General features: G+C 71.9%; 101 protein-coding genes, 7 pseudogenes and 1 riboswitch (1 of these 109 cut by a window edge). Of the genes and pseudogenes, 35 read left to right on the forward strand and 73 right to left on the reverse strand.

Features of this window, described 5'->3' with window-relative positions; translation table 11 throughout:
• From K7472_RS09525 to K7472_RS09535, 3 genes and pseudogenes are all read right to left on the reverse strand, one after another.
• Positions 1 to 297: pseudogene (locus tag K7472_RS09525) on the reverse strand (LCP family protein); the annotation flags it as partial.
• Between the two features lie 526 nt (positions 298 to 823).
• Positions 824 to 1,705 carry a diacylglycerol/lipid kinase family protein gene (locus K7472_RS09530; RefSeq protein WP_222976168.1) on the reverse strand — a complete coding sequence of 294 codons (882 nt, stop codon included), beginning with the start codon at positions 1,703 to 1,705 and terminating at the stop codon, positions 824 to 826.
• Positions 1,706 to 1,791: 86 nt separating this feature from the next.
• Positions 1,792 to 3,384: an FAD-binding oxidoreductase gene (locus K7472_RS09535; protein ID WP_222976795.1), complete on the reverse strand. Its 1,593-nt coding sequence runs from the start codon at positions 3,382 to 3,384 to the stop codon at positions 1,792 to 1,794.
• Positions 3,385 to 3,488: 104 nt separating this feature from the next.
• Between K7472_RS09535 and K7472_RS09540 the strand changes: the two genes are divergently transcribed.
• From K7472_RS09540 to K7472_RS09550, 3 genes are all read left to right on the forward strand, one after another.
• Positions 3,489 to 4,085, forward strand: coding sequence for a TetR/AcrR family transcriptional regulator (locus tag K7472_RS09540; protein ID WP_222976170.1), 597 nt, complete (start codon positions 3,489 to 3,491; stop codon positions 4,083 to 4,085).
• Positions 4,082 to 5,668, forward strand: a complete 1,587-nt coding sequence (locus K7472_RS09545) for a glycerol-3-phosphate dehydrogenase/oxidase (protein ID WP_222976172.1) — start codon at positions 4,082 to 4,084, stop codon at positions 5,666 to 5,668. The genes K7472_RS09540 and K7472_RS09545 overlap by 4 nt, the downstream gene beginning before the upstream one ends.
• Before the next feature lie 316 nt (positions 5,669 to 5,984).
• The gene (locus K7472_RS09550; protein WP_222976174.1) at positions 5,985 to 7,202 is read left to right on the forward strand and encodes a S53 family peptidase; all 1,218 of its coding nucleotides are present in this window, start codon (positions 5,985 to 5,987) and stop codon (positions 7,200 to 7,202) included.
• A gap of 56 nt (positions 7,203 to 7,258) precedes the next feature.
• On the opposite strand, the gene K7472_RS09555 is transcribed toward K7472_RS09550, so the two are convergent.
• On the reverse strand, positions 7,259 to 8,710 hold the full coding sequence (locus K7472_RS09555; protein WP_222976175.1) for a hypothetical protein: 1,452 nt from the start codon (positions 8,708 to 8,710) through the stop codon (positions 7,259 to 7,261).
• 370 nt (positions 8,711 to 9,080) lie between these two features.
• On the opposite strand from K7472_RS09555, the gene K7472_RS09560 reads away from it, so the two are divergent.
• A complete protein-coding gene (locus K7472_RS09560) occupies positions 9,081 to 9,356 on the forward strand; it encodes a hypothetical protein (RefSeq protein ID WP_222976178.1) in 276 nt (91 codons plus the stop codon).
• 73 nt (positions 9,357 to 9,429) lie between these two features.
• Positions 9,430 to 10,452, forward strand: a complete 1,023-nt coding sequence (locus tag K7472_RS09565; protein ID WP_222976179.1) for an acetamidase/formamidase family protein — start codon at positions 9,430 to 9,432, stop codon at positions 10,450 to 10,452.
• 21 nt (positions 10,453 to 10,473) lie between these two features.
• Here K7472_RS09565 and K7472_RS09570 read toward each other — a convergent pair whose 3' ends face one another.
• The 4 genes from K7472_RS09570 to K7472_RS09585 form a co-directional block, all read right to left on the reverse strand.
• Positions 10,474 to 11,781 (reverse strand): geranylgeranyl reductase family protein, encoded by a 1,308-nt coding sequence (locus tag K7472_RS09570; protein ID WP_222976181.1) that lies wholly within the window; start codon positions 11,779 to 11,781, stop codon positions 10,474 to 10,476.
• A gap of 76 nt (positions 11,782 to 11,857) precedes the next feature.
• Entirely contained in the window at positions 11,858 to 12,019 is a 162-nt protein-coding gene (locus K7472_RS09575; protein ID WP_222976183.1) for a YqaE/Pmp3 family membrane protein, read from the reverse strand.
• Between the two features lie 152 nt (positions 12,020 to 12,171).
• The gene (locus K7472_RS09580) at positions 12,172 to 12,981 is read right to left on the reverse strand and encodes a class I SAM-dependent methyltransferase (protein ID WP_222976185.1); all 810 of its coding nucleotides are present in this window, start codon (positions 12,979 to 12,981) and stop codon (positions 12,172 to 12,174) included.
• Positions 12,982 to 13,013: 32 nt separating this feature from the next.
• A complete protein-coding gene (locus K7472_RS09585) occupies positions 13,014 to 13,514 on the reverse strand; it encodes an inorganic diphosphatase (protein WP_222976186.1) in 501 nt (166 codons plus the stop codon).
• A gap of 278 nt (positions 13,515 to 13,792) precedes the next feature.
• Between K7472_RS09585 and K7472_RS09590 the strand changes: the two genes are divergently transcribed.
• From K7472_RS09590 to K7472_RS09605, 4 genes and pseudogenes are all read left to right on the forward strand, one after another.
• Positions 13,793 to 14,767, forward strand: coding sequence for a serine/threonine dehydratase (locus tag K7472_RS09590; protein WP_222976188.1), 975 nt, complete (start codon positions 13,793 to 13,795; stop codon positions 14,765 to 14,767).
• Between the two features lie 5 nt (positions 14,768 to 14,772).
• Complete coding sequence (locus tag K7472_RS09595; RefSeq protein ID WP_222976190.1) at positions 14,773 to 15,522, forward strand: class I SAM-dependent methyltransferase; 750 nt, start codon at positions 14,773 to 14,775, stop codon at positions 15,520 to 15,522.
• Between the two features lie 114 nt (positions 15,523 to 15,636).
• Positions 15,637 to 15,810, forward strand: a riboswitch (M-box (ykoK) riboswitch).
• A gap of 329 nt (positions 15,811 to 16,139) precedes the next feature.
• Entirely contained in the window at positions 16,140 to 17,792 is a 1,653-nt protein-coding gene (locus tag K7472_RS09600) for an NRAMP family divalent metal transporter (RefSeq protein ID WP_222976192.1), read from the forward strand.
• Positions 17,793 to 17,836: 44 nt separating this feature from the next.
• Positions 17,837 to 18,262: pseudogene (locus K7472_RS09605) on the forward strand (MgtC/SapB family protein); the annotation flags it as partial.
• Between the two features lie 108 nt (positions 18,263 to 18,370).
• Here the strand turns inward: K7472_RS09605 and K7472_RS09610 are convergent.
• The 4 genes and pseudogenes from K7472_RS09610 to K7472_RS09625 form a co-directional block, all read right to left on the reverse strand.
• The gene (locus K7472_RS09610) at positions 18,371 to 19,204 is read right to left on the reverse strand and encodes an alpha/beta fold hydrolase (RefSeq protein ID WP_222976194.1); all 834 of its coding nucleotides are present in this window, start codon (positions 19,202 to 19,204) and stop codon (positions 18,371 to 18,373) included.
• 65 nt (positions 19,205 to 19,269) lie between these two features.
• Entirely contained in the window at positions 19,270 to 20,412 is a 1,143-nt protein-coding gene (locus tag K7472_RS09615; protein ID WP_222976196.1) for a cytochrome P450, read from the reverse strand.
• Positions 20,402 to 21,245 (reverse strand): annotated as a pseudogene (locus K7472_RS09620) (alpha/beta fold hydrolase). The gene K7472_RS09615 and the pseudogene K7472_RS09620 overlap by 11 nt, the downstream one beginning before the upstream one ends.
• A gap of 162 nt (positions 21,246 to 21,407) precedes the next feature.
• Positions 21,408 to 22,250, reverse strand: a complete 843-nt coding sequence (locus tag K7472_RS09625; RefSeq protein WP_222976198.1) for a neprosin family prolyl endopeptidase — start codon at positions 22,248 to 22,250, stop codon at positions 21,408 to 21,410.
• 288 nt (positions 22,251 to 22,538) lie between these two features.
• Between K7472_RS09625 and K7472_RS09630 the strand changes: the two genes are divergently transcribed.
• Entirely contained in the window at positions 22,539 to 23,930 is a 1,392-nt protein-coding gene (locus tag K7472_RS09630; protein WP_372457948.1) for a tetratricopeptide repeat protein, read from the forward strand.
• On the opposite strand, the gene K7472_RS09635 is transcribed toward K7472_RS09630, so the two are convergent.
• The 8 genes and pseudogenes from K7472_RS09635 to K7472_RS33820 all read right to left on the reverse strand — a co-directional run.
• Positions 23,908 to 24,798, reverse strand: coding sequence for an STM4011 family radical SAM protein (locus K7472_RS09635; RefSeq protein WP_222976201.1), 891 nt, complete (start codon positions 24,796 to 24,798; stop codon positions 23,908 to 23,910). The two genes, K7472_RS09630 and K7472_RS09635, sit on opposite strands and share 23 nt — an antisense overlap.
• A 6-nt stretch (positions 24,799 to 24,804) precedes the next feature.
• A complete protein-coding gene (locus tag K7472_RS09640) occupies positions 24,805 to 26,244 on the reverse strand; it encodes an STM4012 family radical SAM protein (RefSeq protein ID WP_222976203.1) in 1,440 nt (479 codons plus the stop codon).
• Positions 26,241 to 27,089, reverse strand: coding sequence for an STM4013/SEN3800 family hydrolase (locus tag K7472_RS09645; protein ID WP_222976796.1), 849 nt, complete (start codon positions 27,087 to 27,089; stop codon positions 26,241 to 26,243). Before K7472_RS09645 ends, K7472_RS09640 begins: the two co-directional genes overlap by 4 nt.
• A gap of 53 nt (positions 27,090 to 27,142) precedes the next feature.
• Positions 27,143 to 28,399, reverse strand: coding sequence for an STM4014 family protein (locus K7472_RS09650; RefSeq protein ID WP_252395368.1), 1,257 nt, complete (start codon positions 28,397 to 28,399; stop codon positions 27,143 to 27,145).
• Between the two features lie 3 nt (positions 28,400 to 28,402).
• Positions 28,403 to 29,347, reverse strand: coding sequence for an STM4015 family protein (locus K7472_RS09655; protein ID WP_222976206.1), 945 nt, complete (start codon positions 29,345 to 29,347; stop codon positions 28,403 to 28,405).
• A gap of 137 nt (positions 29,348 to 29,484) precedes the next feature.
• Positions 29,485 to 29,685 (reverse strand): hypothetical protein, encoded by a 201-nt coding sequence (locus tag K7472_RS09660; protein ID WP_222976208.1) that lies wholly within the window; start codon positions 29,683 to 29,685, stop codon positions 29,485 to 29,487.
• 292 nt (positions 29,686 to 29,977) lie between these two features.
• Positions 29,978 to 30,256 (reverse strand): annotated as a pseudogene (locus K7472_RS33665) (hypothetical protein); the annotation flags it as partial.
• Positions 30,257 to 30,902: 646 nt separating this feature from the next.
• A pseudogene (locus K7472_RS33820) lies at positions 30,903 to 31,151 on the reverse strand (IS701 family transposase); the annotation flags it as partial.
• A gap of 232 nt (positions 31,152 to 31,383) precedes the next feature.
• Between K7472_RS33820 and K7472_RS09675 the strand changes: the two are divergent.
• Positions 31,384 to 31,554: pseudogene (locus K7472_RS09675) on the forward strand (transposase); the annotation flags it as partial.
• A gap of 59 nt (positions 31,555 to 31,613) precedes the next feature.
• On the opposite strand, the gene K7472_RS09680 reads toward K7472_RS09675, so the two are convergent.
• The gene (locus tag K7472_RS09680; protein ID WP_308013831.1) at positions 31,614 to 32,465 is read right to left on the reverse strand and encodes a helix-turn-helix domain-containing protein; all 852 of its coding nucleotides are present in this window, start codon (positions 32,463 to 32,465) and stop codon (positions 31,614 to 31,616) included.
• 81 nt (positions 32,466 to 32,546) lie between these two features.
• On the opposite strand from K7472_RS09680, the gene K7472_RS09685 reads away from it, so the two are divergent.
• Positions 32,547 to 33,350 carry an alpha/beta fold hydrolase gene (locus K7472_RS09685; protein WP_222976214.1) on the forward strand — a complete coding sequence of 268 codons (804 nt, stop codon included), beginning with the start codon at positions 32,547 to 32,549 and terminating at the stop codon, positions 33,348 to 33,350.
• A 1-nt stretch (position 33,351) separates the two neighbouring features.
• Complete coding sequence (locus K7472_RS09690; RefSeq protein WP_222976216.1) at positions 33,352 to 34,185, forward strand: nuclear transport factor 2 family protein; 834 nt, start codon at positions 33,352 to 33,354, stop codon at positions 34,183 to 34,185.
• Between the two features lie 165 nt (positions 34,186 to 34,350).
• Here K7472_RS09690 and K7472_RS09695 read toward each other — a convergent pair whose 3' ends face one another.
• The 3 genes and pseudogenes from K7472_RS09695 to K7472_RS09705 all read right to left on the reverse strand — a co-directional run bounded on the left by K7472_RS09695 (position 34,351) and on the right by K7472_RS09705 (position 35,544).
• Positions 34,351 to 34,644 carry an integrase core domain-containing protein gene (locus tag K7472_RS09695; RefSeq protein WP_222976219.1) on the reverse strand — a complete coding sequence of 98 codons (294 nt, stop codon included), beginning with the start codon at positions 34,642 to 34,644 and terminating at the stop codon, positions 34,351 to 34,353.
• Positions 34,645 to 34,657: 13 nt separating this feature from the next.
• Positions 34,658 to 34,978: pseudogene (locus K7472_RS09700) on the reverse strand (IS30 family transposase); the annotation flags it as partial.
• A gap of 344 nt (positions 34,979 to 35,322) precedes the next feature.
• Positions 35,323 to 35,544, reverse strand: a complete 222-nt coding sequence (locus K7472_RS09705) for an MbtH family protein (RefSeq protein ID WP_308013832.1) — start codon at positions 35,542 to 35,544, stop codon at positions 35,323 to 35,325.
• A gap of 557 nt (positions 35,545 to 36,101) precedes the next feature.
• Between K7472_RS09705 and K7472_RS09710 the strand changes: the two genes are divergently transcribed.
• From K7472_RS09710 to K7472_RS09735, 6 genes are all read left to right on the forward strand, one after another.
• Entirely contained in the window at positions 36,102 to 36,863 is a 762-nt protein-coding gene (locus tag K7472_RS09710) for a class I SAM-dependent methyltransferase (RefSeq protein WP_222976223.1), read from the forward strand.
• Between the two features lie 307 nt (positions 36,864 to 37,170).
• Positions 37,171 to 38,139 (forward strand): trypsin-like serine peptidase, encoded by a 969-nt coding sequence (locus tag K7472_RS09715; protein ID WP_222976226.1) that lies wholly within the window; start codon positions 37,171 to 37,173, stop codon positions 38,137 to 38,139.
• A gap of 227 nt (positions 38,140 to 38,366) precedes the next feature.
• Complete coding sequence (locus tag K7472_RS09720; protein ID WP_222976227.1) at positions 38,367 to 38,885, forward strand: hypothetical protein; 519 nt, start codon at positions 38,367 to 38,369, stop codon at positions 38,883 to 38,885.
• A 260-nt stretch (positions 38,886 to 39,145) separates the two neighbouring features.
• Positions 39,146 to 40,441 carry a sensor histidine kinase gene (locus K7472_RS09725; protein ID WP_222976229.1) on the forward strand — a complete coding sequence of 432 codons (1,296 nt, stop codon included), beginning with the start codon at positions 39,146 to 39,148 and terminating at the stop codon, positions 40,439 to 40,441.
• 65 nt (positions 40,442 to 40,506) lie between these two features.
• Positions 40,507 to 41,154 (forward strand): response regulator, encoded by a 648-nt coding sequence (locus K7472_RS09730; protein ID WP_252395393.1) that lies wholly within the window; start codon positions 40,507 to 40,509, stop codon positions 41,152 to 41,154.
• Positions 41,155 to 41,362: 208 nt separating this feature from the next.
• Entirely contained in the window at positions 41,363 to 42,322 is a 960-nt protein-coding gene (locus K7472_RS09735) for a hypothetical protein (RefSeq protein ID WP_222976233.1), read from the forward strand.
• A 33-nt stretch (positions 42,323 to 42,355) separates the two neighbouring features.
• Here K7472_RS09735 and K7472_RS32540 read toward each other — a convergent pair whose 3' ends face one another.
• Entirely contained in the window at positions 42,356 to 42,571 is a 216-nt protein-coding gene (locus tag K7472_RS32540) for a hypothetical protein (protein WP_252395464.1), read from the reverse strand.
• Between K7472_RS32540 and K7472_RS32545 the strand changes: the two genes are divergently transcribed.
• Positions 42,570 to 43,094: a VOC family protein gene (locus tag K7472_RS32545; RefSeq protein WP_252395394.1), complete on the forward strand. Its 525-nt coding sequence runs from the start codon at positions 42,570 to 42,572 to the stop codon at positions 43,092 to 43,094. The genes K7472_RS32540 and K7472_RS32545 overlap by 2 nt on opposite strands.
• On the opposite strand, the gene K7472_RS09745 is transcribed toward K7472_RS32545, so the two are convergent.
• Positions 42,988 to 44,487 (reverse strand): FAD-dependent oxidoreductase, encoded by a 1,500-nt coding sequence (locus K7472_RS09745; protein WP_222976235.1) that lies wholly within the window; start codon positions 44,485 to 44,487, stop codon positions 42,988 to 42,990. The two genes, K7472_RS32545 and K7472_RS09745, sit on opposite strands and share 107 nt — an antisense overlap.
• Before the next feature lie 107 nt (positions 44,488 to 44,594).
• Positions 44,595 to 45,554 (reverse strand): AurF N-oxygenase family protein, encoded by a 960-nt coding sequence (locus K7472_RS09750; protein ID WP_308013833.1) that lies wholly within the window; start codon positions 45,552 to 45,554, stop codon positions 44,595 to 44,597.
• A 144-nt stretch (positions 45,555 to 45,698) separates the two neighbouring features.
• On the opposite strand from K7472_RS09750, the gene K7472_RS09755 reads away from it, so the two are divergent.
• A complete protein-coding gene (locus K7472_RS09755) occupies positions 45,699 to 46,400 on the forward strand; it encodes a TetR/AcrR family transcriptional regulator (RefSeq protein ID WP_222976237.1) in 702 nt (233 codons plus the stop codon).
• A 91-nt stretch (positions 46,401 to 46,491) separates the two neighbouring features.
• Here K7472_RS09755 and K7472_RS09760 read toward each other — a convergent pair whose 3' ends face one another.
• The 5 genes from K7472_RS09760 to K7472_RS09780 all read right to left on the reverse strand — a co-directional run bounded on the left by K7472_RS09760 (position 46,492) and on the right by K7472_RS09780 (position 51,928).
• The gene (locus tag K7472_RS09760) at positions 46,492 to 47,955 is read right to left on the reverse strand and encodes a M14 family zinc carboxypeptidase (protein WP_222976239.1); all 1,464 of its coding nucleotides are present in this window, start codon (positions 47,953 to 47,955) and stop codon (positions 46,492 to 46,494) included.
• A 217-nt stretch (positions 47,956 to 48,172) separates the two neighbouring features.
• A complete protein-coding gene (locus K7472_RS09765; protein ID WP_222976241.1) occupies positions 48,173 to 49,105 on the reverse strand; it encodes a glycosyl hydrolase family 18 protein in 933 nt (310 codons plus the stop codon).
• Positions 49,106 to 49,290: 185 nt separating this feature from the next.
• On the reverse strand, positions 49,291 to 49,968 hold the full coding sequence (locus tag K7472_RS09770) for a transglycosylase SLT domain-containing protein (RefSeq protein ID WP_222976243.1): 678 nt from the start codon (positions 49,966 to 49,968) through the stop codon (positions 49,291 to 49,293).
• Positions 49,969 to 50,333: 365 nt separating this feature from the next.
• Positions 50,334 to 51,491: a low temperature requirement protein A gene (locus K7472_RS09775; protein ID WP_222976245.1), complete on the reverse strand. Its 1,158-nt coding sequence runs from the start codon at positions 51,489 to 51,491 to the stop codon at positions 50,334 to 50,336.
• Complete coding sequence (locus tag K7472_RS09780) at positions 51,488 to 51,928, reverse strand: protein-tyrosine phosphatase family protein (RefSeq protein ID WP_222976247.1); 441 nt, start codon at positions 51,926 to 51,928, stop codon at positions 51,488 to 51,490. Before K7472_RS09780 ends, K7472_RS09775 begins: the two co-directional genes overlap by 4 nt.
• Before the next feature lie 129 nt (positions 51,929 to 52,057).
• Between K7472_RS09780 and K7472_RS09785 the strand changes: the two genes are divergently transcribed.
• The 3 genes from K7472_RS09785 to K7472_RS09795 all read left to right on the forward strand — a co-directional run bounded on the left by K7472_RS09785 (position 52,058) and on the right by K7472_RS09795 (position 55,333).
• Entirely contained in the window at positions 52,058 to 53,401 is a 1,344-nt protein-coding gene (locus tag K7472_RS09785) for a S53 family peptidase (protein ID WP_252395370.1), read from the forward strand.
• A 109-nt stretch (positions 53,402 to 53,510) separates the two neighbouring features.
• Positions 53,511 to 54,404, forward strand: coding sequence for a ketopantoate reductase family protein (locus K7472_RS09790; RefSeq protein WP_308013834.1), 894 nt, complete (start codon positions 53,511 to 53,513; stop codon positions 54,402 to 54,404).
• The gene (locus tag K7472_RS09795) at positions 54,401 to 55,333 is read left to right on the forward strand and encodes a nitrilase-related carbon-nitrogen hydrolase (RefSeq protein WP_222976251.1); all 933 of its coding nucleotides are present in this window, start codon (positions 54,401 to 54,403) and stop codon (positions 55,331 to 55,333) included. Before K7472_RS09790 ends, K7472_RS09795 begins: the two co-directional genes overlap by 4 nt.
• A 72-nt stretch (positions 55,334 to 55,405) precedes the next feature.
• On the opposite strand, the gene K7472_RS09800 is transcribed toward K7472_RS09795, so the two are convergent.
• From K7472_RS09800 to K7472_RS09825, 6 genes are all read right to left on the reverse strand, one after another.
• On the reverse strand, positions 55,406 to 55,924 hold the full coding sequence (locus tag K7472_RS09800) for a YbaK/EbsC family protein (protein WP_222976253.1): 519 nt from the start codon (positions 55,922 to 55,924) through the stop codon (positions 55,406 to 55,408).
• On the reverse strand, positions 55,921 to 56,730 hold the full coding sequence (locus K7472_RS09805; protein WP_222976255.1) for a 2OG-Fe(II)-dependent halogenase WelO5 family protein: 810 nt from the start codon (positions 56,728 to 56,730) through the stop codon (positions 55,921 to 55,923). The genes K7472_RS09800 and K7472_RS09805 overlap by 4 nt, the downstream gene beginning before the upstream one ends.
• 11 nt (positions 56,731 to 56,741) lie before the next feature.
• The gene (locus K7472_RS09810) at positions 56,742 to 57,473 is read right to left on the reverse strand and encodes a class II glutamine amidotransferase (protein WP_222976257.1); all 732 of its coding nucleotides are present in this window, start codon (positions 57,471 to 57,473) and stop codon (positions 56,742 to 56,744) included.
• Positions 57,474 to 57,478: 5 nt separating this feature from the next.
• Entirely contained in the window at positions 57,479 to 58,765 is a 1,287-nt protein-coding gene (locus K7472_RS09815) for an ATP-grasp domain-containing protein (protein WP_222976259.1), read from the reverse strand.
• A 3-nt stretch (positions 58,766 to 58,768) separates the two neighbouring features.
• Complete coding sequence (locus K7472_RS09820) at positions 58,769 to 60,292, reverse strand: PqqD family protein (RefSeq protein ID WP_252395371.1); 1,524 nt, start codon at positions 60,290 to 60,292, stop codon at positions 58,769 to 58,771.
• Between the two features lie 443 nt (positions 60,293 to 60,735).
• Entirely contained in the window at positions 60,736 to 61,680 is a 945-nt protein-coding gene (locus K7472_RS09825) for a LysR family transcriptional regulator (protein ID WP_222976261.1), read from the reverse strand.
• 104 nt (positions 61,681 to 61,784) lie between these two features.
• On the opposite strand from K7472_RS09825, the gene K7472_RS09830 reads away from it, so the two are divergent.
• A complete protein-coding gene (locus K7472_RS09830) occupies positions 61,785 to 62,732 on the forward strand; it encodes an EamA family transporter (RefSeq protein WP_222976263.1) in 948 nt (315 codons plus the stop codon).
• Between the two features lie 215 nt (positions 62,733 to 62,947).
• Positions 62,948 to 63,901 (forward strand): D-alanyl-D-alanine carboxypeptidase family protein, encoded by a 954-nt coding sequence (locus tag K7472_RS09835; RefSeq protein WP_222976808.1) that lies wholly within the window; start codon positions 62,948 to 62,950, stop codon positions 63,899 to 63,901.
• Positions 63,902 to 64,014: 113 nt separating this feature from the next.
• Here the strand turns inward: K7472_RS09835 and K7472_RS09840 are convergent, their stop codons facing one another.
• From K7472_RS09840 to K7472_RS09850, 3 genes are all read right to left on the reverse strand, one after another.
• Entirely contained in the window at positions 64,015 to 65,406 is a 1,392-nt protein-coding gene (locus K7472_RS09840; protein ID WP_222976265.1) for a threonine/serine exporter family protein, read from the reverse strand.
• Between the two features lie 168 nt (positions 65,407 to 65,574).
• Positions 65,575 to 65,871 (reverse strand): hypothetical protein, encoded by a 297-nt coding sequence (locus K7472_RS09845; protein ID WP_222976267.1) that lies wholly within the window; start codon positions 65,869 to 65,871, stop codon positions 65,575 to 65,577.
• A 35-nt stretch (positions 65,872 to 65,906) separates the two neighbouring features.
• A complete protein-coding gene (locus tag K7472_RS09850; RefSeq protein WP_222976268.1) occupies positions 65,907 to 67,907 on the reverse strand; it encodes an elongation factor G in 2,001 nt (666 codons plus the stop codon).
• Positions 67,908 to 68,083: 176 nt separating this feature from the next.
• Here K7472_RS09850 and K7472_RS09855 point away from each other — a divergent pair, with 176 nt between their 5' ends.
• Positions 68,084 to 68,863 (forward strand): SDR family NAD(P)-dependent oxidoreductase, encoded by a 780-nt coding sequence (locus K7472_RS09855; RefSeq protein WP_222976270.1) that lies wholly within the window; start codon positions 68,084 to 68,086, stop codon positions 68,861 to 68,863.
• Between the two features lie 34 nt (positions 68,864 to 68,897).
• Here K7472_RS09855 and K7472_RS09860 read toward each other — a convergent pair whose 3' ends face one another.
• The 10 genes from K7472_RS09860 to K7472_RS09905 all read right to left on the reverse strand — a co-directional run bounded on the left by K7472_RS09860 (position 68,898) and on the right by K7472_RS09905 (position 86,336).
• Positions 68,898 to 69,716, reverse strand: a complete 819-nt coding sequence (locus tag K7472_RS09860; RefSeq protein ID WP_252395373.1) for a serine hydrolase — start codon at positions 69,714 to 69,716, stop codon at positions 68,898 to 68,900.
• Positions 69,717 to 69,879: 163 nt separating this feature from the next.
• Entirely contained in the window at positions 69,880 to 70,779 is a 900-nt protein-coding gene (locus K7472_RS09865; protein WP_222976272.1) for a TIGR03621 family F420-dependent LLM class oxidoreductase, read from the reverse strand.
• Positions 70,776 to 73,934 carry a condensation domain-containing protein gene (locus K7472_RS09870; RefSeq protein WP_308013835.1) on the reverse strand — a complete coding sequence of 1,053 codons (3,159 nt, stop codon included), beginning with the start codon at positions 73,932 to 73,934 and terminating at the stop codon, positions 70,776 to 70,778. The genes K7472_RS09865 and K7472_RS09870 overlap by 4 nt, the downstream gene beginning before the upstream one ends.
• On the reverse strand, positions 73,931 to 75,535 hold the full coding sequence (locus K7472_RS09875; RefSeq protein WP_222976274.1) for an amino acid adenylation domain-containing protein: 1,605 nt from the start codon (positions 75,533 to 75,535) through the stop codon (positions 73,931 to 73,933). Before K7472_RS09875 ends, K7472_RS09870 begins: the two co-directional genes overlap by 4 nt.
• Before the next feature lie 17 nt (positions 75,536 to 75,552).
• Positions 75,553 to 75,762, reverse strand: a complete 210-nt coding sequence (locus K7472_RS09880; protein ID WP_222976276.1) for an MbtH family protein — start codon at positions 75,760 to 75,762, stop codon at positions 75,553 to 75,555.
• 74 nt (positions 75,763 to 75,836) lie between these two features.
• The gene (locus K7472_RS09885) at positions 75,837 to 76,586 is read right to left on the reverse strand and encodes a thioesterase II family protein (protein WP_222976278.1); all 750 of its coding nucleotides are present in this window, start codon (positions 76,584 to 76,586) and stop codon (positions 75,837 to 75,839) included.
• On the reverse strand, positions 76,583 to 79,849 hold the full coding sequence (locus tag K7472_RS09890; RefSeq protein ID WP_222976279.1) for a non-ribosomal peptide synthetase: 3,267 nt from the start codon (positions 79,847 to 79,849) through the stop codon (positions 76,583 to 76,585). Before K7472_RS09890 ends, K7472_RS09885 begins: the two co-directional genes overlap by 4 nt.
• Positions 79,846 to 82,539, reverse strand: coding sequence for a type I polyketide synthase (locus K7472_RS09895; RefSeq protein WP_222976281.1), 2,694 nt, complete (start codon positions 82,537 to 82,539; stop codon positions 79,846 to 79,848). Before K7472_RS09895 ends, K7472_RS09890 begins: the two co-directional genes overlap by 4 nt.
• Before the next feature lie 4 nt (positions 82,540 to 82,543).
• Complete coding sequence (locus K7472_RS09900; protein ID WP_222976283.1) at positions 82,544 to 85,888, reverse strand: non-ribosomal peptide synthetase; 3,345 nt, start codon at positions 85,886 to 85,888, stop codon at positions 82,544 to 82,546.
• A gap of 1 nt (position 85,889) precedes the next feature.
• A complete protein-coding gene (locus K7472_RS09905) occupies positions 85,890 to 86,336 on the reverse strand; it encodes an acyl carrier protein (RefSeq protein ID WP_222976285.1) in 447 nt (148 codons plus the stop codon).
• Between the two features lie 758 nt (positions 86,337 to 87,094).
• Here K7472_RS09905 and K7472_RS09910 point away from each other — a divergent pair.
• Positions 87,095 to 87,760: a response regulator transcription factor gene (locus K7472_RS09910; RefSeq protein ID WP_252395374.1), complete on the forward strand. Its 666-nt coding sequence runs from the start codon at positions 87,095 to 87,097 to the stop codon at positions 87,758 to 87,760.
• Positions 87,761 to 87,924: 164 nt separating this feature from the next.
• Here the strand turns inward: K7472_RS09910 and K7472_RS09915 are convergent, their stop codons facing one another.
• The 5 genes from K7472_RS09915 to K7472_RS09935 all read right to left on the reverse strand — a co-directional run bounded on the left by K7472_RS09915 (position 87,925) and on the right by K7472_RS09935 (position 91,323).
• Positions 87,925 to 88,581, reverse strand: a complete 657-nt coding sequence (locus K7472_RS09915; protein WP_222976287.1) for a prephenate dehydrogenase — start codon at positions 88,579 to 88,581, stop codon at positions 87,925 to 87,927.
• 384 nt (positions 88,582 to 88,965) lie between these two features.
• A complete protein-coding gene (locus K7472_RS09920; protein WP_222976289.1) occupies positions 88,966 to 90,252 on the reverse strand; it encodes a hypothetical protein in 1,287 nt (428 codons plus the stop codon).
• 6 nt (positions 90,253 to 90,258) lie between these two features.
• Complete coding sequence (locus tag K7472_RS09925; RefSeq protein ID WP_222976291.1) at positions 90,259 to 90,465, reverse strand: hypothetical protein; 207 nt, start codon at positions 90,463 to 90,465, stop codon at positions 90,259 to 90,261.
• 2 nt (positions 90,466 to 90,467) lie between these two features.
• Positions 90,468 to 90,779 carry a hypothetical protein gene (locus tag K7472_RS09930; protein WP_222976293.1) on the reverse strand — a complete coding sequence of 104 codons (312 nt, stop codon included), beginning with the start codon at positions 90,777 to 90,779 and terminating at the stop codon, positions 90,468 to 90,470.
• Between the two features lie 163 nt (positions 90,780 to 90,942).
• Positions 90,943 to 91,323, reverse strand: coding sequence for a hypothetical protein (locus tag K7472_RS09935; RefSeq protein ID WP_222976295.1), 381 nt, complete (start codon positions 91,321 to 91,323; stop codon positions 90,943 to 90,945).
• A 446-nt stretch (positions 91,324 to 91,769) separates the two neighbouring features.
• Here K7472_RS09935 and K7472_RS33675 point away from each other — a divergent pair, with 446 nt between their 5' ends.
• Positions 91,770 to 92,783 carry an HNH endonuclease gene (locus K7472_RS33675; RefSeq protein WP_372457951.1) on the forward strand — a complete coding sequence of 338 codons (1,014 nt, stop codon included), beginning with the start codon at positions 91,770 to 91,772 and terminating at the stop codon, positions 92,781 to 92,783.
• A gap of 149 nt (positions 92,784 to 92,932) precedes the next feature.
• On the opposite strand, the gene K7472_RS09945 is transcribed toward K7472_RS33675, so the two are convergent.
• The 3 genes from K7472_RS09945 to K7472_RS09955 form a co-directional block, all read right to left on the reverse strand.
• Positions 92,933 to 93,139 (reverse strand): hypothetical protein, encoded by a 207-nt coding sequence (locus K7472_RS09945; RefSeq protein ID WP_222976299.1) that lies wholly within the window; start codon positions 93,137 to 93,139, stop codon positions 92,933 to 92,935.
• A gap of 56 nt (positions 93,140 to 93,195) precedes the next feature.
• Positions 93,196 to 93,699, reverse strand: coding sequence for a glycine-rich domain-containing protein (locus tag K7472_RS09950; RefSeq protein ID WP_308013836.1), 504 nt, complete (start codon positions 93,697 to 93,699; stop codon positions 93,196 to 93,198).
• Between the two features lie 327 nt (positions 93,700 to 94,026).
• Complete coding sequence (locus K7472_RS09955) at positions 94,027 to 94,467, reverse strand: recombinase family protein (protein WP_308013837.1); 441 nt, start codon at positions 94,465 to 94,467, stop codon at positions 94,027 to 94,029.
• A 106-nt stretch (positions 94,468 to 94,573) separates the two neighbouring features.
• On the opposite strand from K7472_RS09955, the gene K7472_RS09960 reads away from it, so the two are divergent.
• From K7472_RS09960 to K7472_RS09970, 3 genes are read left to right on the forward strand one after another with little or no spacing between them, the layout of a single operon-like run.
• A complete protein-coding gene (locus K7472_RS09960) occupies positions 94,574 to 95,686 on the forward strand; it encodes a helix-turn-helix domain-containing protein (protein ID WP_222976303.1) in 1,113 nt (370 codons plus the stop codon).
• Complete coding sequence (locus K7472_RS09965; RefSeq protein ID WP_252395375.1) at positions 95,683 to 96,288, forward strand: HD domain-containing protein; 606 nt, start codon at positions 95,683 to 95,685, stop codon at positions 96,286 to 96,288. Before K7472_RS09960 ends, K7472_RS09965 begins: the two co-directional genes overlap by 4 nt.
• Positions 96,289 to 96,307: 19 nt before the next feature.
• Positions 96,308 to 96,973, forward strand: coding sequence for a class I SAM-dependent methyltransferase (locus K7472_RS09970; protein WP_222976305.1), 666 nt, complete (start codon positions 96,308 to 96,310; stop codon positions 96,971 to 96,973).
• 93 nt (positions 96,974 to 97,066) lie between these two features.
• Here K7472_RS09970 and K7472_RS09975 read toward each other — a convergent pair whose 3' ends face one another.
• Positions 97,067 to 97,465: a DUF5997 family protein gene (locus tag K7472_RS09975; protein WP_222976307.1), complete on the reverse strand. Its 399-nt coding sequence runs from the start codon at positions 97,463 to 97,465 to the stop codon at positions 97,067 to 97,069.
• A 58-nt stretch (positions 97,466 to 97,523) separates the two neighbouring features.
• Between K7472_RS09975 and K7472_RS09980 the strand changes: the two genes are divergently transcribed.
• Positions 97,524 to 98,360 (forward strand): LysR family substrate-binding domain-containing protein, encoded by an 837-nt coding sequence (locus K7472_RS09980; RefSeq protein WP_222976310.1) that lies wholly within the window; start codon positions 97,524 to 97,526, stop codon positions 98,358 to 98,360.
• Positions 98,361 to 98,441: 81 nt separating this feature from the next.
• Here the strand turns inward: K7472_RS09980 and bla are convergent, their stop codons facing one another.
• The 13 genes from bla to K7472_RS10045 form a co-directional block, all read right to left on the reverse strand.
• Positions 98,442 to 99,383 (reverse strand): class A beta-lactamase, encoded by a 942-nt coding sequence (bla, locus tag K7472_RS09985; protein WP_222976311.1) that lies wholly within the window; start codon positions 99,381 to 99,383, stop codon positions 98,442 to 98,444.
• A 160-nt stretch (positions 99,384 to 99,543) separates the two neighbouring features.
• Positions 99,544 to 100,374 carry an SAM-dependent methyltransferase gene (locus K7472_RS09990; protein WP_222976313.1) on the reverse strand — a complete coding sequence of 277 codons (831 nt, stop codon included), beginning with the start codon at positions 100,372 to 100,374 and terminating at the stop codon, positions 99,544 to 99,546.
• Positions 100,374 to 101,114, reverse strand: coding sequence for a cysteine hydrolase family protein (locus K7472_RS09995; RefSeq protein ID WP_222976315.1), 741 nt, complete (start codon positions 101,112 to 101,114; stop codon positions 100,374 to 100,376). The genes K7472_RS09990 and K7472_RS09995 overlap by 1 nt, the downstream gene beginning before the upstream one ends.
• A complete protein-coding gene (locus K7472_RS10000) occupies positions 101,111 to 102,226 on the reverse strand; it encodes an isocitrate/isopropylmalate family dehydrogenase (protein ID WP_222976317.1) in 1,116 nt (371 codons plus the stop codon). The genes K7472_RS09995 and K7472_RS10000 overlap by 4 nt, the downstream gene beginning before the upstream one ends.
• 28 nt (positions 102,227 to 102,254) lie before the next feature.
• Positions 102,255 to 102,788, reverse strand: coding sequence for an EF-hand domain-containing protein (locus K7472_RS10005; RefSeq protein ID WP_222976319.1), 534 nt, complete (start codon positions 102,786 to 102,788; stop codon positions 102,255 to 102,257).
• A gap of 228 nt (positions 102,789 to 103,016) precedes the next feature.
• Entirely contained in the window at positions 103,017 to 103,526 is a 510-nt protein-coding gene (locus tag K7472_RS10010; RefSeq protein ID WP_222976321.1) for a GNAT family N-acetyltransferase, read from the reverse strand.
• A gap of 161 nt (positions 103,527 to 103,687) precedes the next feature.
• On the reverse strand, positions 103,688 to 104,872 hold the full coding sequence (locus K7472_RS10015; protein ID WP_222976323.1) for a GDSL-type esterase/lipase family protein: 1,185 nt from the start codon (positions 104,870 to 104,872) through the stop codon (positions 103,688 to 103,690).
• A 41-nt stretch (positions 104,873 to 104,913) separates the two neighbouring features.
• Entirely contained in the window at positions 104,914 to 105,483 is a 570-nt protein-coding gene (locus K7472_RS10020) for a TetR/AcrR family transcriptional regulator (RefSeq protein WP_222976325.1), read from the reverse strand.
• Between the two features lie 116 nt (positions 105,484 to 105,599).
• Positions 105,600 to 106,838, reverse strand: a complete 1,239-nt coding sequence (locus K7472_RS10025) for an MFS transporter (RefSeq protein WP_222976819.1) — start codon at positions 106,836 to 106,838, stop codon at positions 105,600 to 105,602.
• 86 nt (positions 106,839 to 106,924) lie between these two features.
• Positions 106,925 to 107,452 (reverse strand): GNAT family N-acetyltransferase, encoded by a 528-nt coding sequence (locus K7472_RS10030; RefSeq protein WP_252395376.1) that lies wholly within the window; start codon positions 107,450 to 107,452, stop codon positions 106,925 to 106,927.
• Positions 107,449 to 108,714 (reverse strand): type III PLP-dependent enzyme, encoded by a 1,266-nt coding sequence (locus K7472_RS10035; protein ID WP_308013838.1) that lies wholly within the window; start codon positions 108,712 to 108,714, stop codon positions 107,449 to 107,451. The genes K7472_RS10030 and K7472_RS10035 overlap by 4 nt, the downstream gene beginning before the upstream one ends.
• Entirely contained in the window at positions 108,696 to 110,006 is a 1,311-nt protein-coding gene (locus K7472_RS10040) for a DUF6271 family protein (protein WP_222976327.1), read from the reverse strand. Before K7472_RS10040 ends, K7472_RS10035 begins: the two co-directional genes overlap by 19 nt.
• On the reverse strand, positions 109,988 to 111,052 hold the full coding sequence (locus tag K7472_RS10045) for a phytanoyl-CoA dioxygenase family protein (protein WP_222976329.1): 1,065 nt from the start codon (positions 111,050 to 111,052) through the stop codon (positions 109,988 to 109,990). Before K7472_RS10045 ends, K7472_RS10040 begins: the two co-directional genes overlap by 19 nt.
• Positions 111,053 to 111,895: 843 nt before the next feature.
• Between K7472_RS10045 and K7472_RS10050 the strand changes: the two genes are divergently transcribed.
• On the forward strand, positions 111,896 to 113,407 hold the full coding sequence (locus tag K7472_RS10050; RefSeq protein WP_222976331.1) for a glycoside hydrolase family 3 protein: 1,512 nt from the start codon (positions 111,896 to 111,898) through the stop codon (positions 113,405 to 113,407).
• Between the two features lie 165 nt (positions 113,408 to 113,572).
• On the forward strand, positions 113,573 to 114,010 hold the beginning of the coding sequence (locus tag K7472_RS10055) for an alcohol dehydrogenase catalytic domain-containing protein (protein ID WP_222976333.1). Its footprint extends 588 nt past the window's final position; only the first 438 of its 1,026 coding nucleotides appear in the window; the start codon lies at positions 113,573 to 113,575; the stop codon falls past the right edge of the window.

Here is a 114,010-nt window from a genome sequence, read left to right on the forward strand (position 1 = left end):
AGTGCGGCCGAAGGCGTCGGCCTTCTCCGCGCCGCCGCCGGATATCGCCACGCCCTTGATGTTGCCGTTGAGGTGCTCGTAGAGCGCGGCGCCCACTCCGGCGATGACGAGGACCAGCACCGACGCGACGATGGCGAGGCGCTTGGGCCAGCTGCGGCGCTTGCGGCGGGACCGGTCGCGTCCGGGGGGACCGGAGCGGCCCGACCGGTGTCCGGACGGCTGGGGCTGCCTGGCGTGCGGGACCGCCGCCCGGCCGCTCTTCGCCGACGCACCCCGGCGGTGCGATACCTCGGTCATGCCACACCCTTACGCGATCGAGTCGAGCCCGGCGCCCCGGTCGGCGCCGACGGCACATGGCGACGCGACGGGGTCGCGTCTTCGTGTGCACCCCTGGTGGTAGACGACCGATCCAAGCCGAAGGTTGCACGGTTGCGCAAGGTATCGAGTATCTGTGGAGCGAGCGTGAGTCCGCTGTGAACAGCCCTGTCACGGCCCCTTCACAACGGGGCGTTTCCCACGCCGTACCCACGGCTGCCACTCGCGTGCGCGACCGGGGTCGCAGGCCCGCCGTGCCGGGAACGTGCCGCTCGTGCGGCGGATCGGGACCACGAAGTGTATGCGGGGAACGTGTGACGTCCGGCGAGACGAGCGCCACATCCCGAGGGGTGGTGCGGGTCCCCGCGACGTGCGACCACCGCGTCATCGGCCCGCCCGTGGCCGGAACGGTGTCGTGTGAGATGGGCAACATCCCATCTGGCCGCCGCCCGTTATCGCCGCCGATGTGCCGATTGGCGACGTTGCGGTGTGCGGGCGCGCGCTCTGCTCAGGCCAGCAGCCGCAGCGCACCCGGCAGCACCCGCGCGGTCACCGGCAAGGCGGCGTCGACCTCGCCGTCGGCACCGTACGGCAGCGCGCGGTCCGCCTCGATGCGCACCTCGCGCCCGCGCAGGACCTCCACCTGCGGGCGCCGCACGTGACGGCCGTCCTTGAGTTCGTTCATCACCGCGAAGAACAACGGGCGCGGCGCGTCGTGGATCACCACGACGTCCAGCAGCCCGTCGTCCACCGCGGCTCCGGGCGCGATCAGCCGGCCGAAGCCGTAGTAGCCGGAGTTGGCGGCCACCACGGTGTAGCCCTTGCGCCGGTACGTCGTGCCGTCGACCGTGACGCGGTAGTCCGCGGCGCGCCACATCGCCACCGCGCGCAGTCCGCCGAGGTAGTACGAGGCCGCCCCGCGCAGCAGCCGGGAGGCGTTGGCGTGTGCGTTGGCGACGGCGTCCACACCCGCGTAGACACTTCCGAGGACGGCGACGCGGTCGTGCGCCGCGGACTCCACCTCGATCGCGTCGACCTTCCTCGGCTCCCCGTGCAACAGCACCTGGGCCAGTGCCGCCGGATCGGTCGGCAGGCCGAGCGCCCGCGCGAAGTCGTTGCCACGTCCGGCCGGGACGATGCCGACCAGCGCGTCGGTCCCCGCCAGCGCCCCCGCCACGCAACCCGCCATACCGTCGCCGCCGACGCCCAGCACCACCCGGCCGCGTCCGGCGGCGTCGCGGGCCAGCTCGCGGGCGTGTTCCAGGCCCCGGCTGTACTCCACCTCGACCTCGGCGCCCGCCTCCCGCAGCAGCCGGGCGAGCGGGATGAGCGCCGCCGCGCCCTGGGACCCGCCCGCGGTGGGATTGACGACGGCGGTGAACTGTCGCATGGGGAAGCTCCGTTGGGGCTCGGCGGTGGACTTCACGGGTGTGGTGTGCTGGGGGCGGTCGGCGTCCGCCGGGGCGGGGGAGTGCGTCAGCGGTTGTAGAGCGGGGGCAGCAGGATGCCGGGGTTGAGGACGCCCGCCGGGTCCAGCCGGTCCTTGACCGCGTGCAGGATCTCCACCCCGAGCGGTCCGATCTCCCGCGCGTACCAGTCGCGGTGGTCGGTGCCGACGCCGTGGTGGTGGCTGATCGTGCCACCGGCCGCCAGGATCGCGTCGCACGCGGCGCGCTTCGCCGGTGCCCAGTGCGCCACCGGGTCCTCGCCCTGCGCGGAGACCACCGTGAAGTACAGCGACGCGCCGGCTCCGTAGACGTGGCTGACGTGGCACATCACCAGCGGTGGCGTGCCCGCGCCGGTGAGCGTGTCGGTGAGCGCCGTGCGCACCGCCTCGTACAGCTCCGGGACGCGCGACCAGACCGCCGCCGTCTCCAGCGTCTCGGCGAACGCCCCGGCGTCCAGCAGCGCGTCGCGCAGGTAGGGCGCCGAGAAGCGGCCGTTCGCCCACTTCGCGCCCGGCTCCTCGCCCAGGAACTCGCCGCCCGCCGCCCGCAGCACGGCCCGGGCGCCCTCCCTGCGCTGCGCGACCTGAGCCGCGGTGCCCTCGTACCCGGCGATCGCCAGGCAGCCCGCGTCCGACGACAGGCCGCCGCCGATGGCGTCCGGGTCGGCCAGGCCGATCAGCGTCTCGGCCTCGTCGGACAGCCGCAGCACGGTCGGCGACGGGCCGTCCTGCGCCAGCCGCCGCAGCGCCGCCTGCCCGTCGGCGAACGAGGCGAAGCGCCACCCCTCGTACACCTTCACCTCCGGCACCGGGCTCACTCGGACCGTGACCGAGGTGATGACGCCGAACGCGCCCTCGGAACCCAGCACCAGTTGCCGCAGGTCGGGCCCGGCCGCCGAGCGCGGCGCCCGCCCGATGTCCAACGTGCCCTGCGGAGTGGCGACCTGGAGGGAGACGACCATGTCGTCGAAGCGGCCGTAGCCCGCCGAGGCCTGGCCGCTGGAGCGGGCCGCGGCGAAGCCGCCGATCGTCGCCCACTCGAAGGACTGCGGGAAGTGGCCCAGGGTGAAGCCGTGTTCGGCGAGCAGTTCCTCGGCGCGGGGCCCGCGCAGGCCGGGCTGGAGCACGGCGGTGCGCGAGACCGGGTCCACGTCCAGCAGGCCGTCCAGCCGCCGCAGGTCGAGCGCGACGAAGCCGTCGTGGGCGCGCGGTGCCAAGCCGCCGACGACCGAGGTGCCGCCGCCGAACGGGACGACCGCGACGCGGAGTTCCGCGCAGGCCCGCAGGATCGCGAGCACCTCGTCGTGGGACGCGGGCAGCACCACGGCGTCCGGTGCGTCGGCCACCGAACCGGTGCGGATGCGCAGCAGGTCCGGGGTGGACTTGCCCCGGGTGTGCCGCACCCGGCTGACGTCGTCGGTGCGCACGTGGGTCTCGCCGACCGCGTCACGCAGCGCGTCGAGCGCCTTGGCGGACAGACGGCACGGCGCGGGCTCGACCGCCTCCAGGGGCTTGGGCGCCGCCTGCCGCGGCCGGACACCCAGCAGGTCGCGCAGCAGTCCCACCACCGAATCCGGCAGCGGAGTGGCCTTGGCGGGGTCGCCCCATCCGCTCCACAGCATGTCCTCAGCGCCCACCTGCACCACCCGCTCCGTCGCGCCGCCCGGCGACCGCGCGGCGTGGGCCGCCGCTTGCCGCCGTCATCTCGTTCGTTACACTGTTACACATGACGCCTATTCGTCACAACAGCCGGGACGACGCCGTGCTGGACGCGGCCCGCGACTGCGTACTCGCCGTGGGCGTGCGCCGCACCACCCTCACCGACGTGGCGCGCCGGGCCGGGGTCTCCCGGATGACGATCTACCGGCGCTGGCCCGACGTGCGGGCACTGGTCGGTGACGTCATGACGCGTGAGTGGGTGGCCGTCGCGCTCGGCGCGGCGCCCGAACCCGACAGTGCGGTGCCGGTGCGCGCCCAGCTCGTCGAGGGCCTGGTCGAGGGCCTGCGCGCGTTCCGCGAGCACCCGCTGCTGCGCAAGATCCTCGACGTCGATCCCGAACTGCTGCTGCCCTATCTGGTCGACCGGCGTGGCGCCAGCCAGAACGCGCTGCTGGAGGTCCTGATCGACGCGGTGCGACGGGGGCACGAGGACGGCTCGGTGCGCGCCGACCACCCGGTGCGGCAGGCCCGTTCCGTCCTGCTGGTGGTGCAGTCCTTCGCGCTGTCGCTGCGGACGATGACCGACGACGCCGACCCCGAACTCGCCGAAGCCGCCTTCCACGACGAACTGCGGCACATCCTGGAGAGGACCCTCGCCCCATGAGCGCCAACCTCGACGCCGACGCCCGCCTCCTGCCGCACTCCCTCACCGCGGGCCGCCGCGCCCGCGAACTGTCCCGGCTCGGCGACGGGGCCACGGTGGACGTGCTGGTCGTCGGGCTCGGCGTGACCGGCGCCGGGGTCGCCCTCGACGCCGCCGCGCGCGGCCTGAGCGTCGCCGCGATCGACGCCCACGACCTGGCGTTCGGCACCTCCCGCTTCAGCTCCAAGCTGGTCCACGGCGGCCTGCGCTACCTGGCCTCCGGACAACTGGACGTGGCACACGAGAGCGCGGTGGAACGCGGCGTGCTGATGGAACGCACCGCCCCCCACCTGGTGCGCGCCCAGCCGTTCGTGCTGCCGCTGACCCGGCTGACCGGGCACCGCGGCGCCGCGCTCGCCGCCGCGGGACTGCGCGCCGGCGACCTGCTGCGCCTCGCGGCCGGCACCCGGCGCGGCACGCTGCCCGGGCCGCGGCGGCTGTCGGCGGTCGAGACGCTGCGCGCCGCCCCGGTGCTGCGGCCGTACGGGCTGCGCGGCTCCCTGCTGTCCTGGGACGGCCAACTCGCCGACGACGCCCGCCTGGTGACCGCGATCGCCCGCACCGCGGCGGGGCTGGGGGCCGGCATCCTGACCCGGGTACGGGCGCTGTCCGTCGGCGGCTCCGGAGCGCGGGTGCGCGACGAGACGACCGGCCAGGAACTCACCGTCAAGGCGCGCGCCGTCGTCAACGCCACCGGCGTGTGGGCCGACCGGCTCGTCGGCGACATCCGGCTGCGGCCCTCCCGCGGCACCCACCTCGTGCTGCGCGCCGAGAGCCTCGCGGGCCTGACCACCGGACTGCACCTGCCCATCCCCGGCGAGACCAGCCGCTTCGTGCTCGTGCTGCCGCAGGGCGACGGCCGGGTCTACGTCGGCCTCACCGACGAGCCGGTCGACGGGCCGGTCCCGGACGTGCCCGAGGTGCCCGAGTCCGACATCGGCTTCCTGCTCGACATCCTGGGCACCGCCCTGGACGCCCCGGTCCACCGGCGCGACGTGGTCGGCGCGTTCGCCGGGCTGCGACCGCTGCTCGACACCTCGGGCGACGGCACCGCCCGCACCAGCGACATCTCCCGCAAGCACGCCGTCCTCACCTCGCCCGAAGGCGTCGTGACCGTCGTCGGCGGCAAGCTGACGACCTATCGGCGGATGGCCCAGGACGCGGTGGACGCCGCGGTGGCCGCACGCGGCCTGACCGCCGGGCCGTGCCGCACCACCCGGCTGCCGCTGGTCGGCGCGGCCTCCCCGGTGACGCTGGCCGGACTGCCCGCGCCGCGCCGCCTCGTCGCCCGCTACGGCACCGAGGCCCCGGCGATCCGGGCGCTGGGCGACGCCGACCCGTCGCTGCGCGAGCCGGTCGCCTCCGGCAGCGACGTCACCCGCGCCGAGCTGCTGTGGGCGGTACGGCACGAAGGCGCCCTCGACGAGGCCGACCTGCTCGACCGCCGCACCCGCGTCGGCCTGGTCCCCGCCGACCGCGCCGAGGCGCTGTCCGCCGCACGCGAGGCGCTGGCCGCCGGGGCGGAGTCGCGCGCCGGAGCGTGAAGGGGACGCGGGACGTGAAAGGGGAGCGGGACGCGGCGAGCGTTGCGGACGTACGGCACGTGCGGGAGGTGGCGGGCCCGGCGGACATGCGGGACGCGGCAGACGTGCGGGCGTCAATCCGTACGCCGTTCGGGCGGTCCGCCGTTCGGAGGGATCGCGTCGCGGCACACGCGCCGCGGCGACCGGTCGCCGCACGCCGTCGCGCGTGTCGCGTTCGCGGCATTACCGGCCCTTTCGGTTAGCTTGCGGAGGCGGTGCGGCCGCCGGGCCGGACGCACCGCGTCCGCCCACCGCCCCCGCTACCGAAGGCGCCGACGTGTCCGCATCCCGTTCCACCCGCCGGCTGTGCCACGCCGCAGCCGCAGTCGTCTCGGCCCTCGCGCTCACCGCGACCGGTCCCACCGCCGCCCAGGCCCGCCCCTCGGGCCCGGTCGCCAAGCGCCTGTGTTCGCAAGGTGGCCGCCCCGGCGTCATGGCCTGTACGGCGCTGGCCCGCACCGACGTCACCGTCAAGGCGATGCTGGGACCCGGGGTCAGCCCCGGCGGCTTCGGGCCGGCCGACCTGCGCGCCGCCTACGGGCTGCCCGCGGACGGCGGGTCCGGCCAGACCGTCGCCATCGTGGACGCCTACGACGACCCCAACGCGGAGAAGGACCTGACCGCCTACCGCAAGCAGTTCGGCCTGCCGGAGTGCACGACGGCGAGCGGCTGCCTGCGCAAGACCGACCAGACCGGCGGGACCACCTACCCCGAGGGCAACTCCGGCTGGGCCGGGGAGATCTCCCTCGACCTCGACATGGTCTCCGCCGTCGCGCCCAGCGCCCACATCCTGCTCGTCGAGGCCAAGTCCGCCGACCTCGACGACCTGGGCGCCGCCGAGAACGAGGCCGTCGCACTCGGCGCCAAGTACGTCTCCAACAGCTACGGCGGCGGCGAGACCTCCTCGGAGACCGCCGCGGACGCCAAGTACTTCCGGCACCCCGGCGTCGCCATCACCGCGGCCTCCGGTGACTCCGGCTACGGCACGCAGTACCCGGCGGCCTCCCCCGACGTGGTGGCGGTCGGCGGCACCAGCCTCAAGCGCGGGCCCGACACCCGGGGCTGGACGGAGGCCGCGTGGGGCGGCACCAAGGCCGGGCAGGGCGCCGGCGCGGGCTGCTCGGCGTACGAGCCCAAGCCGTCCTGGCAGCACGACAGCGGCTGCGCCCGGCGCACCATCGCGGACGTCTCCGCGGTCGCCGACCCGGCCACCGGCGTCGCCGTCTACGACACGTACCAGGCGGGCGGCTGGAACGTCTACGGCGGCACCAGCGTCTCCGCGCCGCTGATCGCCGCCGTCTACGCGCTCGCCGGCCCGCCGAGCGCCAACAGCTCGCCCGCGTCGTTCCCGTACGCGCACGCCTCGGCGCTCAACGACATCACCACCGGCTCCGACGGCACCTGCACGCCCGCCTACCTGTGCACGGCGGGACCGGGCTACGACGGCCCCACCGGCCTCGGCACGCCGAACGGCACCACGGCGTTCACCGGCTGACGGCCCGTCCGGCACTGGTGACCGGCGGCCGGTCGACCGAGCCGTCCTGCCACCGGTCACCAGTGCCGTGCCCGGGGGGACGCACTCGGCGCGGGACGCGGTGAACCGCCCAGCGGGGCCAGGGTCGCGCCGGTGGCCACGCCGTTGGCGTCCGTGGTGACGGTGACGGGGTCGGGGACACCCAGCAGCGCGCCGCAGCCGAGGTTGGTGAACGACTGGCCGGCGCGCAGGGCGAGGAACGCGAAGAGGTTGGCGGCCGTCCCGGCGTCCGCCGAAGGCGCGGCGGACAGCAGCGCGCGGTCGCGGAAGACCCGCTGGACGCCCGCGGGGTCGCCGAACATCCTGCGGCAGTAGGCGGCGCCGTCGCCGTGGTCGGTCGCGTCGAGCGGGGGCTGGCCCACCCCGGCCCGGTACAGGTTCGTCTTGGTCGTGCTCGGCCTCGTGCCCCTCAGCGTCATCGGGTCGTCGAGCGGGACCAGGGCGACCGGCGCCCGCTGCCCTGCCGCCGCCGACAACTCGTCCAGCGGCAGCGCGGCGCTGGGCTGCCCGTCGCTGGACTGGTCCGGCGCGGTGGGCGGGGTGCAGCCCAGCGCCGGGTCGACGAACTGGGCGAGCAGCAGGTTGTCGCTGCCGTTCGCCAGGTCCGTGGCGTGGGGGAGTGCGGCGTGCCCGGCGGCGTCGTTCTGCGCGATCCGGCCGTGGCCGTCGGCGAGGTAGTGGGTCACCACGTTGTCGCTCTGGTCCTGGTCCACCACCGAGAAGTCCCGTGTGGTCGGACACGGCATGCCGTCCTTCGCCGTCCCCAGCGCGGGCAGCTTCAACTGCTTCGCCGCGATACGGGCGCCTGCGGCCTTGAAGAACGCGGGTGCGTCGCAGTAGGCGAACTGGCCGAAGAGCGAACCGTTCAGGCCACCCACGCATTTGGCGCTCGTGAGCGCACGGGTGCCGGAGGCCGAACGCAGGGTCAGATCGGTGCCGTTGAACCCGAACCAGATGCCCACCGTGGAGCCGGCCGGCACCGTGGCGGGGGCGGGCGGCGCTCCCGGCCTGCGGCCCGCGTCGGTCACCAGCGGGTCGTAGAGCGTGAGGCCGCCGGACTTCGTCAGGACCGCCGCCTCGACGAACGCCGACTGCGCGGGGTTCGCCTCGTGACAGGGGCCCTGCGCCGGGTCGGTGGCGGTCAGCCGGTAGGGCGTCGCGAGCCCCTTGGCGGTGAGCGGGTCCGCCGGGACGACGAGGGTGCAGTCGGGGTTCGGCTGCGGCGGGGAGCTGCGGGTCGGCGCGAGCCGCGCGGGGGAGCCGTGGGCCGACGCCGCAGGGCCCGCCGCGTCCTGGGAGGCGAACACGGTCCCGGCGATCCCGCCCATGAGCAGCGGCAGTCCGGCCAGGGTCAGCGTGAGTTTCGACAGCCGCCGCCGCAGGACCCTGCGCCGTCGAAGGCGCTGTCGCGGGTGCCGCCGCAGGTGCCGTCGCGGCTGCCCGCGCCCGTCGTCGCGCTCGTGTGCCATGAGTGACCTCGTCCCGTAGTCAACGCGTGCACGTCAACCTCCTTACGGGTGCGGCGGGTGGGGCGTTCAGCGACTCTCGACGGCGGGCGGGGTGTGCGCCGGTCGCTGGTGGCGGTGCGAGGCGCGCCGGTCGCTCGGCGCCCTGAGAATCATTCGAACTGTGCGAGGGCTCAATGCCCTTGCGGGACAAGCGATACGACACCAATGGGTGAATTGTGCGATTAATGCGTTTGTCTTCGGTCTGTCTAGATTCCGTAACGTCTGCGGCGTTTCCCCCGTGGAGGCGGTGGCGCGGGTGCATCGTGATGCGTGCCCGGCCGGAAACGGCCCGGGAATCCGCATCACAGCAACTCGAAAGGCACGATGCTTTATGGCTGAAGGGTTCAAGCGAGTACTCGCTCTGGGCGCCGCCTCCGTCGCGCTCGCCGGCGGGGCCGTGCTCTCCTCGGTCGGTGTCGCCTCGGCCGCCCCGGTCCACCACCCCGCCCCGGTGTCCGCCCACCACGTGGGCCACTCGCGGTGCCACGAGGCCAGGGGCTACTGGACCCGCACCTGGCACCCCGCCTACCGCGACCGGCACGGCTACCGCCACGCCGGGTACTGGACCCGCACCTGGCACAAGCCGCGCCTGGTCTGCGTCCGCTAGTCGCGTGGCCGGGAACCCCCGCCGTCCCCACGGCGGGGGTTCCCCCGTGTCCAGGAACGCCTACGCTGGCGCCATGAGCGATCCGCGAGTGATCACCGTACGACCCGAGACCGGCTCCTACGCCTGGACCTTCGGCGGGGCCGCGCCGGTGGCCAGGATCGCGCCGGGAACCGTGCTCGACCTCTACACCGAGGACTGCTTCGCGGGCCGGGTGCGTTCGGACAAGGACCTCGTCTCCCAGGTCTGCGAGTTCCCGTTCCTCAACCCGCAGACCGGCCCGTTCCACGTCGAGGGCGCCGAGCCGGGCGACACCGTCGCGGTGCACTTCGTGTCGATCGAACCGGCCCGCGACTGGGCCGCCTCCACCACCGTCCCGCTGTTCGGCGCGCTCACCTCCACGCACGCCACCGCCACGCTCCAGCCGCCGCTGCCCGAAGTGGTGTGGATGTGGGAGCTGGACCGCGCCCGCCGCACCTGCGCGTTCACCACACGCCGCGAGGGATTGCGGCTCGAACTGCCGATGGAGCCCATGCACGGCACGGTCGGCGTGGCCCCGGCCAACCTGGAGGTGCGCTCCGCGCTGGTGCCCGACGCGCACGGCGGCAACATGGACACCCCGGAGATGCGCGCCGGGACCACCTGCTACCTGGGCGTCAACGTGGAGGGCGCGCTGCTGAGCCTCGGCGACGGCCACGCCCGCCAGGGCGAGGGCGAGACCTGCGGCGTCGCGGTGGAGTGCGCGATGAACACCGTCGTCGTGGTCGAACTCCTCAAGGGCGTCGCCACCCCCTGGCCGCGGCTGGAGTCCGACACCCACATCATCTCCACCGGCTCGGCCCGCCCGCTGGAGGACGCCTTCCGCATCGCCCAACTCGACCTGGTCCAGTGGCTGGTGCGCGACTACGGGCTGGAGGAGCTGGACGCCTACCAGTTCCTCACCCAAGCCGTGGAATCCCCGCTGGCGAACGTCTGCGACACCAACTACACGGCGGTCGCCAAGATCCGCAAGGAGTGGCTGCCGCCGGGCATCCCGCACCGCGACCTGCACCGCCGACTGCGCGCCACCGCGGCCGAGTTGGCGGGCGTCGTGGGCTGACCGACCGGTCGCCCCGGCTGCCTACCGGCTCGGCTTCGGTTCCGGCACCAGCCGCAGCAGCGTCCCCAGCACCCGGTCCACCCGGTCCCGCGGCGGATCGTCCGTCAGCCCCACCAGCAGCCGCGCCATCCCGTCGAGCACCGCGGGCGACCCCATCACCCAGCCGTTGAGCAGGGGTTGGAAGCCGGCGCGGGAGAACACGTGCTTCGTCAGCACGTTGCCCAGCCGGTAGTGGCGGCCCCAGCGCCTGGACATCTCCACCGGGTAGCGGCCCAGGGCCCGTTCGTGTGCCGGGCCGTCCGGCACCGTGAGCGCCATCGCGACGGCCTCGGCGGCCACCTCGCCCGCCTCCAGCGCCTGCGCGATGCCCTCGCCGTTCCACGGGCTCACCATGCCGCCGCTGTCGCCGACCAGCAACAGGCCCCGCCCGTACTGCGGATGCCGGTTGAACCCCAACGGCAGCGCGGCGCTCAGGACCTGGCCCTCCGCCGCGTCGCCCTCACCGGGGCGCAGGCCCCAGTGCGCGGGGGTGCGGGCCAGCCAGTGGTCCATCGTGGCACGCAGGTCGACGGTGCCGTTGCGGCGGTTGGGCAACGCGCCGAGGCCGACGTTGACCCGGCCGTCACCCATCGGGAAGATCCAGCCGTAGCCCGGCAGGTAGCGGTCGGTGCCCGGCAGCCGCAGGTCGGCCCAGAGCTCCAGGTACTCCTCCTGGGAGCGCTGCGGGCTGCGGTAGTAGCGGCGCGCGGCCGTCGCGATCGGCTGCCGCTCGTCGCGCCGCAGGCCCAGGCCCAGCGCCAGGCGCGCGGAGGCGCCGTCGGCCGCGACCACCACCCGCGCGCGGTACTCCGATTCCGTACGCTCCGGGCCCACTTGGGCCCGTACGCCGATCACCCGGCCCGCGCGGTCGGTCAGCGCGCCGGTGACCTTCGTCCCGGTACGCAGCCTGGCCCCGGCCCCGACCGCGTGCCGGGCCAGCAGGTCGTCGAAGTCGTGGCGGGTGCGGGTCAGCCCGAAGTCCGGGTAGCGGCCGAGCCGCGGCCACTCGATGAGCGCGGACCGCCCGCCGGCCACCCAGCGCATCCCGCGCGAGCGCGTCCACCCCGGCCCGTCCACGTCGACGCCCATACGGATCAACTGGTGGACGGCGCGCGGCGTCAGACCGTCACCGCAGACCTTCTCGCGCGGGAACTCCGCCTTCTCCAGCAGCAGGACGTCCACCCCCGCCCGGGCCAAGTGGTACGCGGTGGCCGACCCGGCGGGGCCCGCGCCCACCACGATCACCGCCGCGTCGTCGCGGTCCTTCGGCTGGGGCGTCGTCGGTGGCATCGCGGCCCTTTCGGCGTGGTCGGGCAGGTCGTCCGCGAGGGTCGCGGTGAGCGCAGCATGCCACGCCCGGGCCGGTTCAGTCCTTGACCACCTGGTAGATCCCGTAGATCACACCGGGCACGTGACCGAGCAGCTGGAGCAGGAACGCCCACAGCACCTTCAGGCTCGGCCCCTCCTTGATCAGCACCGCCAGCCACGGCAGCACCAGACACAGCAGCACCAGCAGCACCTTGAACATGATCACTCCCAACGGCCGGAACCACCGCGACGGCCGGAACCCGCCGCGTCGTTTCCCCGGTACCCCGCCCGGCCCGTCTCAGACCCGGCGCACGACACCGAAGATCAGGCCCGGGGCGCGAGGAGGCAGACACCGGCGCACGAAGCCGAGGCTCAGACCCGGCGCACGACACCGAAGAGTCCCTCGCCGTCCGCCGACGGGCACACCAGGGTCTCGGCCGCCCCGCCCGCGTCCTCGGCCCACTCGGCGAAGCCCTGGTGGGTGCTGATGTCGTCGACCAGCATGACCCCGCCCGGCGCGAGCACCCGGGCGACGCGGTCCATCTCGAAGCGGGTGTTGCGCGCGGTGTGCAGGCTGTCGTGGACGAAGAGGTCCACCCGGCCCAGCCGCCGGGTCAGCCCCGGCAGCCTGCGGCGGCTCGACCCCGGCACGTACGACCAGCGGTCCCGCAGGCGTCCCGGCACCGCCGCGCCGGTCTGCGCGTGCAGCGCCGGCTCGAACGGGTGGGGCAGGTCGACGCTCCACAGATGACCGTTGCCGTTGACGGCCAGTGCTGTCAGCGCGAATCGCGTCACGACACCGCGCGCCACGCCGGTCTCCACCACGACATCCGGCGTGGTGTGCCGCACCGCGCACCACACCGCGCGCGCCAACGAGCGGTCCGCGTCGCTGTAGTGCCCGTAGGTGTGCCGCCCGAAGGCCAGCCCGCGCGCACGCATTCCAGCCACCACCGCGTCCCACTCCCGGTCGGCGCCGACCCGCTCCGGGCAGGGCCACGGCGCGCCCAGCAGGCGGTGCAGGTCCCGCTCCCACGCGGGGTCCACGGTGTGGTCCACCGGGTGCTCCCAGTGTCTGGCCGCTTCCTCCGGCAGGTACGACAGGGCCTCCACCGGATCCGCGGCGAGCGCGCGGGCGAAGCGCGTGACCCGGTGTCCGCCGCCGTGTGCCGCGGTACGGGGCATGCCTCCAGGGTAGGACCGCGTCCCGCGCCGGGCTATCCGGCGTGTTCGACGCCGCGCTTGCGGGACGCCTCGATCTCGTCGTACGCGCCGTCCCGGCCCTCCCAGTGCGAGCCCTCGACCGACTTGCCGGGTTCCAGGTCCTTGTAGACCTCGAAGAAGTGGGTGATCTCCAGCCGGTCGAACTCGGAGATGTCACCGATGTCCTGCACGGATCCGTACCGCGGGTCGTGGGCCGGGACGCACAGCACCTTGTCGTCCGGCCCGTTCTCGTCGGTCATGCAGAACATGCCGATGGCCCGGCACAGGATCACGCAGCCGGGGAAGGTGGGCTCGCCGACCAGCACCAGGGCGTCCAGCGGATCGCCATCCCGGCCCAGGGTGCCGTCGACGAAGCCGTAGTCCGACGGGTACTTGGTGGCCGTGAACAGCAGCCGGTCCAGCCGGATGCGGCCCGTCTCGTGGTCCATCTCGTACTTGTTACGGGAGCCTTGGGGAATCTCGACCACCACGTCGAACTCCTCCGGTGCAGCCATCGCCGGCCTCCTCGTCGTCTGACGCCGCTCGATCTCGCTCGATGCCGTCGTTCGGCCCCGCATGGGTGATCCCACCGCCGCAGGCGAATCGCACGATATCAGCGGGACAGCGAGTTTCCTCCCCATCGTCGCGCCGATGTCTGGATACGGACGCGGCACCGCCCGAAGGGATGAGGCGCGCGGGCCCGGCGCTGACCGGAACCGGCGCCCGGCCCGCCCGCGCGGCGCGCTGCGTTACGTTGGAGCGGCCGCAGCCCGCCGTACCGCAGGAGCAGCCCGTGCCCCAACTCACCCACGCCGACGTCGAGTCCGCCGCCGGACGCGTCGCCGGACGCGTGCGCCCCGTCGCCGTCGCACGGCTCGACCCCGACGAGACCCGTTCCTACGGGGTCGAGGCCCCGGCCGTCGTGTGGTTCGCGCTGGAGTACATGCAGCACACCGGCTCCTTCAAGGCGCGCGGCGCGCAGAACTTCCTGCTGGCCCACCGCGCGGCCGGCACCCTCCCGCGAGCGGGCGTGACCATCGCCTCCGGCGGCAACGCGGGCCTGGCCTGTGCCTGGGCGGCCCGGGAACAGGGCGTGCGGGCCACCGTCTTCCTCCCCGAGACCGCGCCCGCCGTCAAGGTCGCCCGGCTGCGCTCGTACGGCGCCGAAGTGCGGCTGGTCGGGCAGGGGTACGCGGACGCGCTGGTGGCGTGCGGGAAGTTCGCGGCCGACAGCGGCGCCCTGGCCAGCCATGCCTACGATCACCCACTGATCGCGGCGGGTGCGGGGACGTTGCTGACGGAGCTGCGGGAGCGGATTCCCGCGCTGGACACGGTGGTTGTGGCGGTCGGCGGTGGCGGGCTGCTCGCCGGGGTCGCGACCGCCGCCGGCCACCACGGGATCCGCACCGTCGCCGTCGAACCCGACAACTGCCGTGCGCTGGACGCCGCGTTGCGCGCCGGTGAGCCGGTCGACGTGGAGATCGACTCCGTCGCGGCGGACTCCCTGGGCGCCCGGCGGGCCGGGCCGATGGCGCTGGCGGTGGCACGGCGGGACGACGTGCGTACGGTGCTCGTCCCCGACGCCGGGATCGTCCGTGCCCGGCAGGCACTGTGGGACCAGCGCCGGATCGCCGTCGAACACGCCGCCGCCACCGCCCTCGCCGCCCTGCGCGGTGCCTACGCCCCGGCGGCGGGCGAGACGGTGGCCGTCGTGCTGTGCGGCGCCAACACCGACCCGGGCGACCTGACCGGCCGGGACCGGGGCTGAAACCGGTGTTCACTCCCGAGGGCCCCACCGTCCGCGAGCTGGCCGTGCAGGCGCTCTCCTCGGTCGAACGGGGCTACGACCTGCTGGCGCCGAAGTTCGACCGCACGCCGTTCCGCACGCCCGCGCCGGTGCTGGACGCGGTGCGGGACGCGTTGTGCGCGATGGGCCCGGTCGAGGACGGCCTCGACCTGTGCTGCGGCACCGGCGCGGGCGCGCGGGTGCTGGGCGCGGTGTGCCGGGGGAGTGTCACCGGCGTGGACCTCAGCGACGGCATGCTCACGGTAGCCCGGAGCACGTACGGGCAGGCCGCCTCGGCATCCTCGGACGAAGGCCTGCCCGCGCCCCGGCCGCGCTGGGTGCGCGCGGACGCCCGGGCCCTGCCCTTCGGTCCCGCCTTCGACCTGGTCGTGAGCTTCGGCGCCTTCGGCCACTTCCTGCCCCGGGAGTGGCCGGGGCTCTTCGCCGAGGCGCGCCGGGTGCTGCGGCCCGGCGGGCGCTTCGTCTTCCCGCTTCCGGCGCCCGCGCCGCCCGGCTCGCCCCTGTACTGGTCCCTGCTGGCCTTCGACGCGGCGATGCGGGTGCGCAACCTCGTGTGGCGGCCGCCCTTCGTCATGTACTACCGGCCCTTCCGGCTCGGCCCGGTGCGCGAGGAGCTGACCAGGGCGGGGTTCACGGTGCGCCTGGTCGCGCTGCCCGCGCTGGGGCGGCGGCCCGACGGCAGCCCGCGGTGCCGCATGGTGGTGGCGGAAGCCTGAGCCCGCCGTATGCCACCACCGCGTCGGGGCTTCGCAGCCGCGTCAAATCCCCGTCAAGGCGGACCGTTGTGACCTGGCGGCCGCGAGCTGGGGGTATGCTGTGAGAAGTTTGTACAGGCACCTCGTTCGGTGAGGCGTCTTCACGGACACAGGCCACTGACCCGACGACGTCGAGAGACGCCCAGGTTCAGGACAGGTCTCCCCGGCCTAAGGGGTGACCCCAAGTGGCTTCCCCCGAAGGGGGATTACGCCGTGGAGTGCCAAAGCTCTGACGAGTTGGGGTGAGCCGGTCGCATCGGACCGGTCTGCTCCCTTGCCGCGTCGCACGGCGCGCTGTCGCGCCCTGACCGGAAGGAGGCGAGAGACGCATGGATTCCAGTAGTAGTCCGGGCCACAGTAGGCCCACATCCCGCATGTCCTCGCATTCTTCCGGCACGCGGTAACACCTTCCCCTGCGCGGCCGAGACCCGCGTTCCCGCCATCCGCACGGCCCGATCGCCGTGACGGATCGCAGCCCTGCGCCCACGCGCCGGGCCGACGACGCCTGCGCTCGCGCCGGGAGGGGATTCCGCATGCCCCCAACACCTCCCCCCGTGGGGGGACTTGGGAGGTATCTCATGACCGACACCACCTTCGACACCACGACCGCCGCGCGGCGCACCGCCGTCCTGGACGACGCCCACATCGGCGACATCCGCGGCGCCCTCGGCACCGTCAGGCTCGACGACACCGCACCGCGCACCGGGCTGTCCGCGCGGCTGAAGACACTGCTCGCCATCGTCGGCCCCGGCCTGATCGTGATGGTCGGCGACAACGACGCCGGCGCGTTCGCCACGTACGGGCAGGCCGGGCAGAACTACGGCACCCATCTGCTGTGGACCCTGCTCCTGCTGGTCCCGGTGCTCTACGCCAACCAGGAGATGGTGCTGCGGCTCGGCGCGGTCACCGGGGTGGGGCACGCGCGGCTGATCCTGGAGCGGTTCGGCCGGTTCTGGGGCGCGTTCAGCGTCATCGACCTGTTCCTGCTCAACGCCTTCACCCTGGTGACCGAGTTCATCGGCATCACCATGGCCGCCGGATACCTGGGACTGCCGAAGACGGCCGCGGTGGTGCTGGCGGCGGGCGTCATCATCGCCTCCGCGTTCACCGGCTCGTTCCAGCGGTTCGAGCGGATCGCCATCACCCTGTGCGCGGCCTCGCTGCTGCTCGTTCCCATCTACTTCATGGCGCACCCGGCGACCGGCCGGATGCTCCACGACTTCGTGGTGCCCGGAATGCCGGGCGGCAGCGGGCAGTTGTCGACCGTGATGCTGCTGATCATCGGCATCGTCGGCACCACCGTCGCGCCCTGGCAGCTGTTCTTCCAGCAGTCCTACGTCATCGACAAGCGCATCACGCCGCGTTTCATGGCGTACGAGAAGGCCGACCTGTGGATCGGCATCGTGGTCGTCGTCATCGGCGCGGGCGCCATGATGGGATTCACCGCCGCGGCCTTCGCCGGCAGCCACGCGGCCGGGCACTTCACCGACACCGCCGGTGTCGCGCACGGCCTCGCCGCCCACGCGGGCAAGGTGGCGGGCGTGCTGTTCGCCATCGCACTGCTGGACGCCTCGATCATCGGCGCGTTCGCCGTGTCCCTGTCGACCGCGTACGCCATCGGGGACGTCCTCGGCCTCAAGCACTCGCTGCACCGGGGGATCTCCGGCGCCAAGGGCTTCTACGCGGTCTACGCGGGCCTGGTCGCCGCCGCCGCGGCCATCGTGCTGATCCCCGGATCGCCGCTCGGCCTGCTGACCGAGGGCGTGCAGACACTCGCCGGGGTCCTGCTGCCGTCGGCGTCGGTCTTCCTGCTGCTGCTGTGCAACGACCGCGCGGTCCTCGGCCCTTGGGTCAACGGCCCGAGGACCAACGCGTTGATCTCGGCGGTCGTCGGGGTGCTGATCACGCTGTCGATCGTGCTGACCGCGTCCGTGCTCTTCCCGTCCATCTCCGCCGGGGCGATCCTCGACATCATGGCGGCCTGCGGGGTCGCCGGGGTGATCGCCATCGGCTACGCGGAGGTGCGCCGCCGCCGCAAGGGCTGGGCGCGCGCCGGGCGGGAGATCGACCGCACCGGGCGGCTGGACTGGCGGATGCCACCGCTGGAGACGCTGTCCAAGCCCGTGCTGTCCACCGGCTACAAGGTCGGCATGACCGCGCTGCGCACGTACCTGCTGATCGCCATGGTGCTGGTGGTCGTCAAGATCGTGCAGGCAGCCCTGGCCCACTGAGCGGGCCCGTACCCACCGCAATCCGGACGAGGAGGAGGTGCACCATGCACACTCTGACCACCTTCGACTTCCTGACCCGGCTCGCCACCGGCGTGGCCTGCGGCGCGCTGATCGGAGTCGAGCGCCAGTGGCGGGCCCGGATGGCGGGCCTGCGGACCAACGCCCTGGTCGCGGCGGGGGCGACGCTGTTCGTGCTGTACAGCGTCGCCGTCGGCGATCCGTCCAGCCCGACCCGGGTCGCCTCCTACGTGGTGTCCGGCATCGGCTTCCTGGGCGGAGGCGTCATCCTGCGCGACGGCGGCGGGGTGCGCGGGCTCAACACGGCCGCCACGCTGTGGTGTTCGGCTGCCGTGGGCGTGCTGGCCGCCTCGGGCAGGACGGGCCTGGCGGTGCTGGGCACGCTGGCGGTCCTCGGCATCCACCTCGTGCTGCGCCCCGCGGGGCGGATGCTGGACCGCACCCCGGCGTCCTGCCCGGAGCAGGAGGAGGAACCGGCCGACCGAGTGCCGGTGTGACGACCCATCAGGTCAAGTGCTGGAGTGACGCACCGTCAGGTAGCGTGCTTATGTGATGGCTTGTCAAGTGTACTGACCCAGGAACCCCTCGACCGTGCCGCTGAACCGAGCCGGGTCGTCCAGCCACGGGTAGTGACCCGCCCCCGGCTGGACGACCATCTCGGCCCGGCGGAACCGTCCGGCGATCTCCTCCGCCACCCCCGGGCGCGGCGCGCTGTCCAGCTCACCGGCGAGCACCAGCACCGGCACGTCCGGCACCGCCGCCGGCGGCTCGAACGCGCCGGGTGCGACGTAGTGCGCCGTCGCCTCGTCGTTGGTCTGCTCGACCTCGCCCGCCGCGTGCGCCCGCGCGGCGTCGTCCCAGCGTCCGTAGAAGAACGGCGTGGCCGCGTCGAAGTCGGCGTCGGTCGCGGTGCCCGCCCAGACCGCGTCGTACGCCGCCCGGGCGCCCGCGGCCCAGGGTTCACCGGCCCGCAGGTCGGCGGCCTGAGCACGGTGGGCGGTGGTGAACTCGATACCCAGCACCCGGGCCCTGGCGGTGATCAGGCACAGCGCGCGCACCCGATCCGGGTGGCGGGCCGTGTACTGCAACGCGAGGTCGCCCGCGGCCGAGTGCGCCAGCAGGTCCATGCGCTCCAGCCCGAGGTGACGCCGCAACGCCTCGACGTCGTCCACGAGCCGATCGCACCGGTACGTCGCCGGATCGGCCGGAACCCCCGAGCCCCCGGTCCCCCGAGCGTCCAGCATGACCAGCCGCCTGCGCGCGTCCCACCCCCCGAGGTCCCCGAGGTAGGCGGAGGCCCGCATGGGCCCACCGGGCAGACACAGCAACGTCTCACCGGAGCCGCGCACATGGAAGGCGAGCGGTGTCCCGTCATCGGCACAGAAGATCGGCATGGGCCCCATCCTGGGGAGCCGTCCCGTGGCGTGGCAAGCGGGATACGCCACTGCCCGCCCACGCGTCACCCCGCAGGCAGCTCGAGTCTCAAGAATTTCAGCCCGTTGATGAAGTTGGACGTCAGGCGTCGCGGGGGTTCGGCCAGGCGGGGTGGCGTGGGGAGGGCCGTGCGGAACTCGTCGTAGAGCGTGGCGAGTTGGAGGCGGGCGAAGTGGGCGCCCAGGCAGACGTGGGGGCCGTCGCCGAAGGAGACATGGGGATTGGGGGAGCGGGTCAGGTCGAGGCGGTACGGGTGGGGGAAGACGCGTTCGTCGTGGTTGGCGGAGGCGTGGAGGACGACCACCTTCTCGCCCGCCCGGACCCGCGTTCCGGCGAGCGTGGTGTCGTGCGCGGCGGTACGCCGGAAGGTCAGCACCGGAGGATGGCGCCGCAGCAGGAAGAAGAACATCTCCAGCTCGGGGACGGTCAGTTCGGCGTCGGTGGCCAGCGCCGTCAGCACGTCGTCGCCCGGGTGGCGGCGCTTGTGGGCGGCCAGCTCGCGCGCGTAGCCGAACATGTCGGCCAGCGCGGACGGCGAGCGGGGGTCGACCGGCGAGCCGTCCGCCGTGGACGTGTCCGACGCCTCGTCGGGGTCCTGGTAGCCGATGACCCGCCGCGTCCAGTGCAGCAGCAGACCCCGGTCGCCCGGCGGCACCCCCAGCAGATCGGTGAGGTTCAGCAACGCGTACTCGTCGGTGACCCGCGCCACCACATCACACGTGCCGTCTCCCGCCCGCGCTTCCGCCAGCGCCCCCGCCACCAGGGACCGGGCCCGCCCGCGCACCGCCTCCCGGAAGCGCGCCACACGCCCGGGCGTGAAGGCCCGGCTGACCAGCCTGCGCAGCCGCAGGTGGTGCGGCGGGTCCTGGTTGAGCATCATCCGCCGGACGAACGGCAGATCGGCCGGATCCGGGTCGCGGATCTGTGTCGCGCCCAGGCACGAGGAGTACGTGGCCGAGTCCTTCAGCACGCGCACCACGTCGGCGTGCCGGGTGACCGCCCAGAAGCCGGGGCCCGCGGGCCAGCCCAGCACCTCCGGCTCGTCCTGCCAGGCCACCGGGCAGTGGTCGCGCAACACCCGGTACCGCCCGTACGGCACGCCGCGCGCGTACCGCCGGGGGTCGAAGACGTCCGGCCCCGCACCTCGGTGCCGAACCTCAGCCGGCACTGCCGTTCCCCTCCGGCCCGTCGACCGCACAGGCCGTATCAGCCGCGTCGGCGGCGTCGGCGCGGGCGTCGGCGCGCAGGAAGTCCTCGACGACACGGATGAGTTCGAGCGGTGTCTCGTCCATCGCGTAGTGACCCGCCGAGACGAGCTCGACGAGTTCGCCGCGCTTGAACCAGCGCATCCAGGTCGCGCGCTGGACCTCGGCGGTCAGTGCCGGGTCCAGCGCGCCCACCACGGCCAGCGCGGGCACGGTGGATCCGTCGACGCCCCCGTGGAAGTCCTCGCCCGCCCAGGAGGTGAACCAGGCGTGGAAGGCCTCAGCGTCACTGCGCTCCAACGACCCGCGCACCATGCGGTCGAGCCAGGCGGCGGGACGGCGGCTGCCGGTGGTGAAGTCGATGATGGCGCGACGGTTGTCCGGCGAGCGGGCCGCGCCGTCGAACAACTCGTGCTGCTCCGGCGGCAGCGGCAGGCCGGACGCCGGGACCGGTGAGACCCCGACGAGCCTGCGCACCCGCTCCGGCGCGAGCGCCACCACCCGCTGCGCGACGCTGCCGCCCATCGAGTGACCGATCACGGAGAACCGTCGCCATCCCAGGCTGTCGGCGAGCGCGATCACGTCCTCGGCGCCCTCGGGTCGTGGTGAACGCGCCGGAGACGTCGCGCGCTTCGCCGTAGCCGCGCAGGTCCACCACCGCGTACTGGAACGCCTCGCGGTCGAGGTCGGCCAGCAGCGGATCGTACGCGGAGCGGTCGGCGAACCAGCCGTGGATCGCGATCACCTTGTGCGGACCGGCACCGTGCAGTCCGTGGGGCAGGGCCAGTGGGCTCACTCCGACTCCCGTCGCCGTACGCGCCGGGCGGCCCGGCACCGCCCGTGCTGCCGTGTCGGCTCCACGGTGGCGGCCCGCCGCCCGGGCGCGCAAGAGCCCGTTCGTGTGCGACACGGTGACCCTCCGGCCGATCGGGCGGCGCCGTCCGTCGCGGCCGGCCCGTCAGGAACCGCAGCTGCCCTTGCCCGGGCCGCCGAGGTGGAACGAGGTGCGGGTGACCGACCCCGCGTCGTAGTAGTCGGGGCTGGTGGTCTGCACCGTGAGGTCCGGCCGGTCCGCGCTGCCGTACAGCCGGAATCCGGCGATCCAGGAGGACCGCCACGAGGTGCCGGGACGGCCGTTGCCCATCTGGGTGCACGACGGCACGTCCGAGGCGTCGGCCGCGACCTCGCCGAACGCGGTGATCTTCTGGGCGCTGGTGTACGTGCCGTTCCACAGCGAGCCGGGGAAGTAGCCGACCGCGTGGCCGTCGTAGAAGATCCACCAGTCGCCGCCCAGCTCGCGGATGGCGAAGCTCCCCGCGTGACCGGCCGGCAGCGGCATGCCGGGGGTGACGGTGTGCGAGACCTGGACGAAGCCGCAGCCGTTGTAGCAGGACTCCTGGCCGTCGACCCAGTGGTAGACGAACAGATGCGGCCTGCCGTCGCCGTTGTTCACCTGGCGGTCCACGGTCCAGCCGACCTCCACGGTGGAGGTCGCGCCGGTGTTTTGCAGGGCCAGCTCCTGGAGCGAGTGTTCGTCCTGCTGGGCGGGGTTGACCACCGGGTCGGCGATCTCCATGCGGACGCTCGCGCCGGTCGCGTCTGTGATCTGGCGGCCGTAGACGTAGTCGTAGCAAGCGCCGTACCAACATGTCGGGTTGTCGGTCCCCGTGGCGGCTGCTCCGGTGGCCGGGGGAGCGGAGGGCAGGGGCCGGGGCGCGGCCTGGGCGGACTGGCCGGTGAGCAGGGTGAGCGCGGCAGCGGCGGCGGTCAGTCCCACCGTGAGGCGGGTGCGTATGCGCATGAGGGGTCTCCGTCGGTCGGGTGGAGGGAGAGGGAGGGCGGCGGGTCGGACGCCGTGCGGGCGAAGGCCGGTCGCGCCGGAACAGTCCATGTAAGTGCTCAAGTAACTTCACTTACATGGGGAGTTAAGCTAGACCGGAAGGCGGCGGCTGGCAAGGTTTCCGCCGGGACTCCGGCGCGGGGCCCGGCAGGGAGGGAAGAGGTGGCCATGTCCACGGGAAGCGGGGACTCCGGCGAGGACGGGCGCTCCGAGGGGCAAACCGGTGTGCAAACCGGTCGGCAAACCGGCGTGCGACCCGGCGCGCGGTCCGACGCACGGCCCGACGCGCGCTCCAGCGCCAAGGAGATCGGCTCCCGCATCCAACGCCTGCGCACTGAAAAGAAATTGACGCAACGTCAGCTCGCCGGCACACGGTACACCGCCGCGTACGTCTCCACCGTGGAGGCGGGCAAGGCCCGCGCCTCGCAGACCGCCCTGCGTTATCTCGCCGAGCGGCTCGGGACGACCTACGAACAGCTCGCCGAAGGCGTCCCCGCCGGTCTGCGTGCCGAGCTGCGCGAACGGCTCGCCGAGGCGGACCGCCTGGCCGACGAAGGCTCGGGCGAACACGCGGAACAGACCCTCGTCGCCCTCCTCGAACGCGCCGCCGACCACGAACTCCCCGACCTCCAGGCCGACATGAACGTTGCCCTGGGACACTGCATGCTGCGCCGAGGCGCGCTCGCCGAGGCGCGCGAGTGCTTCGACCGCGCCCTGGGCCTGCTGGCCGACCAGCCGCTGCCCACCCGGGTCCGGGCCATCCGCGGCCAGGCGATCGCCCACCAGCTCGGCGGCGACATCCGCTACTCCTGCTACCTGCTGGAGCAGACCATCGACGAGCTGAACGGCGGCGGACTGCCCGACCCGGCCGCGCTGCTCCTGCTCTACGCCACGATCATCACGCCGTACCTCGACATGGGCGCCCTGGAACGCGCCGCCAAGGCCGCCGACCTCGCCCTCGATCTCGCGCCCCGCGTCGCCGACCCGGTCGTGGTCGCCGGACTGCACCGCTCGGTGGCCCGCACCCTGGCGGGCGGCGGACGCTTCGACGAGGCCGAGGCGTACCTCGTCAAGGCGCAGGAGGTCTACGAGCAGTGGCAGATCCGCGCCGAACTGGCCCAGTGCCACTGGATGCGCGGCTACCTGCACACCCAGCACGACCGCCTGGCCGACGCCGAGGACGAACTGACGTGCGCGCTGGGGATGTTGCGGTCCACCGGCGCCGCCTTCTACGCCACCCAGGTCGAGGTCGAACTCGCCGACGTGCGCTTCCGGCGTGGCCACGGCGCCGACGCCGAGCAACTCCTCACCACACTGCTCGCCGGACTCGGCCCCGGCCACGGCACCGTGCACGCCGCGGCCGCGCACCGGCTGCTCGGCCTGATCCACGAGCAACGTGGCGAACCGGCCGACGCCGAACGGCACTACCGGGCCGCGCTGCCGCTCCAGGAGGAGGCCGACGCCGCCGGGGACCTCGCCGACACCGCGCGGCTCCTCGGTGACCTGCTGGAGCGGCAGGGTCGCCTCAAAGACGCCATCGCCGCCTACCGGCGCGGTCTGACGGGACTGGCCCGGCCCGGCACCACCACCCTCGGCCCCGCCCCCGCCCCGCCGCCTGTCACCCCCCGGCCGACGCGGTGACCACGACCGGGTCCGCCCGCCGCGGCCAGTCCCGTGGCACGCGTTCCAGCACCCCGCCCGCGAAGACGTCGTACAACGGCAGCGATTCCAGGTGCACGTAACCGATGTGGCAGTCACACACGCCGAGCGGGCACGGCCGCGGGCGCAGCGCCACGCGGTACGAGCCGTCGTAGAGGTTGCCGAGGGGTTCCGGCACGAAGTGGCAGCGTCGCACCGTGCCCTGCCCGTCGACCGAGATCACCGACTCGCCGGTGCGGCACGCCCGCCCGGCACTGGCGTGCGGATGCCTGCTGTAGCCGAACAGCGGGTCCAGCGCGGTCCATCGGGCGGCCTCGGCGTCGGTGTACGTCCGCCCCTCCTGCGCGTTGACCCACAGGTAGACGTGGTCCGGCAGGGCCGCACGCATCCGGCGAGCGGCCTCCAGATGCGCGGGGTCGCCCACCACGCCGACGCTGTAGCGCACCCCCGCCGCGTCCAGTTCACGGCACTTGCCCAGGAAGCGGTCGTGCCCGACCTGCCCGGGGTGGTACGTGGTCCACAGCGCGAGCGTGTCGCGGTCGGCGTCCGCCGTCCAGCGCACCCGGTGACTGAGGTTGGTCTGCACGGCGACCCGGGCGACGTGCGGCAGGCGGCTCAACTCGGCCAGCGTGTCGCGGTACCAGGACCGCACCAGGCCCTCGCCCCACGGGGTGAACAGCAACGACAGCCGGTCGCCCCGCTGTTCGGCCGCCCACCGCGCGAATCGCTCCAACGCCTCCCGGTCCGCGACCAGTTCGGCCCGGGTGTCGCGGCGCTTGGCGAACGGGCAGTACGGGCAGTCGTAGTCGCACGAGGCCAGCGGGCCCCGGTACAGCACGGTCAGGTCCACGGCGTCTCACCTCGCCCGGTAGTCGCTCATCGCCGCCCGGGCGCGCTCCGAGAAGAACGCGGGCCCGACCGCGTCGGAGTGCGCCAGCCCCTCGGGCGTCAGCCGCAGCACGCCCACGGACTCGCCCGCGCCGTCCAGCCAGCCCCTGACCCGCAGTTGCTCCAGGTCGCCCGCGAAGTCGTCCTCGGGACGGGTGCCGAATCGTTCGCGGTACGAGGCGGCCGCCAGCCCCTCGGCCTGGAGCAGCGACTGCACGAGATGGCGGCGGCGCGACTCCCGCGCGTCCATCCACCAGCCGACCTCGGCCACGTCGAAGTCGGACGCGGGGCGTGACACGTAGTCGTCCACGATGCCCCTGATCTCCGTCATCGACACCGCGTAGTCGAACGAGTAGTGCAACCGCCGGGTGTAGGAACGCGAACCGCAGCCCAGGCCCACCATGCCATCGGTCTGACAGCAGTACTCGGTGCCCGCCGTGCGGCCCGCGCCCGGCACCGGTGCCACGCCCGCCCGGCGGAACATCCGCATCGACACCTGCTCGTAGCCCGAGGCGAGCAGGTGGTCGCGGCCCGCGCGGTACAGCGCGAGACGTCGCCGGTCCCACTCCGGCTCCGGCGCGTCCGCGCCCTCCCGGCGCCCGAGACCGGTCAACGGCCGCACGTAGAGCGGGTAGAGGTACAGCTCTTCCGGCTCCCAGGCGAGCGCCGCGTCGAGGGAGGTGCGCCAACTCGCCGCCGTCTGGCCGTCGATGCCGTAGATGAGGTCGATGTTGAGCACCGGGACCCCGGCGTCCCGCACCCGGCCGAGGGCGGCTTCGACGTCCGCCCTGCGCTGCGGGCGCACCGCCGCCCTGGCCTCGTGCGGCACGAAGCTCTGCACGCCCAGGCTCAGCCGGGTGGCGCCGCGCGCGGCGAGCACGGCGAGCCGGTCGGCGGTCGCGGTCGCCGGGGACGCCTCCACCGACAGCGGGACCGCGCTCAGGTCGGCGCCCATGCGGACCTCGGCGATGTCGCACAGCCGCTCCAGCTCCGCGGCGGTCAGGAACGTCGGCGTGCCGCCGCCGAAGGCCACCTGCGCGTAACGGGCGCCGGGGCCCAGCGCGGCGGCCACCCGCGTAGCCTGCCGCTCCAGCGCGTCGAGGTAGGCACCCGTCAGGCCGTCGGGGGCGCCGATGCGGGTGAACAGGTTGCAGAAACCGCAGCGCACCTCGCAGAACGGTATGTGTGCGTACAACGACAACGCGTCCTTCGGCTCGTCGGCCCACACCCGGTCCAGCCGGGGACGCGGATCCAGCGGCCGGTAGGCGGTCTTGTGCGGGTAGGCGTAGACGTAACTCTGGTACGGGGACTCGTGAGACGCCTTCGGCACCTGCGGTACATGCGGCGTCTGCGGCGTCGGCGGCTCACCGGGGTGCGCGGCCGGGGCGGGGTACGGGGCAGTGCTCATCGTCGGGCTCTCTCGTCGGAGTCCTGCCGCGCGGCCGCGGGCAGCGTGAAGTGGGCGTACGGCACCGTCCACACGGACTCGTGGCCGATCCGGTGACCGCTCCAGCCGTCGTCGCCGTAGGCGGTGCCGTGATCGGAGCAGACGATGGCGAAGCAGGGGCGGCGCTGTGCCATCGCCGCGAAGAGCCGCGGCACGTGACGGTCCACGTACTCCAGCGCGGCGGCGTGCGAGGCGCGGGTGTCGCCGTGCTCCTTCGTCGCGCCCGGCAGATGGTGCCAGTTGGGCTGGTGCAGCGCGGAGACGTTCACGAAGAGGAACAACGGCTGCTCGGGCGCCTGCCGGGCGTGTTCCTCGGTGATGCGTTCTGCGAGTGCCACCTGCGTCTCGAAGGACGTGGCAGAGGTGACGCCGGTCTGCGGGCTCCAGTGGCTCTCCTGGAACAGACCGGGCAGCACGGACCCCAGCGCGGCCGTCTTGCTGAAGAAGCCGACCCCGCCGACGCACACCGTCCGGTACCCGGCCTCGGCCAGCCCCGAGACCAGGTCGGGCGTGTCGTAGACGAAGGACGTCGTCGCGGTGGACTCACTGCCCGCGAACCGCGCCGCGAACAGCCGGGGATGAGGCCCCGGCGAGTCGGCGGGCGTGGGCAGGAACCCGGCGAAGATCGCCTGATGGGCCGCGTAGGTGAAGCTGCCCGGGCTGTGCCGGCGCTCCCAGCGACCGCCGGGCAGCCGGGCCGCCAGGTTCGGGGTGCGGCCGGCCGCGGCCAGCTCGGCGGCCACGTCGTACCGCAGGGTGTCGAGGGTGACGAACAGGATGTCGTGGCTGCCGACGATCCGGCGCATGTCGACGTCGGACGCCTGCTCCTGCCGGGGCCACCCGGCAGGTGAGGGATCGTTCACTTCGGTGTTCCTTCTGGTGTTCCTTTTGCTGGTCGCGGTCCGTCCGCTGTTTGTGTTCTCGGTCTGTCCGCCGTTCGCGGGCTGTCCCGCGCGCGCAGCACGGCGGCGGTGAACGCCGCGTACGTGTCCGCTCCTTCGGCGCCCGAACCGGGCAGGCCGGTCAGCCCCGGCAGCAGGTCGCCGAAGGCGTTGACCTCGCCGACCGCGTGCCCACGCAGGTTCGCCGACGGCAGGACGTCGACCGCGACGACCGGGCTGCCCGGGAAGAGCCGGGCCGTGCGCTCACAGGTCTCCAGCACGGCGGGCCACTCGGGCCCGCTCGCGTCCCGGAACGCCGACAGGTCGCCGCGGGCGCCGCCGAGGTGGAGGTTGGTGACGGGATTGCGGCTGGTGCGCAGCACCGCGTGGGTGGCACGCCCGGCGGTGACCACGACCCGCAGGTCGCAGGGCTTCCCGTGCGGCGACGCCTTCGGCAGCCACCGTTCCACGTGCAGCCGCTCACCGGCCAGCACGTCGAACAGCGCCCGCAACTGGGGCTCCTGCGTGTAGCGGCGCACCCGCAGCGAGTTGAACAGCGCCGGGCGGCCGTCGACTGCGGTGCCCAGAGCGGCGGACGTGGTGGCCCGCGCCCGGCCGCGTGGACCCAGCTCCACGGCGACCACACCGGAGGCGGACGAGGCGTGAGCGGGCTTGACGAACGCCCGGGGCATCCCCGCCGCGAGCAACCGCTCCCGCAGGTCGTCCCACCCGGTCACCGGCTCGCCACCCTGATCGAGCGCCCGCGGCACGGGCACCGCGGCGTCCGCGAGCAGCGCGTGGGTGCGCCGCTTGTCGAACATCACCGCGATCTCGTCCGGGTCGGCCAGCAGGACGCACCCCGGCACGGCCGCCGCCGTACGGGCCAACTCCCGCAGGGCCGCGGTGAACCGCTCGTACCACGCCGTGCCGCCGCCGACCCGCGTGGAATCCCAGCCGCCGCCCAGCGCGTCACCGCGCAGCAGCCGGTCGACCCGCTCGTCCTCGCCGGGCGAGTCGATCCGCAGCAGCGTCCCGGGCGCGGGTACCGCGCCGGGTGCGCCGCGCAGCACGTCGGCCCAGGCCAGCACGGCCGGCTCCGGCCCGCCCGCGGCCAGCACGGCGGTCCGGAAGAGGCCCACCCGGCGGCTGCCGGGATTGCCGACCACGGTGAAGCGCGCGGACCGCCGCGGGTCGGGGGCGAGGCGGCGCCCCGCGGGAACGATCGAGGTGGCCAAGGTCTACTCGTCCACCGCGACGTAGTACCAGGCCTGCCCGTCGTACTCGTCCGGCTTCTCCTGCTCGCTGAGGTCCACCGTGACACCGGCCGGCTCCAGGGCCTCACGTATGCGCGCGACCATGCCGTCCGACAGGAAGTGGTGGTGCAGGTCGAGTTCGGCCAGGTGGGTCAGCGACTGCCCGCCCAGGAGGGCTTCGGCACCGGCGTCGGTGAGGGTGCCCATCGAGAGGCTGAGCGAGGTGAGTCCCGGCACCACCGCGGCCCTCGCGACCGCTTGCGCGATGGCGTCCTGCGACTCGCTGTCCTGGAGCCCGAGATGACGCAGCGACGGGAAACGGCCGGCCTCCAGCAGCGGCGCGATGTCCTCCACCGTGGCGTCGCCGCCGTAGTTCTCCACGCCGAGCCACAGCTCCAGCCGCTCCAGCGCGGGCAGTTCACTGGACGCTATGCCGCGCACCACGGCTGCGGACATGCCACCGGACTCCAGCCGCAGCGTGCGCAGGTTCGCATGCCGCACCGGGGTGAACTCGCGGTGGCCGCCGCGGGCGCCGAGCTCCTCCAGTCCGGGGAAGGCTTCGAGGACCGGTGCGAGGTCGGTCTGCTCGATCCAGGAGATCTCGTTCTCCTCGGAGACGATGTCCCCCAGGAAGAACGCCTTGAGCGAGGGGAGGCGGTCGGCCGACTCGACCAGCCGGGCCACCTCCGCGGACGCGTCCTCGTCGTACATGTGGTCGCTCCACGGCCCGAATATGAGCGCGGTGACCCGGCTCGTGTCGACGGACTCCAAGAAGACCGGCCAGATGGCCTCGATGTCCTTGTCGGCCGACCAGTCGTGCCCCAGCCGCCAGGCGACCTCCCCGGCCGCGGGCAGCCCGTCCTTCCGGCCCTCCGCCGGGAACTCGAAGACCTTCAGGCCGTGGAACTCGGTGAGGTGTTCTACACACATCGGAATCGCTCCTCGCACGCCGCGGAATATGTGCCAAGTCCTATCAGGAGGCACTGACAATCCCGTTGCCCGGAGGGGCGGATGGGGCGTGACGAGGGAGGGAACGCTGGGTCGACTGCCGCGGTCAGGCGCCGTGCTCACGCACCGCGAGGGGAGGGCGGCGCGTCCGAGGCGGAGCCGTCGTCGCGCCCGGAGCCGGAGCCGTTGCCCGGGCCTGAGCCGTCCTCGTCGTGGTGGCGGGCGCCGCGGTAGGCGAGGCCGCCCATCATGACGACGAGGGTGCCGACCACGAAGGCGATCACGGCCAGCGAGAAGCCGATGGTCTCCAGAGCGATCATGCCGACCCCCTCGGAAGGAACGGCCCGGGTGAGAGTCCCGTGCGCGGGCCCGGTCCCTGCCAGGCTAACCCGCGCCCCCGCCCGCCGCGATCCAGACCGCTGCCCGCACCCCGTACGGCCGTGGCCGCCTCCGCCAGAGCTGCGAGCTGCGGGGCGGCCACGGACCTGTGAGGGACTTACGCGGCCCGCCCGGGGCCGGGCAGGAAGCCGGTGCCGACGAGGTACGACAGATACGTCAACAGTGTTCCGTCAGCAGCGTCCGTTCCGTCAGCGCGGGCAGGTGCGGACCCGCCGCCACCGCGCGGCGATTCCGCGACGAGTCGAGCGACCGGTCCTCCCGGACGGTGGCGCACGCCGCGCGGATGCCCGGCAGCGATGTCAACGCGGCCTCCACCTTGCCGAGTTCGATGCGGAGGCCGCGCACCTTGACCTGGTCGTCGGCGCGCGAGAGGTATTCCAGCTGCCCGTCGTCGTTCCACCGCACCACGTCCCTGGTGCGGTACATCCGGCCACCGGCGGGACCGAACGGGTCGGCCACGAAGCGGTCGGCGGTCAGGGCGGGACGGCGCAGGCGGGAGAGGAGGGAACCGCTGAGGCCGTCGATGGCGACGTCGTGGTGGCGCACGTACCACCAGTGCAGTTCGGGACCGAGCCTGAGCAAGGCGTACGTGCGTCGGGGCGCGGTGATGGTGTCCACCGTCGCCATGTCGTCCGCCATGTACCGCTCGGCGGGGGCGACCGGGTCGGCCCGCGCTGAGGTCCACGCGGTGCACATGAGTGAGTGACCCGCGCACCACCCGCTGGTAGACGGCATCGTCCTGGCTCACGAACTCGGTGTTGATGCTTCCACAGGAATCACCCAGCTTTTCGACAACCCTTTCGAGGTTGTTCATCGAGCGGCCCGCGGATCTCTACGCATTCGCCGATGTTGCACTTCGGACTCTTCGGATCGATTGCCTGCCCGTCCCACACGCATTCCTGCGAAGCGGTGAGGGGGAGGAGGCGGTCCTCGGCTTCGTGCCTGGTGCTTCTGCCCTTTCAGGGGTGGCTTCCGGATATTCCATTTGGGCATGGCGAAGCCATCGGGGGCACTCGTCGGATGTTCCCGGGCAGCGTCGCTGCCGCCGGACAAAAGAACCTCGTCCGGCGCACATGATTTCGCGCACGGCTTTGCCCTGTGGAATGGGGATGACCAGATGATGAACCGGAACCGAGCGGTCGGGTCGGACGCGGTCCGCAGGAGCTGCTGCGGACCGTCCGGCCGCGAGAGGGCCGGAAGCGCGGTGGGTGCGGTGGCCTGCGTGTTCAGCCAGTTGCCAGCCGTTTTTGCGGCCGACCGGGTCGAGCAGGGCGCGGACGTAGTCACGCATGCGGCGTCGCAGGTCGGCGCGGCCGAAACGGTGGCCGATACGCAGGAAGAGGTCGTTGAGTTCACGGTCCCAGGTCGCGTCGGCGAGGTCATCGATCACACGGGGAGGCTGCCCTCATCACCGCTCAGGCAGTTCCCGGTGCCACTCGTTGGAGGGGCGGTCAGTCAAGACTGCCCCTGACACCCTATCAGCCAACTACACTCCCCGACGACGCCTCTGACCAGGCAAGATAGCGAAACGCTGCTGGAGTACTAGGGCGTGTATCGGGTCGTGATCAATATGGCGGTTTCTGACTCTCGGTGATTTGCGATCCTGTAGATCGTCTTGCATGACGCGAGCGCAACTGAGAGATCGAGAGTGGGAGTTCATCGAGCCGTACCTGCCGATCGGCGAGTACGGCCCGTATCCGGTACGGCTGCGGCAGCAGTTCGAAGGCGTGGTCTGGAAGTTCCGCTCGGGAGCGCAGTGGCGGGAGATGCCCGCCGAGTTCGGCGCCTGGGACCGTTCACAATTTGTAGAGGGCATCCGGTCGGCGCTGCGGACACTGGTGGTCCTGGCTCAGCTGCCGCCCGCTGGCCGGGCAGTGGCGCGGAAAGCGGTGGGTGACTGTCCGGTGTGGACGATGAAGAAGGTGGAGAAGTTCGACGGGTCGCGGAAACCAAGGCGGCGGGCGAGGCGGGCGACCGGCTGGTCGGTATGCGCGAGCAGCCGGCGGGCTTCGAGGACGAGCCGGCGGTTGATGGCCTGCTTCGGTGACTCCCCGGTGGCGGCCTGGGTGGCCCGGTTGAGCGTGCGGGCGGAGTAGCCAAGCCGCTGGGCGTAGTGCTCGACATCGTGGGCTGTGGCGAAGTCCCGCTCCAGGAGGTCCCGGAACCGCGCGTCGAGTCCGGTGGGATCGGGCCGCCTGGGGTCCGGGGCGTGCCGGGCCAGTTCCAGGATGAGCAGAGACAGCAGGTGGCGCAGTGTCTCGGTCTGCACGACCGTGGGCCGCCCGGAGCCGGCCGCCCGGGTGTATTCACGCCGGAGCGCGCGCCGGGTCGGCTCGAACGGACCGGTGGCTTCGACCGGGCCGCCGTGGTCGCCGGCGAGGCCGGCCGCGTGCGTGCCGGGGATCAGGAAGTCTGGCTGGAACAACACCAGGTCGCCGGTGGCCTGTTCGCCGAACACCTGGACCCGGCCGGGCCGCACCCACAGCATCGATCCCATGGCCAGGTGGTGTTCCTCGAAGTCGACGGTGTGCGTCGTGGAGCCGCTGGTTACCAGCACCAGGAGGTGGAAGGCGGGGCGCTGAGGCGAGCTGAGGTAGCCCGGAGGTGCCATCGCCCACAGTTGCGCGATGGTCATCACCTCGATATCGAACGGTGTCGGCGCCTGGAACGGCACCCGGCGGATCGCCTGTCTTGTTTTCACTGGTCCAGGTCCCTTCTCCACCAGCGCTGATCCCTAATCTGATCACTGTATTCAGTGATCGCACGAGAAGGGGCCACAGGTATGACCGAGCTGCAACTGACTGATTCTCGCATCAAAACCGGAGCAGCGACGCTGCATGTCGAGCAGACAGGCGAGGGCACACCGGCGCTGGTGTTCCTGCACTACTGGGGCGGGTCGACCCGGACCTGGCACCCGGTGTTCGAACGCCTGGCCGGTCAGGGGCACTGCGTGGCCATCGACCACCGTGGCTGGGGCCGGTCGACCGCGCCCGCGACCGGTTACGCGACCGGCGATCTCGCCGATGACGCGCTGGCCGTGATCACCGAGATGGGTTTGACGGACTACGTGCTGGTCGGGCACAGCATGGGCGGCAAGGTCGCGCAACTGATCGCCTCCCGGCGCCCGGCCGGGCTGCACGGCGTGGTCCTGGTTGCCCCGGCACCAGCCAAGCCCGCATCCGTCCCCAGCGAGGTCCGAGCACAGATGGCCGCCGCCTATGACAGCCGTGAGTCCGTACTCGCCACCCTCGACGCCGTCCTCGCGCACGCGCCGCTCGGGGCGGAGATCCGCGAGCAGATCGTCCAGGACAGCCTCGCGGGTGCCGAACCGGCCAAGCACGAGTGGCCGGCGCGGACAATCCTCGAGGACGTCTCGGCCGACCTCGCCCGGATCGAGGCCCCGGTCCTTGTCGTGGCCGGCGAGCACGATCGGGTCGAGCCGGTCGACCTGCTGCGCAGCCACGTGCTCGCGACCATTCCCGGAGCGCAACTGGAGGTCATTCCCGGCGCTGGCCACCTGCTGCCGGTGGAGAAGCCCGATCAACTCGGTGATCAGATCGCGACGTTCCGGAAGCAGATCGGCTGACATGGCACTGGTCAAGATCACCACGAGCGAGGCCGCGTTCGGCGGTCACGACCCGGCGCGGATCGCTGCCGCGCTCGGTGGGCTGACCTATACCGCGGAGGGATTCCGGGACAGCGCCATCGCACCCGAACTGATCTGGGTGCTGTTCGAGCAGTTGCCCGCGACCGCGTTCCTCAAGGCGGCCGGCCTCCCGCAGAAGCCGCTCTACTACGTGGAGGTCAGCACACTGCGCGGTGCCATCACCGAGGACGCGAAGCTGGACCTGGGCGCGCGGATCACCCGGGAACTCATGGCCGTCGAGGGCTGCGCACCGACCGACGAGAACACCCAGCGCATCTGGATCCGCTTCATCGACATCGCCGACGATGACCTCGTCGTCGGCGGACAGGCCACGTCTCTGGCCACGCTGAGGGCGCTGATCGCCTCGGCAGGCCGAGGAAAGGAAACACCGGTGGATCACGCGATCATCACCGACCCGGCGACCTTCGCCGGCGCGTTCGACCAGGCACTCAACGCGGGCGACCTGGACCGGCTGCACAGCCTCTACGACCCGGACGCGACCATGCGGACCTCCGATGGATCGGTGGTTCACGGGCACGAACAGGTCGGCCAGGAGCTGAGGCGACTCATCGCGGCCGACGCGCGGCTGGAGAACCGGACCCGGCACGTGTTCCGGCAGAAGGACGTGGCCCTGATCGTGGTCGACTACACGCTGCACATCACCACTCCCGACGGGCAGCGAGTCGACACCCAGGGCACCGCCACCAACGTCCTTCGGCACACCTCAGGGCTCGGCTGGCGCATGATCATCGCCAACCCGCCGGGCATCGCCTGACTGAACGCACCCGGTCACCGCACCAGTACCAGCTGATCAGGCGGTTGACCAGCCGCCAACAATTCCTGATCCGAAGGGGGTGTGCAGATGACGATGTTCGTCCAGGGTGGCCACTCGGCTCCTGTTTGAGCTGCCCCGAGTTTCGTGGAGTCCGCGATCGTGTGATCAAGCGGTCTGCGGGGCTTCCTCCAGTTGCGCCCAGTACGCCTGTTCGTACTCGTTGGGCGGTACGTAGCCGAGGGCGGAGTGGAGTCGTTCGCTGTTGTACCACGCGACCTGTTGGAAGACGGCCCGCTCGACCACGTCGAAGTCTCGCCAGGGTCCCTGATGCTCGGTCAACTCTGCCTTGAACGTGCCGTTGAGGGCTTCCGCCGTCGCGTTGTCGTAACTGTCTGCGACGGACCCGACCGACGCGGAGGCGCCGACCTCGGCGGGACGCTCCGTGTATCGGATGGACACGTATTGGGCGAGTTCAACCGGTGGTCGCAACACCGGGCTGTTGTCGTGAGCGTAGCTGTTCCTCGAATACCTCGGTCGGTGTCCGCCAGCCGAGGACTTCGCGGGGCCGGTTGTCGATCGCCAGGGCGACGGCTTCGAGGTCCGCGGACGACCACCGGGAAAGGTCGGTGCCCTTCGGGAAGTACTGACGCAGCAGCCCGTTTGTGTTCTCGTTCGTCGGTCGTTGCCAGGGCGAGTGCGGATCGGCGAAGAACACCTTCGTCCCGGTGTCGAGAGCGAACTGGGCGTGGCCGGAGAGTTCCTTCCAGCGGTCCCAGGTGAGGGTCTTGCGTAGCGACGGATCAGGCCGGCCAGACGAGCGCATCGCCGGCCGCAGCGCCCGGTCAGCACGCCACTGCCGCCGAAGTCCTACGGGCGCATCGCCGGTCTTCCTGCTCCAGCCCTCCGGAGCAATCTTGAACACCTCCGAAATCAAGGTGGTGCGACGATCGATTGAATTCGCCTTGAGACCCGCGGTCGCTGTGATGGACCAGGTCGGCGTCCTTCTTGATCTTTTCTATCACTGTGCAGCGGAGACGTAACAGCGATTTTCGCGGGCCGGCCTCCACCTTCGCGGCGCGATGATCTGGATCAAGGACCTCACCAGAGCTGTCGCTTGATCACGACCAAATACGCGCCCTAGTCGGTCTGCCGGGCCCGCATGGCGGCGACGAGACTGGCCGGGCGCATGTCGGTCCAGTTGGCCTCGACGAAGTCGAGACACTCCTGCCGCGAACCCTCGGGTCGCGCCACTTCCCACCCCGCCGGCACCTCGGAGGTGGCGGGCCAGAGCGAGTACTGACGCTCTTCGTTGACCACAACGACGAATCGAGCAGAATCATCGTCAAAAGGATTGCCCACGGCTTCCCTGTCTCTTCTCGTCCACGGGCCGGTTGGTGTCCAACGAGAGGCCGGGACGGTTGTGCGCTCCCTGACCATGCGCTCCGGCGCGCTCGATATTCCGTCCGGTATCGATCGAGCGTGAGTACGCTACACCACCAAATCTTCACACCGGCGCGATTCGCGAATCCTACGCCCGGGCCCACCCTCTCCATGCGTGAACGGCGGAATTGAGCCCGCACGTCGGGGGTCCGTGGAGTCGGTCGATCGGTCCTTTCTGTCGAGTGTCGGTGGCGACCAGGGCGGTTGTTTCACAGGTTTCTCGCGGTTGTGCTTTTGGCAATCGCCAGCCCCGTCAAGAGTGGTGAAAACCGGCCACCGCACGCCCGATATGTACGTCTATGATCCCGAGTGGGGCGTAGTGCCGGGCGCTCTGACAAGCTGGGGGCGTATGGAGGCCTGGAGGCGCACGTACTTGTTGGCATCCGCTGTTTGACGCCCCCTTCGCGCCCGCTGCCATCGGCGAGGCCGCCCGATAATCGATCGCCGCAGGCCCGGTGTGCTGGGAGCATGCCGCCATGGGTGACACGTTCGAGGACTTGGTGGCGGAGGCGGAGGCCGCCTCCGTCGAGGGCTGGGACTTCTCCTGGCTGGATGGGCGGGCTACTGAGGAGCGTCCGTCGTGGGGCTATCAGCGCCTCATGGGAGAGCGCATGGCCGACGCATCGGCTGCCCTCGACATCCAGACCGGCGGCGGAGAGGTCCTGGCCGCCGTGCCGAGGCCGGCGCCCCTGACGGTGGCCACGGAATCCTGGCCGCCGAACGTCGCCAAGGCGACCCGCTTGCTGCACCCGCTGGGCGTCGCGGTGGTCGCGGACGCCGACGAGCCCCCGCTGCCCTTCGCGGACGAGGCCTTCGACCTGGTGGTGAGCCGGCACCCGGTGACGGTGTGGTGGGACGAGATCGCCAGGGTCCTGCGTCCGGGCGGTACGTATCTGTCCCAGCAGGTCGGCCCCGCGAGCGTGTTCGAGGTCGTCGAGTACTTCCTCGGGCCGCAATCGCCCGCGGTCCGCAGGGGCCGCCATCCCGACGACGCCCGCGCGGGCGCGGAGTCGGCCGGGCTTGAGGTGGTCGACCTGCGCCACGAGCGGTTGCGCACCGAGTTCTTCGACATCGGCGCGGTCGTCTACTTCCTGCGCAAGGTCATCTGGATGGTGCCCGGATTCACGGTCGACCTTTACCGGGACCGACTCCGGCAACTGCACGAACGCATCGGCGCGGAGGGCCCGTTCGTCGCCACCACTACGCGCTTCCTCATCGAGGCGCGTAAGCCGAGCTGAGCGGAGAGCGTGGGGGAGGGGCGTCGTCGGCAGGGGGGCGTCGTGGGGAGGGGCGTCGTCGGGAGAGGGCGAAGGGGAGTGCGGGAGTCGGAAGCCGGAAGTCGGAAGCCGGAGGCCGGGAGTCGGAGGCCGGGAGTCGGGAGCCCGTGCGGCCGGAATCACTTCTTGTGGGCCACGACCCGACGCGTTGACAATGCGCATGCCAACTCCCGGGCAATCCCCGGGAGTCCACACCGCGCCGGACCACAGACCACGAACCACGGACAGGTCAGGGGTTCCGGGCGGACATGCGGAGAGGACCCCCCACATGAACAAGCCTCTCGTCGCCGCTCTCGCCACGCTGGCCCTGGTGGGAGCGAGCATCTCCACCGCTGCGGCGGTGCAGGCCGACCCGGCACACTCCGACCCGGCACACTCCCCGGGTTCCCCGACTCGTACCGTCTCCGTCCATCGCGCCCCCGCCGGCGCGGCCCGCGCCGACACCGCCCGCACGGGAACCACTCGCACGGGAACCACTCTCACCGGCACCGCCCCCAGGGCGACGACCGACTTCTCCGGCATCGTCGCGCTGGACGACTGCTCCGGATCGCTCATCCGTGTGCCCGCCTCGTCGGTCAACGACCCCGCGCTGGTGCTGACGAACGGCCACTGCCTGGAGACCGGCATGCCGACGGCCGGTCAGGTGATCGTGAACCAGGCCTCCAGCCGCACGTTCACCCTCCTTAAGTCCAACGCGGCCAAGGCCGGCACCTTGCGCGCGACCAAGGTCGACTACGCGACGATGACCGACACCGACATCACGATCTACCAACTCAACGCCACCTACGCCCAGATCGAGCAGCGCTACGGTGTCAAGCCGCTGACGCTCTCGCCGGACCACCCGGCGGCCGGGACCTCCATCGCCGTCGTCTCGGGGTACTGGAAGACCGTGTACGCGTGCGGTATCGACGGGTTCGCCTACCAACTGCACGAGGCCGACTGGGTCTGGAAGGACTCGGTCCGTTACACCTCCGCCTGCCACACCATCGGCGGCACGTCGGGTTCGCCGGTCGAGGACGTGGCGACCGGGCAGGTGGTCGCCGTCAACAACACGCTCAACGAAGACGGTCAGCGCTGTTCGCTGGACAACCCCTGCGAGGTCGACCAGAACGGCCAGGTGACCGTGCACGAGGGCATCGGGTACGCGGAGGAGACCTACGGCATCGTGCCGTGCGTCGCCCAGGGCAACACCATCGACCTGAGCCTGCCGGGCTGTACGCTCCCCAAGCCGTCCTGAGTCGTGGCCGCCGCCGAGTCGCCCTGAGCGGTCACGCGGTGCCGTCCTGTGTCGTCTTGAGCAGTTCGCCGCCGCGCTGTTCCGAGCGGTGGTCGCCGCCTCCACCCCAGGGTGGAGAAGCGCCCGGGAGGGGTGGAGGCGGAAGGTGGAGAGGGGCCGCCCGGATCAACCCGGCGATCAACCCGTCGGCTGAGGACGCGGCGGCCCGACCGGAGCAGTCTGGTGCCGTGAACACCACCGACTACCTCATCAACGGCATCCTCGTGCTCCTCGTCGTCCGGCAGATCCGGGCCCGGCGCCTGGACATGACGAGCCTCGTACTGCCGGTCGTCCTGGTCGGCGGCGCCGCCGCGTACTACCTGCGTTCCGTGCCCACCGCGGGCAACGACCTCACGCTAGAGCTGACGTTGGGCGGTTCCGGCGCGCTGCTCGGCGTCCTGTGCGGCCTCACCACCCGGCTCTGGCGCGGCGAGGACGGGGTCTACTCGAAAGCGGGCGTGATCGCCGCCGTGTTGTGGGTGCTGGGCATGGCCACCCGGATGGGCTTCGCCTTCGCCTCCGACCACGGTGCCGCCGGCCGCATAGCCGACTTCAGCCGGAACCATCAGATCACCTCGTCCCAGGCGTGGGTGGCGGCGTTCGTCCTGATGGCGCTCGCGGAGGTGGTGACCCGCCTGGTGGTCATCCGCTACCGCGCCCACCGGCTCGACTCCACCGCGAACCCGGCTGCCGCGGTCGCCGCGTGAACACCGCACGACGTCGGCCCGACAGGCCTTCCCGGGCCGCGACCGAGGCTCCCGACCGGACCCCGACCCCGACCCCGGCACCGGCACCGGTCCCGGACCTCGGTGTGCACGGTGCCTCCACGCCGCAGGACACCCCCGTCACACCGGGCGTCCCTGTCGCGCAAGGCGCCTCCACCGGACAGGGTGTCTCCACCGGACAGGGCGCCTCCACCGCGCAACGTGCCTTTGCCCTGCAAGGTGTCTCTTCTATGCTGCGTCCCATGAGCACGTCAGGACCCGCCGAAGGGGAGGGCGACACTCCCCGGGTCGCCGAGGCCAGGCGCCGTGCGGCGCAGCGGGAGCACCGGCAGAGTGCGCGGATGCACCTGGCGCTGTGGGTGGTGATGGGGCTCATCGTGGGCTTCGCCGTACCGGGGCGGCCCCGGCTCGGGTTCACCGGCGAAGGGCTCGGCATCAGCCTGGCACTGGCCGGTTGCCTGGTGCCGCTGAGCCTCGCGGCGCTGGACCGTGAGCCGCGGTCCCGGGCCGGTACTGCCGTCCTGCCGCTGATCGTCGGTGTCAGCGGCAACGCGCTGGCCGTGCTGCGGCCGACCTTGCTGATGGAGATACCTGTCGCGACCGCCGTGGCCATGCTCTTCGCCCGGCTCCGGCCGAGGACCGCGCTGCTCCTCGCGGCCCCGCTGGTGGTGGCGATCGCCGTGATCACCACCACCAGCGTGCCTTCCGGCATCTCGCTCCAGGCGGGACTGTCCTCCGTGCTGCTGTGCGTGGTGCTCGGCGCCTCGTACGTCTTCTCCCGGCAGGCCCGGCTCGGCCAGAACCGGACCGAACTGCTCCTCGCCGAACTGGAGGACTCCCGGGAGGCGGAGGCTCGGGCCGCCGCGGTCGCGGAACGCACCCGTATCGCAAGGGAGTTGCACGATGTGCTCGCCCAGTCGTTGTCGGCGCTCTCCGTGCAACTGGAGGGTGCCCGTAAGCTGGCCGAACGCGATCAGGTGGACCCCGCGCTGCACCGGTTGATCGTGCGCGGTGGCGAGTTGACCCGCGAGGGGCTCTCCGACGCGCGGCGTGCGGTGGCCGCGCTGCGCGGGGACGACGTGCCCACGCTGCACCAGCTCACCGCGCTCGTCGACCGCTGCCGCCGCGACCTCGGCCTGCCCATCGCGCTGTCGGTGACCGGGGAGCCCCGGCAGCTGACCCCGGACGCGAACCTGGCCCTGTACCGGGGCGTGCAGGAGGCGCTGACCAACGCCGCCCGGTACGCACCCGGTTCACCCACCGCTGTGCTGCTGCGCTACACCGCGGAAGGCACCACCCTGACCGTCACCGACCAGGGCCGACCCGCAGCCCGACGGGCAGACGGCGACGAGGGGAACGGGAGCGGGGACGACAGCGGGAACGGGTTCGGGGAGGGGAGCGTGGCGGCCGCTCGGGCGTGGACCGGCGGCGGCAACGGTCTGCGCGGCATGCGGGAGCGGATCGAACGGGTCGGAGGCCGTACGCACGCCGGGCCGCAGGGGCGAGGCTGGAACGTGGAGATGGAGATACCCGGGTGAGCGAGGCCGCAGGCGTGATCAGGGTCCTGGTCGCCGATGACCAACGGGTGACCCGCGAGGGCCTGATGCTGTTGGTCGGCCTGAACGCCGGGATGGACGTGGTGGGCGGTGCGGCGGACGGTGCCGAGGCCGTCGAGCTGGCCCGCGAACACCGGCCCGACGTCGTGTTGATGGACCTGGCCATGCCGGGCATGGACGGACTCGCCGCCACCCGGGTCCTGCGGGAGGACGCACCGGGGATCGCCGTGCTGGTGCTGACGACGTACGCGGACGACGCCTCGGTCTTCCCGGCCCTGCGCGCGGGAGCCAAGGGGTACCTGACCAAGGACGCCGGCGCCGACCAGATCGAACACGCCATCCGGACGGTGCACGGCGGCCGGACGTGGCTGGACCCGGTGGTGCAGGCCCGATTGGTCACCGCGGTCACCGATGGCCTGCCTTCCGACGGCCGGGACGCGAAGGATGAGGTCGCGACGGATGAGGACGACCCCGGGTCCGGCGCGGCGCCGGGGCTGCCCGATGGTCTGACCGCGCGCGAGGGGGAGGTGCTGCGCCTGATCGCGCAGGGCCTGTCCAACGGGGAGATCGGCGAACGGCTCTTCCTGGGCCGTGCCACGGTGAAGACGCACGTCAACCGGATCTACGCCAAGACCGGTGCCCGCGACCGGGCGCAGGCGGTCCGCTACGCGTATCGCACGGGCCTGGCACAGTAGCGAGCGCGTGCCGTGCCGCGCCGCACATGCCAGGTGAAACTGACGATGCGTCAGTTATAGTGCGTCGCAACGACATGCACCTCATCGGTGGCTGTCATATTTTCGCCATGGCGACTTCCCGTGGTGTTCGGCCGCTGGCTGTGCGCCGCTGCCGCGCCTCACCATGAACACGGCCTACCCCCACCTCCCTGACAGGAGAAGGCTTGTCATGCACACGTTTACCATGCCCGGCAGGGCGCGGCGTCTCCTTCGCGCCATCGCGGCCGCCACGGTCGGCGGCCTGATGCTCGTCGCCGCGAGTACGACCGGCGCCGCGGCCCGACCCGTCCCGCAGTCACCCCCCGGCCCGAGTGCTCCGGTGCGCGGCACGGTCCAGGGCCGCGTCCTCGGAGCGCGTGCCGTCACCGCCAGAAACCGCGCGGCCGTCGAGAGATTCCGGCAGCTGCGTTCGTCAACGCGTACACCCCGGCTGGCGGACTCCACCCATCACGAGTGGTGGGGCACCAAGGTGTCCGCCTCCAGTCACGCCCTCACCTCCGTCATCGCCACCCAGAGCGTGGACACCTCGCTGCGGCTCACCAACAGCGACGACGTCCTCTACGCGCCCACCCTCAAGCCGCGCGACGGCGCCTGCATCGAGATGGTGACCGTTCACACCAACGACCAGCCCCAGATCTGGGCGTGGGACTGGTGCACCAGCACCGGACAGGACGTGGGTGCCAGCGTCGACGTCGACAGCTCGTTCCTCAAGGACTACGGGACGACGGTGAACGGCCGCAGCGCGTACACCGTGGAGGTCGCGCTCACCGACGCCGCCAGCAACACGTGGACGGCCTACCTCTACGACTACGCGACCAAGGCCTGGCAGACCTTCTTCACCAGCGGCGGCACCGACCAGGCGGGTGTCGACTACGGCTGGGACATGTTCGAGTTCTACTCCGCGGTCGACCGCTCCACCGGCAACGTCCAGGTCTGCGACGACCTGTCGGGCCGGACGGTCGAGAGCAGCTCCCTCCAGGTCCAGACGTCGGCAGGCTGGTCGCCGGCCGACCCGGGCAACTCCTCCGCGTTCCCCAGCGATTCGATGGACCCCTCCACGTACCTGTGCAGTGGGGTGGCGAGTTCGATGGTCACGCCGAACAGCGATTGGCAGGTGTCAGTGAGCTGACGCACCCTCAACAGTGCGGCATGGGGCGGGCCTTCACTGGCCCGCCCCGTTCGCGTGCGTATGTGGTACGGGCTCCGGATCGACCTGCGTCCGGAAGCGCGCCGTCCTCACCCTCCGATCGCTGACCTGCGCGGCGGTGACCACCCGCGACGTCGCCATCGCGGAGGAAGTGACGGCGGTGGTGCGGTCGTTGGGGCTGGAGACCCGCCCCGACACCGGGCCGGTGCCGCCGCGATCGGTCCAGGTCATGGAGATCGCCGTCGACGCACTCGACATCGCCGCGATCCGGCCGTTCTGGAAGGCGGTGCTAGGTTACGCCGACGAGGCCGGGCACGACGGGCCCGAGGACCCGCTCGTCGACCCGCTGGGCCAGGGACCCGCAGTGTGGTTCCAGCGGATGGGCCGCCCGCGTCCGCAACGCAACCGCGTGCACTTCGACGTCTGCGTTCCGCATGACGAGGCGGCGGGACGCGTCGAGCGCGCCCGTGCCGCCGGAGGCCGCCTCGTCAGCGCGGACGCGCCCCCGCCTTCTGGATCCTTGCCGACGCCGAGGGCAACGAGGTCTGCGTCACGACCTGGCAGGGCAGGCCGACTGATCCGGGTGCGCCTGGTCCGACCGAAGCTCCGGCCGGACGGCCCCCACCGGGCCCGGGGTGCGTCAATCCCTACCGTGCCCCCGCCATCGGGCGTGGCGCACCGCCACGTACCAACCGTCGGAAGTCGCGGGCGGAGCCCGGTGGGGTGGGGAGGCGGCCTGCTGACGCGTCGGTGAGGAGGGAGTCCGCCGTCTCCTGGGCGCACAGGCGGTTGGCGCCGATGCCGCCGGACGGACCGCGCTTGATCCAGCCGACGACGTACGTGCCGGGCGCCGCCTCCACTCGGCCCCGGTCGTGCGGAACGGTCCCGGTCGCCTCGTCGAACGGCAGGTCCGGCAGCGGCGTGCCCCGGTAGCCGATCGCGCTGACCAGCAACTGGGCGTCGATGTCGCCCGTGGTGGTCCGCACCGAGGACACCCGGCCTAGGCCGCGTACCTCGACCGGCGCGCAGGAGAAGCTCAGCACGATACGGCGACCGGGCGGTGGGGCGGAGCCGAAGTCGACCGGTTCGATCGGCACGTCGTGCAGCAGTGCCGCGTGATCGGTGGGATCGGCCGGGTCGGCGCGGGCCAGCGCGGCGCGTGTTTCGGGGGAGTCGGCGACGACCAGCCGCACGCCGGGCAGGTGCTTGAGCGCGTGCAGTTCCGGCCAGGTGTAGGCCGCCTGCCCCGGCCCGCGGCGGCCGAGGACGACGACCTCGCGCGGACCGCCGGCCCGCAGGGCGTCGAGCGCATGGGCGGCGATGCCGGTGCCGGCCAGGCTGTCGGGGTCGACCGCCAGCAGGCGGGCGACGTCCAGGGCCACGTTGCCGTTGCCGACGACCACCGCACGCCGCACGCCGGTCAGGTCGACGAGGTTGGCGGGCGCTTCCGGGTGGTCGTTGTACCAGGCCACGAAGCGGGTCGCGGGCAGGCTGCCGGGCAGGTCGGCGCCGGGGACGCCGAGCGGCCGGGGGGCGGCCGCGCCCACCGCGTAGACCACGGCGTGGTGATGGCGTACGAGGTCCGCGTGCGTGACGTCGGTGCCGACCTCCACACCGAGATGGGTCCGCACCCGTGGGTGCCGCAGCAGCGCGGCGAAGGACTCGCCGATCCCCCTGGTCCCGACGTGGTCCGGCGCCACCCCGAACCGCACCAGCCCGCCCGCCACCGGGAGCCGGTCGATCATCGTCACCTCGGCATCGGCGCAACGCAGCAGCTCCTGCGCCGTGTAGCAGGCGGCGGGGCCGGTGCCGACGATCGCGACCCGGGGCGCGGGCGTGCCGGGTGGCAACGACCGCGGGATCCTGGGCTCGGTCCACGCCGGGTTCGGATCGCGGTCGGCGTAGTAGCGGGCGCCGCGTTCGGCGTAGACGGCGTCCGGGCCGGTGAGTGTGTCGGCGGGCTTCACCGCGTCCACCGGGCAGGCGTCGGCGCAGGCACCGCAGTCGATGCAGGTGCGCGGATCGACGTAGAGCACGTCGGTGGTGCCGAAGTCCGGCTCCCCGGGGGCGGGGTGGATGCAGTTGACGGGACACACCGCGATGCATGACGCGTCCGTGCAGCAGGTCTGGGTGATCGCGTAGGCCATGGTCCGGTTCCGTGGGAGTGACGTGGTGATGGCACGTCAGGTGTGGTGATCGGGGCGGGTGTTCGTGGACGGGCGCGCGGCGCGGGCCCGGGTTCGGCGCCCGCGGATCAGAGCATGTGGACCCGCTGGTAGATGGCGCTCGACGGCCGGGTCAGCAGGCCGGACGTGCCGAGGAAGTCCATCAGTGGCGCGGAGCCGGTGCGCATCATCGCGTGGTGGTGACGGTTGTTCCTCGCCGCCGCGACCGCCCGCCTGGTGTCCAGGCCCGCCGCCGCGTAGACGCCCTCGTTGACCAGGCTGGTGATGATGAAGTACGCCACGACCGCGATCGCCAGCGCGGAGGACCGCTTGCGCAACGTGCCCGCGTGGCGCACCCGTTCGCGGATCTCGGCGCGCGCGAACCGCATGTGCCGGGACTCCTCGACCACGTGGATCCGGCTCGTGGTGCGCACCAGGTCGAGCACGTTCGGCGCGCGCATCGCGTCGCGCTGCATGACGTCGAGGACCTCCTCGGCGACCAGGATGCCGCCGTACGCCACTTCGGCGTTGCCCACCGTCTTGAGGATGCGGGCGAGTTCGACCACCGGGCGCTTGGGGAAGTAGGCCGGAATGCCCATCTTCTGGCAGGCGCGGGCGAACATGATGGAGTGCCGGCACTCGTCGGCGATCTCGGTCAGCGCGAACTGGAACTCGGCCGTCGCGTAGTCGCGCACGTACTGGTCACGCAGGACCAGCTGCTGAAGGATCATCTCGAACCACACGCCGGTGCTCATGATCGAGGCCACCTCGTGCCGGGTGAGCGTGACCCGCTGCGCCTCGGTCATCTCCTGCCACAGCCGGGTGCCGTACAGCGTGCTCCACTCGGGATTCAGCCCGTAGGCGTCCTCCGGGAGCGGCGCGTCCCAGTCGACCTCGGTCGCCGGGTCGTAGCTGAGCATCGCCGAGGACTCCAGCAGCCGGCGCGAGACGTCCTCCGCCTCCCTGGGCGGGCGCCCCTGGTCCTGGCGCGCCGGGGAGCCGGCGGCCGCGGTCGGCCGGGGTGCGGGGGTGTGCGTGCTGTGACTCACGGCTCGATACCTCCCTTGCGGGGGTCGGTGAAGTTACAGGTACACCATGTACCCGTTAAAGCTGAGGGTAAAGCCACACCACCGCCCAGGCATAGCCCCCGGTGCCGGGGAATCCGGATCGGCGCCCGCCGATAGACTCGGCACATGCCCCCGAGACAGGCCCCGCAGCAGGTGGACGGACGCAAGACGCGCTGGGAGGGGCAGCACGAACGGCGCCGCACGGAGTTCGTGGACGCCGCGATCACCGCGATCGCCCGGTTCGGGCCCGAGGTGTCCACCCAGCAGATCGCCGACGAGGCCGGGGTGGCGCGCACTCGTCTGTACAAGCACTTCGCCGACGCGGGAGACCTGCAACGCGCGGTCGCCGCCCGGGCCGCCGAATCGGTCACCGCCGCGCTGCAACCCCTGTGGCGCCCGCGCGGCACGCCGATGGAGATGATCACGAACGCGGTCGGCGCCTACGTCGGCTGGCTGCGCGAGAACATCCACCTGTACCGCTACCTCAGCCGCCACACCGGCACGATGGACGCCGTCGCCGACATCAAGACCGCCATCGGGGCCCACCTGTCCGGGCTCTTCGCCGGCTATCTGACCGCCCTCGACGGCGATCCGCGCGCGGCCGAACCGCTGGGTTTCGGCATCGTGGGATTCGTGGACACCGCCAGCGTGCGCTGGGTCGACCACGCCGACGGGCTCGGCCACGAGGAACTCACCGCGCAACTCGCCCGGTGGATCTGGTGCGTCCTCGACGAGACGCTGCGCGCGAGCGGCCTGAGCCTCGACCCCCACCAGCCGCTCGATCTCGAACATCCCGCGGCGGCCACCGAACAGGCCACCAACTCGTAGGTGTCCGAGCCCTGTTGGGCAGCGCGAGAGGCCCGGAGCGGATCGCCTCGCGGCGGCCGCTCCGGGCCGGGGTGTTGCCGTCGTGCCGGGATCAGTGCACGCGTGTGGCGGCCGTCGTCCGTGCCGAAGCGGGCGCCTTCCGCGCCGACGCGGCCGTCGTCTGATACGGCGTCGCCGCGTGCTGGGCGGCGTAGAGCAGTGCGGGCTCCATCTTCGGCCAGAAGTAGCTGTCCTGGCACGAGTAGCGCGGGGTGAAGCCGTCGCAGCCGCGGTTGTCCACGTCACCGATCTCGATGGTGAAGCTGGCCAGCCCCAGTTTGTCGTACGTCCAGTCGTCGGTGCCGCCGGACGCGTCGTAGAGGATCTCGCCGGCCTGGCCGTACTGGAAGCCGGTGATCGATCCCATCTGCTGGGCCAGGGCGCGCAGCGCGGTGTCGTTGCCGGTGTGCACGGTGGAGTCGTACTCCCAGGGGAAGAGCACCATTCCGGCGTCGCTGTGGAGGGTGATCATCATGCCGCGCGCGGTGTCGGGCGCCGGGTCGGTGACGCCGGAGCCGGTGCGCACCGCCGGGTACAGCTCCCGGAACAGCTGCTCCAGCGCGGTGTTCTCCACCTCGGAGTCGGCCGAGGGACCGCCGTACTCCTCGTCGCACGGCTGGTCGGAGGTGCCGGAGGTGTCCCAGTGGGTGCCGGCGTTGCGGTTGAGGTCGACGCCGATCTGATTGTTCTCACCGGTGCCGCAGCCGGAGCCCTGGGCGTTGTCGGCGTTCTTACGTTGCAGCACCGGATGGTTGCCGCCGCGTGCCACCATGTCCACGCCGTCCGGGTTGGCGTCCGGCACCACCCACATCTCGGTGCTGTTCATCAGGTTCGTGATGGCCGGGTCCTTGCCGTACTGACTGGTGAGTTCGTCGATCCAGCGCCATGCCATCTCGCCGGTGGTGAGTTCGCGGGCGTGGATCTGGCTCATCAGGAAGAAGCGCGGCTTGGGCGAGTCGGGGTTCAGCCCGCAGTCGCCCTGGTTCATCTTGGTGACGCAGATGGCCTTGAGGTCCTCACCGCCGCGGCCGTGCTGCTTGAGCCAGGACTGCCCGTAGGTGACGACGGTGGCCAGGCCCGGGTACCGGGCGGCGACCTGGTCGAGGTGGGCGTACTGCGCGTCCACGGTGTGGTAGCCGCCGTCGAACGTGTCGTTGACACCGGTGCCGTGCGGTCGGGTCGCGAGCGGTACGGGCGCGGGCATCGTCTTGTCGACGGTGGGACCGAACCCCGCGAGCCGCAGCCTGACCCCGGTCGTCGCGTCGCCCATGACGAACAGGTCCGCGCCCTGCCGTCGTTCGAGCAGGTCGTAGCCTCCGGCGATCAGGGTTCTCGCGTCGTGTTCGAGGTCGTGGGTGTGGATCCGGTAGACGTAGTCGGTGGCGCGGGCGGTGCCGGAGGTGGGATCGGCCGCCGGGGGTGAGGCGTGGGCGGCGGTGACCGCCTGGGGTAACAGGGTGGCGGCGAGTGCGACGACCGCACCGGCGGCGATGCCCGCCAGGCGTGTGCGTGACATGGGACGACCTCCCAGTGGGGGATGGGTGCCGATCGATGCCGATGAACGTGGCACGGCCAATATGGCATGGGGGCGGCTTCGCGAAACAGGGCGGGCGACCGCGGGTGGCGCCGCTTTTCGGGCGTGCGCGGCCGTCTGCCCTGTTCGGTGTTGCGGGAAGACGCAATGGCGGCAACACGCCGCCGCGCGGCCTTCAGTTCATCGCGTCGCGCACACCTCAGTTCATCGCGTCGCGCACACCCTGGTACCAGCTCTGCGGGCCGCCGCTGCCCTGGGCGTTGAAGTACTCCCATCCCGCGACGCCCGCGAAATCGGAGTGTTCGGAGACCAGGGAGCGCAGGGTGGAGTCGAGCGTGCTCGGGTCCACGTACCCCGAGCAGTTGGCGGAGTTGGTCACCGTGCCCGCCACCACGCGGGAGGCGGCGAACCCGGCCGAGACCACGGCGTCGTAGTCCGAGGTGCCCGACAAGTCACCCCAGCCGCAGTAGAACTGGGCGTTGTACCAGCTGATGTCGGAGCCCACGTCCTGCTCCAGCGTGCGGTAGTCGAAGCCGCCGGAGAACGTGGAGCCGCCCGACAGATCGCTCGCCACCGGTGCCATGGCGATCACGAACGAGCTGCCGAAGTCGGTGCGCAACTGCCGGATGAGGTGCTCGGTGTCGGCGAGCGAGAAGGGCTCCTCGATGTCGAGGTCGACGCCGTCGAGGTGATAGGTGCGCAGGGTGTCCCTGAGCAGGCCGTAGTACGTGGTGAAGTCGTCGTGGAGGTTGGCGTACGTGCCCTGTGCGGCGCCGCCGAGCATCGCCTCGACGCGTACGCCCGACTTCTGGAGCGCGGCGAGGTCGGACCACATCCGGTCGAACTTCGCCGCCGACGGCGGATCGTCGTTGAGGTGGACCGTGCCGTCGCTGTCGAGGTGGAACGCGGCGAGGTCGATGTCGGTGGCGATGCCGCCGAGGGGCGACGGGGAGACGTAGGCGCCGTTGTCGTACTGGGTCTGGTAGTACGCGACGACGTGGCGGGCCGTGTCGGCCGGACGATGGTGGGCGGGGGAGGCGTGCGCGCTGCCGGTGGCGGCTGTCAGACAGGCCAGGAGGCAGGCCACCACCGCGACGAGGGCGGTCAGAGGGGCGCGTGCGGTGTGCGACATGAGCGATCCCTTCGGCGGGGGTCGGCTGGTCGTACCAGTGCCAGGAGGCTACGCCGCCCGTCACCGCCCGACAACGTTGTCGCACAAGGAAGTTGACGACACGTCATCGCCGCGGCGCGGCACCCGGCCCGGGGGAGGGGGCGGAGTGCCGCGCCGCGGCGACGACGGTGTGTGCTACGGCCGGTTTAGTACGGGCCGTTGACGTTGTCGATCGAGCCGTACACGTGGTACGCGTAGTTGCAGGCCGCGGTGATGTTGGCGACCGGGTCCGTCAGGTTCCACGACGTACCGGGGACGTGGTACGCGTTGAACGTGGGCTGGATGACCTGGAGCAGGCCCTCGGACGGGGTGCCCGCCGCGGCGTTGGAGTCCCAGTTGTTCACGGCGTTGGGGTTGCCGGACGACTCGCGCATGACGTTGCGGTAGATGCCGTCGTAGGAACCGGGGATGCCGTTCTGCTGCATGATCGCCAGCGCGTTGCGGATCCACCCGTCCAGGTTGTTCGGGTAGCTGACGGTCGAGGTGGTGTCGGCGACCGTGGTGGCGTTGATCGCGCCGGACTTCGCCGCGGTGGTCTTGGCGCTCGCGGAGAGCTTCAGCACCTCGCCCGGCTTGATCAGGTAGGGGCTGGCGATGTGGTTGGCACCGGCCAGGGTCTTCCAGCCGCCGGGGATGTGCTCGTGCCTGGCGATCGAGGCGAGGGTGTCACCCGCCTTGACCGTGTAGGTGGTCGGGGTGGGAGTCGCGGCTTCGGCCGTTCCGGTCCCGACCGCGCAGGTCAGGGCGACGGCACCGGCGGCGACGGCGGAGCCGACAGCGGCCAGGCGGGTCCTGGAGAGGCGGTTGAAGGCAGAAATGGACATGGAGCGGATCTCTTCCGGGGTTGGCTGACCGCAGTTGCCGGTTCCCTCGGCAAAAGAGCCCGCAATTCGTTTAGCGGGGCGCTGCGGCGGGGACATTCTTAGCCGCCGGAATTTCGCCAGACAATTGCCCTCATTACTAAGCCGACTAGTGGTGAGGGCATTTCCGTACCGCCGTTTGCGGCCGGAATCCCAGAGATGTCAAGGCCGGATAAGTCCACTAGAGCCCTTCGTAAGTGACGTGGGTCCTATGTCCGGCATCACATCCGAGAAGGGATGAAACGGACTAATGGGTGCGCGATGTTCGAGGTTCCGAAGGGTCGGCGAGGTGGAGAAAGGGTGCGGCCGATAATCCTGTTTAACGCTGTTTAACGGGTCAAATCGGGCATCTTGTCAGGGGTGGCGGCGGTGGCGCGCGGGCCGGCCGCCCGGGCGTCGGCCAGCAGCAGGCAGACCAGGACCGCGGTGGCGAGCGCAAGGGCCGCCCAGCCCGCTCCCCACAGCGCGACCGGACCCGCCGAGCAGACCGCCACCGCGCCCAGCAGGCGGCTCACCGGCCAGCCGCCGGACAGCGTGCGGCGGAAGCAGGCCAGGCCCAGGAGGTAGAGGGCGAGCCCGAGCGGGACGAACCAGGCGGCGAGCCCGTGCGACGACACGCCGAAGGAGTCGATCGCCTTCTGCATGCCGACGGAGGTGACGACCACGCCGAGGATCATCACGAGGTAGGCGTAGCCGAAGGAGTACAGCGCCGTCCGCGGGCGACGCTTCGGCCCGACCGCCTCCAGCAGCCGTTCGCTGTCGCGTTCCTCGCGGTCGAAGTACAGCCACCACATCGCGGCGCTCAGCGCCAGGGCGAGCAGGGAGCCGAGCAGCACCGGGGGCAGCCGGTCGGAGGAGGTGGCCGCGGACCCCACCTCCGCGATGGACTCGCCGAGCAGGATGATCACCGCGAGCCCGTGCCGTTCCACGAAGTGCCCCACGCCGACGGTGAACCCGCCGATGCCCGCGATGAAGGGGGACACCACCTGCAGCACGCAGGCCGCGGCCAGCAGCCAGACCCGCTCGCGCACGGGCCCCGCTCCCGCCGCCACCACGATCAGGGCGCTCGCCGCGTTGAGCGGCCCGAGCCGGGAGATCCCCAGCCGTCCGGAGGTGCCGAGGAAGCCGACGGTGTGGACCGTGACGACGACCAGGTAGGCCAGCGCCAGGACCAGGCCCCAGGGGCCGGGCTCGAACGCGCGCGGGACCGCGAGGGACATCACGAAGAACGCGGCCATGCCGGTGAGCAACAGCAGCCTGGGCCGGGTGCGTTCCAGGTCGAGGGAGTTGGTGAGCCAGGCGTAGCCCCCGTACATCCACCAGGTGATGGCGAGCAGCACCGTGACCCGGGCCAGGCCCTGACCGGTCGGACGCGCGGCGAGCGTCGAGGCGATCTGGGTGATCGCGAAGACGAAGACCAGGTCGAAGAAGAGCTCCAGGGGTCGCACGCTCTGCGCAGGGGCGGTCGGGCCCTGTGGTGGCGTCACGCCGGGATTCTGCCAAAGCGCGCGACGTACCGCCGCTGCCACGGGGTCTCGACGGCGCGGGAGGAGTAGTGGGACCGCACGTACGCCACCGCGTCGGCCGGTGGCACGCCGTCCAGGATCGCGAGGCAGGCCAGCGCGGTGCCGGTGCGGCCCTGTCCGCCGCCGCAGGCGACCTCCACACGGTCCGACGCGGCGCGGTCCCACGCCTCGCGCAACGCTTCCGAGGCCGCCGCGCGGTCGGAGGGCAACCGGAAATCCGGCCATCTGATCCAGCGGGACTCCCACGGCGCGGCGGGCGGCTCGTGCCCCAGGAGATACAGACCGAACGTCGGCGAAGGCCCTTCGGGCAGCGGTCGGCGCAGGCCCCGCCCGCGTACCAGCCGTCCGGACGGCAGCGGCAGTACGCCCGCAGCGGCGGGGTTCCAGAGCGTGGGCACGGGCTGAGCCTATCGAGTGTGCGGAGGGAAGTTGACGGAATTGCGGTGGGTGCGGGGGAGGCGGATGTGATGCGATGAGGCGGCTGGTGATCCGGTCGTTCATCCGATGAGAGGAATGTGGGGGTTGTCATGAACCTGGCCTCACGAGGTAGGTCCCTGCCGTTGATGGCGGCCGGCGTGCTGTGCGCCGCGCTGGGCCTGTTCCCGGCCGCGGAGGCCGGCGCCGCCGTGCCCGCGTCCGTGCCGCACGCGGGCGCCGACGCCGCGCATCCCGTACAGAACCCCTCGGCGGTCGTGGCGTCCTCCGCCGCCGACTCCGACCCGGTGTTCACCGCGCCGGTCAGCACCAGCCAGTGCCGCAAGCAGATCGCCCGCGGCTGCTACTCCCCTCTTCAGTACCGCACCGCCTACGACCTCGACCCCCTCTACAAGCAAGGGATCACCGGCCGGGGCCGGACCATCGTGATCGCCGACTCGTACGGCTCCCCGACCATCCAGCACGACCTGGACGTCTTCGACCACCAGTGGGGCCTGCCGAACACCACGGTCGACGTGGTCAAGTGGGGCGACGTGCCGAAGTTCGACCCCAAGAACGCCGACATGACCGGCTGGGCCGGTGAGACCACCCTCGACGTGGAGGCCGCCCACGCCGTCGCCCCCGGCGCCCGCATCGTGCTGGTGGAGACCGCGGTCTCCGAGACCGAGGGCGACGTCGGCGTGCCGGAGATGATGAGCGCGATCAACCACCTGGTCGATCGGGGCACCGGCGACGTCGTCTCGATGAGCTGGGCCACCAGCGAGGCCGAGTTCCCCGGCTTCAGCCAGGGCGACTACACCGCGCTGACCTCCCAGCGGTACGCGTTCGTCAACGCCGCCCGGCACGGCGTCACCCTGACCGCCAGCTCCGGCGACGGCGGCGGCGACGCGAAGCGCCTCGACGCGGCCTGGCCCGCCGGTGACCCGCTGGTCACCGCGATCGGCGGCACCGAACTGCACCTGAACGACCAGGGCAAGCGCACCGCCCCGGACAGTGCCTGGTCGGGCAGCGGCGGCGAGCGGTCCAAGGTCTTCGCCCGCCCCTCCTACCAGGATTCGGTCCGCAAGGTCGTCGGCACCCACCGCGGCACCCCCGACATCAGCATGGCCGCCTCCACCGACGGCGCGATGTGGATGTACTCCAGCTTCGACCCCGCCAACGTCGGCTGGACCGCGGACGGCGCGGGCACCAGTGAGGCGTCCCCGCTGTTCGCCGCCGTGGTCGCGCTCGCCGACCAGGCCGCTGGACACCGCCTCGGCCAGATCGACGACGACCTCTACCGGCTCCAGGGCCACGCCCACAGCGGACTGGTGGACGTCACCACCGGTCGCACCGGCACCGCGGGATTCCCCGCCACCCGCGGCTACGACCAGGCCACCGGTCTCGGCACGGTGGACGCGGCGGTCCTGGTGCACGCCCTGGCCCACCGCTCCTGACGGCCGGACCATGATCCGCCAACGCCCCACCCGCGCCGCCTCGTTGTGGCAGGGTGGGGCGTCGGCGGTCCCGGACGGACGAGGCCGCGAAGCCCAGGAGGGACACACGGTGGCAGCGACAGTGGCGGTGCTCGGCCCGGGCGGGGTCGGGGGATTGCTGGCGGGCCTGCTGGCCCGGGCCGGCAGGCGTGTGGTGTGCCTGGCCGGCGACGACACGGCCGGGGCGCTGCGCAAAGACGGCATCACCGTGCACAGCGCGGCGCACGGGGACTTCACCACGCCCGTCGAGGCGGACACCGTGCTGCGCGAGACACCGGACGTCGTCCTGGTCACCGTGAAGCAGACCGCCCTGGCGAGCGCGCTGGAGCGCGTCCCGCCCGCACTGGTGGGCCCGGGCACGGTGATCGTCCCGCTCCTGAACGGTGTCGAGCACATGGACGTGCTGCGCGAGCGCTACCCGGACGCCCACGTGGTCGGCGCGACGATCCGCGTGGAGTCGACCCGGACCGCCCCCGGCGTCATCGAGCACGGCACCCCCTTCACCGCGCTGCGGCTCGCCTGCGCCACGCCGGAGCCCGCCGCGCTGACGCAACTGGCCGAATCGTTGCGCGGCGCGGGCGCCGAAGTCGTCGTCGGCGGTGACGAGAAGGCCGCACTGTGGGACAAACTGGCCGTGCTCGCCCCGTTCGCCCTGCTCACCACGTACTTCGGCACGCCGGTCGGCGAGGTCCGCACCACTCACCGGCAGCGGATGCTCGGCGTCATCGAAGAGGTCACCGCGGTGGCCCGCGCGGCGGGGGCCACCGTCACCACCGACGCGGTCGTCACGTTCTTCGACACCGTGCCCGAGACCATGAAGTCCTCGATGCAGCGCGACGTCGAGGCGGCACGGGCCACCGAACTCGACGCGATCGGCGGCGCCGTGCTGCGCGCGGCCGAACGGCACGGCGTCCCGGTGCCCGACACCACCGCCCTGGTCGATCGGCTGCGGGGACACGGATGACCCGGCTGACCGCCGCCGTCGTCCAGGCCGGCTCCCACCTGTTCGACACCGCGCGCAGTCTCGCCAAGGCCCGCGAACTGATCCGGGAGGCGGCCGCCGCCGGAGCCCGGGTCGTCGTCCTGCCGGAGGCCTTCCTCGGCGGCTACCCCAAGGGCCTGGACTTCGGGGTTACCGTGGGCGCCCGCTCCGCGCCCGGCCGGGAGGAGTACCGGCGCTACTACGACGCCGCGATCGACGTGCCCGGCCCGCAAACGGCCGAACTCGGCGACCTCGCCGCCGAGTTGGGCATCCACCTGGTCGTCGGCGCCGTCGAACGCGGCGGTGCCACGCTGTACTGCACCGCGCTCTTCCTCGGCCCCGACGGCACCCTCCTGGGCAAGCACCGCAAGCTCATGCCGACCGGCGCGGAACGGCTGATCTGGGGCTTCGGCGACGGCTCCACCATGCCCTCGGTCGACACCGGCGACGTCCGCCTCGGCGCGGCGATCTGCTGGGAGAACTACATGCCGATGTTCCGCACCGCGATGTACGCCAAGGGCGTCGACCTGTGGTGCGCCCCCACGGTGGACGACCGCGCGGTGTGGCAGGCCACGATGACCCACGTGGCGCTGGAGGGCCGCTGCTTCGTGCTCAGCGCCTGCCAGTACCTGCTGCGCTCCGACCTGCCCGGCGACGTCCACCCCGTGCAGGGCGACGAGTCCGGCACGGTGCTGATCAACGGCGGCAGCGTCATCGTCTCACCGCTCGGCGAGGTACTGGCCGGGCCGCTGCGGGACGGCGAGGGCATCCTGACCGCCGAACTGGACCTGGCCGAACTCGCCCGCGCGCGCTTCGACTTCGACGCCACCGGCCACTACGCGCGGCCCGACGTCTTCAGCCTCCACGTGGACGACCGCGCCAAGCCCGCCGCCCGCCCGGCCGTGCCGTAGCCGATCGCAGGCGCACGTCGGCGGGGCCGCGCCGTTCACCACGGCACGGCCCCGCTCACTTCGCGGTCCCGGTCAGGCCGCCGCTTCCTCCGCGATGCGCTCCACCCGCGGGGAGGCCGCCTTCACGTAGTCCCCGGTGTCGAGGGACAGCGACAGGTGCAGCTCACCGGCGTTGAAGAACATCCGCGGGTGCTCCAGCAGCGCGGGGTCGACGACCAGTTCCAGCGCCGCCGGGTCGAACGAGAACGGCACGATGGAGCCGCTCACCGAGCCCGACAGCCGCTCGGCGGTCTCCTGCTCGACGAACGAGACGTGCTTGGCCTCCCACAACTCGCGGATCCGGCCCAGGTCGACCCTGCGGTCGCCGGGCACGACGGCCAGCACGTAGTGCGAGGTCTTCTTGGTCACCTTCACCCGCGTCACCACGCACTTGGCGGCCTGCGACAGCGCGTTGCCGCGCAACCGGCTGACCACGTCGGTGCGGCCCTCCGGCTCGTGCTCGATCACCTCGTACGTGGCGCCGTTGCGGTCCAGCAGCGCCACCAGCCGGTCGAAGACCCGGTCCGGTGCCGCCTCGTGCTCCGATGTCATCCCCACACCACCGCCCTTTCGAGTCCCTCGTCCAGGCCGAGGAAGAATCCCATGGTGAGCCGGTCCGAGCCGTGCACGCGCTCGATGGAGTGATAACGGGTGGGGTTTATCAGATACACGTCCCCGGTGCGCGGCTTGAATTCGTGGCACGCCACGCCTTCCACCACGGCCTCGTCGTAACCGAGGCCGCCGGGGATCTTGTGCACCTCGTCCACCGGCTTCCACTCCTTCTGGTACATGCGCAACTCGCCGCCCTCGTCGCACTCCTGGAGGCACACCACGCAGCTTAGTTGGAAGGCCTGGTCCGCGAGGACGATCCCGCTCCCGGCCGCGTCGCGCATGATGTTGTCGTTGTGCAGCGGATTGCGCACGCCGTCCGCGTGGATGCGCACCACCGAGGGGGAGTAGCGGCGCCCGTCCGGCTCGGCGGCCGGCTCCAGTGACCGCAGGGAGAACGCCTCCCGCAGCGCGCCGCGCACCTGGGCGTCGAGGTCGAAGTCCACCCCGGCGAGCATGGCCATGGCGGCCTCCGCGTCCGGGTAGTACTCCTCGACCCGGTCCAGGTACTTCGCCAGATAGGGGCCCACCGTGGTCAGCGCGCCGTTGACGTACTGCGTGGTGGAGGCGTTGGCCAGCAGCTTGCCGACCCGGTCGCGGTTGACCGCGAAGGCCTCGGCGGGCAGCAGGCCGCGCAGGACGACCACGGCGGTCTCGCCATGCGCCAGCCGGCTCAGGAGCGCGGGGTCGGGGCGGTTGACGGCCGCGTCGTCGACGACGACACGGGTCCACGTTTCGGCGGTCGCCATGGTGTTCTCCTTCACGAGAGTACGGGGTCGGTGGCGGGTGCGAGCGGGACGCGCAGCAGAAGACCGGGCTCCAGCGGCCGCCACTGCTCGGGCGGCGCCAGCGACGGCACCACCTCGGAGGCGACCACCCGGAACCGCTCGGTGGTGACGGTGTGCATGCGGAAGTAGCGCTGCGCGGCGGTGCCCGGGGTCGTCCAGTGGATGACGTAGGCGTGGTCCGGGCTGACCGCGATGGCGTTGCCCGAGCTGCCGCCCTGCGGAATGGCAGCGAGCAGGCGCAGAGTTGACGCCTCGTCAAGCTCCCGGGTGTCCCGCGGCACGATGTAGTCGAAGTACTCGCCGGAGTCGAACTCCGACTCCGCCATCCCCAGCAGCTGGTGGACGGTGGGCAGGAACCCGTTGTGCATGAAGTACCACGGGTACGCGCCGCCGCGCTCCAGCGGATGGGTGCAGCGCAGGCCCTGGTTGCGCGGCAGGGTGGCGTGCCGGGCGTGGACGGCGAGGAAGTCGGTCTCCACCCCCCTGATCGGGGAGTCCTCGGCACTTTCGCCCAGCGGGCGCACGTCGCGGTGGACGGCGAGGCCGTGCGGCGCGTCGTGCTGCCGCCACACCGCACCCCAGCCGTTGGGGTGGACGTTCGTCGGGCCGTCGTGGTCGGCGGTGCGGCCGCAGCTCATGTCGACGGCGGCGTCCAGGATGTCGCCCGCGTCGAAACGACCGGTGGCCAGGATCAGTCGGCACATGGGGGTCAACCTCGCAGTCGGGGGGAGACGATCGGCCGCAGCAGCGACTGGACGTGGGCGCAGTTGTCGCCCGCGACGACCACCCGTCCGACCGAGCCGGTGTGCCGGGCCAGGTCGGAGGCGAGGACCTCGCGATCGGCCGCGGACAGAGGCTCGGTGTCGGGGAGCGGCGCCGCGCGCTGCACCTCCACGTCGTGGCCCTGCGCGGCCAGTTCGGCACCGGCGTCCAGCTCCTGTCGCGACACCGCCGCGATCTGGCCGACGGCACGCTCCCGGACGGGGGAGAGGGCGGGCGGACGGCCGTCGAGGTGGACGGCGAAGACCGCCTGCGCCCACGAGTCGCCGGTCGCGCGCTCCACCAGGCCCACCAGACCGCCACCGGAGAGCCGGAACCCCATCTCCACGAAGACCGGCCCGGCCTCGCCCTGGATGACGTCCACGTGGAACGGGCCCTCGCGGTAGCCGACCGCGTCCAGGCAACGTGAGGTCAGCTCCCGCAGCCCCTCGTCCGCGCTGTCGCCGTGCCGGGCGAGGTGGCCGACCTCGCGGAAGCCGGACAGTCCGGGGGCGTCCGGCACCTCCTCCAGCGTGGTCAACTTCTCGCAGACACTGAGCAGATGGGGGCGGCCGCCGTGGGCGACGCCCTGCACGGACAGCTCGGGGCCCTTGACGTACTCCTCCGCCAGGACCGAACCGAACTCCCCGCCACCGTAGTTGCGCATGCCGCGGATCAAGTCCGCCGCGTACGACCGCTGTTCCGGGTCGTCCACCAGCACGACCCCGAGACCACCGCCGCCGTCGGAGGGCTTGACCACCTGCGGGTAGCCGAGGTCGTCCGGCGGTCCGTCAGGGGTGAGCACGGCGAACCGCGGCTGGGCGACGGCGGCTCCGGCCCGCCGCAGGGCCTCGCGCTGCTCGCGCTTGTCCGGCGGCCGGAACGCCTCGCCCACCGCCGGCCAGGGCGCCGAGCCGACCGCGCGGGCCACCGCGAAACCGGCGTACACATACCGTTCGAACCCGGTGAGCACCAGCCGGGGCGCCACTCCCGCACCGGCCAGCGCCGCCGTGACGGCGGCCTCGTCCTGCGGCCGCTCGACCGCGACCTGAAGGTCGAACGGCCGGCGGCCCAGCATCCGGCGCCACCGCAGGTACGCCGGTGTCTCCACGAGCACCGCCCGCATACCGCGCTCGCGCGCCTGGTCCAGGTACGGGTCGAGCCCGTCCCGGGTCGCGCCGAGCTGGACGAAGTCGTCCCCGGCGCGCCGTGCGAAGTCCTCGCCAGTAGCGGTCACGCGTCACCGGCCGGACAGCAGCTCGGGCACCAGCGGCCCGTCCGCGGAGTGCCGGGTGGAGATGACCTCCTTGTGCGGGTCGCCCTCCAGGATCGAGTCGATCAACTCGCCCTGATCCGCGCCCGCCGTCGCCGACGTGATCCGCAGCGAACCCCGGTACAGGACCCGCAGTTGATCGAGCGTCAGGCCCGTGGCTGACTCCAGGCGGCCGGTCAGGGCCGCGTCGCCCTCGGCGCCGTCGAGCAGCGCGTGCACCCGCGGCGCGGCCTCGGCCAGGTCGGGCTGCTCGGCCCGCAGGTACTCCTCCAGACCCGCGCCCTTCTCGGTGAACGGCGCGTACACCATGGCCACCAACTGCTCCTCGGTGAGGCCGTAGGCGTCCAGCGCGTACGCGTCCATGGCGGCCCGCATGCGGTCGGCGGCGCCTTCGTACCGCTCGCGCATCAGCTCCACCAGCTGCGGCGGGAACTCCTTCTTGCCCATCAGCGAGATGGCGAACCGCACGTATTCGTCGAGCCCGTCCGCGTAGGTGCGGCCGTAGCGGCGTTCGCACTTCAGCGCGCGCAGGTGTGCCATGAGCGCGGGGTTGCCGCAGTCGGACTCGGTGAAGCTGAAGGCGATGTCGTCGAAGCGGAAGCCCAGGTACTCCGTCAGCAGCTCCCAGTGGTCACCGGAGGCGTAGGCGGTGTCGTCGTAGATGGAGAAGAACCGCAGGCCCTCGCGGACGTCGGTGGTGATGGCGTGGTCCGCGATCACACCGGAGGCGTCGGGGCCGTGGATGTCGGCGAAGTACGCCTGCGAGATGTTGTCCAGCGCGGCCAGGAAGCCCTTGAAGCCGGAGCGCTGGTCGCGGGGCGGCTGGAGACCGAAGCGCTTGGCGAGCCGGGACACCCACAGGTAGTAGTCGCGCTGCTCGCGCTGCGAGTCACCGGTGATGATCAGGTCCACGCCGCCGTCGTGACCCGCCGCGAGCCCGAAGGAGTTGACCATGCTGAGGTTGCAGGCGTTGCAGAACGTGGGGCGGGCGTCGGCGGCCGTGCGGTGGCCGGTCATCAGGATGTCGACCCGGTTGCGCTCCACCACGTCCGCGTCCTGGGATACGTCCACGTCGAACGGGCGCACCCGGCGGCCGTCGATGAGCAGCAGTTCGCAGGCAGGGTCCTCGGCCAGGCGCAGCGCGCCGTAGACGCGGTCGATGTTCTCCATCACCGCCCGCGGCATGCCCGCGTGCCGGTTGGTCGCGACCCGCATGCGGAAGGTCGTGCCGTGCAACTGGAAGAGGACCAGCTGCATGGCCCGCACGAAGGTGAGGGTGTACGAGCTGTCCTTGCCGCCGCCGTACGCGACCAGCACGACGCTGCTGCCCAGCGGCCGGTCGTCGGGCAGCGCGTCGTGCAGCCGCATCGCGCAGCGCACGGCGCCCTCGTAGTTCTGCGTGGACAGGACCGCGCGTAACTCGCGCAGCGCGTCGGCACGCAATTCGCTGATATCCGCGGAAACGCCGGAGGATGACACGGCAGAAGGCATGGTGGGGTGTCCCTTTCGGAAAAGCGGAACGACTGGTTTCTGGTTTCTGGTGTCTCGGCGTCCGTCACGCACGGACGCCGGAGATCCGTGTCGTCGCGGACACGGCGGACGGTGCCGCGCTTTCGGCAGCCCGCCCGTCAAAAAACGGAACGGTCCCTGCGGTTCGTCGGCCGACGACGCACCGGGGAACTGCCGCTGCGGCTGATCAACTGCGAAAAGACGTCACAAGAACGCGGACCGGTCCACGGCAGGCGGGACTATCCGCGACAACACGCGAAGCGTCGGTCGCGAGGAAAAGACATGTGCGATGCGGCCCCCCGTCGAGATTCCCCCGGCCCCGCTTACCAACCCGGGGCTCGCGCTTCAATCTCCAGGAGGTTGCGGGACGGTGTCAACAGCCCGGCGTGGTTTGGCTGATACCCGGTTGGCCGAATGCGGGCGGTTCACCGATCGCCCGGTTTTCCGGTTCCGGGAACGCCATCGGGGACGGTCGCGGCATCCCAATGGCGACGCAAAGCGTCGAGTACCGCGCGCACGGCGGGCCGCCGTTCCGCTTGACCGCGCCACGTCGCGGACACCTGACGCGACGGCGCCGGGCGCATCGGCACCGCGCGGACCCCGGCGGGCAGCGCCCGGCGGCCGAGCCGAGGCAGCACCGTCACTCCCAACCCGGCCGCGAGCAGCGCCACTTGCGACTCGTGCTCCTCCACCTGATAGGCGATGTCGGGCCGTGCGCCGCAGCGGGCGAAGGTACGGGTCAGCCACTCGTGGCACATCGCGCCGGGGCCCTGGCTGATCCACCGCTCACCCAACAGGTCCGACGGCGTCAGCGTCTCCCGGCCGGCCAGCGGATGCCCGGCGGGCAGCACCACGTCGGCGACGTCCTCCCCGAGCGGCGAGGCCGACAGGGAGCCGGGCAGCACCAGCGGGGTGTTGTGCCAGTCGTGCACCACCGCGACGTCCGCCTCGCCCCTGACCACCTGGGCGGTCGAGCGGTTGGGGTCCAACTCGACCAGACGGCAGTCGAGTTCGGCGTACCGCCCGGACAGCTCCGCGACGGCGGCGGCGACGAAACCACGGCACGCCGTGGGGAACGCCGCCAGCACCAGTCGGCCGGTCGGCACGCCCCGGCTGTCCTCCAGCTGCGCCTGCGCCCGCTCCAGGACGGCCGTGACCTGGTCGGCCGCCTCCACCAGCAGCCAGGCGGCGGGCGTCAACTCCGCACCACTGCCCTTGCGTTCCAGCAGTTCGGCGCGGACCTCACGTTCCAGCTTGGCGATCTGCTGGGAGACGGCCGAGGGGGTGTAGCCCAGGGCGACGGCGGCGCGGGCCATGGAGCCGTGCTCGGCGATGGCTTTGAGGGCGCTGAGCCGGCTGAGATCGAGCATGAAGCCATGCTAATCCCCACCCTTCAGGGATGGTCGCTGGCCGGGGCGACCCCGATGTTGATTTCATGGTCCACGCATGTGAAGCGCGCTCAGGAAGGTCCCGTATGAAGCCCGCCCATGTCGCTCTCGCTGTTGTGGTGGCTGCCGTCTGGGGCGTGAACTTCGTCGTCATCGACGTGGGGCTGAGCGACTTTCCCCCGCTGCTGTTCTCGGCGGTGCGCTTCACCCTCGCCGCGGTTCCCGCGGTGTTCTTCGTGGGGCGGCCCCGGGTGGCCTGGCGCTGGGTGATCGCGGTCGGAATCGCGCTCGGCGTGCTGAAGTTCGGATTCCTGTTCATGGGAATGGACTCGGGAATGCCGTCCGGAATGGCCTCCCTGGTGCTCCAGGGCCAGGCGGTGTTCACCGTGCTGTTCGCCGCGGTGCTGCTGCGCGAGAAGCCGCGCAAGGTACAGGTCGCCGGAATGCTGCTGGCGACCGCCGGAATCGTGGTGGCCGGAACGGATTCCGGGGCGGCGGGACCGCTCGGCCCGTTCCTCATGGTGGTCGGCGCCGCCGCGTTCTGGGGCGTGTCCAACATCGCGATGCGCAAGGCGAGTCCGCCGGACATGTTCCGCTTCATGGTCTGGGTGAGCGTCGTCCCGCCCATTCCGCTGGCGCTGATCTCCGTTCCGTACGAGGGCTGGCACAAGGACATCACCGCGCTGCGCGACATCTCCTGGGGCGGTGCGGGCGCCGCCCTGTACGTGGCGTGGGGTGCGACGCTCTTCGGATTCGGCGTGTGGGGTTTCCTGCTGCGCACCTACGACTCGCCGACCGTGGCCCCGTTCTCGCTCCTCGTACCGGTCTTCGGGCTCGCCGCCGCGTGGGTCTTCCAGGGCGAGCGGATGACGCTGACGACGTCGTTCGCCGCCGCGCTGGTGGTCGTGGGCATCGCCATCGGCATGCTGCGCCCCGGCAGCGTGCCGTTCCTGCGGCGCGGAGCACCGTTGCCCGCCGTGGCGCCCGCGGACGCCGACCCGATGCCCGCCGCCGAGGACACGCCGGTCGCCTGAGGGCGCGCCGGCCGTCCAAGGGCGCGCCGGCTGGCCGAGGTACGCGGCACACGTCGCCCTCCGGCCTGCCCGCAGCCGTACCGCAACACTCGTGTGACCCTTTGGGGTGGGATCTTCCCGGAGACCCGCGCCGTGCCATCTTCTCGTGCATCGTGGGTAGGCGGCCGCGTGTCCCAAGCTGCCCCTGTCCACAGGAGGTTGGAGTCCCCATGCCGATGAAGGCCCGTCCGCCCCAACGTCTGCGCCACGGCTGCGCGGTCGCACTGACCTCGGGCGCCGTCCTGGTCAGCGGGACGCTCGCCACCACGGCGCAGGCCGCGCCGACACGAGCGATGCCGACCCGGACCGCTCCGGTGAAGGCCGCGGTGGCGAGGACCGCGACCGTGAAAGCGCCCTCCATCGTGGCGAAGGGCGGCTACGTGATGAACGACGCCGCGGGCCGCGCCCTGTTCGCCAAGGCCGCCGACACCGCTCGCTCCACCGGTTCCACCACGAAGATCATGACGGCCCGGGTGGTGCTCGCCAGCAAGAACCTCGACCTGAACGCCAAGGTGACGGTCCAGAAGGCCTACAGCGACTACATCGTCGCCAAGAACGCCTCGTCCGCCCATCTGATCGTCGGCGACAAGGTCACCGTCCGCCAACTGCTGTACGGCATGCTGCTGCCCTCGGGCTGCGACGCCGCCTACGCCCTCGCCGACACCTTCGGCAGCGGCACCACGCGGGCCGCGCGCGTGGCGTCGTTCATCGCGAAGATGAACGCCACGGCCAAGAGCCTCGGACTGCGCGACACCCACTTCGACTCGTTCGACGGCATAGGCAACGGCGCCAACTACTCCACGCCGCACGACCTGTCCGTCCTCGCGGCGAGTGCGATGCGCTACAGCACGTTCCGCTCCATCGTGGACACCAAGTCGACCCGGCAGACGGTCACCACGGAGTCGGGCGGCTACCGCTACATGGACTGGAGCAACACCGACAACCTGCTCACCGCCTACCCCGGCACCATCGGCGTCAAGACCGGCTCGGGTCCCGAAGCCGGGTACTGCCTGGTCTTCGCGGCCGTACGCAACGGCAAGACGCTGATCGGTTCGGTGCTCGACTCCACCACGGAAGCCACCCGCACCACCGACGCGGAAAAGCTGCTCAACTACGGCTTCAGCCGCTAGGACAACACACCGTGCGCCCGGTCGCCGCGAACGCGGACGACCGGGCGCACAGTCATGTGTCTGCGCGGGTTGTCAGCCCGCGCGAGCGAAGGCGCCCGGGCGCACGCTCACGCCTACCCCTGTACCGCCTGACCCGTGCCGGGCTCGGCGCCCGCCGGGCTCGTCTCGACCCCGGCCAGCGCGGGCAGCCGGTGGACGTGGCCGTGGCGCCAGCGGTGCCCGCGGGCAGCTGTACGGCGGCCCCGCAGATGGCCCAACTCCCGCCGCAGCGTGGGCGCGAGCAACGGCCCCAGCACCACGCCGCCGCCGAGCGCCAGCGCGATCCCGCTGGCCGTCACCAGCGAGGCCAGGCCCGGCGTGTACTGGCCCGTGCTCAGGTCGACGAATCCGCGGTACAGCGAGAGCCCCGGCACCAGCGGGAAGATCCCCGCCATCACGATGACCAGCGGCGGCACCCGCAGGCTACGGGCACACAGCGCTCCCGCCAGCCCGATGCCGAGCGCGGCGACGAACGACGCGGCGACCGCGCTCGCGCCGAACATCGACGCCACCAGGTACAGCAGCGACCCCGCCGCCCCGGCCGCGCCCGCCGCCAGTGCCGCGCGCAGTGGCGCGTAGTTGGCGACCGCCGCCGCCGCGGCGCCCAGCGTCCCGGCGATCACCCGGGTCGGCAGGCTGAGCAGCGGGACCGACAGGTCCGGTGTGACCCGTACGTCCACCCCCGCCAGCACCCCGAATCGCACGGCTATCGTCACGCCGACCAGCACGCCGATCGAGGACAGCAGGATCTCCACACCTCGGGACGTCGCGGTCAGCAGGTAGCCGGTGATGGCGTCCTGCACCGTGCCGACCGTGGCCAGCCCGGACAGCAGCACCGCGATGCTCGCCGCGACGACCAGCGAGGGCGCCTGCCCGGCCGGCAGCCGACCCGCCGCGTCCAGGCAGACCGTCACCCCCGTCGCCAGCGCCGCGCCCACCACCTGCTGGAACAACAACGGGACCCGGTGATTGTTGAGCACCCGCCCCACCCGGTCGATCAGTGCCGTGGTGAGGCCCGCGAGCACCACGACGAGCGCGCCCGCGCCCAGCAGCAGCGACATGCTGGCCGCCATGACCGCGAGCGACACGGTCGACACCCACCGCGGATACCGGTGGCCGCCCTTCGACAACTCGACAAGCTGCGATTCGACCTCGTCCAGCGAGGGCTTCTCCACCACGATCCGCTGCGCGAGACGCGTGGCCTCGTACAGCCGGGTGTAGTCGGGCGACCGTGAGGTCACCAGCCACATCGCCGTCACCGGTGCCCCGGGCACGCCCCGGGGCACCGACAGCGTGATGGCGTCCGCCGTGATGTTCACCTGTGCTTCCGGCACTCCGTAGGCCGCCGCGACCGCCAGCACCGAGTCGGCGACGTCGGCGCTGCCCGCCTGCCGGGCCAGCAGCGTCTCGCCGAGTCGCAGTGCCACGTCCAGGACCCGTCGTACCCGCTCCTCTGTCAAAGCCACGACCGGTCGCGTGCCCGACACCTGCCGGACTATGCACACCGCGGGTCGTACCGTGGGTCACACGGCGTGCGCGCTCCGGGCACCCGCGCCCGCACGGACGCGGCCCCCGGCGGCCGCCTCGCCCCCCACGGGCGAGGCGGCCGCCGGGGGCCGCGAGCACGTCCGCCCTCAGACGCGCCGGATGCGGTCCGCCACGAAGTGGCCGACGGCCAGGTAGACCGCCGCCGCGATGCCGTAGTTGAGTACCGTGCGCAGCCAGCCCGCACGCGGTGTGAACAGGTCGCGCGACCAGCCCGAAAGCCAGTCCGCGGCATTGTGGACCCAGTTGACCAGGTCGTTCGCGCGGTTCGCGTCGAGGAACCACATCACAATCCACACGATCAGGATGAGTGCCGCCGCGTCCGCGACTCCCGCAACCAGACGCGCCGCGCCACTTCCTCCGTATCGGGCTCTGTATCCGGTCATGCCCAACGCCTTGCCGTGCCGGGGGCGTTGAAACCTCAAGGTTTCCCTTCCAACGGCCGGTCGCCGTCCGGCCGGGACCACCACACGCCCTCACCGTGCGACAGCCCGGGCAGCGCGCGCTGGGCCTCCGGCGCCGCGCGCGCCGGGATCACCCCCTCGACCAGCCATGACGACGTGCCGCCCGAGGTCCGCCGGATGTGCGCGCCGAGCCGGGCCAGGCACGCGGTGACCGGCGCGAGGCAGTCCAGCGGCACGTCGGCCTCGAAGGCGTGACAGGGCTCGTACACCCGCGTGCCGGCCCGCGCCAGGGCCCTGCGCAGCACCAGGCGGGTCACCTCGCGGAAGTCACCGGCGGTACTGAGGGGGCCGACGAAGGCCGAACGGACCAGTGTGACGGCGCAGTCGGTCACCACCCAGCCACCCGGGCCCTCGCGCAGCCCCGCGTGGACGCTCTCCTCGACGGCCCGGTGGAACGCGGGCGGGAGCGCGCCGAGCTCGGTCTCGTACCGGAACACGCACCCCGAGCCGTGCGCCAGCGGGTCCACCCGCAGTCCCACGGTGGCCCACCGGCCGTCCGGGGTGGGGGCACGCCATCCCATCTCCTCGCACGCCTCGGCGGAACCGGCCGGGCGCTCCACGCAGATGATCGCGCTCGGCGCGAAGTCGGCCTCGATGCCGTGGTCGCGCACCAGGGTGGCGGCGATGATCTCCTTCTGGACCTCGCCGTACAGCAGCACGCGGGTGGCGCCGTCCGGCTCCGCCTCGGCGTGGATCAGCGGGTCGCGGTCGGCGAGCTCCAGGAGCGCGGCGTGCAGCCGGGCGGTGGCGCCAGGCGAGGAATGCCGCGGCCTGACGGTGGTCCTGAGCGTCGGCGCGGGCAGCAGCGGCGTCGCGTTGCCGCCGTGTTCGTCGCGCGACAGCCGGTCCCCGGGCCGTACACCGGGCAGGCCGGTGATCCTGCCGATGTTCCCCGCGGTGAGCACGGTGGCGTCCTGCCCCTCGCGACCGACGACGTGGAGGGAGGTGATCCGGCCGGTGTGGCGGCCGGTCGAGCCGTCCGCCTCCCGGCGCAGCAGCGTCACCCGTCGGCGGGGCGCCAACTCGCCCGCGAACAACCGCAGATACGCTCGCCGTTCGCCGCCGGGACCACGGTCCACGGCGAAGACCGTGCCGCGCGGCGCGGTCGCGGCCCGCGACTCCCCGCCCTCCTCATCGGGTCCCGTGGCGGCACCCCGCACGTACGGCGTGCGCAGGGCGGGGCCGAGCAACCCGGTCATCCCGTCGACCAGCGCGCCGATGCCCTCGCCACTGAGCGCGGCCCCGAAGTACACCGGGAAGACCCGCGCCCCGCCGACCTGCTCGGCGAGGACCGCGCGCAGGTCGGCGGCCGTGGGAAGCGGGCCGTCCACCATCCTGGCCAGCAGCGCGTCGTCGCACTCGGCGAGCACCTCACCGGTGGACGCGAGCACGGACGGGTCGTCGAGGGACAGCGGCAGGGCGCGTGCTTCCGGCGTGCCGATCCGTGTCACCCGGGTCATCGCGACGACCCGGGGGCTCAGCCTGCGCCGGATGTCGTCCAGCAGCCCGGCGTCACGCGCCCCGGACCGGTCGATCTTGTTGACGAACAGCAGCGTCGGCAGGCCCATGCCGCGCAGCGTCCGCATCAGCAGCCGGGTGTGGGCCTGCACACCCTCCACCGCGGACACCACGAGCACCGCCGCGTCCAGCACCCCGAGCGCCCGCTCGACCTCGGCGACGAAGTCCGCGTGCCCCGGTGTGTCGATCAGGTTGACCTGGGTGTGGTCCGTGGTGAACGAGACGACGGCGGAGCGCACGGTGATGCCGCGCTGCCGTTCGATGTCCCCGGTGTCGGTCTGGGTGTCACCGGTGTCGACGCCGCCGAGGCGGTCGATGACGCCGGTGTCGAACAGCAGGCGCTCGGTCAGGCTGGTCTTGCCCGCGTCGACGTGCGCCAGGATGCCGACGTTCAGAGTGTGCTGGACGTTCCTCGTGGCAGGGAGGGAAGGAGTGCGCATGTGTGTGTGAGTCCTCGGAAAGTCACCGTCCGGATGGGGCGCTGGGTGATTCCGTGGAGTCGGCGCATCGCGTTGCTTCCTGCCTGGTGGGGAACGGGTCCTGCGCCATCCTGGCAGTCGCCCGGCCGCGCGCAACCGAATATTCGCCGCGCGTGCCGCCGTCTAGGGTGGCCGTCATGACGCCGCAGACGTATCTGACGCAGCTGTTCTCCCTGGACGGCCGGGTGGCCGTGGTGACCGGCGGCAGCTCCGGTATCGGCCGGGCGATCGCCGGCGCGCTCTCCCGGGCGGGCGCCCGCGTCGTGCTCGTGGCCCGCGGAAAGGACGAACTGGCCCGCGTCGCGGACGAGTTGACGGCGGAGGGCGGCGAGACGGGATGGGTCAGCGCCGACCTGGCCGACCGCGACGGGGTGCGCGACGCGGCGCGGGAGGCGGCCGCGGTGTTCGGGGAGCCCGACATCCTGGTCAACAGCGCGGGGATCAACCTGCGCCCGCCGATGGACGAGCTGGACGACGCCACGTGGGACACCACGATGGCGGTGAACCTCACCGCGCCCTATCTGCTCGGCCAGTGCTTCGGCCCGGGCATGGCACGGCGCGGCTTCGGCCGCCTCATCCACATCTCCTCGCAGCAGGCGCACCGCGCGTTCGTCGACAGCGGCGCCTACGGGGTGTCCAAGGGCGGGCTCGAATCGCTGGCCCGCTCGCAGGCCGAGGCCTGGTCGCCGTACGGCGTCACCAGCAACACGCTCGTGCCGGGCTTCGTGATGACGCCGCTCAACGCCCGGCTCTCCTCGGACCCCGACCGGGTGGCGGCGCTCGCCCGCCGCACGCTCGTGGGCCGCAACGGCGTCCCGGAGGACTTCGCGGGCGCCGCCGTCTTCCTCGCCTCGGCCGCCTCGGCCTACGTCACCGGGCAGGCGCTCTTCGTGGACGGCGGGTTCTCCGTGCACTGAGGCCGGACGGGCGCGGGACGTGGGGCGTACGAGGTCAGTCCACGGCTTCGGCCGCCGCCCTGGCCGCGGTCTCCACGAGGGAGATCCCCGTCTGCTGGGACGGCTGGCCGTCGCTGAGCACGGCGATGAGCAGGCGGTGGCCGTCGTGCCGGACCTCGCCCACGCTGTTGATCACCCACAGGCCGTCGTCGCTGCGCGGCAGCCAGCCGTTCTTCAGCCCGCTCACGGTGCCCGGGTCGGCCGCCGCGCTCACGCCCCACTGCTGATCGGCGCGCACCGCGCGCATCAGCGAGACGGCGTACTGACGGGAGGAGTCGGTCAGCGGCGAGTGCGGCGTCATGATCGCCGCGAGCAGCCGCAGCTGGTCGTCGGCGGTGGTCGTGGTCAGGCCCCAGGCCGTCCCCGCGCCGACGGTGGTGGAGCGCAGCCCGAGCGTCCGGTGGGTTCGCGTCACCGCGGCGGCGCCGAGCTCGCTCCACAGCGTGCTGGCGGCGTCGTTGTCGCTGTCCTGGATCATCACGCCGGCCAGCCGCCGCTCCCGGTCGGTGAGCGGCCGGTGCTGCTCCTGCGCCCGGAGCAACAGCGTGACGAGGATGTCGACCTTGACGATGCTGGCGGTGACGAAGCGATGGCCGTCGGCCGTCGAGTACCGCCCGGTGACGCCGGTGTCCAGATCGCGGACGGCGACCGACAACCGCCCGGTGCCGGAATCCCCCGGCTGACCCACCGCGCCGGAGACCATCGAGGCGACGCCCGCGTCGGCGTCGGTCGTGGAGCGCATGGCCGCGACGATACGCCCCCCGGCCAGCACCGCGACCAGGGACAGCACCGCACCGACCGTACGGACCCGCATGCGCCGCCGTCACCCCGTTCCTCTGCCGCCCGCCCGGCGGAAGCGGCGGGCCCGCCGGACCGGCCGGGAACCACACCGCACTCCGCCTCGGGACCGGGATACCCCGTACGACAGCGCGGATCAATACGCGATGCGGGTGAAGCACCCCGGCCGACGCCTCCTGTCACCGCCCCCGCAGCAGGCCGATCACCGGTGCGAACGCGGCCATGTCCCGCTCGTGCACGCACACGTACGAGAACCCGAACCGCTCCCTGCGCTCCAGCAGCGCGGCGGCGATCTGCTCCTCGCTGCCGACCAGCAGGGTGGGCACCTCGACGATCTGCTGAGCCGTCAGGTACGGCAGGCGCCTGCGCATCGTCTCCGCGGTGCCCGACCGGTCGGGCGTCACGACGACCGTCTGCACGAGGATGTTGCGTTCCAACCCCGCCGCGCGCTCGCCCGCCTCCCGCTCGAAGAAGCGCACCCGCTCGGCCATGGCGTCCGCGTCGATCAGCCGCAGCGTGCCGCGTGCCGAGCCCGGCGCGAGGACGGCACCGGCGAACGACACGATGTCCGCGTGACGGGCGGCGAGCCGCAGCACCCGGTCGCCGTTGCCGCCGATCAGCACCGGCAGCCGGGCGGGCGGTTCGGTGAACCCCAGCGGACGCGGGTCGGCGAACAGGGCACGCAGGCTGGTGACGGTGTCCTCCAGCCGGTCCACCCTGCTGCCCGCGCTGCCCCACTCCACCCCCGCGGTGTCGAACTCCGAGCGCACGTAGCCGGTGCCGACGCCCACCTCGACGCGGCCGTCGGTCAGCGCCTCCGCGGACAGCGCCTCCCGGGCCAGCAGGACCGGGTTCCAGAAGGCGCTGTTGAGGACGTACGTGGTCACCCGCGCCCGGGTCGTCGCGTGCGCCGCGGCGACCATCGCGGAGAACGGCGCCTGCACGCCCAGGTGGTCGGGGACCGCGATGACGTCGAACCCGTGGCGTTCGGCGGCACGGCACCGGTCGGCCCACTCGGACCCGCGTGAGGCGACGGGCGAGAGGTTGACGCCGAAGCGGAAGGGGGTGGCCGGGCTCACTCGGTGCTCCTCGTCGGAAGGGAAGGCGTCGGAATCGAAGACGCGCGGGTCGGAGACGTCGGTGTCGAAGGCGTCGCGATCGCAGGCGTCGGGTCGGCGGGAGCCCCGGCGCCGGGCGCGTCACCGGAACTGGCAGCTCCGAGGCGGGAGTTCCGTACCGACCGCGTGAGCAGATCGGGGAACTCGCCTATGACGCACGCGAGTTCGTTCGCCAGCGCGTGCGCGTCGGCGGCGCCGATCACGTCGCCCCGGAAGGCCAGGTCGCCGCGCACCCCCTCCGGACCCCGGGTGAAGGTGACGGTGAGGCCGAACTTGCTGGCCTCGTCGCTGTGCATGGCGTCGTCCAGCGGCACCAGCCGGGCGCTGCCCAGGTCCGCCGACCAGTCGGCCATGCTCACGTTGTTCAGCACGCAGTCGACGTACGGCGTGCGTCCGGGCCTGCGCCGTGGGCGTAGCCCTCTCACGACCTCCTCGAACGGCGCGTGCCGGTGCTCGAAGGCGTCGAGCACCTCGTCCCTGACCGCCTCCAGCAACTCCCCGAAGGTCGTCTCCCGCGTACAACGCGACCGCAGGACGAGGGTGTTGAGGCTCGGGCCGAGTACGTCGCCCGCGCCCTGCCCGGCGCGGTCGGCGACCGGGACGCCGAAGGTGAGGTCCGCCGCGCCCGACGCGCGGTGCAGCACCGCCGCGAGCGCCGCGGCGTGGACCGCGAACGCCGTGGTCCGCCACCGCGCGCCGAGTTCCTCGGCCTTCGCCGCCGCATCGGGCGCGAGACGCAACGGAACGTTGCTCGAGCCCTCCGCGACGTCGGGCGAGGGCAGGCCCAGGGCGGCCGGGGCGTCGCGCAGGTGCTCCTGCCAGTACGTCAGGTCGGCCTCCGCCCGCGCCCGGCCCGACCCGGTGCGCTGGGCGCGGACCAGATCGCGGTACTGGCCGGCCGGCTCGGGCGGCGGGGAACCGGGTGCGGCCGCGTGCCGGTAGCAGCGTTCCAGCTCGCGCGTCAGCAACGGCACCGACTCGCCGTCCAGGACGAGGTGGTGGACGCACAGCGCGAGCACCTGATCACCGTCCGGCGAGCCCACCAGCGCGGCGGCCAGCAACCTCCCCTCGGCGGGCACGAAACCGGTGGCGGCGCTGTCCGACCACTTGCGCAGCCACTGACGACGCGCGTCGTCACCGGGCTCGTCCGGCTCGGCGCGCTCCACCTCGGGCACCCACGCCTCGCCGACCTCGTGATGGAGGCGGCCGTCACGGTCGACGAAACGGGTGCGCAGGATCTCGTGGCGTTCCACGAGCAACGCCAGCGCCGACCGCAGCGCGTCCGGGTCCAGGGTGCCGCGCACGCGCCAGAACAACGGGATGTGGTAGCGGGCGTGCGCCGGGTCGAGGCGTTCGGCCAGCCAGATGCTCTCCTGGAAGCCCGACGCGGGGAACACCTCGCCCCACCCGTCGTCCCGTGCCCCGGCGGATGCCTCCGCGGTCCGGGTACCGAGTCGGTTTTCGGCCACCGCGGCGAGGGCGCCCAGTTGAGGGTGGGTGAACAGGTCGCGCATCGTCAGTTCGACGCCGAGCCGGTCGGTGATCCGGCCGAGCAGGGTGGCGGCGAGCAGGGAGTGGCCGCCGAGTTCGAAGAACGACTCGTCGGGGGCCAGGTCGTCGATGCCGAGCACGTCGGCCCACACGGCGGCCATGGCGTCCAGGGTCGCGGGCGTCGCCTCGCGCGGAGCGTCGCCCGTGTCCGTGTCCGTGTCCGTGTCGGCGTCGTCGGAGGTGTCGAGCGCTTCCGCGGAGGCCGCGGAGGTGGCCGGGGGCAGCAGGGCGTCCACGTCGGCGAGAGTGCGCCGGGGATCCGCCGCCATGTCGGTCAGCACCGCGCGGTAGTCCCGGGCCAGAGCCGCGATCCGGTCGGCGCCGACCGCGCCCGCCGGGTCCTTCCACAGCATCCGGCTGCCGGTGCTGCCCTCGGCCAGCATCACCGTGAGCCGGTAGTCCGCCACGTCGGTCAGGTCGAGCATGCTCAGCCCGCACCGCGTGTCCCCGTGCGCGAGCGCGAAGTCGAAGACGTCGACCCCGGTCTCGCTCGCGGTGTTCCAGTACTCGAAGACCACCTGGTGCGTGGTGTGCCGGGCCCGGGGCCCCACCAGGCCCGCGGCGCGCAGGATCGCGGGCAGGGGCAGGGCTCCGTGCGCCAGCGACTCCCTTACGACGGACCGCAGTTCACGTACGACGTGCTCGTAGGTGTCACCGGCGCGCATCCGCAGTCGGAACGGCAGCACGTTGACGAAGAAGCCGACCCGCCCGGCCAGCGCCTGGTCCGAACGGCCGTGGTACGGCGCCGAGACGATCAGGTCGTCACCGCCGGTGTGGTGCCGCAGGACGACGAAGAGCGCCGCGAACGCCACGGTGAAGCGGGAGACGCCCAGCGCGTCGGCGAGCCGTGCCACACCGGCGGCCGCTTCCGGATCGAGGGGCAGCGGCCATGTGGTGGGATCGACGGTCCCCTCGGCTCCCGGAGCCGGAAGCAGGCGGTCCTCCGGCGCGTCCGCGAGCCTGTCACGCCAGAACGCGCGCAACGGCTCGCCCGCCTCGCCCTCGGCGGCCTCGCGCGAACGGGCGGCGTGCTCCACCACCGGGCCGGGGTCCTCGGGCCCGCCGACGTCCTCGCCCGCGTAGGCCCGCCGCAGGTCGTCCAGGAGCAGCGGGATCGAGGTGCCGTCCAGCACGATGTGGTGCACGGTCAGGAGCAGCACGGTGTACCCCGGGCCCTCCAGCACCTCGACCCGGGCCAGCGGTCCCGAGGTGAGGTCGAACGGCGCCCGTGCCGCCGTGATCGCGGCGTCCCGTTCACCGCTGACGGCCCGCACACGGACCGGGACGGCCGAGGCGCCGTCACCGTCCCACACCAGGCACGCGCCGTCCGCCGTGTTCAACACCCGTGCGCGCAGCGCCGGATGGCGCCGGACCACCGCGTCGACGGCGGCGCGCAGCCGCTCGACGTCCAGAGCGTCCAGAGCGCCGGTGACCTCGAAGGCGAGCGGGATGATGTGCTCCCACTTGTCCGGGTCCACCTGCCACGTCACCCACATCGCCTCCTGGGTGGCGGACAGCGGCAGACCGCCGGGCGTGTCGGCGCCGCTGCGCGGATCGCCGTTCACGCGGCCCCTCCCGAGGCGCGCCGCGTCAGCCGTTCCGCGAGGGCGCGCTTGTCGGTCTTGCCGGACGGGCTGAGCGGCATCTCCGGCACCGCCACGAATCGCCCGGGCACCATGAACGAGGGCAGCGCCGCCCGTGCCCGTTCCGCGAGCCGTTGCGGCAGGCCGTCCGCCGTGCCGTCCTCCCCGCCGCCGGGCGCGGTGGTGTAGAAGGCCACGAGCATGCGTTCGCCGATGCGGCTGGTGGCCGCGACCACCACGACGTCGGCCACACCCGGGGTGCCGCGCAGCGCGGTCTCGACCTCGCCGGTCTCGATGCGGTAGCCGTTGATCTTCACCTGGTCGTCGGCGCGCCCCGCGTACTCCATCGTGCCGTCGTACCGCGCGGTCGCCAGGTCGCCGGTGCGGTAGTAGCGGCGCGGCTCCCGGCCGGGCAGGGTGAGCGTGGGATAGCGCTCGGCGGTCAGCTCGGGCCGGTCCAGGTAGCCGATGGCCAACTGCGGTCCCGCGAGGTGGATTTCCCCCACCTGGCCCGGATCGGCGACCTTGCCCTCGTCCGTCAGCAGCGCCAACTCGAAGCCGTCGAGCGGCAGTCCGATGTTGAGCGCCGGGTCCGGCAGCGGGTCGGGCGACTCGTCGTCCCCGTCGGCGGCAGGCGTGCCGTCGATCTCGTGCGCGGGGATGTGGCGGCAGGTGGAGAACACCGTGGTCTCGGTGATCCCGTACATGTTCACGAACTCCGTGGCCGGACCGTGCGTCCCGCGCCACGCGCGGACCGCCTCCACGTCGACGGTCTCGCCGCCGAAGATGACGTACCGCACCGGGAGCGTCTCGCCGGCAGGGGCTCGGGACAGGTAGCGGAACACGGACGGCACCTGGTTGAGCACGGTCACCCGCCGCTCGCGCAGCAGGTCGAGCGTCGCCTCGGGGGAGCGGGCCACGTCGGCGGGGACCACGACGAGTGTGGCGCCGTGCGAGAGCGCTCCCCACATCTCCCACACGGAGAAGTCGAAGCAGTACGAATGGAAGAGCGTCCACACGTCGTCCTCGCCGGTGTCGAGGACCTTCTCGCAGGACTCCAGCAGCGCGGTCACGTTGCGGTGCGAGACCACGACGCCCTTGGGCCGGCCGCTGGAACCGGAGGTGTAGATGACGTAGGCGGGCATGTCCGGGGTCACGGTCACCTCACCGGCGACCGGCGCGTCGTCCCGCCACAGGGCCGGGTCGAGCGCCAGCACCCGCCCGGCGTCCGGCAGCACGGCCGGATCGGTGTCGTGGTCCGTCAGCACCAGGTCCACGGCGGCGTCCCGGGCCATGTACCGTACCCGGTCGGCCGGGTAGGACGGGTCGAGCGGCACGTAGGCGCACCCGGCCCGCAGCACCGCCAGGACGCAGACCACGACATCGTTGCCGCGCCGCAGGCACAGGCCGACGCGGGCGCCGGGCCCAGGGACCTCGCGCAGGATCGCGGCGGCCAGGCGGTCGGCCCGCTCCGCCAGTTGACGGTACGTCAGGTCCTCGCGGCCGTCCGTGACGGCGGGCGCGTCCGGGCGCAGCGCGGCCTGCCGCGCGAACACCTCGTAGAGGTTCAGCTGTGACAACACGGTCCCGGTCCCTTCCCTCACGCGGCCGAGGGGTCGTGCGGCCGCAGGCTCAGCGGGCGCATGTCGGTCCACACCCGGCCGATGTGGTCGAGGCACTCCTGCTTGACCCCGGTCACCCCCACCGGCTCCCATCCCTCGGGCGCGGGCCGGTCCTCGGGCCAGACGGAGTACTGGTGCTCGTGGTTGCGCACCACGGCGTAGCGGCGGTCGTCGCCGTCCTCGAACATGACACCAACGTCCTTTCTCGACACGGTCGTTCGTTGAAGTGCGGTAGGCGGGTTCCGGGGGCTCGGCGCCCCGGTCAGACGCTTTCGAGGAGTCGCGCGCCGATCAGCGACAGCAGTTCGGCGCCGCTCGGGCCCTCGTGGAAGAAGTGGTCACCGCGCAGCATGCGCAGCGTGAACTCGCCGGTGGTGTGCGTGCGCCACTGCGCGAGCTCCGCCTCGGAGACGGTGGTGTCCCCGGTGCCGCCGAACACACTGACCGGGAGGGCCAGGGGCGGCCGGTCCCGATGGCGGTAGGTGTAGTCCACCTCGAAGTCCGCCCGCATCGCCGGTTCCGCGAGGCGTACGAGTTCGGGCCGGGCCAGCACGTCGGCGGGCGTGCCGCCGAGCCCCGCCATCACGGTCATCAACTGCTCGGTCGGCAGCCGGTGGTAGGCCAGGCCGGCGCTGCCCAGTCGCGGCGCCCGGTGCGCGGCCACCATCAGCTCGCGCACCTCCCCGTCGGCACCGGCGTCCCGCAGACGGCAGGCCACCTCGTAGCCGATCAGCGACCCGAGGCTGTGCCCGAACAGCACGGCAGGGCGGTCGAGTTCGGCGGCGAGCACCTCCGCCAGCGCGTCGGCCAGCGGCTCCATCGCGGTGAACGGCGTCTCCCGCAGCCGCCCGGCCCGCCCCGGCAACTGCACGGCGCACACCTCGACGTCGTCCGGCAGTTCCCGGGACCACGAGCGGTACATCGCCGCCGTCGAGCCCGCGCCGGGCAGGCACAGCAGCCGCAGCCGCGCGTCGGGGCGCGCCGGGAAGCGCAGCAGCCACGGGTTCCTCACCGCGGCCCTCCCGACGCCGCCGCCGTGCGGGCCTGCGGGCGCAGCAGCGCGGCGAGTTCGGCGATGGTCGGGTGGTGGAAGACGTCGCTGACCGTCAGCGTCCAGCCGGCCTCCCGCGCCCGGTGCACCACCTGGATGCTGCGCAACGAGTCGCCGCCCGCCTCGAAGAAGTCCTCCTCGACACCCGGCTCCGGCCGTCCCAGCACCTGCGCCCAGATCGCGGCGAGTTCGCGTTCCACCTCGTCGCGCGGCGCGCCGCCCCGGTCCGAGGCGGAGTGCGCCTCGGGTGCCGGCAGCGCCGCCCGGTCCACCTTGCCGCTGGCGCCCAGCGGGAACGCGGGCAACACGATCACGTGCGTCGGAACCATGTAGCGGGGCAACTGGTCGCGCAGGTGGTCGCGGATCGCCTCGACCACCTCGTCAGGGTCGCCCGCTCCCTCGGCGAGGGTGACGTATGCGGTGAGTGTGGGTTCGCTTTGGTCTGTGGTGGTGGTTGTGGTGGTGATGGCGTCGTGGATGGTGGGGTGGTCGCGGAGGGTGTTCTCTATTTCTCCGGGTTCGATGCGGAAGCCGCGGATTTTGAGTTGGTGGTCGTTGCGGCCGAGGTAGTCGAGGGTGGTGTTGGTGTTCCAGCGGGCGAGGTCGCCGGTGCGGTAGAGGCGTTGTCCTGGTGTGGTGGTGTGGGGGTGGGGGATGAAGCGGTCGGCGGTGAGGTCGGGTCGGGTGAGGTAGCCGCGGGCGAGTTGGGGGCCGCCGAGGTAGAGCTCTCCGGGTACGCCGATGGGGACGGGGCGCAGGTCGGTGTCGAGGATGTAGACCTCCACACCCGGCAACGGACGCCCGATGGGAACCCGCCCGTCGTCGACGGCACCGGGGGACCCGACCCCACCGGAGACCGGGGTGCGCGGGACGCACTCCCACTCGGTCACCTCGATGGACGCCTCGGTGGGTCCGTAGAAGTTGTACAGCCGCACGTCCAGCCGCGACAGCGTCCGGTCCCGCAGCGCCGCCGACAGTGCCTGGCCGCTGCACATCACCCGCCGCAGCGACCGGCAGCGCTCCAGGTCGTGTTCGCCCAGGAAGGCCTCCAGCATGGGCGGCACGAAGTGCGCCGTGGTGACGGCCTCGCGTTCGATCAGGTCGACCAGGTAGGCCGGGTCGCGGTGCCCGCCCGGCTCGGCGACCACCAGCGTGGCCCCGACGGTCAGCGGCGCCAGCAGTTCCCACACCGACACGTCGAAGGTGTACGGCGTCTTGTGCAGCACCCGGTCGGAGGCGGCGAGACCCGGTGTGTGCCGCAGGTGCTGGACGCGGTTGGCGAGCCCCCGGTGCGGCACGCCCACGGCCTTGGGGCGCCCGGTGGAGCCGGAGGTGTAGATGACGTAGGCGAGGTCGTCAGGGGAGACCTCCGCGGGCGCGGCGGTGCCGCCGTCGACCGCGCCCTGCGCCGTGTGGCCTGCGAAAAGGGTGTCATCGTCGGTGAGCGCGTCGACCTCGATCACCGGCACCCCCGCGTCGGCGAGGGCCGGAGCGATGTCGCTCGTGGTGAGCACATGCGTGGCCCCCGCGTCGTGCAGCAGTCGTACGAGCCGTCCCGGCGGGTCCTCCGGCGACAGCGGCAGATAGGCGGCGCCGGTGCGCAGGACCGCGAGGATCGACGGCAGCAACTCCACACCGCGCGCCAGGCAGAGCGCGACGACGGTCCGCGGCTCAGCCCTCTCGTCGGCCAGGCGCCGGGCGACGCGTTCGGTGGCATGCGCCAACCCGGCGTAGCTGATCCGGGTGTCGCGGAAGACCACGGCGGTGGCGTCCGGCGTGCGTTCCGCCTGCCGTGCGATCGCCTCGTGCACCGCGCCGTCCCAGGGGTACGCGTCGCCGGTGGTGCTCCACTCGCGCAGCAGCGTGTGCGTCTCCGCCTCGTCCAGCAGGTCGAGCCGGGAGACGGGTGTGTCGGCCGAACTCAGCGCGGAATCGAGCAGGTTGTGGAACTGCCGGGCGATCCGCCGCATCGTCGCGTCGTCGAACAGCTCGGTGCGGTAGCGGAAGGTGCACACCGCGCCCTCGCCGTCCGGCCGTATCTCCAGCCACAGGTCGGTGAAGGTGGTCGGCGGCCGGACCGGGAAGACCTCGGCGGTGAGCCCGTCCAACTCCGGCAGCGTCAGCGGCTGTTGCAGGGCGAACATCGTCTGGAAGAGCGGGTCGTGACTGGTCGCGCGGTCCAGGCCGAGTTCCGTCACGACGCGCTCCAGCGGCACGTCCTGGTGGCGGAACGCCGCCAGCGCGACGCCGCGCACCCGCAGCAGCAGATCGGCGAAGGACGGGTCCCCGCTCAGATCGACACGCAACGGCAGGGTGTTGACGAACATGCCGATCAGCGGCGCCACCGCCGGGTCGGCACGGCCCGCCGACGGGCTGCCGATCACCAGGTCGTCCGTGCCGGACAGTCGCGAGAGCAGCACCGCGTACACCGACAGCAGCGTCATGAACGGCGTGACCCGGTGTCGGCGCGAGGTGCCGAGCACGGCCTGCCACGTCTGCGGTGACAGCGGCATGTCGTGGGTCGCGCCCTCGAAACCCTGCACGGCGGGCCGGGTGTACGTGGTCGGCAGGTCCAGCAGCGCGGGCGCACCGGTGAGCCGGTCCCGTACGGCGGCCAGCGCGTCGCGGAAGCCGTCGCTCGCGTCGCGTTCCCGCTCGCGCAGCGCGTGGTCGGCGGACCGCGAGGGCAGCGGCGGCAGTTCGGGCTCCTCACCGACGCGCAGGGCCGCGTAGCAGGCGGTCAGCTCCTCGTGGAAGCGGCCCATCGACCAGCCGTCGCAGACGGTGTGGTGGCAGACGACGGCCAGCACGTGGTCGTCGTCCGCCAGCCGCAACAGAGTCGTGCGGATCAACGGGCCCTCGGCGAGGTCGAACTCGCGCAGCGTCTCCGCCTCCACGAGCGCCGAGGCGTGCGCGGTGCGGCCCTCTTCCGGCAGACCCGTCAAGTCCGTTACCGGCAGAGCGAGTTCCATCGTGGCGGCCACGCACTGGTACGGCTCGCCCGCCTCGGCGCGGAACGTCGTGCGCAGCGCCTCGTGCCGGTCCACCACGCGCTGGAGCGACCCGCGCAACGCGGTCAGGTCCAGTGCTCCGCGCAGCCTGAGCGCGGAGACCAGGTTGTAGGCGTTGTTCCCGGACGCGAAGTGGTCGAGGAACCACAGCCGCCGCTGGGCGAAGGACGCCGGGGCCACCACGGGCCGCCGGGTGTCGTCGGGCCCGTTCACATCGTCCCCTTGTCGTCGGCGCCGGACGTGGTGGCGGTGGCGTCGAGCATCGTGAGCGTCTCCACGACGACGGCGGCGAACTCCGGGACGGTCGGGGCGTCGAAGATCGCCTCCATCGGCGGGCAGACCCCGAACGCGTCCTCGACCAGGCCCAGCAACTGCACGGCGGTCAACGAGTCGCCGCCCCGCTCGAAGAAGTCCAGCTCGTCGCCGCCTTCGCCGCCGAGCACCTTGTCGAACAGCGTCCGCAGCCGCTCCTCGACCGCCTCGGGCGACCGATCGGCCCCGGCGTCGAGCCCCGGACCGGCCACTGCCGGCGCCTCGCCGCTCGTGGCATCCGGTTCCCCCGCCGCGTCGTCGAAGGGCACGGGCCGTACGAGGTGGGTCTCGCGCTCGAACGGGTAAGTGGGGAGCGGAACCCGGTGGCGTGCGACGCCCTCGTGCAACCGCGTCCAGTCGACCGGCACCCCGGCCTGCCACAGGCGACCGAGCGCGTTGAGCACGGTGTCGGCTCCGTCGACGGGGGCGAGGTCCACCCGCAGGTGACGGGTGTCCGCCAAGGCGGCCGGCGCCTCCACCGTGGTGCGCAGCTCACGCTGCCAGAACTCCGCGTCGACGAGTTGACTGCCCGTCAATTCCTTTCCAGTGCCCGCATGAAGGACGGACACGGCGGGTGCCCGGCCGTCGCCGAGAAGGGCGAGACCGGCTTCGTGCCCGGTCGCGGCCCGTACGAGCAGGTCCAGCGCGTCGGACAAGGCGAAGGCCCCGGCGCAGCACGCCGCCCCCAGCAGCCCGGCACCGTGCCCGACGACCGCCGCGGGGGCGACACCCCAGGCCGTCAGCAGCGTGGCGAAGCCGTATTCGACAACGAGCCGCGTCGCCCGTGCCGACTCCGGCGTGGCGACGGCACGCTCCGTCGCGTCGGCCAACGCCGGTGCGGTGTCGAGCAGTTCGGCCAGCGTACGGCCGAAGCGACCGGCGAACCACGGACCGACTCCGTCCACGATCGCGCGGAACGCCGGATGCGCCGCGCACAGCGCGCGGCCCAGCTCCAGGTGCCCGTCGACGTCACCGGCCCCGGCGGAACCGCCCGAGAAGACGAACGCCACCGGGGGCTCCGCGCCGGGCTCGGCGGCCCGTGCCACGACCGGCTCGGCGGTCAGCGCCGCCAGTGCCTCCGCGCGGCCGGAGCACACCGCGTAGCGTCGATACGGGAACGGGTGCCGGCCGCGCTGCAAGGTGTACGCGACGTCGGACAGCGACAACTCGGGCCGCTGCCGCAGGTGTTCGGCGAGCCCGGTCGTCATCGCGTCCAGCGCCTCGGGCGAGCGCGCCGAGAGCACCAGCAACGCCGCCTCGTGCGCCGCCCGCGGCGCGCTCGCGCCCGGCGCCTCCTCCAGCACCACGTGCGCGTTGGTCCCGCCGATGCCGAACGACGACACCCCGGCGCGGCGCGGCGTCGTGCCGTGCGCCTCCCACGCACGCCGCTCGGTGGCGACGGCGAACGGGCCGCCCGCGAAGTCGATGCCGGGGTTGGGGGAGTCGTAGTGCAACGTGGCCGGGATGGTCCGGTGCTCCAGGGCCAGCGCGGTCTTGATCAGCCCGGCGACACCGGCGGCGGTGTCCGTGTGCCCGATGTTGGTCTTCACCGATCCCAGCGCCACCGACCCCTGCGGCAGCGACGGGCCGCCGAACGCCTGGGTCAGGGCGGACACCTCGATGGGGTCGCCGACCGGCGTCCCGGTGCCGTGCGCCTCCACGTACGAGATCGACGCCGGATCGACCTCGGCCGCCGCGTGCGCGACGCGGATGACCTCCGTCTGACCGCTGACACCGGGGGCGGTGAAACCTGCGCGTCGGCTGCCGTCGTTGTTCACCGCCGAGCCGCGGATCACGGCGTGCACGTGGTCCCCGTCGTCCAGCGCGTCCTGCAACCGCCGCAGCACGACCACACCGGCGCCGTCACCGGCCACGATGCCTTTCGCGTCGGCGGAGAACGTACGGCAACGCCCGTCCGGCGACATCGTGCCGCCCTCCCGGTACCAGTAGCCCGCCCGGGGCACCCGCAGCGTCACACCACCGGCCAGTGCCATGTCGCACTCCCCGCCCAGCAGGGCCCGCGACGCCTCGTGGACCGCCACCAGCGAGGTCGAACAGGCCGTCATCACGGCCATGCTCGGGCCGGTCAGCCCCAGCTTGTACGACACACGGGACGCCAGGTGCTCGGGTTCGTTGGAGATGGCGAGCGCCAGGTCGTCCACACCGGGGAACCGGTCGGGCCGCTCCTGGACCACGGCCGTGTAGCCGTTGCGGCCCGCTCCCGCGTACACCCCCACGGTGCCCGGAGCCGCCAGCGGGTCGTAGCCCGCCCGCTCCAGCGCCTCCCACGCACACTCCAGGAACATCTGGTGCTGGGGGTTGAGCAACGTGGCGTCGCGCTCGGAGAAGTGGAAGAAGCCCGCGTCGAACTCGCCCACGCCGTCCACCACACCGTGCAGCGGCACGTACCGGGGATCGGCGAGCCGGGCCGGGTCCTGACCCCACTCGCGCAACTCGTCGGGAGTGAGCGGGCGCACCGAGTCGACACCGGTGACGAGGTTGTGCCAGTACTCCTCGGGCGTGGACGCACCGGGAAGGCGGCAGGCCATCCCGACGATGGCGATGTGGGTGTCGTTGTCTTCGACCGTCATGGGGTCAGTCCTTCGTGCCAAGGGGTTCGGCGATGGGGGAGGCCGCGCCGGCCGGGTCGGCGGCCCCGCGCTGCTGTGCGCGCATCGCCCGCAACCGGGCGTTGCCGCGCTTGAGGCGCTTCGCGGCGGGATCGTCCGCCGGAGCGCCGTCGGTCAGGGGTGTCGGACGCCCGGCCCCTTGGGCGGGCGCCCGCGTCGGCGAGCCGGTACGGTCACCGTCCGACGCGGTGAGGTGGCCGGCCAGCGACTCGATCGTGGGGTGTTCGAACAAGGTGAGGATCGCCAGCGGCCGGTCCAGCTCCCGCGCCAGGTGTTCGCGCACGGTCGCCAGCAGCATCGAGTGGCCGCCGATGTCGAAGAAGTTGTCGCGGACACCGAAGACATCGTGGCCCAGCGCCCGCGCCCACACGGCGGCCACCGTCCGCTCCATCGGACTCCGCGCGGCGCTGCCCGTCGCGGTCCCGGCGTCCAGCGGCACCGCGCCGTCCGCCAGCGCCGCCCGGTCCACCTTGCCGTTGGTGGTCAACGGGAAGGCGGGCAGCACGTAGTAGCGGTGCGGCCGCATGTAACCGGGCAGATGGCGACCCACGTGCTGGTTGAGCGCCTCGCGGTCCGGGGGAGCGGCTCCCTCGGCGAGCACGAGGTATGCGGTGAGTGTGGGTTCGCTTTGGTCTGTGGTGGTGGTTGTGGTGGTGATGGCGTCGTGGATGGTGGGGTGGTCGCGGAGGGTGTTCTCTATTTCTCCGGGTTCGATGCGGAAGCCGCGGATTTTGAGTTGGTGGTCGTTGCGGCCGAGGTAGTCGAGGGTGGTGTTGGTGTTCCAGCGGGCGAGGTCGCCGGTGCGGTAGAGGCGTTGTCCTGGTGTGGTGGTGTGGGGGTGGGGGATGAAGCGGTCGGCGGTGAGGTCGGGTCGGGTGAGGTAGCCGCGGGCGAGTTGGGGGCCGCCGAGGTAGAGCTCTCCGGGTACGCCGATGGGGACGGGGCGCAGGTCGGTGTCGAGGATGTAGACCTCCACACCCGGCAACGGACGCCCGATGTCCGGCAGACCGGCCGCGCCGTCGCCGTCGCTGGACACCGTGCCGGAGGTGGCGACCACCGTGCTCTCGGTCGGCCCGTAGTTGTTGACCAGACGGAACGGCCAGGACCGCCTCTCGGGGGTGCGCAGCCGGTCGCCGCCGGTGAGCACGGTGTGCGGAGCGCCGTCCGGCCAGGGAGCCCTCGCCATGCGCTCGATGAGCGGCGTGGGCACGAAGCAACTGGTCACCCGGTGCTCGGCCAGCCAGCGGGTCAGATCGCCGGGCGACAGGACGGTCTCCGCGTCGGGTACCTCCAGCGTGGCGCCCGCCGTGAGCGCCGACCAGATCTCCCACGCCGACGCGTCGAAGCCCGGCGCCGCGATCATCGTCGCCCGGTCCTCGGGCCCGAGGCCGAACTCCTCGTGATGCCAGGCGACCAGGTGGGCCAGTCCACGGTGTTCGACCATCACGCCCTTGGGACGCCCGGTCGAGCCGGACGTGTAGATGACGTAGGCGAGGTCGGACAGGGCATCAATCGTGCCTGATGCAGCGTCATGTCCAGTCGCGTATGCGGCAGTTACGGCCTCATCGACGTTCAGCACCGGACCGCTGACGAGGGGGGCGTGCGCACTGTCGGTCACCGTGCACAGCGGCCCGGCCTCGTCCAGGATCGCGTTCAGACGGGACGGCGGATGTGCCGGGTCGAGCGGCACGTACGCGGCGCCGCTGCGCAGGACGCCGAGGACGGCCACGGCCAGGTCCGCGCCGCGCGGCAGGCAGACGGCGACCAGCCGCTCCGGCCCGGCACCCCGCTCGCGCAGCACGGTCGCCAACGCCTGTGCCTTGCGGTCGAGTTCGCCGTACGACAGCTCGACCCCCGCCTGCCGTACGGCGACGGACTCGGGCCTGTCCTTCGCGCGCCGCCGGACCGTCCGGTCGACGCGTTCGGCGCCGGGCGCGGGCGGACGCGTTCCGCCGGACAGCAACGCGCGCTCCTCGCGGCGGCCCAGGACCGGCAGAGCCGAGACGGGCGTGTCGGGCGCGGCGACGGAAGCCGACAGCAGACGCAGGTAACGCTCGCCGAGGAGACCGGCGGTCCGGGCGTCGAACAGGTCGGCGCGGTAGCCGGTGAAGCCCTCGACGCGCCCGGCTCCCCAGGCCATGTGCAGGGTGAGTTCGAACTTCGCGGTCTCGGTGCGCAACGGCACCGAGGAGGCGGCCAGCCCCGGCAGCACGGAGCCCTCGGCCGCCGTGTCCTCGTAGGTGAACGCGGCCTGGAACACCGGGTGGCGCGACGTCAGGCGCTCGGGCTGAAGTTCCTCGACCACCTGCTGGAACGGCAGGTCCTGGTACTCGTACCCGGCGAGGAAGGTGTCGCGGACGTGGTGCAGGAGCGCTCCGAACGTCATGTCGGGAGCGACGCGGATCCGCACCGGCAGCATGTTGACGAACAGCCCGACGACGTCCTCGACCTCCAGTGTGGTGCGCCCGCTGACCGGCACGCCCACCACGACCTCCTCGGACGAGGACAGCCGCGACAGCAGCGCCGCGTAGCAGCCGAGCAGCACCACGAAGCGCGTGACGCGGTGCCGCCGTGCCAACGCCTGGATCTCCTGGCCGAGTTGGGGCGAGGCCAGGAACGGCGCGCTGTCACCGGTGTGATCGGCGACGGGCGGGTGCGGCCGGTCGGTCGGCATGGTCAGCTGAGCCGGTGCGTCGGTCAGTTGCCGCCGCCAGTAGGACAGGGCCTCGGCCCTGCGCGGACCGCCGAGCATCCGCCGCTCGGCCGCCACGTAGTCCTCGTAGGCGTGCGGCGGATCGGGCAGCGGGTCGGGCGCTGCGTCGCGCCGGGCGGCGTACAGCGCCGCGAGTTCGCGTTCCACGATGCCCAGCGACCAGCCGTCGACCACGATGTGGTGGAAGGCGAGCAGCAGGATGTGGTCGTCCTCGGCGAGCCGGATCAGCCGCGCCCTGAACACCGGGCCGCCGGCCAGGTCGAACGGCTCCAGCGCGGCCCGGTTCACCTCCTCGTCGGCAGCCGTCGGACGGGCCGTCGCCGGAAGGTCCGTGAGATCGGTGAGGGTCAGCGGCACCACGGCCCGTGCCGCGATCCGCATCACCGGGCCGCCGTCCACGACGGGGAAGGTGGCCCGCAGCGCGTCGTGCCGCTCGACCAGCCGTCCGATCGCCCACTCCAGCGCGGCGACGTCGAGCGCGCCGCGCAGCCTGGTGGCCTTGGGGACGTTGTACTCGCTGCCCTGCGGCCGCAGTTGCCAGAAGAACCAGAGCCGCTGCTGCGCAGAGGCCAGCGGTGACACGCGCTCGCCGGCCATGTCAGCGCCCGTTCCGCTCGGCACCGCCACCATGGGCCGCTGTCGCCGCGGCGGTCATCGCGTAGGCCGACAACTCGGCGATGGTCGGGCACTCGAAGAACGCGGCGAGCGGCACCTCGACCCGCAGCGCCTCGCGCATCCGGGAGATCACCTGCGACGCGGCCAGCGAGTGACCGCCCAGCTCGAAGAAGTCGTCGTCGGGACGCAGACCGTCAAGGCGCAGCACCTGCTCCCAGATCCGGGTGACCACCGGACGCACCGAGTCGTACGAGAGCGGTCCTCCGACCGAACTCGGCCCCGTGCCAGTGGCGTTCGCCGGCGCGGGGGAAGGAGACGTGGCGGACGAAGGGGTACCGCCGTCCGATGCGCCGCCGTTGCGGCCGTCCGGCTCGCGGAGCGGTGTGCGGTCGACGGTGGCGCCGTCTGCGGTCTGCCCGTTGGACCTCATGGGTGCAGGCTTCCTCTCTGCCCGGTCCGTGCCGGATCCCGGCGGGTTTCCCCGGGGCGTGGTTCCGTCCGTGCGTGCCGCTACGCGCGTCACACGGGGACGGAGGGGCGGGGATCGGGGTCGATTGCGAAGGAGATGTTCGGCGACTCGTCAGGTCCCGGAGCGCGTCCGGTACGACGGGCGGCCCGGGCGGCGACGGTTCGCCGGTCCATTCGACGCGGGGTCCTCCGCGGAATCATTCGGCGGAAGGCCAAGGCGCTCGGGCACGTGGTCGCTCTCATTTCGGTGGCGCGTGGTCAATGCGTGGGGGAGGCGCCGGAAAACGGCTCTCGGGCCTCCGTGCCGTTACCAAGGTGTACGGCCCAACCGGTCGGCTTTGCAAGGCGTCCTGCCCATTGGGGAGAAGGAGGCTGCACGTTGGGGCAGGCAATGAACCGCACAAGGTTCACGCAGGTCAGGCCGTATGCGCAGGGTGTACATCGACTGAATCAAGACTGCCGCGGAGGTTACGCGCAGGGAGCCGAAGTGCCTGTTGGGGAAGGCCGGGGAAGGCCGGAGAAGCGGCGGAGAAGTGCCGCGGGAATGGATGAACTTGCGCGTTCTTCAAGATCATCCTAGCCTTCCCGGCAGGAGCCGACAGCGCTCTTCCGGGCCGTTCGTAATGAGGTGACCCCGCCATTGCGATGACGTCGCCGCGGGCTTGAGTGAATGGGTGTGGCCATTGTCACTCAACGGAATTACCCTCTTAAGGAACCATCTTGATACGAGAGTTCGTCCAGGATGTGTCGGCGAAGTCCGCGACCCTCGCGGTGGCCGTGCTGGCCAACGACCCGGTCACCGCCGAAGGCGCCGTCTCCTGGCTGTCGGCGTGCCAGGAGCTGACCGCCGTCCACTGGACGCACCGCCAGTCGGCCGACGTGCTGGCGGTGTTCGCCACCGAGGTCACCGGGGACACCCTGACCCGGGTCGAGCGCGTCCAGCGCGACCAGCAGGGCTGCCCGCTGCCGGTGGTCATGATCGCCAACGAATTACCCGAACACCATCTGCTGCGGGCGATCGACCTCGGCCTGGTGAGCTTCCTCTACCGGCAGGACAGCGGTTTCGACGAGATCAGGAGGGCTGTCGCGGAGGCCGCCGAAGGCCCGGAACCCGGTCGCCGCTTCCAGCAGGCGCTGATCCACCAGATCAAGACCGTCAGGGACAGCGTGCTGCTGCCGCACGGCATCAACGTCGCGGGGCTGTCACCCCGGGAGATCAAGGTACTGCGGCTGCTGGCCGACGGGTGGAGCACCCGGCACATCGCCGCCCGCCTCAGCTACTCCGAACGCACCGTCAAGAGCATCGTGCACAACGTCGTGACCCGGCTGAACCTGCGCAACCGCACGCATGCCGTGGTGTACGCGCTCCGGGCCGGGGTGCTGTGAACGGCCGGGCCGCGGCCTTCGCATGACGACGTTCCGCGGGGCGGCCCGGGGGACCGGTGCCGTGGTGGACCCGGCGGTGCGGAACCTGGCGACGCGGGCCGGCCCGCGAGGTGGACTCGGCGGCCCCAGGGGCTCGGGCCGCCGTCCGTCACACCACGAGCCGGTTACGACTCGGCGAGCTCGTACAGACCGCGGGCCGGCCGGCGCAGGCGGGCGTCGGAGGTGAGGCGCTCCAGGATGTTGCGCACGGAGTTGACGGCGCCGGGGGTGGCCTCCCGGTTGAGGGCGTCGTTGACCTGACGCGCCCGGATCGGCTCGCCCGCCTCGCGCAGCACCTCGATGATGCGGTCGGCGAGACCGCCGCCCGCACGCGCGGCGTCGGCCTTGGGGGCGGGCGCCGCCTTCTTGCGGGAGGCGCCGGACGCGGGAGCCTTGGTGGCCTTCGTGTCCTTCTTCGCCTTGGTGGCGGTGGACTTGGCGGAGGTCTTGCCGGTGGCCTTCTTCGCCGTGCTCTTGCGCGGGGCGCGCGGGGTCGTCCTCTTCGGCTCCGGAGCGGACTCCTCCTGCGGACGCGGCGCCGGGATGGCCGCCTCGGGCAGTGCGGCGGCCGCGGCCTCCACGACCTCGGCACGCGCCGGGGCGGCGGGTGCGTCGGCCAGCGTCTCCAGCGCCCGCAGCGCGGACTCGATGGCACGCAGGCGGGTGGTGACGGCCTGCAACTCCGCCTCCAACCGATCCTTCTGGCGCTCCAGTTCGGGGACCTCGGCGCGCAGTCCCCCGATGGTGGTGTCGAGTTCCTTGGTGGGGTGGGTCGTTGCCATGATGTGTTTCCTTGTCTTTCCCTTGCCACTGGTAAGTGGGGTGCAACTGTAAGGGGCACAGGACGTGGAATACCAGGTGGCATCGCTCGGTCGTGTGGTCGGCAAGCGGATTCTCACCTGGGCCCGGGCCTGATGAGCGGCCCCGCGACACTGCTTCGCAGGAGGTCGCACGGGTGCCGTAGTGGCTCTCCGGCCTTACGTTGGTGGGGTGTTGGGGCTCCGTCCGCCACGGATTCCATCGTGGGACCACCTGTCGGTCACGTCCACACTCGTTCCCCTGATCGTGCCGTTGGTCGCATGACTGTTCGCCTGTCAGGGCGCTGAATGGCAGGATTCTGACGGCACGTTGGAGGCCCGGAGGAGAGGAAGCGCCACCCGTCCGTGTCACATCGCCCTGCACGTTCGGCAGCAGCACCTGCAAACCCTGCAGGAACACCGTGAACCCGGGATACACCGCATCCTGCGCGGCAGTCTCGAACGCCTTGAACGCGCCGCGCATGCTGAGGATCTGCTCGACCATCCCGCAGCTGCCGGCGACATCCGCGACACGTCCTTCAGCAACTGGTTCGCCGCCTCGTTCGACGTGGACTTGGTCACGGCCATCTGGAGCTGCTGCTCCTCGATGGTGCTCGTGACGTTCCGCTCGGCGATCGCGACCTGCTGCGCGTCGACCTTCTGCTGGTAGGCGGCCTGGACGATGCCCTGCTTAGCCTGGATCACCAGCTGTGTGCCGGCCACACCGTGCTGGTTGACCAGGTTGGCCTGGTAGGCGGCAGCGATCTCCTGATCCTGCGCGTTCTTCAACTGCTGCTGGGCCTGCGCCACCGAAAGGGTTGCCTGTTTGCGGTCCGGCTCTGTGGAGTAGGCGTTCTGGTCGATGAGGCGCTGGTTGTACGTCGCCTGGGTAATGCCTTCCTGGGGCTGCTCGACGGACAGCTTGGAGTCGGCGAGTTCGTCGTGGAGTTGCTGGATCCCCTCGTGGGCCTGTTCCCACGCCTGCATCAGGCTGTGCTGCGCTTCGGACGCCCGTAGTTGGCTTCTTCGACGCCCCGCTCGGCCTGTTCCAGGGCCTGGACCTGCTGCTCGGCGGCGTTGCGCTGCACCGACGCGAGGTTCATCTGCGCTTGCTCGGTCGCTGCAGTCACGGCGTCTTGGGACTGCTGCTCTCGGGCGAGCGTGACCGTGTTCTCGGCCTGTTCCTGCTGCACCTGGTTGGAGAACTGGGTGGCTGGCCAGCTCTTGGGGCGTCAGGCCGACGTTTAGCGACGCCTGGTGTGCCGCCTCCAGGGCCTTCCCGATCGGCCCGAACGCCATCGCACCGACAGCACACAGCGCACCCAACCCGACAGCAGCGCCACCGATCCCCGGAAGGAGGCTGGCAAGCTCGAGCGCTATCTGACCCTTATGGCCATGCTCGCCGCCCCCACCGCTGCCCTCCCCGCTGGAACCGGAGCCGCTGCCAGAGGCGCCGAGCTCGGGGGAAGCCGACTGCGCGTTCATCTGGTCGGGCTTCGCCCGCGCGGCAGCCAGCTTCGCGTTGAACTCGGCGTCGTCCAGCTTCAGGCGTGCCGTAGCTCCCTTGTCGTCGAGTTCGTCGAGTTCGTCGAGTTCGTCGAGCTTGGCCTTGACCTTGTCCGCCTTCGCGTCGAGGTCGCCGTTGTCGAGACACACCGAGGACTAAGCCAACGTCCCGTCGAGCTCATCGACCTTCGCCCGTGCCTCGTCCGCCTTCGCATGCAACTCAGAGGTGCCGAGAGTGACCTTGACCTTGCCGTCGACCCCCGCGGTCGCCTCATCGACCTTGGCCTTCAACTCCTCCTTGAAGCCCTTCGTGTCCGGACTCACCTGGACGAACGCCGTAGCAATCCGAAAGCCCTCAGGCATCGTCACATCACCTCTCCGACAGCCGTGTCGGGCCGCTTCTGGTCGAGGAATGCGTCGGATGCGTGGCTGGCGATACCGGTTACCAGGTCGGCGACGGCGTCTGCGTCGAGGCCGCTCTCGGCGCAGATCAGGGCGGCGATCACGGTGAGCGCCCAGGCGACGTGCCGCGGCGCGTCTGTGCCGGCCAGGATGGCGTGTACGCCCTCGGCGTCGCCGGCGGCGCAGCAGCGGATCGCGGCGGCGTCCTTGAACGCGTCAATGCCGAGCGCCGGATCAACGTAGCCGTAGCTGTGAGGTCCGGTTTCCGCAGGCACGCCTTCACCTCATTCCGATCGAGCGACCGGCAGGTACCGAGTGCGCGCCGATTCTCGGAAAGGGGCGTCCTCTAGCGGCCACCTTGGGGGCGGGGTTGAACCGAACTAACGGCCGGAGGAAGCGTCGGCGGCTGGAGCGTAGAGCCCTCTGCGTGACGGTAGGTCACGGTCTAGCAACAAGGTGTACCCCCCGTTCTGGCCACTGCCAGAGTTGCCGCACACCGAGCCAATCCGGGGGCAGCATGACCGTTCCATCGCCTAACCCGCCCGCAAGACGCGCCGCTAAGGGCTGCGGGATCGCTGCAGCTATAGTCGTAGGCCTGTTCGTCCTGTCCGCCGTCATCGCCGGTATCGCTGGCGGCGGACGGAGATCGTCGCAGTCGGAGGCGAAGGCTTCGCACTCGGCGACATCGAGCCCGACGTCTTCGGGAAGCACCTCCTCGGCAGTGCCGAGCAGCAGGCCCACCGCCATCGTCAGGCCCAAGTCGAAGGTCACACAGCAGTCGTGCCCGCCGACCCGCGACGTCATCGTGTGGATGCGCATTCCCGGAGTCCAAGACTCCGCCCAGGTGCTGGGGAACTACGACCAGCAGAACTGCGAGCCGACGTTCAAGACCGTCCAGGAGACCTCTCCAACGGAGCCTGGAGACTGCACCGAGGCCGCCTGGGCGAGCGACAACCCGGGGTACAACGTCGACGCCACGCCGGCTAGACGCCTGAAGCACGTATATGTCGCGGTTGGGCCGGCATGTTGAGAGGGGTGTCCGCAGCGCAGACGGCACTTCCAGCGCAACTCCAGTTCTGGAGCCGAGCTTGAAGAGATACCAGACACCGAATAGCCGCGAGATCGAAAACTTCCTGCGCGCTGTGAGCAGAGGTCATGTCAGATGGGAAAGGCAGGGCAGCAGGGTCGCCCTGGACGGAGGACGCCATAGGCTATACACGGTGACCGCTTCGCTACATCGGGACTTGTTCCCGCGAGTCTCCTTTATGCTCGACGGTTGCAACGATGAGCAACTGCACTCCGTGAAGGCGACAATATTGCAGTACCGAGGGGGAGACCGCGAACGTCCATTAAAATCCTATGACTGGGTAGGTCGGCAGATCTCCGCCATCGGAAACCCTCAGATCCGGTGGGTGTCGGGCGGCAATACAAAGGAGGAGTATCGTTATTCCCGGATAGAGGCGATCAGTTGGATCGCTGCTGCCTATACCTTACTTCACCCTGTGATCGACAAGGCGATTTGGCATGCGAAGCCGCCCAAGCCGAAGGCTAAGCCTGCGCCGGATCCTAAGCGAGTAGACCGCAACACGGTATCGCCGGAGCTGCAGGGGAAGAAGCCGTCACGATGGCCGATTCCCCTTACTCGCGCCAGACCGGTGACCAGACCGGCTGCCCTCGACATAGGTAGTACCCAGACGCCCCGCATCAACCCTGCAGTCGCCCAGGCTGCGACTGGAGTGGCAGGGCAGCGCAGCAGCGCGAAACAGCCAGGGCTGTGCCCCATCTGCGGCAGACTCTTGCCGGCAGGCCGCTCCCGGCATCAACAGTGCGAGAATGCTTCCGTTTCCCAGCCCGCTACCGCGCATAAGGACGGGCCTACCACTGCTGGAGCTCGTCAGGAGCGGCAGCGGTACCGTGATCTAGTCGCACGCGTAGAGCAGCGGGAGGCCGCCACGGCCGGCCGCCGCTCCTCACACACGACCCGTGCCCCGCTGCGTCTCCGATTGGCGAGAGAAGCGGTCCTGGTTCGTTGCCAAGGCCGCTGCGAAAACCCGCACTGCACAGGCCAACCGGATGATGTCACCGCGCGCGGTGAACCGATCCTCGAAGTAGACCACGTGCAGCCGATCGCCGACTGCGGGCGTGACCACCCGGTGCAAATGGTGGCGCTCTGCCCGAACTGTCACGCGGTTAAGACTCGCGGCTCGAAGAAGGAGCAGTTACAGCAGTCCCTTCTTGATGTCGCTCGCAAGGCGCACCACCGATGGACGACTGGGTAAGGGCCCCCAGTGCGCGTAGTGTCCGTCAGGTTGGCGGACCGGCCCGCGCGCGAGCCAGATGCCCCGAGCAGTGCTGGGCCAGACTCTGGGATACGAAGGAGCCCCGCCGGGCGCCGTGGTGACGTCCAGGCGGGGCTCCGTGTTGCCGGTCAGACGATCGTCCAGCTCCGCACGTGAGCCGGCCGGGTACCGCGGCCCTCGCAGCCCGTGCACTTCACTCGGGACGCGCCGGACATCTCCGGCACAAGCCTCTCGCCCCGGCCATCGCACATCGAGCAGTGCTGCTTGGGCAACGCGGCCTGCGCACGCTGGACGTGGGCAACCAGCTCGGCATACTTCGGGTTGATCCACTCCACGGCGGGTCTCCCTTCCTCTGCACGAAGGCTACGGCGTAACCGGCATACGCGGACAGCTAGTCGCGGGGCTTGTTGGCGCACACCTTCTCTGGGTCGATCGGTCCGCCGCACGGGCTGTGAACGCAGTTCGCGGCGACGGTGACGAGTTCCCGGCCCGGAGCGCCCCAAAGGTCACCGTCAGGGGTGTAGCCAGCTTGGGCGATTAGGGCGACGGTGTTGTCCATGACTTCCGGGTCGTGGCGGCTCGGGTCGGGCCGCTCGGGGAAGTGGTGGACGAAGCCGCCGAGCCGGTCGCACAGGGCCGCGTACACGGCCGTGTGCAGGATCAGGGCGTGCCAGCCTTCGTCTACGGCGCGGGACGGCTGAAGGTACTGGTCGTGGTTCGTGGCGCATGCGGCCACGAACTTGAGGGCCTCGTCGAGGACGCGTCCGGCGATCCTTTGGCTCATGCCGGGGTTGTTGTCGAGGATCGTGGCACGGACGGCATCGGCTGCGGCCGGGGTGAGCAGGTCACGGATGTTCGCCGGGATCGGCTCGGAGCCCGTTCCGGGTACGCTCATTTCGATCTCCCTTGGTGGAGGTTGGGCCACCCCGGACGCTGTTGCTTGCAGGCCACTGGCGTCCGGGGTGGTGCTGGGCCCGTCCCGGCGAACAGGTGATGAGCAGGCCGGCCGGGACGGGGGTCTATGGGGCGTGGCCGATGCGGGGCAGGTCGCGCTCGCGGATCGTCTGCCATGCGACGGCGGTCACGTGCGCGGGGCAGGCGCGGCAGCCGAACGCGGGGACGTGAACGCCGTCAGGGAGCATCACCGGGCCGACCCAGATGACGGACACACCTGTGCGCCGGCAGCCGAGCCAGCACCGCCTTAACGTCCAATCGGCGGCGCTCATGGGATGACCGGGGCGCCGTTGAGCCTGGCGCGTTCGATCCACGTCTCGTCCGGGCGGCGCCGCTCGCCGTGCGCGGTCTCTACCCAGGCGCCCAGCAGCAGAACGCGGCGGGTGAGCAGCCCGCGGGCTGCCGGATTGCGGGAGAGCCGGTCCCAGTCCGGTACGAGGACGACGCGGTCGACACCGGTTCCGGTGGCCTCGATGGTGCGGAGCATCGCGTCGAACGCCGGACGCCGGTCGTCGCTGAGGGCGTCGTCGCCGACATCGAGCCAACGGCCGCCACCCGTCCAGCCCTTCGCCTCCAGGTACGCGGTGCAGGCGTCCAAGCGGGCGCTCAACATGCCCGTCGCGGTGGTTGCGTGACGGTCATAGACGAACACGATGGGCGGCTGATTCGACGGGTGGACCTGGTGCGCTCCGGCGCTCACGACCCACACCTCCCGTTACGCTGAGTCTCTGGTTCGTTGCAGTACGACCGTAGAAATTCGAGGGCAACGCCAGAAGTGACCGCGAGTACGGGTAGCCGCACCCAGGGGGCTTCACATGCCGACCACAACGGGAACAACCCGGACCACCGGTCAGGGAAAGAGAAACCGCCCCCGATCCGGCGTCGTCTCCGGCTATGTCTTCCGCCTCATACGCGAACGCCTCGACCTCACCCAGGAGGGTCTCGCCGAACGCTTCGGCGTCGCCGCTGACACTGTGGCCGGCTGGGAATCAGGACGTCGGCCGCTAACCGCCGTACCGGCCGGCCAGATGCTCGTACACCGCCACCGGTTGCTGCGGCTCGGGACAACCCCTGCGCTACTGCTCGCCCTTGAAAGGGCCATGGAAGCAGACGTCCTTCTCGCGAGCGCCTTAGAAGACCAGGCGCCCACGCCGGAGGCCGACCCCTTCGGGGCGTGGGTGATGCAGCGTGACCTCGTCGAGGTGCTCGCATGGCCGCTGAGTAGCCAGCCACCCGAGTTCGTCCGTGCCCTACCGCCTGCGCCCCGCTCACGCCGCGGCCCCGTCGCTGCCGGTCCAGAGCTTCCCGCAACAGCCCGTGCCCAGTTCTTCGACCGGATGCGCAGCACGGCAGAGCGGGCGCGCACACCTGATCACTTTCTCCTGCGGCGCCAAGCCCTGTACTTGTCGGGCTACGACCGCCGAGAAGATGCCGCCGAGTGGCTCGCCCACCAGCAGCAAGCCACTCGCGGCGGCAGTTGGCTCACGGATTGGCTCACCGCCCGCTCTGTCGCCTCCGTGGCCACCCGCCACGGAGACCGGGAACGCCTGGAACACTTCGTCCGCAGTCATGTTGGCGACGACCAGGCCGAAGCCGCCAACCTCAACTACTGGGCCTACTGGGTTGGCGAAGCGCCGACCATCGAGGCCACCGACCACTTCATGGGCGCTGGACGTCCCGGGGCCTGGGGCGGGTCCAAACTGCTGGACCACCTCATCACGCGACTCGCCCCGCACCACGGCTACGCCGACCTCTACGTACACACACTGTGGGCGCTGCTCGCGGCCCGCCCTGGCTTGCTCCGTACCGGAGCGCCTCCACACCTGCGGGACCGCCTGGAAGTGATGTTGGATAGTCGGGAAGTCTCGGCGCCAGCACGTCGGGAACTCGACAGCATTCGGTACGCGATCCGACTGGCCGAGGCATGAAGGAAGAGGCAGCAGTGGGCGATGATGTGACGGCAGTGGCGCACTTCCTGTTCGAGACAGGAACGCTCAAGCAGGCCCGGCGTACCGGCTGGTGGATGGCCGGGGTGCGGGATCCCGAAAGCGTCGCCGAGCACTCGTGGCGCACTTCCGTGCTGGCCTCAGTGATCGCGACGCTGGAGGGCGCTGACGCTGCGCGCGCCGCCCACCTGGCGGTGTGGCACGACTCCCAGGAAACCCGTACAGGCGACGTCAACCATCTGGGCAAGAAGTACGCGCCGGCCGCCGATCCGGAGGCGGTGACCGCTGACCAGACTGCGGGGATGCCGGACGTGCTCGCGCGGGCGGTCCGTGCCGCGGTGGCCGAGTACGAGGCAAAGGAGACACCGGAAGCGGTCTGCGCCCGGGACGCGGACAAGCTGGAGTGTCTGCTGCAGGGCATCGAGTACCGGGCGCAGGGATACGCGAGCGCCCAGCGCTGGATCGACAACAGTCTCGGCAGGCTGACAACCGGCACGGCCAAACGGCTCGCCGACGAGTTGCTGTCCATGGGCCCGCTCGACTGGCTGAGCAGCGCCATGGGGGAGAAGCCGGTCGGCAGCTGATCAGACACGCGAAGAGGGAATGCGCGACGACATGGACCACGGGCCGGACGGGAGCCTCGTGTCGTACGTCGAGCGGGGTCTGGTCGCGCCGTGCCGGGCGCTGGTACTGGGCTGCGGAACCGGGCGCGACGCACTCCGTCTGGCATCCCACGGCTTCGTCGTGGACGCGGTCGACCCGTCGGCGACAGCCGTGGCATCGGCCGCGGAGCGCGCACGCGAGACGGGGGTCGCGGTGCGGTTCCACCACGGCGACGTGTTCGCGCTCGGCACCGACGCCCTGGCGGGCCCGTACGAGCTGGTCCACGACTCGGGGTGCTTCGGCCGGCTGCCGCCGTGGCGGCGCATCGCCTATCGCGCCCTGCGCGACCGCGTCCTGGCGCCGGGCGGACACCTGGCTCTCACCTGCCCGGCGGCCGACGCGACGGCACCGCTCCTCGGGGAGAGCGGGGGCAGGGTGGTCCAGGACGACAGCGGTGAGGCATGCCGGGAGGACGGTCGAGCCTTCGAGGAGGCTGGGGGCGGGGCCACCGCGCAGGAGGTCGAGGCCTGCACGGCGGCGACGCTGCGGCTGATCTTCCTCGACCTCACGGAGGTCGAGTTGCGCCGTGTGCCCGCCGCACCGCCCGGGTCCGCGCACTTCGGCAGCCCGTCCCTGTGGGCGGCGCTGTTCCGCCGCGACGTGTGACGACGGGGTCGGCGGCTCGTCGACCGCGCGGGAAAACGCACCAGGGTGTCCGGGCCACCGCGTACGGCGGCCCGGACACCCTGGGCACGGACGTCAGGACTGGTCGGCGCCGCCGTCGCGCTGGGCCTGCTTCTCCTTGAGGCGTGTGGCTTCCTTGCGGACCTCTTCCTGGGTGGCCCGCTCGCGCTTGAGCCACTCGGGCTGCTCGTCCTTGAGCGCCTCGATCTGGTCCGTGGTGAGCGGCTCGGTCACACCACCGCGGGCGAGGCCGGAGATGGAGATCCCCAGCTTGGCGGCGACCACCGGGCGGGGGTGCGGGCCGTTGCGCCGCAGCTCGCGCAGCCACTCCGGCGGGTCGGCCTGCAGCGCGTTCAGCTCGTCGCGCGAGACCACGCCCTCACGGAACGCGGCGGGGGTGGCCTCCAGGTACACCCCCAGCTTCTTCGCCGCGGTCGCGGGCTTCATGGTCTGGGGGGTCTTGTGCGACGTCATGGTGTCAAGGATATCGACTGCGTACGGCCCCTTCGACCACGCCCGGTAACCTGTCCTGGTGACGGATTCCGAGACAGCCCCTTCGTTCCGCCTCGGCTACGTGCCCGGTGTCACGCCCGGCAAGTGGGTGCGGATCTGGCAGGAGCGGCTGCCCGACGTCCCGCTGGACCTCGTGGCGGTGACCTCCGTCGAGGCGCCCGACGCGGTGCGGCGCGCTGAGGTCGACGCGGCCCTGCTGAGGGTCCCGTCGGACCGGGCGGGGCTGAGTGTGATCCCCCTCTACACCGAGACCACCGTCGTCGTGATCCCGAAGGACCACCTCGTGGCCGCGGCCGACGAGGTGACCGCCGAGGACCTGGCCGACGAGGTGGTCTTCCACCCGCTGGACGAGACGCTGGAATGGGACCGCCGCCCGGGCCGCCCTGCCGTCGAGCGCCCCGCCACCACGGCGGACGCCGTCGAACTCGTGGCGGCGGGCGTGGGCGTCCTCGTCGCCCCGCAGTCCCTCGCCCGTCTGCACCACCGCCGGGACCTCACGTACCGCACGGTGACGGACGCACCGCAGTCGCGCGTCGGCCTGTCCTGGCCGGAGGGCGAGACCACGGACATGGTGGACGACTTCATCGGCATCGTGCGCGGCAGGACGGCGAACAGCACACGCGGCCGCCGCGCCGCCGCCCAACCGGAGACCAAGCGTACGGGTACCGCGACGGGGGCCACGAAGAAGTCCGGTTCCGAGAAGGCCGGGGCCGCGAAGAAGTCCGGCGACGCGCGGCGCGGGCGGGCCTCCGGGACGTCGGGCGGATCGCACGGCAAGGCCGTCCGCAACCGCACCGGCGGCACCAAGGGCGGCGCCCAGAGCGGTCGGCGGGGCAAGCCCCGCCGCAGGTCGTGACGCCACGCCCGCGTCGACGCCCGTGACCGGACACCGCCGGCCGTCACCACGGCTCAGCCGGCGGTCGGCCGCCACCACGACTCAGCCGACCGCCGCCGCCAGCACCGCCGCCACCTCGGCGATCAGCGGTTCGTCGGCCTGGGCCTTCGGGTCGTGCTTCGTGGACAGCACGGAGAGCACCACGGATGTCCCGTCCGGTGTCCAGGCGAGGCCGACGTCGTTGGCCGTGCCGTAGTCACCGGTGCCGGTCTTGTCGGCCATACGCCAGTCCCGGGGCAGTCCGGCCCGGAAGCGGTTGCCGCTCGTGGTGTCGGCGAGCATCCATCCGGTCAGAAGCTTCCGGTGGGTGGGCGAGAGTACGTCGCCCAGGACGAGTCGGGCGTACGTGCGCGCGACGGCCGCCGGACTCGTGGTGTCCGTGACACGCCACGGCTCGGCCGAGTTGAGGGTGGGCTCCCACCGGTCCAGCCGCGTCGTGATGTCCCCGATCGAGCGGCAGAAGCGCGTCACGGCCTGCGGGCAGCCGAGTTGACGCACAATCAGGTTGGATGCGGCGTTGTCGCTGTACTCGATGGCGGCGGCGCACAGCTGCCCGACCGTCATGCCGTGCGCGAGGTGATCCGGCGTCCCGGTGACGGGCGCGTACCCCGAATCCGTGGTGTCCTTCGCCGTGTACGTGATGCGCTCGGCCAGCAGGCCACCGCCCGCGTCCAGGTTCCTGAGCAGGGCGGCGACCGAGATCACCTTGTGCGCCGAGCAGATGGGGAACAGCTCGGAGGCGCGATACACCACGGTCCGGCCGGTGGCGGTGTTGCGCGCGAACACGCCGAGACGGGCCGAGTGCTGTGATTCGAGGTCGCGCAGTCGCGCTTCGACACCGTTGTCCGAACGGCGGATGCCACCGGCTGAAGACGCGTCGCGGCCTTCCGCGTCGGCGGCCTGAGCCGAGGAGCCCGGCCAGGCGGCCAGGGCTGCTCCCGCACCGAGAGCGAGCAGGGTACGGCGGCTGGGGTTGTCCGGCATGGCGTCCTCCATGGCTCGGTGACTGGGCGTCAGCGCGTCCACTGATCCCTTCGACCATGCCAGACAACGTGATCAGCCGTCGCGTCGACCGCGCGTGCGGACCGCCACCGTCACCTCCCGTCGCCCGGTTGTGCGCCCTTCGGAGCCACTCGCTCCCGTCTCACGGCTTGCGTGCGAACACCCAGCGGTTGGCGGCCAGGGCGTCGTCAGGTTGGGGGCGGGGGCCGCGACCGTGGCGGCGGGTGAAGTCGAACGGCGTGCACACCGCGGTGACCCAGCCCCGGTCCGCGAGGTCGGCCGCGGAGTCGGGACGGGGCTCGCCGTCGAAGAGCGCGAGGAGTTCCACCCCGATCTGCCGCTTCGTCTCCGTGTAGACCGGGCTCTCGCGGACCTCGGGCCGCTCGATGCCGAGTTTCACCTCGTACGCGAACGAACTGCCCGCGGCGCTCAAGTCGTCGACACAGGACATCAGTTGGCGTTCCGACGCGCTGGGGAGGTAGAGCAGCAGGCCTTCCGCCAGCCATGCGGCAGAGGCCGACGGGTCGAATCCGGCGCGGGTCAGCGCCGCCGTCCAGTCGCCCCGCAGGTCCGCCGCGATCGGCGTGCGGACCGCTCTCGCCGTGGCGTCCAGCCCGTCGAGGACGTCGTGCTTGAACGCCAGCACTTCCGGCGTGTCGATCTCGAAGACCGTGCATCCCGCGGGCCAGTCGAGCCGGAACGCCCGTGTGTCGAGTCCCGCCCCGAGCAGCACCACCTGCCGCACACCGTCGTGCGCCGTCGCGAGGAGGAAGTCGTCCAGCGCCCGGGTGCGCAGGGCGAAGTACCGTCCGAGCCGGCCCCACAACGGGTCGGCCTCCCCGCCCGGCACCTGCTCGGGCCGCACCGGCCAGTGCGTGGACACGCGGGCGGCACGGACGAAGTGTTCCGCGAACTCGTCGCGTGCCAGGGCGTCGTGGCGGTGGGTCTCGATGGCCCGGGCGGCCGCCACCATCAAGGCGGTGAGCCCGACGCCCTCCTCGACGCCCGCGCCGCGTCGGTCTCCGGGCTTGTCCGCGCCGCGTTCGTCCGCCGTGTCGTGCCGTCGGTGCGCTCCGGCGTCGCGGTGTGCCGTGCCGACCACATGTCCTCCCCGGATGCGGGTCCCGACCACGATTCCGGCCGGTCGTGCGTCGTGACGTGGGCGCCGTAGACGAGGCGCATGAAGCGCAGGATCTCCTCGTCCGGCAGGTGCAGGCTCGCGGTGCAGTCCGTCAGCACCGTGACGTGGTAGCCCTTCTGGAACGCCGTCCGCGCGGTGGAGTCCACGCAGACGTCGGTGTAGAGACCGGCGAACACCAGGCGTTCCACGCCGAGTTGGGTGAGGGCCGGCTCGAAGCCGTCGCTCAGGAACGCGTCGAAGCACGCCCGTTTGGTGAAGACCATCTCGCCGGGCGCGGGCGCCACCTGATGGAACGCGGCCCCCCACGAACCGTCGAGGCACTTCGGGCGCTTGCCCAGCGCGCGGTCGCGCTGCCGCCAGCTCGCGCCCTGGTACGCCACGTCGCCCAGGAACCGCACGAAGACGACCTGCGTGCCGTGGCGTCGTGCCACGTCGACCGCGCGCACGACGTTCGCCGTCACGATGGCGAGCCGCGCCGGATCGCCGCGATAGCGGGAACCGGCGACCGGGCCCGCGCAGAAGTCGTTCTGCATGTCGACGACGATCAGCGCGGTCCCGGTCCCGGTCGTCATGATCCGGCGACCAGGGACGCCCCGGCGCCCTCGGCCGGACGCTCGCGGTACGGCTCGGCCGCGGCCTCGTCGCACCGTTCCAGGACGCCGAGCAGCGCGTCCACCACGGCGGTGGTGGAGTGGCCGCCGCCGAGGTCCGGGGTGAGGACGCCCCGCTCGGTGGTGAGCCGGATCGCACGTTCCGTCGCGGCCATCGCGCCCGCGCACCCCGCGTGCCGTTCCGCGATCGCGGCCGCGGCCCGCACGGTCGCCAGCGGGTTGACCGTGTCCTTGCCCTCGATGTCGTCCGCCGAACCGTGCACCGTCTGGTACTCCACCAGCCCGGCGACGTCCGGATGGAGATGGACGTTCTCCGTGCAGCGGTTCTCCTGGCGTTCCGAGCCGAAGCGGTCCAGCAGCACGACGTGCATGATGTCGGCCCACTCGTTCCCGGCGATGACGACGGTGCGTGGACGCGGCCCGAAGGCGATGAGGTTGCGGTTGACGGTGTCGGGCTGGAAGAGCGCGATGTCGACGCCGTGGCGAACACGGGCCCTGGACACCCACTCGTCGAGGGCGCCGTCCAGCAGGTGGAACTTGTACGCCATGACGACCTGGCCGATCCCCTCGCGCGGCCACTCCTGCCGCGCCCGCCGCAGCGCGAACGCGATCACCTCGTCGGTGATCTCCTCGCTGAAGGCCATCGTGCGCGTGACCAGACCGGGGGAGTGCTGGTTCTCACCGGTGTAGAAGCCCTGCGCCTCGTCCCGGACCAGCAGCAGGGAGGTGTCGCCGTCGGTGATGGGGTCGACCTTCACCGCGCGCAGGCGCTGGCGGACCAGGTAGAGCGACTGGGCGTTGATCGCGGTGCGGAAGACGGCGGTGGTGCCCCGGCGGGCCAGCGTCCGGCAGAATTCCTCGTAGTGCTCGGCGTCTTCTCGGGTGAGTTCGCGGACCCGGTCGATTCCTCCCGCGGATTTCAGCGAGACGTACGAATGATAGGTCCGCGGGGAACGCTCGATGGCGATGTCGGTCGCGTGGACGCGGGCGAGGGCGCTCAGTACCCGCTCGAATACGGCGGCGACCTCCGATCCCGTTCCCCGGCCGACAGCAAGTCCGATGACCGGCTTCACCGTTCTCCTTCCTCGTCGGTTTCCGGTATCAGGCCGCGGTGTTCCCCACGAGGTGGTCCCCCGGAATTCCGGATTTCTCGGGGCTGTAGTAGTCCTTGATCCCGACGACCCAGGTGGTCACCTTGACGCGGTCGTCCTCGGTGGGCTCGAAGGCGTCGAAGAGGGTGTCGACATTGGCGCGTTCGAAACCGATCGCGCGCATGAGCGCCACGAACGCCGGCCGCTCGATGAGCCCGTCGCCGTCCGGGTCGCCGAGGGCGGCCAGCGACTCGGCGAAGTCGCTCACCGTCGCGTCGAAGCGCTCCGGCGACAGCACACAGGCGGTGTACTCCTCGAAACTGATCCTGCCGTCGTGGTCGACGTCCAATTCGTCGGACAGCGTCGTCCAGTACCGCCGGAACGCCGCCACCATCGCGTCCTTCGCGGCCTTGTCCGAGTGGGGTGCGGCCTCGATCACCCGGCTCGCCATGAGGTCGAAGTCGTCGGAGTCCAGGACTCCGTTCCCGTTGGCGTCGAGGAGGTTGAAGACGAGCTTGACCCGGTTGGTCGCCTCAGTGCGCATGAACCCATCACCGTTCTCTCGATCTGGATTTCGCTGGCTTTCACTGGATTTCGCAGGGAAGGAGGGAAGGAACTGGGGGGTGCTCGGTGAACGTGGACCGATCGCGTTTTCCGCTCCGTATTCCGGAGCCGAAGGCTTCTCCACTATCCAGGCGGCCACGGGCGCGGTGCCGGGAAAAGCGGGCTGTTCACCTGAACGAGGGGAGACGACGGGATAAACCCGCACAGATCAGCGAGCGCCCTGGCGGGACGCCCTGAACGAGATCCAGACGTCGGGCGGGAGGTCGGGACGGCCCGGCACGGCCCTGCGCTCCTCGTTCCACGCACTGCCGCACAGGTCGGTGGCGACCCGGCGCCAGAACGCGACCGCACCCGCGTTGACGTCCTGGAACGCCACTTCCCACGGACCGGGGTGCCGTGTGACCACGTGCCGCACCGCACGCAGTCCGATGCCCGACCTGCGCGCGCCACGCACCACGAAGAAGCTGTTGAGCACCCGCGTCGGCGCGTCCAGGGCCCGCACGCAGGCGAGCCCCGCCGGGCGGTCGTCGCTCAGCAGCAGGTACGGCGCCCAGCCGGGGTCGGCGAACGCCGCTTCGAGCCGCTCCTGCCGGAAGCGCCCGTCGGCATCGGGCAACGCGCCGTCGAACTCCGACATGTCGTGCCGGAACATCAGCCACAGCCGCTCGACGAGGGCGTGGTCCTCGGCGGTGGCGCGGCGCACGGAGACATCGGGCATGGGAACTCCTCGAAGGGTGCTGTCCGGGCCGTGGGATCTCACGCCTGGCGCGCATCGGTCATGCCACGGTCGCCGGAAACGACGAAAGCCTCCCCGGCGGACCGAAGTCCGGCCGGGAAGGCTCGTTGGATCGCCTGAACCCTAGCAGGCGGCGCGGGAGTTCACCGCGCCGGGGCGAACGGCCCGGCACCGCTGAAGGCGTGCGCCGCGAAGCGCTCACCCATGCGGCGGTGGGTCGCCGCGTCCGGGTGGAGTGCGTCGGGCAGCGGTGACTCCGTGGCGTCGGCCGGGCCGTACAGCTCGCGGCCGTCCAGGTAGTGGATCGCGGGGTCGTCCGCCGATCGCTGCGCCACGATCCGCGCCAGCTCGTCACGGATCACGTTGAGCGTCAGCTTGCCCGCCGCGCGCTCCGCCGGGTCGCCCATCGCCTTGAACCGTGGCTGGTCGGTTCCGAACGTCTCCAGGTCCGGGGCGGACGGGCCCGGCGTGTCCTCGTGGATGGGGCACAGGATGGGGGAGACGACCAGCAGCGGTGTGGTGGGATGACCGTCGCGGATGGTGTCGAGGAAGCCGTGGACGGCCGGGGTGAAGGCGCGCAGCCGCATCAGGTCGGCGTTGACCACGTTGATGCCCAGCTTCAGGCTGATGAAGTCGGCGGGGGTGTCGCGCAGGGTGCGGGCGGTGAACGGGTCGAGCAGGGCGCAGCCGCCCAGGCCCAGGTTGATCAGTTCCACGCCGCCGAGACGAGCGGCGAGCGCGGGCCAGGTGGTGGTGGGGCTCTCGGCGTCCGAGCCGTGACTGATCGAACTCCCGTGGTGCAGCCAGACGTCGCGGCCCCGTTCGGGCGCGGGCCGCACGGGAGCGTCGGTGCGCAACGCCACGAGTTCGGCGGTCTCGTTGTGCGGCAGCCAGATCTCCACGTCCTTCTCGCGGTCCGGCAGCCCGGTGAACCGCAACGTGCCGATCGGGCCGGGCCGTTGCTCCATGGTGCCCGCGGCCATGTCGATGGTCAGCACGTTGCCGTCGGACACACTGTCGCGCGCGGTCGGCTCGCCGTCGACCAGCAGTTCGTAGAGGCCGTCGGGGCGGGGCGGCACGCCCGTGTAGACACGTTTGGTGGCCAGCACGTCGAGTTCGACGGCGGTGGCCGCGGTGCGGAAGACCAGCCGGACGCCGGACGGCTGGCTCTCCACCATGGCCAGCTGCGGATCGGTGTACTGGGCGCGGGCCCAGGCGGGCAGCCGGTGCGGCAGCACACCGCGCTCGGTGCGTTCCAGGTCGAGGGCGCCGCGCACGGTGTCGGAGGTGATGGGGGTGGTGGTCCAGTCGTGCTCGGTGGCGTGCATGGGAGTACCAGGCTCTCGTGGGGAGGTCGGCGTGAACGGGCTCAGGAGGCGGGCCAGTTGCGCAGCGTGGCGTCGAGGGCGTCGATGATCCGTGGCCAGGTCTCCCGCGGGTCCGGAGCGCTGTGGTCGAAGCTGCCGGCCAGCTCCAGGCTGACGTAGCCGTGGAAGACGCTGCCCAGCAGGCGGACCGCGTGGGTCTGGTCGGGCTCGGCCAGGTCGTAGCCACGCAGGATGGCCCGGCTCATCCGCGCGTGCCGCACGCCCGCGCTGGCTGCCGCCGTCCCGGGGTCGAGTGGCATCCGCATCGCGGCGTAGCGCCCGGGATGCTCGCGGGCGTAGTCGCGGTAGACGCCGGCGAAGGCGGCCAGGGCGTCCTTGCCTGCCCGGCCGGCCAGCGCGTCGGCCGCCCGGTCGGCGAGTTCCTCCAGGGCGAGCAGGGCGATCCTGGTCCTGAGGTCCTGCGAGTTCTTCAGGTGGGAGTACAGGCTGGCGACCTTGACGTCGAACCGCCTGGCCAGCGCGGAGACGGTGACCTGGTCGAAGCCGACCTCGTCGGCCAGCTCCGCCCCCGCGAGCGTCAGGCGCTCGGCGGTGAGTCCGGCGCGGGGCATGGTCCTCCTCCCGTTCGATGGCATCACCGATTATGCAGCTGCCTAATACCTTTAGGCAAGCCGCTACGGGACAGAGGAACGGGAGAAGGCTGGGTCAGGGCTCGCTCGCCCCTCGTCTACGCGTCGACCCGCGCCCGCTGCTCGCTGACGCGTGCGGTCGGGCGCGGCCACCGGATCTGGGTCGCGCACAACGAGACGATGCCCGCCGAGACCGCCACCGCGCCCAGCCCCCACACCAGGCCGGTGGCGTTCGCTATGAACCCGATGACCGGGGGGCCGCCCAGCAGCCCCGTCGTCCCCATGGCCGCGACCAGCGTCAGCACGTCGGAGCCCTGTCCGGCCGCCGCCACGTAGACGCACGGGGTGACGGCGGCGATGCCGAGCCCGACGCAGGCGAACCCGGCCAGCGCGGGCACCACGCCACCGCTCAGCAGCGCCAGTGCCAGTCCCACGCCCGCCAGCGCGCTGCCGAGCCGGACGATCGGCCCGTCGCCCCAGCGGTCGCGCCAGCCGTCCGCGAAGAGCCGGGCCACGACCATCATGCAGGAGACGACCGCGATGCCCATCGGCGCCAGTTCCGCCGACGCCTTCGCCACGTCCTTCAGGTAGAGGGCGGACCAGTCGTTCATCGCGCCCTCGGTGACGGTGCCGAACGCCATCGCGCAGCACATCCACAGCGTCATCCGCGACGGAAGCGACCAACGGGTGCGCCGCCGCGCGCCGTTGGCGGTCGCCGCGTCGGTCACCCCGGCGGCGTCCGTCTCCCCGGCGGCGTGGGGCTTTGCCTCGTCCCCCGTCAGCAGGCCGGAGCGCGCGTACCCGGCGAGCGCCAGCAGGAGGACGGTGGCGACCCCGAAGTGCACGGCGACCGTGGACGTCATGGCGTTCATGCCGGAGGCCAGCAGCGCGGCGAACAACGACCCGCCGCTGAACGTGGCGTGGAGTTTCGCCATGGCGTTGCGCCCGTGCCGGACCTCCAGCGCCGCGCCCTGGGCGTTCATGGCCACGTTGAGGCATCCCACCAGCACCCCGTCGCACGCCATCACCACCAGCGCGACCGGGTAGTCGGGCGCGGCGGCCAGCACGAGCAGCAGCAGGGCCAGGCACACCGCGGAACCGAGCGCCAGACGCCGCGAGCCGAGCCGTCTCATCAGCATGGCGACCAGGGGGAACGACGCCGCCGCACCCACGCCCGTGGCCATCAGCAGCAGACCGACCTCGGCGGTGGTCAGACCCAGGTGCGCCTTGATCGACGGCAGCCGCGACGCCCAGGTGGCGTACTGGAAGCCCAGCGAGCAGAACAGCGCGGCGATGGCCAACTGCCCCTTGCGGAAGGGGTCGTTCGGGCGCCACATGCGGATCAGTCCCTCTCTCGTCGGGCCGACGGCCGTGCCGTCGGCCCGTGTGCCGGCGGCACGCGTGCCGGTGTCTCCCGTGCCGCTCACACCGCCGCTCCCGTCACGATCTCCACCGGCACCGGCCGCGACATGTACCGCGCCCCCGGCCCGTAGCCCTCCGGCGGCGCCACGTCGGGGTGCGCGGTGAAGCCCCGGCCCGCCCAGAAGGGCGCGCTGTCGCCGACCGCCACGAGGGAGACCGTCGCGAATTCGTGAGACCGCGCTGTCGCGAACAGACGACCCAGGAGCGCCGTCGCCAGCCCGGAACCGCGCAGGTCCTCGGCGACGACGAGGTCGTGCAGGTGGAGGTTGCCGGTGCGCGCCACGGTGCTCTCGGCGCGCGTCAGGTCGGGGTACCGGAACATCGGGTACGGCAGCGCCAGTAGGTATCCGGCAGCGCGTTCGCCGACGTCCAGCACGAAGCAGGTGGCCGGCGACGCCTTGACCCGGGACTCCAGCGCGGCCCGGCCCTCCGACAGACCGAGCGGGGTGTACGCGGCGGACTCCAGGGCGACGATCGTGTCCCAGTCGCCGCCGCGCACGTGCCGCACCCGTGGTGCGTGCGAGGTCAACGCGGGCCTCCCGCGCAGGCGGTGACGTCGTCGATCCGCTCCGGCCGGCGCGGCGGAGGCACGCGGTCGGACGGCAGGCAGACGAGCGGAAGCGGGCTGAAGCCGTTGAACCCGCGCGTCATGTAGCTCGTCGCGTAGGCGCCGCTCGCAAGGATCCACACCGGGTCGCCCGAGGCGACCGCGCCGGGCACCTCCACGAGGCCGTGGTCGTGGGAATAGGCGTCGTCGCTGTCGCAGGTCGGACCGGCCACCACGGCGGACACGGCATCGGCGCCCAGGTGCGTGGGGAAGACCAGGCGGTACTGGAGCGCGTCCATCTCGTACAGGCCGTTGAACTTGCCGCAGCTCAGGTAGAGCCAGTGCGCGCGCGCCCCGTCCTGCCGCTCGCGTGAGGTCAGGCGCAGGACGTGGGCCCTGATGGCGCCGTGGTCGGCGACGAGGTGGCGGCCGGGTTCGATGAGGAACGCCAGGCGGCGGCCCGCCACCCGCGTCAGCCGCCGCATGCCCTGCCGGACGGCGGCGAAGATCTCGTCCAGCGGCGGTTCCAGCGGCGTTCCCCACTGGTCGAGGTAACCGGCGGCGGGCAGCCCGCCGCCCAGGTTGATGTGATCGAGGAGGATCCCCCGCCGGTCAAGCGCCGTCAGGACGTCCGCCAGCCGGTCGCACGCGTCGTCCCACGCCTCGGCGGTCATCTGCTGCGATCCCACGTGGACGGAGAGCCCCGAAGGCGTCAGGCCCAGGTCGCGTGCCCGCTCCAGGACGCGCACGGCGTCACCCGCGGAGCAGCCGAACTTGTGGCTGAGCCCCCACAGCGCGCCCTTCCCGTCCGTGGCGAGCCGGCAGAAGACCCGGGCGCCCGGCGCGTGCGCCGCGATGGCCTCGACGTCCTCCAAGCTGTCGGTGGCGAAGTCCCGTACCCCCAGCCGGTGGGCGTGGGCGATGTCGCGGTCGGACTTGATGGTGTTGCCGTAGTGGACGCGTTCGACCGGCACACCGGTGCGCAGCGCGTGCGCGATCTCCTGCGGACTGGCCGCGTCCACCCCCGAGCCCCGGCGTGCCAGGCAGGTCAGCACTTCGTCGACGGGGCACGCCTTCATCGCGAACCGCACGGACACACCGGGCAGTTCGCGCACCAGGTTCGCGTAGGCGGCCTCGACGCCCGCGAGGTCGTAGACCAGGCGGTCCCCGGGGGCGTCCGCGAGCGCGCGGTGCAGCCGGGAGCCGGGCGGGGGCGTGGTGGCTGTCACCGGCGGGGTGCGCACGGGCTCACCTTCCTGCTCGCGTCCACCATCGGCCCCCACGCCTCCATCAGGAGGGCGAAGTCCTCGGTGTCCTGACGGGCCTCGCGCAGCAGGCGTTCCCGCTCCGCGGCGACGTGCTCCGCGAACCGCGCGTACTTGCCGCCGAGTTTGCGGTAGGCCGCTTCGAGCACGTCCAGCCGGTGGGCGTTGTCGGCCTGGTCGAGCCCGGTGCTCTCGCGCACGAACCCGGCGACGACCTCCGCGCGCACCTCGCCGCGCTCGTCCAGCAGCGCGGAACCGGCCTCGGCCATGCGGTCGTAGGCGAAGTTGAGGTACAGCATGGAGAGCAGGAACTTCACGTACCGGGTCTGGTACGCGGTGAAGCCCGCCCCGGTCCTGCGCTCGGGCGTGTAGTAGTTGACGATGTCGCGGTTGTGCAGCACGCCGGGGAGCGTCGCGTCGTGGACGACGTGGATCAGGAAGTAGTCGCTGCCGATGGTGTCGGTGGCGGGCGGCAGCGGTATGCGTTCGTGAACGCGGTGGAAGGCGATGTTGCACATGTCGACCCGCATCGGGTCGACCAGCCCGAGGACCGTGTGGTCCGCCGTGAACACCGCGTCGCCCGCGCCCCGGAACGACTCCGCGACCAGCTCCCGCTTCTGCCGCTCGGACCAGTCGAGCGGGGCCCACAGGCTCACCACGTCGTGGTAGACGTCCGGGTCGAGGCGCTGGATCTCCCCGATGTCGACGGACAGCTCGCCCACGAACGAACCACCCACCATGGCGACCGGCTTGTCGGCGTGGGCCGCGTCCAGCGTGCTGTCCGAGACCAGCGGCGCCACGTCGGACGCCCGCCGGCCCAGGGCCATCAGCTCCGGATGTACGGGGAACACCGGTGAGCCGTCGGCCACTTGGTAGCGGCTGTCGGAGTCCCTGCGGTGCACCGACTCGCATCCCAGCGCGGCGGCCAGCAGGAACGCCCGGTTGGTGCAGGCGCCGTAGGACAGCCGGTCGGGCAGCATGAGGTCGAGCAGCAGATCGGGCTTCGCCACGCCCGCCTCGTCGATCACCCGGCGCAGGAAGTCCCGCTGGTCCGCCTCCCCGACGTGGTGGGCGACGACACCGGGCACCGCGGGCAGCTCACGCACCGCGCGGGCGTGCTCGGCGAAGACGTCCCCCTCGCTGGAGTCCAGCACCAGCAGGTGCACCTCGACGTCGAAGTGGCGCACCGCGTACGCGGCCTCCTCGCCCAGCGTCGCGATGGTGGACGCGCACGCCCTGTTGGTGGGAAGGGTCAGACAGATTCGGCGCATATCCGCTCCCCGTCCACCACGTCGTCCTCCCGGCCCCAGGACTCCAGCCCGAGCAGCCTGGCGCCCAGGCCGTCGAGACGGGCGGTGCCGTACCTGAGGGACTCGTGCTTCCTGGCGTCGCCCAGCAGCGTCCGGTTCCAGTCCGGCGTGCTCAGGTGGCGCCAGGAGTCGACCCGGGAGTCCCGGAGCGTCCGGTGGGATTCGATCGCGGGCATCATCGACAGGTACTGCACCGCCCGCACGCCGTCGCGCGAGGTGTTGGGGGCGACGCCGTGGGCCAGCAGTCCGTTCCAGATCAGCAGGTCGCCCGCCTTCAACTGCGGCCGCACGATGGGGAGTTCATCACGGTCGAAGGCCGGCCGGATCGGGTCGCGGTCGTCCGGCTGGAGCGCCCGCCACCGCTCGAACTGGCGGAACAGCTCCGGCGCGCACTGGAAGCCGCCGTGGTCCTCCTCGGTGTCGTTGAGGGCGATGATGCCCTGCACCCGCTGCGGCAGGACACCGAGGGAGGTGTCGACGTCCCAGTGCAGCTCGATGTCGAAGCCCTTGTCCGTCGGCTCGATCAGCGCGCGGTCGCGGTTCTTGACGTTGGGCGGGTTGAGGTTGAGCCGGTCGAGGGTCACCCACAGCTCCTCGCAGTCCCACACGTCCACGAACGCGTCGTACACCCGGCGCGCCTGACGGCTGTCCCACAGCAACTGGTGGTGGTACGCCTCGACGAAGCCGTAGACGTACAGGTCCCGGTCGAGGTCGGACCGGAAGGCGCGCTCCTCGTACCAGGTCTCGGGGCGCTCCGGGTCCAGGCCCTGGAAGTCCCACGCGAAGTCCAGCATGCGCTGCGCGGCGGCGGTGGGGATCGCCTGTTTGACGACGACGTAGCCGTAGGTCTGCCAGAAGGCGAAGTCCTCCTCGGACAGCACCCGCAGCTCTTGCCGCTTGCGCAGGTCACGCAACTGCGTCTGCGCCAGGTAGGTGTCGCCGTCCGAGCTGAAGTAGGGGACGTCCGAGGCGGCCCGATACAAGTAGCTGCTGTCAAGCGCCCGCATGCAATCGCTCCTCGAAAGATGTCCGGCCGGGGACACGCCACTCCACGCCGGGCACACGAGGCCGGGCAGCGGCCTGTTGCGGCGGGGGAGTGGACGCACACCACCGGTGGACGTCGTGAACAGTCGTGACAGGGTCGGAATGGCTCGTGCGAGCGTGGCGGCGGCCTTCCGCCCGGATCTCCCCCTGGAACCGGTGCCGCGGCGACGATGCCCGCGCGGAATGCGGATGCGCGCGGCAGGGGTTGTGACGGGTCAACGTGCCCAATGCTGATGGCGGTTGACCACAACCGCCCCTTTGCCGAACTCGCGTCTCACTAAAATGGACTAGACCAACTTCACGTGTCAACAGTCGAGTTGGTGGGTTGTGGGCGGTTCGGTTCGGGTTCGAGGTTGTCGTGGGATGTGTATGCGCAGGTCAGATTGGGTGGGCGGCCCGCACTTGAGGAGTCCGATGTGATTGTTGGTTACTGGTGGGTTATGGCGATGAGTTTGCGGCGGACATGACATGAGTGACTGTTGGTGCAACGTTCATCGACTCACGGTGAATTCGGTTGCCGCGATATGCGCGGGAATTCCGGTGTGTCGACGACCGATGACGTTGTGTCATTTCCGGCTTTGAAGGCGGGCGCTTTGCTCCGATTCCGGAAGAAGGGCCTCCCGGGGCGGGTCGGTGGCGGTGGCGGGGCCCGAGGGTCTCGGGTCGGAATGGTGACGGGGGTGCGGCGGCCCGGGACGCCGCTCGCCCTCTTGACACTCCAGATTGGACTAGGCCAATATCCCGATGGTCTGTACCAATGCGCGGCGCGGTGATCGATGCCTCGGCACTACCGGAAGGCCCAGCTGATGTCCTGGAGCAAACACAGCAAGGAGTTGCGACGTCTCGCGCTCTCCGTCCTTCAGCCGGGCTTCGTCGGGACCGAGGCGCCGGACTGGGTGTTGCGGGACATCGCCGACGGCCTGTCGTCCGTCGTGCTCTTCTCGCGCAACATCGCCTCCCCCCAGCAGGTGAGTCGGCTCACCGCCCAACTGCGCGCCCGGAACCCCGAGTTGATCATCGCGATCGACGAGGAGGCCGGCGACGTCACCCGCATCGAGTCGTCGACCGGATCCTCGCGCCCCGGCAACTTCGCGCTCGGCGCCGTCGACGACGCCGAGCTGACCGAGTCGGTCGCCCAGGACCTCGGCCGCCAGCTGCACGCCGCCGGGGTGAGCCTGGACTACGCGCCGAGCGTGGACGTCAACTCCAACCCCGACAACCCGATCATCGGCGTCCGCTCCTTCGGGGTGGACCCCAAGCTGGTGTCCCGACACGCCGCCGCCTGGATCCGCGGTCTTCAGGCCTCCGGAGTCGCGGCCTGCGCCAAGCACTTCCCCGGCCACGGCGACGTCGCCGTGGACTCCCACCACGGGCTGCCGCATTACGAGGCGAGCCTCGACCAGATCCAGGAGCAGGCGCTGCCGCCGTTCCGCGCCGCCCTGGAGGCGGGCGTGCGCGCGGTGATGAGCGGTCATCTGCTCGTTCCGGCCTACGACCCCGACCTGCCCGCCACCCTCAGCCGCCGCGTCCTGATCGACCTGCTGCGCGGCGAACTCGGCTTCGACGGCCTGATCGTCACCGACGCCATCGAGATGGGGGCGGTCACCGGCCTGTACGGGATCGGCGGCGCCACGGTCAGGGCCGTCGTCGCCGGGGCCGACGCCATCTGCGTGGGCGGCGAGACCGCGGAGGAGTCCACCGTCGACCTGCTCGCCGGCGCCCTGCTGGACGCGGTCGCCGACGGAACCCTGCCGGAGGAGCGCCTGCGCGACGCGGCCCGCCGGGTGGGGGAGTTCGCCGACTGGTCGACCCGGCTGGGCCAGGCCGCCCCCGTCGACCCGGTCAGCGGGGACATCGGGTTCGTCGCCGCCCGCCGTGCCATCCGCACCAGCGGCGCCGCCGGTGACGCCCTCCCGCTCCAGGACCCGCCGCACGTCGTGGAGTTGGTGCCCTCCACCAACCTCGCCATCGGCAAGGAGACCCCGTGGGGCGTCGCCATGCCGTTGCGCGAACGGCTGCCCGGCACGACGTTCGTACGCGTCCACGCCACCCAACTCGACCGGGAGTCGAAGGCGTTGGAGGAGTACGCGCTGCTCCCCGCGAAGGACCGCCCGCTGGTCGTCGTGGTGCGGGACGCCTCCCGGCACGCCTGGATGAGCCGGGCGCTGGCGGACCTGGTGACGGCGCGCCCCGACGCGATCGTGGTCGAGATGGGCCTGCCGGTGCCGACCGCCCCGGCCGCGGCCCAGATCTTCACCAACGGCGCCACGGCCGCGTCCGGGGTGGCCGCGGCGGAGGTCCTGGCGGGCACCCGGTAGCGCACCGAGCGGCCCCACCCGGTCGCGCAGGGTGACGGCGCGTTCGCCGGACAGGACGGTCACGCATGACGCGGCCACACTGGGACAGGGAACGAATGGACCGCTCACCCGGGCGTGCCGCCCACCGGACGCGCACGCCGCACGGCACGGAAAGGGAGCCGCCGCATGTCCCCAGCAGCCACTCACCGCCGCGTGGAGGTCGCCGAGCCCGGCGGCGCGATGTCACTGACCACCGCCGAGTCGCGCGAACCCGGGCCCGACGAGGTCAGGATCGCCGTCGAGGCGTGCGGGGTGTGCCACTCGGACGCCCTCATCACCGCGGGCCATCTGCCCGGCACGTCCTTCCCGGTCGTCCCCGGGCACGAGATCGCCGGGCGGATCGACGCGGTCGGTGAGCACGTCACCGGCTGGTCGGCCGGAGACCGGGTGGCCGTGGGCTGGTACGGCGGCTCGTGCGGCCACTGCGACCTGTGCCGGACGGGCGACGGCGTGCTCTGCGCCGAGCTGCGGGTGCCCGGCGCCGCCTACCCGGGCGGCTACGCGGACTCCGTCGTGGTGCCCGCGGTGGCACTCGCCGCGGTGCCCGACGAGCTGACCTCGGCC

The sequence above is a fragment of the Streptantibioticus parmotrematis genome, from assembly GCF_019890615.1.
Lineage (GTDB): Bacteria > Actinomycetota > Actinomycetes > Streptomycetales > Streptomycetaceae > Streptantibioticus_D > Streptantibioticus_D parmotrematis.

Excerpts from the sequence above, each read along its gene's own strand:
- K7472_RS09710 (WP_222976223.1), top strand. The coding sequence starts at position 36,102 with ATGGGTGACACGTTCGAGGACTTGGTGGCGGAGGCGGAGGCCGCCTCC.
- K7472_RS09575 (WP_222976183.1), bottom strand. The coding sequence starts at position 12,019 with ATGTTCAAGGTGCTGCTGGTGCTGCTGTGTCTGGTGCTGCCGTGGCTG.
- K7472_RS09735 (WP_222976233.1), top strand. The coding sequence starts at position 41,363 with ATGCACACGTTTACCATGCCCGGCAGGGCGCGGCGTCTCCTTCGCGCC.
- K7472_RS09570 (WP_222976181.1), bottom strand. The coding sequence starts at position 11,781 with ATGCCACCGACGACGCCCCAGCCGAAGGACCGCGACGACGCGGCGGTG.
- K7472_RS10025 (WP_222976819.1), bottom strand. The coding sequence starts at position 106,838 with ATGTGGCGCCCGAACGACCCCTTCCGCAAGGGGCAGTTGGCCATCGCC.
- K7472_RS33675 (WP_372457951.1), top strand. The coding sequence starts at position 91,770 with ATGCTCGACGGTTGCAACGATGAGCAACTGCACTCCGTGAAGGCGACA.
- K7472_RS09585 (WP_222976186.1), bottom strand. The coding sequence starts at position 13,514 with ATGGCTGCACCGGAGGAGTTCGACGTGGTGGTCGAGATTCCCCAAGGC.
- K7472_RS09660 (WP_222976208.1), bottom strand. The coding sequence starts at position 29,685 with ATGATCGCTCTGGAGACCATCGGCTTCTCGCTGGCCGTGATCGCCTTC.
- K7472_RS09990 (WP_222976313.1), bottom strand. The coding sequence starts at position 100,374 with ATGGTGGCGGCCGCCCGGGCCATCGAGACCCACCGCCACGACGCCCTG.
- K7472_RS09845 (WP_222976267.1), bottom strand. The coding sequence starts at position 65,871 with ATGACCGGATACAGAGCCCGATACGGAGGAAGTGGCGCGGCGCGTCTG.
- K7472_RS09950 (WP_308013836.1), bottom strand. The coding sequence starts at position 93,699 with ATGAGCGTACCCGGAACGGGCTCCGAGCCGATCCCGGCGAACATCCGT.
- K7472_RS32540 (WP_252395464.1), bottom strand. The coding sequence starts at position 42,571 with ATGACCTGGACCGATCGCGGCGGCACCGGCCCGGTGTCGGGGCGGGTC.
- K7472_RS09800 (WP_222976253.1), bottom strand. The coding sequence starts at position 55,924 with ATGACATCGGAGCACGAGGCGGCACCGGACCGGGTCTTCGACCGGCTG.
- K7472_RS09825 (WP_222976261.1), bottom strand. The coding sequence starts at position 61,680 with ATGCTCGATCTCAGCCGGCTCAGCGCCCTCAAAGCCATCGCCGAGCAC.
- K7472_RS09995 (WP_222976315.1), bottom strand. The coding sequence starts at position 101,114 with ATGACGACCGGGACCGGGACCGCGCTGATCGTCGTCGACATGCAGAAC.
- K7472_RS09770 (WP_222976243.1), bottom strand. The coding sequence starts at position 49,968 with ATGTCCATTTCTGCCTTCAACCGCCTCTCCAGGACCCGCCTGGCCGCT.
- K7472_RS09965 (WP_252395375.1), top strand. The coding sequence starts at position 95,683 with ATGAAGGAAGAGGCAGCAGTGGGCGATGATGTGACGGCAGTGGCGCAC.
- K7472_RS09975 (WP_222976307.1), bottom strand. The coding sequence starts at position 97,465 with ATGACGTCGCACAAGACCCCCCAGACCATGAAGCCCGCGACCGCGGCG.
- K7472_RS10005 (WP_222976319.1), bottom strand. The coding sequence starts at position 102,788 with ATGCGCACTGAGGCGACCAACCGGGTCAAGCTCGTCTTCAACCTCCTC.
- K7472_RS09765 (WP_222976241.1), bottom strand. The coding sequence starts at position 49,105 with ATGTCGCACACCGCACGCGCCCCTCTGACCGCCCTCGTCGCGGTGGTG.
- K7472_RS09915 (WP_222976287.1), bottom strand. The coding sequence starts at position 88,581 with ATGGCAACGACCCACCCCACCAAGGAACTCGACACCACCATCGGGGGA.
- K7472_RS09905 (WP_222976285.1), bottom strand. The coding sequence starts at position 86,336 with ATGAGGTCCAACGGGCAGACCGCAGACGGCGCCACCGTCGACCGCACA.
- K7472_RS09895 (WP_222976281.1), bottom strand. The coding sequence starts at position 82,539 with ATGACGGTCGAAGACAACGACACCCACATCGCCATCGTCGGGATGGCC.
- K7472_RS09730 (WP_252395393.1), top strand. The coding sequence starts at position 40,507 with ATGCTGTTGGTCGGCCTGAACGCCGGGATGGACGTGGTGGGCGGTGCG.
- K7472_RS09805 (WP_222976255.1), bottom strand. The coding sequence starts at position 56,730 with ATGGCGACCGCCGAAACGTGGACCCGTGTCGTCGTCGACGACGCGGCC.
- K7472_RS09690 (WP_222976216.1), top strand. The coding sequence starts at position 33,352 with ATGGCACTGGTCAAGATCACCACGAGCGAGGCCGCGTTCGGCGGTCAC.
- K7472_RS09555 (WP_222976175.1), bottom strand. The coding sequence starts at position 8,710 with ATGGCACACGAGCGCGACGACGGGCGCGGGCAGCCGCGACGGCACCTG.
- K7472_RS09715 (WP_222976226.1), top strand. The coding sequence starts at position 37,171 with ATGAACAAGCCTCTCGTCGCCGCTCTCGCCACGCTGGCCCTGGTGGGA.
- K7472_RS09820 (WP_252395371.1), bottom strand. The coding sequence starts at position 60,292 with ATGCCTTCTGCCGTGTCATCCTCCGGCGTTTCCGCGGATATCAGCGAA.
- K7472_RS09785 (WP_252395370.1), top strand. The coding sequence starts at position 52,058 with ATGAACCTGGCCTCACGAGGTAGGTCCCTGCCGTTGATGGCGGCCGGC.
- K7472_RS09625 (WP_222976198.1), bottom strand. The coding sequence starts at position 22,250 with ATGCGCATACGCACCCGCCTCACGGTGGGACTGACCGCCGCCGCTGCC.
- K7472_RS09935 (WP_222976295.1), bottom strand. The coding sequence starts at position 91,323 with ATGCGCATCCACACGATGACGTCGCGGGTCGGCGGGCACGACTGCTGT.
- K7472_RS09600 (WP_222976192.1), top strand. The coding sequence starts at position 16,140 with ATGACCGACACCACCTTCGACACCACGACCGCCGCGCGGCGCACCGCC.
- K7472_RS09645 (WP_222976796.1), bottom strand. The coding sequence starts at position 27,089 with ATGCGCCGGATCGTCGGCAGCCACGACATCCTGTTCGTCACCCTCGAC.
- K7472_RS09640 (WP_222976203.1), bottom strand. The coding sequence starts at position 26,244 with ATGAGCACTGCCCCGTACCCCGCCCCGGCCGCGCACCCCGGTGAGCCG.
- K7472_RS09960 (WP_222976303.1), top strand. The coding sequence starts at position 94,574 with ATGCCGACCACAACGGGAACAACCCGGACCACCGGTCAGGGAAAGAGA.
- K7472_RS09530 (WP_222976168.1), bottom strand. The coding sequence starts at position 1,705 with ATGCGACAGTTCACCGCCGTCGTCAATCCCACCGCGGGCGGGTCCCAG.
- K7472_RS10010 (WP_222976321.1), bottom strand. The coding sequence starts at position 103,526 with ATGCCCGATGTCTCCGTGCGCCGCGCCACCGCCGAGGACCACGCCCTC.
- K7472_RS09925 (WP_222976291.1), bottom strand. The coding sequence starts at position 90,465 with ATGCCTGAGGGCTTTCGGATTGCTACGGCGTTCGTCCAGGTGAGTCCG.
- K7472_RS09795 (WP_222976251.1), top strand. The coding sequence starts at position 54,401 with ATGACCCGGCTGACCGCCGCCGTCGTCCAGGCCGGCTCCCACCTGTTC.
- K7472_RS09535 (WP_222976795.1), bottom strand. The coding sequence starts at position 3,384 with ATGCTGTGGAGCGGATGGGGCGACCCCGCCAAGGCCACTCCGCTGCCG.
- K7472_RS09610 (WP_222976194.1), bottom strand. The coding sequence starts at position 19,204 with ATGCCGATCTTCTGTGCCGATGACGGGACACCGCTCGCCTTCCATGTG.
- K7472_RS09760 (WP_222976239.1), bottom strand. The coding sequence starts at position 47,955 with ATGTCACGCACACGCCTGGCGGGCATCGCCGCCGGTGCGGTCGTCGCA.
- K7472_RS32545 (WP_252395394.1), top strand. The coding sequence starts at position 42,570 with ATGGAGATCGCCGTCGACGCACTCGACATCGCCGCGATCCGGCCGTTC.
- K7472_RS09880 (WP_222976276.1), bottom strand. The coding sequence starts at position 75,762 with ATGTTCGAGGACGGCGACGACCGCCGCTACGCCGTGGTGCGCAACCAC.
- K7472_RS09540 (WP_222976170.1), top strand. The coding sequence starts at position 3,489 with ATGACGCCTATTCGTCACAACAGCCGGGACGACGCCGTGCTGGACGCG.
- K7472_RS09545 (WP_222976172.1), top strand. The coding sequence starts at position 4,082 with ATGAGCGCCAACCTCGACGCCGACGCCCGCCTCCTGCCGCACTCCCTC.
- K7472_RS09835 (WP_222976808.1), top strand. The coding sequence starts at position 62,948 with ATGAAGGCCCGTCCGCCCCAACGTCTGCGCCACGGCTGCGCGGTCGCA.
- K7472_RS09725 (WP_222976229.1), top strand. The coding sequence starts at position 39,146 with ATGAGCACGTCAGGACCCGCCGAAGGGGAGGGCGACACTCCCCGGGTC.
- K7472_RS09900 (WP_222976283.1), bottom strand. The coding sequence starts at position 85,888 with ATGGCCGGCGAGCGCGTGTCACCGCTGGCCTCTGCGCAGCAGCGGCTC.
- K7472_RS10040 (WP_222976327.1), bottom strand. The coding sequence starts at position 110,006 with ATGCGCCGAATCTGTCTGACCCTTCCCACCAACAGGGCGTGCGCGTCC.
- K7472_RS09580 (WP_222976185.1), bottom strand. The coding sequence starts at position 12,981 with ATGCCCCGTACCGCGGCACACGGCGGCGGACACCGGGTCACGCGCTTC.
- bla (WP_222976311.1), bottom strand. The coding sequence starts at position 99,383 with ATGCCGGACAACCCCAGCCGCCGTACCCTGCTCGCTCTCGGTGCGGGA.
- K7472_RS09850 (WP_222976268.1), bottom strand. The coding sequence starts at position 67,907 with ATGCGCACTCCTTCCCTCCCTGCCACGAGGAACGTCCAGCACACTCTG.
- K7472_RS09745 (WP_222976235.1), bottom strand. The coding sequence starts at position 44,487 with ATGGCCTACGCGATCACCCAGACCTGCTGCACGGACGCGTCATGCATC.
- K7472_RS10045 (WP_222976329.1), bottom strand. The coding sequence starts at position 111,052 with ATGCGGGCGCTTGACAGCAGCTACTTGTATCGGGCCGCCTCGGACGTC.
- K7472_RS10050 (WP_222976331.1), top strand. The coding sequence starts at position 111,896 with ATGTCCTGGAGCAAACACAGCAAGGAGTTGCGACGTCTCGCGCTCTCC.
- K7472_RS09860 (WP_252395373.1), bottom strand. The coding sequence starts at position 69,716 with ATGCGGGTCCGTACGGTCGGTGCGGTGCTGTCCCTGGTCGCGGTGCTG.
- K7472_RS10015 (WP_222976323.1), bottom strand. The coding sequence starts at position 104,872 with ATGCACGCCACCGAGCACGACTGGACCACCACCCCCATCACCTCCGAC.
- K7472_RS09830 (WP_222976263.1), top strand. The coding sequence starts at position 61,785 with ATGAAGCCCGCCCATGTCGCTCTCGCTGTTGTGGTGGCTGCCGTCTGG.
- K7472_RS10020 (WP_222976325.1), bottom strand. The coding sequence starts at position 105,483 with ATGCCCCGCGCCGGACTCACCGCCGAGCGCCTGACGCTCGCGGGGGCG.
- K7472_RS09565 (WP_222976179.1), top strand. The coding sequence starts at position 9,430 with ATGAGCGATCCGCGAGTGATCACCGTACGACCCGAGACCGGCTCCTAC.
- K7472_RS09810 (WP_222976257.1), bottom strand. The coding sequence starts at position 57,473 with ATGTGCCGACTGATCCTGGCCACCGGTCGTTTCGACGCGGGCGACATC.
- K7472_RS09655 (WP_222976206.1), bottom strand. The coding sequence starts at position 29,347 with ATGTGTGTAGAACACCTCACCGAGTTCCACGGCCTGAAGGTCTTCGAG.
- K7472_RS09560 (WP_222976178.1), top strand. The coding sequence starts at position 9,081 with ATGGCTGAAGGGTTCAAGCGAGTACTCGCTCTGGGCGCCGCCTCCGTC.
- K7472_RS09970 (WP_222976305.1), top strand. The coding sequence starts at position 96,308 with ATGCGCGACGACATGGACCACGGGCCGGACGGGAGCCTCGTGTCGTAC.
- K7472_RS09685 (WP_222976214.1), top strand. The coding sequence starts at position 32,547 with ATGACCGAGCTGCAACTGACTGATTCTCGCATCAAAACCGGAGCAGCG.
- K7472_RS09855 (WP_222976270.1), top strand. The coding sequence starts at position 68,084 with ATGACGCCGCAGACGTATCTGACGCAGCTGTTCTCCCTGGACGGCCGG.
- K7472_RS09755 (WP_222976237.1), top strand. The coding sequence starts at position 45,699 with ATGCCCCCGAGACAGGCCCCGCAGCAGGTGGACGGACGCAAGACGCGC.